Source organism: Rhizobium sp. 1399 (assembly GCF_031455475.1).
Lineage (GTDB): Bacteria > Pseudomonadota > Alphaproteobacteria > Rhizobiales > Rhizobiaceae > Rhizobium.
Genome location: NZ_JAVDSU010000001.1, coordinates 1,056,079 through 1,171,421 on the forward strand (window position 1 = coordinate 1,056,079; position 115,343 = coordinate 1,171,421).

103 protein-coding genes, 1 tRNA gene, 1 other RNA gene and 3 pseudogenes (1 of these 108 running past the window's edge) are annotated in these 115,343 nt (G+C 60.2%); 66 read left to right on the top strand and 42 right to left on the bottom strand.

All coding sequences use genetic code 11. The features are described 5' to 3' along the window. The first annotated feature begins 86 nt into the window (after positions 1–86). From phnG to J2X71_RS05550, 15 genes are all read left to right on the top strand, one after another. On the top strand, positions 87–563 hold the full coding sequence (phnG, locus tag J2X71_RS05480) for a phosphonate C-P lyase system protein PhnG (protein ID WP_310379828.1): 477 nt from the start codon (positions 87–89) through the stop codon (positions 561–563). Continuing rightward, positions 563–1,171, top strand: a complete 609-nt coding sequence (gene phnH, locus J2X71_RS05485; protein ID WP_310379830.1) for a phosphonate C-P lyase system protein PhnH — start codon at positions 563–565, stop codon at positions 1,169–1,171. Before phnG ends, phnH begins: the two co-directional genes overlap by 1 nt. Positions 1,172–1,175: 4 nt before the next feature. Beyond that, complete coding sequence (locus J2X71_RS05490) at positions 1,176–2,282, top strand: carbon-phosphorus lyase complex subunit PhnI (RefSeq protein WP_310379831.1); 1,107 nt, start codon at positions 1,176–1,178, stop codon at positions 2,280–2,282. Further along, positions 2,279–3,154 carry an alpha-D-ribose 1-methylphosphonate 5-phosphate C-P-lyase PhnJ gene (locus J2X71_RS05495; protein ID WP_310379833.1) on the top strand — a complete coding sequence of 292 codons (876 nt, stop codon included), beginning with the start codon at positions 2,279–2,281 and terminating at the stop codon, positions 3,152–3,154. The genes J2X71_RS05490 and J2X71_RS05495 overlap by 4 nt, the downstream gene beginning before the upstream one ends. Continuing rightward, a complete protein-coding gene (phnK, locus tag J2X71_RS05500; protein WP_113320523.1) occupies positions 3,151–3,927 on the top strand; it encodes a phosphonate C-P lyase system protein PhnK in 777 nt (258 codons plus the stop codon). The genes J2X71_RS05495 and phnK overlap by 4 nt, the downstream gene beginning before the upstream one ends. 5 nt (positions 3,928–3,932) lie before the next feature. Beyond that, positions 3,933–4,643 carry a phosphonate C-P lyase system protein PhnL gene (gene phnL / locus J2X71_RS05505; protein WP_310379837.1) on the top strand — a complete coding sequence of 237 codons (711 nt, stop codon included), beginning with the start codon at positions 3,933–3,935 and terminating at the stop codon, positions 4,641–4,643. Continuing rightward, entirely contained in the window at positions 4,640–5,257 is a 618-nt protein-coding gene (locus J2X71_RS05510) for a DapH/DapD/GlmU-related protein (protein WP_310379839.1), read from the top strand. The genes phnL and J2X71_RS05510 overlap by 4 nt, the downstream gene beginning before the upstream one ends. 118 nt (positions 5,258–5,375) lie before the next feature. After that, on the top strand, positions 5,376–6,221 hold the full coding sequence (phnC, locus tag J2X71_RS05515) for a phosphonate ABC transporter ATP-binding protein (protein WP_310380091.1): 846 nt from the start codon (positions 5,376–5,378) through the stop codon (positions 6,219–6,221). A gap of 87 nt (positions 6,222–6,308) precedes the next feature. After that, positions 6,309–7,217: a phosphonate ABC transporter substrate-binding protein gene (gene phnD / locus J2X71_RS05520; RefSeq protein WP_310379841.1), complete on the top strand. Its 909-nt coding sequence runs from the start codon at positions 6,309–6,311 to the stop codon at positions 7,215–7,217. Positions 7,218–7,382: 165 nt separating this feature from the next. Next, positions 7,383–8,348, top strand: a complete 966-nt coding sequence (gene phnE / locus J2X71_RS05525; protein ID WP_310379844.1) for a phosphonate ABC transporter, permease protein PhnE — start codon at positions 7,383–7,385, stop codon at positions 8,346–8,348. Positions 8,349–8,355: 7 nt separating this feature from the next. Next, complete coding sequence (phnE, locus tag J2X71_RS05530; RefSeq protein WP_310379846.1) at positions 8,356–9,702, top strand: phosphonate ABC transporter, permease protein PhnE; 1,347 nt, start codon at positions 8,356–8,358, stop codon at positions 9,700–9,702. A gap of 139 nt (positions 9,703–9,841) precedes the next feature. After that, positions 9,842–10,537: a DUF1045 domain-containing protein gene (locus tag J2X71_RS05535; protein ID WP_310379848.1), complete on the top strand. Its 696-nt coding sequence runs from the start codon at positions 9,842–9,844 to the stop codon at positions 10,535–10,537. Positions 10,538–10,550: 13 nt separating this feature from the next. Further along, positions 10,551–11,690 (top strand): alpha-D-ribose 1-methylphosphonate 5-triphosphate diphosphatase, encoded by a 1,140-nt coding sequence (locus J2X71_RS05540; RefSeq protein WP_310379850.1) that lies wholly within the window; start codon positions 10,551–10,553, stop codon positions 11,688–11,690. Next, positions 11,690–12,286 carry a phosphonate metabolism protein/1,5-bisphosphokinase (PRPP-forming) PhnN gene (phnN, locus tag J2X71_RS05545; RefSeq protein WP_310380092.1) on the top strand — a complete coding sequence of 199 codons (597 nt, stop codon included), beginning with the start codon at positions 11,690–11,692 and terminating at the stop codon, positions 12,284–12,286. The genes J2X71_RS05540 and phnN overlap by 1 nt, the downstream gene beginning before the upstream one ends. 19 nt (positions 12,287–12,305) lie before the next feature. Then, entirely contained in the window at positions 12,306–12,812 is a 507-nt protein-coding gene (locus J2X71_RS05550) for a GrpB family protein (protein ID WP_310379852.1), read from the top strand. Between the two features lie 15 nt (positions 12,813–12,827). Here J2X71_RS05550 and J2X71_RS05555 read toward each other — a convergent pair whose 3' ends face one another. Next, positions 12,828–15,221 carry a DNA translocase FtsK gene (locus tag J2X71_RS05555; protein WP_310379854.1) on the bottom strand — a complete coding sequence of 798 codons (2,394 nt, stop codon included), beginning with the start codon at positions 15,219–15,221 and terminating at the stop codon, positions 12,828–12,830. Positions 15,222–15,496: 275 nt separating this feature from the next. Beyond that, positions 15,497–18,496, bottom strand: a complete 3,000-nt coding sequence (gene polA / locus J2X71_RS05560) for a DNA polymerase I (protein WP_310379856.1) — start codon at positions 18,494–18,496, stop codon at positions 15,497–15,499. Positions 18,497–18,920: 424 nt separating this feature from the next. On the opposite strand from polA, the gene J2X71_RS05565 reads away from it, so the two are divergent. Beyond that, the gene (locus tag J2X71_RS05565; RefSeq protein ID WP_007813909.1) at positions 18,921–19,337 is read left to right on the top strand and encodes a MarR family winged helix-turn-helix transcriptional regulator; all 417 of its coding nucleotides are present in this window, start codon (positions 18,921–18,923) and stop codon (positions 19,335–19,337) included. A gap of 103 nt (positions 19,338–19,440) precedes the next feature. On the opposite strand, the pseudogene J2X71_RS05570 reads toward J2X71_RS05565, so the two are convergent. Beyond that, positions 19,441–20,508: pseudogene (locus tag J2X71_RS05570) on the bottom strand (MHYT domain-containing protein); the annotation flags it as partial. Positions 20,509–20,694: 186 nt separating this feature from the next. Between J2X71_RS05570 and J2X71_RS05575 the strand changes: the two are divergent. Next, a complete protein-coding gene (locus J2X71_RS05575) occupies positions 20,695–22,083 on the top strand; it encodes a dipeptidase (protein WP_310379859.1) in 1,389 nt (462 codons plus the stop codon). 574 nt (positions 22,084–22,657) lie between these two features. Here the strand turns inward: J2X71_RS05575 and J2X71_RS05580 are convergent. Then, the gene (locus J2X71_RS05580; RefSeq protein ID WP_007813904.1) at positions 22,658–22,840 is read right to left on the bottom strand and encodes a hypothetical protein; all 183 of its coding nucleotides are present in this window, start codon (positions 22,838–22,840) and stop codon (positions 22,658–22,660) included. Positions 22,841–23,097: 257 nt separating this feature from the next. Here J2X71_RS05580 and J2X71_RS05585 point away from each other — a divergent pair, with 257 nt between their 5' ends. From J2X71_RS05585 to J2X71_RS05600, 4 genes are all read left to right on the top strand, one after another. Further along, on the top strand, positions 23,098–25,407 hold the full coding sequence (locus tag J2X71_RS05585) for a transglycosylase domain-containing protein (protein ID WP_310379861.1): 2,310 nt from the start codon (positions 23,098–23,100) through the stop codon (positions 25,405–25,407). 314 nt (positions 25,408–25,721) lie between these two features. Beyond that, entirely contained in the window at positions 25,722–27,632 is a 1,911-nt protein-coding gene (gene dnaK / locus J2X71_RS05590; protein ID WP_310379863.1) for a molecular chaperone DnaK, read from the top strand. An 82-nt stretch (positions 27,633–27,714) separates the two neighbouring features. Further along, positions 27,715–28,857, top strand: coding sequence for a molecular chaperone DnaJ (gene dnaJ, locus J2X71_RS05595; RefSeq protein ID WP_310379865.1), 1,143 nt, complete (start codon positions 27,715–27,717; stop codon positions 28,855–28,857). Between the two features lie 206 nt (positions 28,858–29,063). Then, on the top strand, positions 29,064–29,270 hold the full coding sequence (locus J2X71_RS05600; protein ID WP_310379867.1) for a hypothetical protein: 207 nt from the start codon (positions 29,064–29,066) through the stop codon (positions 29,268–29,270). 33 nt (positions 29,271–29,303) lie between these two features. On the opposite strand, the gene J2X71_RS05605 is transcribed toward J2X71_RS05600, so the two are convergent. Beyond that, on the bottom strand, positions 29,304–29,669 hold the full coding sequence (locus J2X71_RS05605) for a helix-turn-helix domain-containing protein (protein ID WP_007813894.1): 366 nt from the start codon (positions 29,667–29,669) through the stop codon (positions 29,304–29,306). Between the two features lie 270 nt (positions 29,670–29,939). On the opposite strand from J2X71_RS05605, the gene J2X71_RS05610 reads away from it, so the two are divergent. The 4 genes from J2X71_RS05610 (at position 29,940) to J2X71_RS05625 (ending at position 32,679) form a co-directional block, all read left to right on the top strand. Next, positions 29,940–30,140: a hypothetical protein gene (locus J2X71_RS05610; protein ID WP_310379869.1), complete on the top strand. Its 201-nt coding sequence runs from the start codon at positions 29,940–29,942 to the stop codon at positions 30,138–30,140. Between the two features lie 123 nt (positions 30,141–30,263). Continuing rightward, complete coding sequence (recF, locus tag J2X71_RS05615; RefSeq protein WP_310379871.1) at positions 30,264–31,388, top strand: DNA replication/repair protein RecF; 1,125 nt, start codon at positions 30,264–30,266, stop codon at positions 31,386–31,388. After that, positions 31,385–32,209, top strand: a complete 825-nt coding sequence (locus tag J2X71_RS05620; RefSeq protein ID WP_310379873.1) for a molybdopterin-synthase adenylyltransferase MoeB — start codon at positions 31,385–31,387, stop codon at positions 32,207–32,209. The genes recF and J2X71_RS05620 overlap by 4 nt, the downstream gene beginning before the upstream one ends. Then, positions 32,206–32,679, top strand: a complete 474-nt coding sequence (locus tag J2X71_RS05625) for a GNAT family N-acetyltransferase (protein ID WP_310379875.1) — start codon at positions 32,206–32,208, stop codon at positions 32,677–32,679. Before J2X71_RS05620 ends, J2X71_RS05625 begins: the two co-directional genes overlap by 4 nt. A 30-nt stretch (positions 32,680–32,709) precedes the next feature. On the opposite strand, the gene J2X71_RS05630 is transcribed toward J2X71_RS05625, so the two are convergent. Then, positions 32,710–33,711, bottom strand: coding sequence for a D-glycerate dehydrogenase (locus J2X71_RS05630; protein ID WP_310379877.1), 1,002 nt, complete (start codon positions 33,709–33,711; stop codon positions 32,710–32,712). Positions 33,712–33,888: 177 nt separating this feature from the next. Between J2X71_RS05630 and J2X71_RS05635 the strand changes: the two genes are divergently transcribed. Then, positions 33,889–34,428 (top strand): SH3 domain-containing protein, encoded by a 540-nt coding sequence (locus J2X71_RS05635; RefSeq protein WP_113320503.1) that lies wholly within the window; start codon positions 33,889–33,891, stop codon positions 34,426–34,428. Here J2X71_RS05635 and J2X71_RS05640 read toward each other — a convergent pair. Beyond that, positions 34,421–35,413: an adenosine kinase gene (locus J2X71_RS05640; RefSeq protein ID WP_025669408.1), complete on the bottom strand. Its 993-nt coding sequence runs from the start codon at positions 35,411–35,413 to the stop codon at positions 34,421–34,423. The genes J2X71_RS05635 and J2X71_RS05640 overlap by 8 nt on opposite strands. Positions 35,414–35,819: 406 nt before the next feature. Here J2X71_RS05640 and J2X71_RS05645 point away from each other — a divergent pair, with 406 nt between their 5' ends. After that, positions 35,820–36,767: an AEC family transporter gene (locus tag J2X71_RS05645; RefSeq protein ID WP_310379880.1), complete on the top strand. Its 948-nt coding sequence runs from the start codon at positions 35,820–35,822 to the stop codon at positions 36,765–36,767. 57 nt (positions 36,768–36,824) lie between these two features. Here J2X71_RS05645 and J2X71_RS05650 read toward each other — a convergent pair whose 3' ends face one another. Further along, complete coding sequence (locus J2X71_RS05650) at positions 36,825–37,397, bottom strand: cytochrome c family protein (protein ID WP_113016191.1); 573 nt, start codon at positions 37,395–37,397, stop codon at positions 36,825–36,827. Positions 37,398–37,551: 154 nt separating this feature from the next. Between J2X71_RS05650 and J2X71_RS05655 the strand changes: the two genes are divergently transcribed. After that, on the top strand, positions 37,552–38,307 hold the full coding sequence (locus J2X71_RS05655; protein WP_310379883.1) for a 3-deoxy-manno-octulosonate cytidylyltransferase: 756 nt from the start codon (positions 37,552–37,554) through the stop codon (positions 38,305–38,307). 12 nt (positions 38,308–38,319) lie between these two features. Beyond that, entirely contained in the window at positions 38,320–39,174 is an 855-nt protein-coding gene (locus J2X71_RS05660) for a prephenate dehydratase (RefSeq protein ID WP_310379885.1), read from the top strand. Positions 39,175–39,230: 56 nt separating this feature from the next. Here J2X71_RS05660 and J2X71_RS05665 read toward each other — a convergent pair whose 3' ends face one another. The 5 genes from J2X71_RS05665 to J2X71_RS05685 all read right to left on the bottom strand — a co-directional run bounded on the left by J2X71_RS05665 (position 39,231) and on the right by J2X71_RS05685 (position 42,151). Then, positions 39,231–39,599, bottom strand: a complete 369-nt coding sequence (locus tag J2X71_RS05665) for a VOC family protein (protein WP_025669404.1) — start codon at positions 39,597–39,599, stop codon at positions 39,231–39,233. A 136-nt stretch (positions 39,600–39,735) separates the two neighbouring features. Further along, positions 39,736–39,957 carry a hypothetical protein gene (locus J2X71_RS05670; RefSeq protein WP_310379888.1) on the bottom strand — a complete coding sequence of 74 codons (222 nt, stop codon included), beginning with the start codon at positions 39,955–39,957 and terminating at the stop codon, positions 39,736–39,738. Between the two features lie 70 nt (positions 39,958–40,027). Continuing rightward, positions 40,028–40,723, bottom strand: a complete 696-nt coding sequence (locus tag J2X71_RS05675) for a YafY family protein (RefSeq protein WP_310380103.1) — start codon at positions 40,721–40,723, stop codon at positions 40,028–40,030. A 61-nt stretch (positions 40,724–40,784) separates the two neighbouring features. After that, on the bottom strand, positions 40,785–41,744 hold the full coding sequence (nudC, locus tag J2X71_RS05680) for an NAD(+) diphosphatase (RefSeq protein WP_310379890.1): 960 nt from the start codon (positions 41,742–41,744) through the stop codon (positions 40,785–40,787). Then, positions 41,741–42,151 (bottom strand): HIT family protein, encoded by a 411-nt coding sequence (locus tag J2X71_RS05685; protein ID WP_310379892.1) that lies wholly within the window; start codon positions 42,149–42,151, stop codon positions 41,741–41,743. Before J2X71_RS05685 ends, nudC begins: the two co-directional genes overlap by 4 nt. A gap of 89 nt (positions 42,152–42,240) precedes the next feature. Between J2X71_RS05685 and ffs the strand changes: the two genes are divergently transcribed. From ffs to J2X71_RS05705, 4 genes are all read left to right on the top strand, one after another. Further along, positions 42,241–42,337, top strand: an RNA gene (ffs, locus tag J2X71_RS05690) — signal recognition particle sRNA small type. Between the two features lie 43 nt (positions 42,338–42,380). Beyond that, positions 42,381–44,249: a DNA polymerase III subunit gamma/tau gene (locus J2X71_RS05695; protein WP_310379894.1), complete on the top strand. Its 1,869-nt coding sequence runs from the start codon at positions 42,381–42,383 to the stop codon at positions 44,247–44,249. Positions 44,250–44,268: 19 nt separating this feature from the next. Next, positions 44,269–44,592, top strand: a complete 324-nt coding sequence (locus J2X71_RS05700) for a YbaB/EbfC family nucleoid-associated protein (protein WP_007813855.1) — start codon at positions 44,269–44,271, stop codon at positions 44,590–44,592. A gap of 52 nt (positions 44,593–44,644) precedes the next feature. After that, positions 44,645–45,256, top strand: coding sequence for a LysE family translocator (locus J2X71_RS05705; protein ID WP_310380105.1), 612 nt, complete (start codon positions 44,645–44,647; stop codon positions 45,254–45,256). Between the two features lies 1 nt (position 45,257). On the opposite strand, the gene J2X71_RS05710 is transcribed toward J2X71_RS05705, so the two are convergent. Next, positions 45,258–45,875: an MOSC domain-containing protein gene (locus tag J2X71_RS05710; protein WP_310379898.1), complete on the bottom strand. Its 618-nt coding sequence runs from the start codon at positions 45,873–45,875 to the stop codon at positions 45,258–45,260. Positions 45,876–45,932: 57 nt separating this feature from the next. Here J2X71_RS05710 and recR point away from each other — a divergent pair, with 57 nt between their 5' ends. Together recR and J2X71_RS05720 are read left to right on the top strand one after the other, a co-directional pair. Next, complete coding sequence (recR, locus tag J2X71_RS05715; protein ID WP_310379900.1) at positions 45,933–46,538, top strand: recombination mediator RecR; 606 nt, start codon at positions 45,933–45,935, stop codon at positions 46,536–46,538. 8 nt (positions 46,539–46,546) lie between these two features. Beyond that, positions 46,547–47,797 carry a lytic murein transglycosylase gene (locus tag J2X71_RS05720; protein WP_310379903.1) on the top strand — a complete coding sequence of 417 codons (1,251 nt, stop codon included), beginning with the start codon at positions 46,547–46,549 and terminating at the stop codon, positions 47,795–47,797. Positions 47,798–47,822: 25 nt separating this feature from the next. Here J2X71_RS05720 and J2X71_RS05725 read toward each other — a convergent pair whose 3' ends face one another. Both J2X71_RS05725 and J2X71_RS05730 read right to left on the bottom strand, forming a co-directional pair. Further along, the gene (locus J2X71_RS05725) at positions 47,823–48,278 is read right to left on the bottom strand and encodes a GNAT family N-acetyltransferase (protein WP_310379905.1); all 456 of its coding nucleotides are present in this window, start codon (positions 48,276–48,278) and stop codon (positions 47,823–47,825) included. A gap of 8 nt (positions 48,279–48,286) precedes the next feature. Next, positions 48,287–49,918, bottom strand: a complete 1,632-nt coding sequence (locus tag J2X71_RS05730; protein WP_310379907.1) for an MFS transporter — start codon at positions 49,916–49,918, stop codon at positions 48,287–48,289. Between the two features lie 247 nt (positions 49,919–50,165). Here J2X71_RS05730 and rimP point away from each other — a divergent pair, with 247 nt between their 5' ends. From rimP to J2X71_RS05780, 10 genes are all read left to right on the top strand, one after another. Further along, positions 50,166–50,771: a ribosome maturation factor RimP gene (gene rimP, locus J2X71_RS05735; protein WP_007813842.1), complete on the top strand. Its 606-nt coding sequence runs from the start codon at positions 50,166–50,168 to the stop codon at positions 50,769–50,771. 60 nt (positions 50,772–50,831) lie between these two features. Next, positions 50,832–52,436 carry a transcription termination factor NusA gene (gene nusA, locus J2X71_RS05740; protein WP_037100404.1) on the top strand — a complete coding sequence of 535 codons (1,605 nt, stop codon included), beginning with the start codon at positions 50,832–50,834 and terminating at the stop codon, positions 52,434–52,436. Further along, complete coding sequence (locus tag J2X71_RS05745) at positions 52,436–53,122, top strand: RNA-binding protein (protein ID WP_113320488.1); 687 nt, start codon at positions 52,436–52,438, stop codon at positions 53,120–53,122. Before nusA ends, J2X71_RS05745 begins: the two co-directional genes overlap by 1 nt. A gap of 102 nt (positions 53,123–53,224) precedes the next feature. Continuing rightward, the gene (gene infB, locus J2X71_RS05750; RefSeq protein ID WP_310379914.1) at positions 53,225–55,984 is read left to right on the top strand and encodes a translation initiation factor IF-2; all 2,760 of its coding nucleotides are present in this window, start codon (positions 53,225–53,227) and stop codon (positions 55,982–55,984) included. Positions 55,985–56,059: 75 nt separating this feature from the next. Beyond that, positions 56,060–56,461, top strand: a complete 402-nt coding sequence (rbfA, locus tag J2X71_RS05755) for a 30S ribosome-binding factor RbfA (protein ID WP_310379915.1) — start codon at positions 56,060–56,062, stop codon at positions 56,459–56,461. Between the two features lie 12 nt (positions 56,462–56,473). Then, positions 56,474–57,406 carry a tRNA pseudouridine(55) synthase TruB gene (gene truB, locus J2X71_RS05760; protein WP_310379918.1) on the top strand — a complete coding sequence of 311 codons (933 nt, stop codon included), beginning with the start codon at positions 56,474–56,476 and terminating at the stop codon, positions 57,404–57,406. Between the two features lie 85 nt (positions 57,407–57,491). Beyond that, on the top strand, positions 57,492–58,343 hold the full coding sequence (locus tag J2X71_RS05765) for an alpha/beta hydrolase (protein ID WP_310379920.1): 852 nt from the start codon (positions 57,492–57,494) through the stop codon (positions 58,341–58,343). 150 nt (positions 58,344–58,493) lie between these two features. Then, positions 58,494–58,763 carry a 30S ribosomal protein S15 gene (rpsO, locus tag J2X71_RS05770; protein ID WP_007817719.1) on the top strand — a complete coding sequence of 90 codons (270 nt, stop codon included), beginning with the start codon at positions 58,494–58,496 and terminating at the stop codon, positions 58,761–58,763. A 333-nt stretch (positions 58,764–59,096) separates the two neighbouring features. Next, the gene (gene pnp / locus J2X71_RS05775; protein ID WP_007814154.1) at positions 59,097–61,247 is read left to right on the top strand and encodes a polyribonucleotide nucleotidyltransferase; all 2,151 of its coding nucleotides are present in this window, start codon (positions 59,097–59,099) and stop codon (positions 61,245–61,247) included. 131 nt (positions 61,248–61,378) lie between these two features. Continuing rightward, positions 61,379–62,395: a class I SAM-dependent methyltransferase gene (locus J2X71_RS05780; protein WP_310379925.1), complete on the top strand. Its 1,017-nt coding sequence runs from the start codon at positions 61,379–61,381 to the stop codon at positions 62,393–62,395. A 46-nt stretch (positions 62,396–62,441) separates the two neighbouring features. Here J2X71_RS05780 and fabI read toward each other — a convergent pair whose 3' ends face one another. The 3 genes from fabI to fabA are packed head-to-tail and all read right to left on the bottom strand — an operon-like array spanning position 62,442 to position 65,048. Then, positions 62,442–63,248, bottom strand: a complete 807-nt coding sequence (gene fabI, locus J2X71_RS05785; RefSeq protein ID WP_310379927.1) for an enoyl-ACP reductase FabI — start codon at positions 63,246–63,248, stop codon at positions 62,442–62,444. A gap of 5 nt (positions 63,249–63,253) precedes the next feature. Then, positions 63,254–64,486: a beta-ketoacyl-ACP synthase I gene (gene fabB / locus J2X71_RS05790; protein WP_310379928.1), complete on the bottom strand. Its 1,233-nt coding sequence runs from the start codon at positions 64,484–64,486 to the stop codon at positions 63,254–63,256. 46 nt (positions 64,487–64,532) lie between these two features. Continuing rightward, positions 64,533–65,048, bottom strand: a complete 516-nt coding sequence (fabA, locus tag J2X71_RS05795; RefSeq protein WP_007814145.1) for a 3-hydroxyacyl-[acyl-carrier-protein] dehydratase FabA — start codon at positions 65,046–65,048, stop codon at positions 64,533–64,535. Positions 65,049–65,351: 303 nt separating this feature from the next. Here fabA and irrA point away from each other — a divergent pair, with 303 nt between their 5' ends. After that, entirely contained in the window at positions 65,352–65,771 is a 420-nt protein-coding gene (gene irrA, locus J2X71_RS05800) for an iron response transcriptional regulator IrrA (protein ID WP_310379931.1), read from the top strand. Positions 65,772–65,774: 3 nt separating this feature from the next. Here irrA and J2X71_RS05805 read toward each other — a convergent pair whose 3' ends face one another. Next, positions 65,775–66,410 carry a trimeric intracellular cation channel family protein gene (locus J2X71_RS05805; RefSeq protein ID WP_007814141.1) on the bottom strand — a complete coding sequence of 212 codons (636 nt, stop codon included), beginning with the start codon at positions 66,408–66,410 and terminating at the stop codon, positions 65,775–65,777. A gap of 113 nt (positions 66,411–66,523) precedes the next feature. Between J2X71_RS05805 and J2X71_RS05810 the strand changes: the two genes are divergently transcribed. Next, entirely contained in the window at positions 66,524–66,997 is a 474-nt protein-coding gene (locus J2X71_RS05810) for a hypothetical protein (RefSeq protein ID WP_113320580.1), read from the top strand. A 97-nt stretch (positions 66,998–67,094) separates the two neighbouring features. Here J2X71_RS05810 and J2X71_RS05815 read toward each other — a convergent pair whose 3' ends face one another. From J2X71_RS05815 to J2X71_RS05825, 3 genes are all read right to left on the bottom strand, one after another. Continuing rightward, positions 67,095–67,817 (bottom strand): YoaK family protein, encoded by a 723-nt coding sequence (locus tag J2X71_RS05815; protein ID WP_310379935.1) that lies wholly within the window; start codon positions 67,815–67,817, stop codon positions 67,095–67,097. 153 nt (positions 67,818–67,970) lie between these two features. Further along, positions 67,971–68,046 (bottom strand) — tRNA-Ala (locus J2X71_RS05820). Between the two features lie 148 nt (positions 68,047–68,194). Further along, the gene (locus tag J2X71_RS05825) at positions 68,195–68,575 is read right to left on the bottom strand and encodes a TIGR02300 family protein (protein WP_007814134.1); all 381 of its coding nucleotides are present in this window, start codon (positions 68,573–68,575) and stop codon (positions 68,195–68,197) included. 275 nt (positions 68,576–68,850) lie between these two features. Here J2X71_RS05825 and aroA point away from each other — a divergent pair, with 275 nt between their 5' ends. The 4 genes and pseudogenes from aroA (at position 68,851) to rpsA (ending at position 73,368) form a co-directional block, all read left to right on the top strand. Further along, positions 68,851–70,203, top strand: coding sequence for a 3-phosphoshikimate 1-carboxyvinyltransferase (aroA, locus tag J2X71_RS05830; RefSeq protein WP_310379938.1), 1,353 nt, complete (start codon positions 68,851–68,853; stop codon positions 70,201–70,203). Between the two features lies 1 nt (position 70,204). After that, a pseudogene (locus J2X71_RS05835) lies at positions 70,205–70,838 on the top strand (FMN-binding negative transcriptional regulator). A 4-nt stretch (positions 70,839–70,842) separates the two neighbouring features. After that, a complete protein-coding gene (gene cmk / locus J2X71_RS05840) occupies positions 70,843–71,487 on the top strand; it encodes a (d)CMP kinase (RefSeq protein WP_310379940.1) in 645 nt (214 codons plus the stop codon). A 177-nt stretch (positions 71,488–71,664) separates the two neighbouring features. Next, the gene (gene rpsA / locus J2X71_RS05845; RefSeq protein WP_037100373.1) at positions 71,665–73,368 is read left to right on the top strand and encodes a 30S ribosomal protein S1; all 1,704 of its coding nucleotides are present in this window, start codon (positions 71,665–71,667) and stop codon (positions 73,366–73,368) included. Between the two features lie 142 nt (positions 73,369–73,510). Here rpsA and J2X71_RS05850 read toward each other — a convergent pair whose 3' ends face one another. From J2X71_RS05850 to J2X71_RS05860, 3 genes are all read right to left on the bottom strand, one after another. After that, on the bottom strand, positions 73,511–75,034 hold the full coding sequence (locus J2X71_RS05850; protein ID WP_310379944.1) for a hypothetical protein: 1,524 nt from the start codon (positions 75,032–75,034) through the stop codon (positions 73,511–73,513). Between the two features lie 226 nt (positions 75,035–75,260). After that, complete coding sequence (locus tag J2X71_RS05855; protein WP_310379946.1) at positions 75,261–75,887, bottom strand: ribonuclease D; 627 nt, start codon at positions 75,885–75,887, stop codon at positions 75,261–75,263. A 122-nt stretch (positions 75,888–76,009) separates the two neighbouring features. Continuing rightward, on the bottom strand, positions 76,010–76,219 hold the full coding sequence (locus J2X71_RS05860; RefSeq protein WP_007814119.1) for a SlyX family protein: 210 nt from the start codon (positions 76,217–76,219) through the stop codon (positions 76,010–76,012). A 170-nt stretch (positions 76,220–76,389) separates the two neighbouring features. Between J2X71_RS05860 and uxaC the strand changes: the two genes are divergently transcribed. Together uxaC and J2X71_RS05870 are read left to right on the top strand one after the other, a co-directional pair. Further along, complete coding sequence (uxaC, locus tag J2X71_RS05865) at positions 76,390–77,805, top strand: glucuronate isomerase (protein ID WP_310379949.1); 1,416 nt, start codon at positions 76,390–76,392, stop codon at positions 77,803–77,805. After that, positions 77,802–79,259 (top strand): mannitol dehydrogenase family protein, encoded by a 1,458-nt coding sequence (locus J2X71_RS05870; protein WP_310379951.1) that lies wholly within the window; start codon positions 77,802–77,804, stop codon positions 79,257–79,259. The genes uxaC and J2X71_RS05870 overlap by 4 nt, the downstream gene beginning before the upstream one ends. Before the next feature lie 83 nt (positions 79,260–79,342). Here J2X71_RS05870 and J2X71_RS05875 read toward each other — a convergent pair whose 3' ends face one another. From J2X71_RS05875 to J2X71_RS05905, 7 genes are all read right to left on the bottom strand, one after another. Further along, positions 79,343–81,793 (bottom strand): FAD-dependent oxidoreductase, encoded by a 2,451-nt coding sequence (locus J2X71_RS05875; RefSeq protein WP_310379953.1) that lies wholly within the window; start codon positions 81,791–81,793, stop codon positions 79,343–79,345. Next, complete coding sequence (locus J2X71_RS05880) at positions 81,794–82,669, bottom strand: phosphotransferase (protein ID WP_310379955.1); 876 nt, start codon at positions 82,667–82,669, stop codon at positions 81,794–81,796. 69 nt (positions 82,670–82,738) lie between these two features. Further along, a complete protein-coding gene (locus tag J2X71_RS05885) occupies positions 82,739–83,815 on the bottom strand; it encodes a sn-glycerol-3-phosphate ABC transporter ATP-binding protein UgpC (protein WP_310379957.1) in 1,077 nt (358 codons plus the stop codon). Between the two features lie 16 nt (positions 83,816–83,831). Then, positions 83,832–84,905: a Gfo/Idh/MocA family oxidoreductase gene (locus J2X71_RS05890; RefSeq protein WP_310379959.1), complete on the bottom strand. Its 1,074-nt coding sequence runs from the start codon at positions 84,903–84,905 to the stop codon at positions 83,832–83,834. Between the two features lie 36 nt (positions 84,906–84,941). Beyond that, positions 84,942–85,829 carry a carbohydrate ABC transporter permease gene (locus J2X71_RS05895; RefSeq protein WP_376776552.1) on the bottom strand — a complete coding sequence of 296 codons (888 nt, stop codon included), beginning with the start codon at positions 85,827–85,829 and terminating at the stop codon, positions 84,942–84,944. Beyond that, positions 85,822–86,781: a carbohydrate ABC transporter permease gene (locus tag J2X71_RS05900; protein ID WP_007814102.1), complete on the bottom strand. Its 960-nt coding sequence runs from the start codon at positions 86,779–86,781 to the stop codon at positions 85,822–85,824. Before J2X71_RS05900 ends, J2X71_RS05895 begins: the two co-directional genes overlap by 8 nt. Before the next feature lie 6 nt (positions 86,782–86,787). After that, positions 86,788–88,074: an ABC transporter substrate-binding protein gene (locus tag J2X71_RS05905; protein ID WP_310379962.1), complete on the bottom strand. Its 1,287-nt coding sequence runs from the start codon at positions 88,072–88,074 to the stop codon at positions 86,788–86,790. A gap of 207 nt (positions 88,075–88,281) precedes the next feature. Between J2X71_RS05905 and J2X71_RS05910 the strand changes: the two genes are divergently transcribed. From J2X71_RS05910 to J2X71_RS05930, 5 genes are all read left to right on the top strand, one after another. Further along, a complete protein-coding gene (locus J2X71_RS05910) occupies positions 88,282–88,956 on the top strand; it encodes a TetR/AcrR family transcriptional regulator (protein WP_310379964.1) in 675 nt (224 codons plus the stop codon). A gap of 133 nt (positions 88,957–89,089) precedes the next feature. Next, positions 89,090–90,238 carry a Gfo/Idh/MocA family oxidoreductase gene (locus tag J2X71_RS05915; RefSeq protein WP_310379966.1) on the top strand — a complete coding sequence of 383 codons (1,149 nt, stop codon included), beginning with the start codon at positions 89,090–89,092 and terminating at the stop codon, positions 90,236–90,238. Between the two features lie 3 nt (positions 90,239–90,241). After that, entirely contained in the window at positions 90,242–91,405 is a 1,164-nt protein-coding gene (locus J2X71_RS05920; protein WP_310379968.1) for a dihydrodipicolinate synthase family protein, read from the top strand. A gap of 30 nt (positions 91,406–91,435) precedes the next feature. Then, positions 91,436–92,266, top strand: coding sequence for a sugar phosphate isomerase/epimerase family protein (locus tag J2X71_RS05925; RefSeq protein ID WP_310379970.1), 831 nt, complete (start codon positions 91,436–91,438; stop codon positions 92,264–92,266). Between the two features lie 148 nt (positions 92,267–92,414). Further along, complete coding sequence (locus J2X71_RS05930; RefSeq protein WP_310379972.1) at positions 92,415–93,689, top strand: Gfo/Idh/MocA family oxidoreductase; 1,275 nt, start codon at positions 92,415–92,417, stop codon at positions 93,687–93,689. A gap of 6 nt (positions 93,690–93,695) precedes the next feature. Here J2X71_RS05930 and J2X71_RS05935 read toward each other — a convergent pair whose 3' ends face one another. Genes J2X71_RS05935 through J2X71_RS05945 form a run of 3 tightly spaced genes read right to left on the bottom strand, consistent with a single transcriptional unit; the run spans position 93,696 to position 97,597 of the window. Continuing rightward, entirely contained in the window at positions 93,696–94,706 is a 1,011-nt protein-coding gene (locus J2X71_RS05935) for a hydroxyacid dehydrogenase (RefSeq protein ID WP_310379973.1), read from the bottom strand. Next, positions 94,703–96,559, bottom strand: coding sequence for a DUF2264 domain-containing protein (locus J2X71_RS05940; RefSeq protein WP_310379975.1), 1,857 nt, complete (start codon positions 96,557–96,559; stop codon positions 94,703–94,705). Before J2X71_RS05940 ends, J2X71_RS05935 begins: the two co-directional genes overlap by 4 nt. A gap of 9 nt (positions 96,560–96,568) precedes the next feature. After that, positions 96,569–97,597 carry a LacI family DNA-binding transcriptional regulator gene (locus J2X71_RS05945; RefSeq protein ID WP_310379977.1) on the bottom strand — a complete coding sequence of 343 codons (1,029 nt, stop codon included), beginning with the start codon at positions 97,595–97,597 and terminating at the stop codon, positions 96,569–96,571. 159 nt (positions 97,598–97,756) lie between these two features. On the opposite strand from J2X71_RS05945, the gene J2X71_RS05950 reads away from it, so the two are divergent. Beyond that, positions 97,757–99,043, top strand: coding sequence for an ABC transporter substrate-binding protein (locus J2X71_RS05950; protein ID WP_310379979.1), 1,287 nt, complete (start codon positions 97,757–97,759; stop codon positions 99,041–99,043). A 60-nt stretch (positions 99,044–99,103) separates the two neighbouring features. Here the strand turns inward: J2X71_RS05950 and J2X71_RS05955 are convergent, their stop codons facing one another. The 5 genes and pseudogenes from J2X71_RS05955 to J2X71_RS05975 form a co-directional block, all read right to left on the bottom strand. Next, positions 99,104–100,075: a glycosyl hydrolase gene (locus tag J2X71_RS05955; protein ID WP_310379980.1), complete on the bottom strand. Its 972-nt coding sequence runs from the start codon at positions 100,073–100,075 to the stop codon at positions 99,104–99,106. A 7-nt stretch (positions 100,076–100,082) separates the two neighbouring features. Then, positions 100,083–100,605 (bottom strand): annotated as a pseudogene (locus J2X71_RS05960) (DUF995 domain-containing protein); the annotation flags it as partial. Between the two features lie 10 nt (positions 100,606–100,615). After that, on the bottom strand, positions 100,616–102,496 hold the full coding sequence (locus J2X71_RS05965) for a glycosyltransferase family 2 protein (RefSeq protein WP_310379984.1): 1,881 nt from the start codon (positions 102,494–102,496) through the stop codon (positions 100,616–100,618). Next, positions 102,493–103,476 (bottom strand): UDP-glucose 4-epimerase GalE, encoded by a 984-nt coding sequence (gene galE / locus J2X71_RS05970; RefSeq protein WP_113320454.1) that lies wholly within the window; start codon positions 103,474–103,476, stop codon positions 102,493–102,495. The genes J2X71_RS05965 and galE overlap by 4 nt, the downstream gene beginning before the upstream one ends. Before the next feature lies 1 nt (position 103,477). Next, positions 103,478–104,497: an SDR family oxidoreductase gene (locus J2X71_RS05975; protein ID WP_310379986.1), complete on the bottom strand. Its 1,020-nt coding sequence runs from the start codon at positions 104,495–104,497 to the stop codon at positions 103,478–103,480. Between the two features lie 376 nt (positions 104,498–104,873). Here J2X71_RS05975 and J2X71_RS05980 point away from each other — a divergent pair, with 376 nt between their 5' ends. After that, on the top strand, positions 104,874–105,194 hold the full coding sequence (locus J2X71_RS05980; RefSeq protein ID WP_113320452.1) for a hypothetical protein: 321 nt from the start codon (positions 104,874–104,876) through the stop codon (positions 105,192–105,194). 4 nt (positions 105,195–105,198) lie between these two features. Here the strand turns inward: J2X71_RS05980 and J2X71_RS05985 are convergent, their stop codons facing one another. Continuing rightward, the gene (locus tag J2X71_RS05985) at positions 105,199–105,981 is read right to left on the bottom strand and encodes a response regulator transcription factor (RefSeq protein WP_113320451.1); all 783 of its coding nucleotides are present in this window, start codon (positions 105,979–105,981) and stop codon (positions 105,199–105,201) included. 872 nt (positions 105,982–106,853) lie between these two features. On the opposite strand from J2X71_RS05985, the gene J2X71_RS05990 reads away from it, so the two are divergent. The 6 genes from J2X71_RS05990 to J2X71_RS06015 all read left to right on the top strand — a co-directional run. Then, on the top strand, positions 106,854–107,864 hold the full coding sequence (locus tag J2X71_RS05990) for a fibrinogen-binding protein (protein WP_113320450.1): 1,011 nt from the start codon (positions 106,854–106,856) through the stop codon (positions 107,862–107,864). A gap of 136 nt (positions 107,865–108,000) precedes the next feature. Next, positions 108,001–110,052, top strand: coding sequence for a hypothetical protein (locus J2X71_RS05995; RefSeq protein ID WP_310379990.1), 2,052 nt, complete (start codon positions 108,001–108,003; stop codon positions 110,050–110,052). A 25-nt stretch (positions 110,053–110,077) separates the two neighbouring features. Then, positions 110,078–112,348 (top strand): type I secretion system permease/ATPase, encoded by a 2,271-nt coding sequence (locus J2X71_RS06000; protein WP_310379992.1) that lies wholly within the window; start codon positions 110,078–110,080, stop codon positions 112,346–112,348. Between the two features lie 5 nt (positions 112,349–112,353). Beyond that, positions 112,354–113,703: an HlyD family type I secretion periplasmic adaptor subunit gene (locus J2X71_RS06005; protein ID WP_310379994.1), complete on the top strand. Its 1,350-nt coding sequence runs from the start codon at positions 112,354–112,356 to the stop codon at positions 113,701–113,703. 80 nt (positions 113,704–113,783) lie between these two features. After that, positions 113,784–114,272 carry a hypothetical protein gene (locus J2X71_RS06010; protein ID WP_037100325.1) on the top strand — a complete coding sequence of 163 codons (489 nt, stop codon included), beginning with the start codon at positions 113,784–113,786 and terminating at the stop codon, positions 114,270–114,272. Positions 114,273–114,409: 137 nt separating this feature from the next. After that, a protein-coding gene (locus J2X71_RS06015; protein WP_310379997.1) for a GNAT family N-acetyltransferase crosses the window boundary here: on the top strand, positions 114,410–115,343 show its 5' portion. The gene runs 713 nt beyond the window's last position; only the first 934 of its 1,647 coding nucleotides appear in the window; its start codon is at positions 114,410–114,412; the stop codon falls past the right edge of the window.

The window sequence follows — 115,343 nt, forward strand, 5'->3', positions numbered from 1 at the left end:
TGTCACACGCTTGTCACCTCGCCGATTTAGGGATAGGTATAGCTTGTATGGTTGTCTATATCAATAGACATTTCGAGGAAAAAACGATGACGGCAGCAGAGAAGGCAGACGCTGCGGCGCAGACAGACAACGGACGCAAACGCACCGTCGATCTGCTGGCGCGCGCTGAGAGGCAAGAATTGCTGGCGGCGTGGGATGCGCTTGCCGAAAAGCCGGCGGCACAGCCGGTGCGCGGCCCGGAAACGGGTCTCGTCATGGTTCGCGGCCGCATCGGCGGCGGCGGCGCGCCCTTCAATCTCGGCGAGGTCACAGTGACGCGCGCGACAGTGCGCCTTGCCTCCGGCTCCGTCGGCCATGCGCAGGCGCTCGGCACCGACCGCGAGAAGGCACGGCTTTGCGCGATCTTCGATGCGCTCTGGCAGGAGGAGGCCACCAAGGGCTTCGTCGAGGACAGGCTGCTGTCGCCGATATCAAGCCGCATTGCCGCCGAGGCCGGTCTCAAGGCCGAGGAGACGGCTGCGACCCGCGTCGATTTCTTCACCATGGTGCGGGGAGACAACTGATGAGCGCCAAGACCGATGTTCTGACCGGCGGCTTTGCCGAGCCGGTATTCGAGGCCCAGAGCGTATTCAAGATGCTGATGGACGGCATGGCCCGGCCCGGCACGATCCAGACGGTCGCAGCCGATGTGACGGCGCCCGCGCCGCTTGGCATTGCCGCCGGCGCGATCGGCCTGACGCTCTGCGACCATGACACGCCCGTCTGGCTTTCGGCCGGACTTGCCAGATCGGCGATCCCGGAATGGCTTGGCTTCCACACCGGCGCACCGCTGACCACCGAAAAGGCCGAGGCGCGCTTCGCCTTCGTCGAGGCCGGCACGATGCTTTCCACCTTCGGCCTGTTTGCCGCCGGCACGCAGGAATATCCCGATCGCTCCACGACAGTGGTGATCGAGCTTGCCGATCTCGAAGGCGGGCGCCGCCTGGCGCTGATGGGGCCGGGCATCCAGAGCGTGATCGAGATCGCGCCTGTCGGCCTGCCGGAAACGTTCCTGCGCCTGTGGACTGAGAACCGCGCCCTCTTCCCGCGCGGCATCGACATCGTGCTGACGGCGGGCAAGCGTTTCCTCTGCCTGCCGCGCACCACAAAGATCACAGCAACGGAGATCTGAGCTCATGTATGTTGCCGTCAAGGGTGGCGAGGCCGCCATCGCCAATGCCCACCGCCTGCTCGCTGACCGCCGGCGTGGCGACCGCTCCGTGCCGGCGATCGGCATCGAGCAGATCGTCGAACAGCTTGCTCTCGCCGTCGATCGCGTCATGGCCGAAGCCTCGCTCTACGACCGCACGCTTGCCGCACTTGCCGTGCGCCAGTCGCGCGGCGACATGATCGAGGCGATCTTCCTGCTGCGCGCCTACCGCACGACGCTGCCGCGCTTCGGCTATTCGAAGCCGCTCGATACGGCCAATATGCAGATCGAACGGCGCATCTCCGCCACCTACAAGGACCTCCCGGGCGGCCAGCTACTCGGCCCGACTTTCGACTATACGCACCGCCTGCTCGACCCCTCGCTGCTCTCCGACGAGACCGTGGAAGAGCCGGCGCAGCGCGAGGCGGAAGCCGGCCGCGTCATGCGCGTCTCCGAAATCCTCGGCCAGGAAGGGCTGATCGAAAACGATGGCGAGCTCCCTGAAGACCACCAGACGGGCGACCTGACGCGCGAGCCGATGGAATTCCCGATGACCCGCGATCTTCGCCTGCAGGCGCTTGCCCGCGGCGACGAAGGCTTCCTTCTGGCGCTCGGCTATTCCACCCAGCGCGGCTACGGCCGCAACCACCCCTTCACCGGTGAAATCCGCATCGGCGAGGTCGAGGTGGAATTCGACGTGCCGGAGCTTGGCTTTGCCGTATCGCTTGGCACGATCCAGCTCACCGAGTGCCAGATGGTCAACCAGTTCAAGGGGTCTGCCAAGGCGCCGCCGCAATTCACCCGCGGCTACGGCCTGGTCTTCGGCCAGAGCGAGCGCAAGGCCATGGCCATGTCGCTGGTGGATCGCGCATTGCGGGCTGAAGAGCTCGGCGAGGACATTACCGCGCCGGCACAGGACGAGGAATTCGTCATTTCCCATTCCGACAATGTGCAGGCGACCGGCTTCGTCGAGCACCTGAAGCTTCCGCACTATGTGGACTTCCAGGCTGAACTTGACCTCGTCCGCCGCATGCGCCGCGAATTCGAAGCCGCCCGCAACAGCGGCGAGACCCAAAAGGAGGCCGCCGAATGAGTGATCTCGCCACCTACAATTTCGCCTATCTCGACGAACAAACCAAGCGCATGATCCGCCGGGCGATCCTGAAGGCGATCGCCATTCCCGGCTATCAGGTGCCCTTTGCTTCCCGCGAAATGCCGATGCCCTACGGCTGGGGCACCGGCGGTGTGCAGGTGACGGCCGCTATCATCGGACCTGACGACGTTCTCAAGGTCATCGACCAGGGTGCGGACGACACGACGAACGCCGTCTCCATCCGCGCCTTCTTCCAGAAGGTCACCAATGTCGCCGTCACGACCCACACCAAGGACGCGACGATCATCCAGACGCGCCACCGCATCCCGGAGGAAAAGCTCGGAGCCGGCCAGGTTCTCGTCTACCAGGTGCCGATCCCGGAACCGCTGCGCTTCCTCGAACCGCGCGAGACCGAGACACGCAAAATGCATGCGCTGGAAGAATACGGCCTCATGCATGTGAAGCTCTACGAGGATATCGCCCGCAACGGCCGTATCGCCACGACCTATGCATATCCGGTCAAGGTCAACGGCCGCTATGTCATGGATCCCTCGCCGACGCCGAAATTCGACAATCCGAAGATGCACAAGTCCGAAGCGCTGCAGCTGTTCGGCGCCGGCCGCGAAAAGCGCATCTATGCCGTGCCGCCCTATACCGACGTCGTCAGCCTTGATTTCGAAGACCATCCCTTCGAAATCCAGCGCTTCGGCAAGCCCTGCGCGCTCTGCGGCGCAGAGGACGTCTATCTCGACGAGGTGATCCTCGACGACAAGGGCGGGCGCATGTTCGTCTGCTCCGATACCGACCATTGCGAAGACCGCCGCGCGCACGGACATGCCGGCGAAATGCTGGCCCGGGAGGCTGCAGAATGACCGAAACACCGCTTCTCAAAGTCAACGACCTCTCGAAGTTCTACGGCAACCGCATCGGCTGCCGGAACGTCTCCTTCGAGCTGTGGCCTGGTGAAGTGCTCGCCATTGTCGGCGAATCCGGCTCGGGCAAGACGACGCTGCTGAACTGCATTTCCACCCGGCTGATGCCGACCACTGGCAGTGTCGAGTACCACATGCGTGACGGCACCTACCGCGACCTCTACCACATGAACGAGGCCGAGCGCCGCTTCCTGATGCGTACCGACTGGGGTTTCGTGCATCAGAACCCGGCTGACGGGCTGCGCATGACGGTTTCGGCCGGCGCCAATGTCGGCGAACGCCTGATGGCGATCGGCGACCGGCACTACGGCAAGATCCGCTCCACCGCCCTCGACTGGCTGGAGCGCGTCGAGATCGACGCCGACCGCATCGACGACCAGCCTCGCGCCTTTTCCGGCGGCATGCGCCAGCGCCTGCAGATCGCCCGCAATCTCGTCACCGGCCCACGCCTCGTCTTCATGGATGAGCCGACCGGCGGTCTCGACGTATCAGTGCAGGCACGTCTGCTCGATCTGGTGCGCGGTCTCGTCAACGATCTCGGCCTGTCGGCCATCATCGTCACGCATGATCTCGCCGTCGCCCGCCTTCTCTCCCATCGCATGATGGTGATGAAGGACGGCTTCGTCATCGAGCAGGGTCTGACCGACCGCGTGCTCGATGACCCGCGCGAGCCCTACACCCAGCTCCTCGTTTCCTCGATCCTGCAGGTTTAAGAACCATGGCAACGCCCCTCGTCGTTTCAGAAGTCGCCAAGAGCTTCATCATGCACCTGCGCGACGGCATCAAGCTGCCGGTCGTCTCGGATGTCTCCTTCTCGGTGGCGTCAGGCGAATGTGTCGTGCTCGGCGGCCCGTCGGGCATCGGCAAAAGCTCGCTGCTCAAGATGATCTACGGCAATTATGCCGTCGATACCGGCCAGATCCTCGTCAACCACAAGGGTAAGATCGTCGACCTCGCCGCCGCCGACCCGCGCACCATTCTCGACGTGCGGCGCCAGACGCTCGGCTATGTCAGCCAGTTCCTGCGCACCGTGCCACGCGTTGCGGCACTCGACGTCGTCGCCGAGCCGCTGCTCGCACGTGGTGAAGCTGCCGCCAGCGCCAGGGAAAAGGCCGCCGCCCTGCTGGAAAAACTCAACCTGCCGGAAGCGCTCTGGCAGCTGCCGCCCGCCACCTTCTCCGGCGGCGAGCAGCAGCGCGTCAACATTGCCCGCGGCTTCATCACCGATCACACGATTCTGCTGCTCGACGAGCCGACCGCCTCGCTCGACGCGAAGAACCGGGCCGTCGTCGTCGGCATGATCGAGGAAAAGAAGAAGGCCGGCGTCGCCCTGCTCGGTATCTTCCACGATGAGGAAGTGCGCGAGGCAGCCGCCGACCGCATTCTCGACGTTCAGCAATTCTCTCCGCGAAAGGCAATCGCAGCATGAGCCGCAAACTGGGCAACGAGCCCTATTTTCACGAGACCGCCTCCGTCTCCAATTCGACCTTCGGCCGCTATACGGAAGTTTCCGAGCGCTGCCGCATCAGCGAGGCGGAGTTCGGCGACTATTCCTACATCATGCAGGACGGCTCCATCTGGTGCGCGACGATCGGCAAGTTCGTCAACATCGCCGCCGCGGTGCGCATCAACGCCACCAACCATCCGACCTGGCGTGCGACGCTGCACCACTTCACCTATCGCGCCGTCGACTACTGGCCGGATGCCGACATGGAGACGGAATTCTTCGAATGGCGCCGCTCCAACCGCGTCGTGATCGGCAATGATGTCTGGATCGGCCATGGTGCTACGATCCTGCCCGGTGTGACGGTCGGCAACGGGGCCGTGATCGGCGCGGGCGCGGTCGTCTCGAAGGATGTCGCTCCCTACACGATCGTTGGCGGCGTGCCGGCCAAGCTCATCCGCGAGCGCTTTCCGAAAGAGGTTGGCGAGCGCATGGACGGGCTTGCCTGGTGGGACTGGGAACACGACCGGCTGCGCGAAGCACTGGCGGATTTCCGGGCGCTGGGCGCCGAAGACTTCCTCTCCCGGTACGGCGGCTGAGCCCAATATTGCGGTGCGGAGAATTGTGACAGGACTTACACAAAACTGACACGCGAGGTTCATCAAGCGGGACTAATGCGATCCCAGAAGCAAGCCTGCAATGCGAAGGAAGAGCATGATGTTCGAGCTGAGGAATGTCACACGCCGGTTCGGAAAGAAGCTCGCTGTTGATTCCGTAACGCTGGACATTCCGCAAGGCCAGATGGTCGGCATCATCGGCCGTTCCGGCGCCGGCAAGTCCACGCTCCTGCGCATGATCAACCGCCTGCAGGAACCCTCCTCCGGCACCATCCATTTTGGTGGTGTCGAGGTTTCCGGCCTTCGCGGCCAGGCGCTGCGCAACTGGCAGCGCGACTGCGCGATGATCTTCCAGCAGTTCAACCTCGTGGCGCGCCTCGACGTACTCACCAACGTCATGCTCGGCCGCCTGAACCATCGCTCGACGATCCTCAGCCTGCTCAACGTCTTCACCCGTGAAGAGCGCATCCAGGCCATCGCAGCGCTCGAGCGCCTCGGCATCGAGCAGACGGCACTGCAGGCTGCCGGCACGCTTTCGGGCGGCCAGCAGCAGCGCGTCGCCATTGCCCGCGCGCTGATGCAGAACCCGAAGATGGTTCTGGCCGACGAGCCGATCGCTTCGCTCGACCCCTTGAATGCAAAGATCGTCATGGATGCGCTGCGTGACATCAACGAGCGCGAGGGCATTACTGTCATCACCAACCTGCATACGCTCGATACGGCCCGCAACTACTGCGAACGTATCGTCGGCATGGCGGGTGGCCGCGTCGTATTCGACGGCAAGCCCTCCGAACTGACCACCGAGGCCGTGAAGGAAATCTACGGCATGGACAAGGATGGCGCGGGCATCGACGAAACGATGACGTCGACAGCAATCAACATGGCTCCGGAAGGAGCCGAAAACCAATCCGCCGGCGCACAACCGCTGGCGCTGGCCGGTCTGTGAGAGGGACGGCCGCGATCGAATGCCCGCGTCAAGGGCACATTTCTTCTTAACAAAACGACCGAGCCCCGGTCATTCAGGAGAGAACCCATGTTGAAGAAAGCACTTTTTGCTGCGACGGCGATGCTGTCGCTCGCAGCCGGCGCTGCCAATGCCGCTGACCTCAAGGAATTCCGCGTCGGCATCCTCGGCGGCGAAAACGAAACCGACCGCCTGCGCAACTATGCCTGCCTTGCAGACCACCTGAAGCAGGAATTCGGCTTCGAGAAGGTTTCGCTCTTCCCGGCCGCCGACTATGACGGCGTCATCCAGGGTCTCCTCGGCGGCACGCTCGACTTCGCTGAACTCGGCGCTTCCGGCTACGCATCCGTTTACATCAAGGACCCGAAGGCTGTTACGCCGATCCTGACGACGCAGCAGAAGGACGGCTCCACGGGTTACTACTCGATCGGTCTCGCTCTGAAGTCCTCCGGCATCAAGACGATCAAGGACGCCAAGGGCAAGAAGCTCGGCTACGCCGATCCGGACTCCACCTCGGGCTACCTCGTTCCGCTGACGCAGATCCCGAAGGACACGGGCATGCCGAACGACAAGTTCTTCGCTTCCACGCAGTTCAACGGTGGACACGAGAACAACCTTCTCGCTGCCTACGACGGCAAGGTCGACGTTGCCGTTGACGATAGCTCGGGCATCGGCGACTTCAAGGACGGCTACACCTCCGGTACCTTCCGCAAGGAAGTCGACAAGGGCGCCGTCGATCCGAACAAGCTTGTTGAAGTATGGCGTTCGCCGCTGATCCCGAACGGCCCGCTCGTCGTTCGCAACGCTCTCGGCGAAGAGTGGCAGAAGAAGATCGCCGCCTTCTTCACGGCCCTGCCGGAGAAGGACCACAAGTGCTTCGCTGCTGTCGAAGGCGGTGATTACAAGGGCTATGTCCCGGTCAAGCACGATTTCTACAACGCTGTTGTAGAGGTTCGTAAGGCTGCTATCGGCGGCTGATTGCGCCATCCGTATACGGGGCGGCCGGCAACGGCCGCCCTTTTTCTTGTGACTACAGCGCCGCGCGTCAGACGCGCAAAGGACGCTGTAGAACTTTAAATTGCTGCATAATTTCATCCTTAAATCGAGCCCGATTTAAGGAATTATGCAGTAGGCGAGGCGTTCATGACTATTGCCGATACACAGCAGCATGTGCCGATGCAGAGCACGAAGGAAATCGCTACCGCCTGGGACAAGATGATCGCCCGGCGGCGCTTCTATACCGCTCTTGGTCTGGTGATCCTCATCGTTGCTTTCGTCAGCTCCGTGCGCTTTGCCGACGAGAGCAATGCCGGTCATTTCTTCGAGCGTCTTCCGCACCTCTTCGACTTCCTGAGCTGGCTCATTCCGAAAGACTGGACCGATGTCTGGCGCGCGCTTTTCGATATTGCGAGCCCGAATGACAAGGGTGGCGAAGAATTCAATTTCGCCAATGGCCGCGTCTATGTCTGGGGCAGCTTCTACATCCCCGAGTATTTCGAGCTGATGATCGTCACGATCAATATCGCGCTCGTTTCGACCATCATCGCATTCGTCTTCGCCGTTCCGCTCAGCTTCTTTGCGGCCCGCAATCTGACGAAGAACTGGCCTTTGCGCATTCTCACCAAGCGCATCATGGAATTCCTGCGCGCCTTCCCGGAAATCGTCATCGCCGGCCTGTTTTCGGCGATCCTCTCGATCGGACCGGTGGCGGCCATCATCGCGATCACGCTCCATACGATCGGCGCACTCGGCAAGCTCTTCTATGAAGTCGCCGAAAACATCGACATGAAACCGGACGAAGGCATGCGGGCCGTCGGCGCGAACTGGCTGGAGCGCGTGCGTTTCGCCGCTCTGCCGCAGGTCATGCCGAACTATGCGTCCTATGCGCTGCTGCGTCTCGAGATCAACGTGCGCGCATCGACCATCATCGGCGCCGTCGGCGGCGGCGGTATCGGTGAAGAACTCAAGCTTTCCATTTCCCGCGGTTTCGGCGCGAAGACCGTGGCGCTCGTGCTGCTGCTCTTCGTGACGATTGTCGCGGTCGACCAGTTCTCCGCCTGGCTGCGCCGCCGGCTCGTCGGCGAACACGCCTTCCTCCTGCAACATTGAGGCCGCCATGACGGTAATCGACGCAAACCGCATGCATGAGATCGAAACGCGCTACCCGGAATATTTCCACCGGTCCTTTCGCCAGCGTTTCGGTGGCCTGCTGATCGTTCTCGCGACGATCCTCTACGGCAGCTACGCCGTCTGGTTCTTCGACCTGCCGAAAGTCATCGCCGAAGCCCATTGGGAACGCTTCGGCATCTATATGAGCCAGTGGATCAGCTACGATGTGCAGCCGGAATTCCGTCTCGAGGATGATGGCACCATCCAGACACGTTACCCGCGCTTTTCGCCGCTTGGCGACGATCCGCATCCGGACTGGGTGAAGGCCAATGCCGATGGCAGCATCACGGTTCTCATCAGCGGCAGCGGCCGCACGGTGACCGTCAGCAAGAGCCAGACGGTGATCACAGCCCATGGCGTCACGGTGCCGGTCGACGTTACCAGTGGCGCGCCGAAGGTCGTCGGTCCGGTTCCGAACTGGATGACGGTCTATGACGATAACGTGCTCGCCAATCTTGGCTTTGCCGGCGATGTCAGCATCTCGGTCGATCGCGTGAAGGTGCGCAAGCGCTTCATCGGCTGGGCGAACTTTGTCTTCGACACGCAGTCGCCCTTTTTCGACAAGCCGGCAGGCGAAGTCATCAGCCTTATCGTTTCCGGCCCCCGCATCCATCCCGACCAGTCGAACCTGTCACTCGCCTTCGATAGTATCTGGAACAATAGCGAATGGCAGCATGGCGACGTCTGGACCAAGCTCATCCAGACCATTGTGATGGCCTTCCTCGGCACGCTGCTCGGCTCGCTCGCGGCCTTCCCGCTCGCCTTCATGGCGGCGCGTAACATCACGCCGAACAGGTTCCTCAATCAGGCTCTGAAACGCTCCTTTGATTTCCTGCGCTCGGTTGACATGCTGATCTGGGCCCTCTTCCTGACGCGCGCCTTCGGTCCGGGTCCGCTTGCCGGTTCCGGCGCCATCTTCCTCACGGAGACCGGCACGCTCGGAAAGCTCTATTCGGAAGGCCTTGAGAACATCGACAACAAGCCGCGTGAAGGCGTGAAATCGACAGGCGCCTCGACCGTGCTCGTTCATCGGTACGGCATCATGCCGCAGATCGTTCCTGTTATCGTCAGCCAGACGCTCTACCAGTGGGAATCAAACGTGCGCGGCGCGACGATCATTGGCGCCGTTGGCGCCGGCGGTATCGGTCTGAAGCTCTGGGAGGCCATGCGCACCAATTCCAACTGGGAAAACGTCGCCTACATGGTGATCCTGATCCTGATCGTCGTCTTCCTGTTCGACGCCGCATCGAACGCGCTGCGCCATCGCCTGATGGGCACCCAGGCCGGTCACTGAGCCCAAGTAAAAGATGATGACGGCCCTGCCGTCATCATCATTCTGTCATGGAAATCTTTTAGCCGGAGCGTGCTTGCGGTTTGCCGCCAAATCACTGCACATTGCCCTCCCCGTTCGGACGATCTCCAGGATAAAAGCCTTGCGCTACGCTCTCTATTTTTCACCGTCCAAGGATGATCCCCTGACGGATGCAGCCTCCGTCTGGCTCGGCCGCAATGCCTTTACCGACGAGACCTATCCTGCGCCCGAGTACGAGACGCTGCCGGCTCATGAACAATTCGAACTGACGGCCGATCCGCGCCGCTATGGCTTCCATGCGACGATCAAGGCGCCCTTCGAGCTTGCCTCCTCCGTGACCGAAAAGGACCTGATGGCGGTCGTCGAAGATTTCGCCGCCAACACGCCCGCCTTTGAAATCCCGGAGCTGGTGCTCGGCCAGCTTGGTCGCTTCTTCGCGCTTGTGCCGGGTTCGCTGCACCAACCGCTTCAGGATTTCGCGGCAAAGGTGGTAAAGTCTTTCGAACCATTCCGGGCGGCACTCTCCGAGGCCGATATTATCAGGCGCAAACCGGAAAGGCTCTCTGAGAGCCAGCGCAATAATCTCATGCGCTGGGGCTATCCATATGTCATGGATGACTTCGGCTTCCACATGACGCTGACCGGGCAGGTGCCGGAAGAGCGCGCGGAAGTGATGAAGGCGATCCTGACGGAGCGTTTCGCAGCTTTTACCGGCAGGCCGCTTCGCATTTCCGGCCTTGCCGTCTTTAGCGAGGAGGCGCGCGGCGCGCCTTTCAAAGTCCACACATGGCTGCCTCTTGCTGGCGCCAAAAGCTGAAAGATTTTCTGACATGAGCAAAGAAACCGTTCTCTCAAACGCCCGTATCGTTCTCGAGGACGATATTCTTTCGGGCTCCATTCTCATCCGTGACGGCAAGATCGCCGATATCTCGGGAGGCAGTTCGGTAGCCGGCGAAGACTTTGAGGGCGACTACGTCATTCCTGGCCTCGTCGAGCTGCACACAGACCATCTGGAAGGCCACTATTCGCCGCGTCCGGGCATCCGCTGGAACAAGACGGCGGCGATACAGGCCCATGACGCGCAGATCGTCACCTCGGGCATCACCACGGTCTTCGACTGCCTGCGCATGGGTGCTGATGAAGACGGTGGCTTCGAGCACGGCGAAATGCGCGAGATGGCCGACGCCATCCAGTCCGCCGAAAAGGAAGGGCGCCTGCGCGCCGAGCATCTCGTCCATCTGCGCTGCGAGGTTTCGGCCGACAACGTGCTGCAGCACTTCGCCGATTTCGAAAACGACCCTTATGTTCGTCTCGTCTCGCTGATGGATCATGCGCCCGGCCAGCGCCAGTTCCAGACAATGGACCAGTACGTCTTTTACTATCAGAAGAAGCGCGGTCTTTCCGATGAGGAGTTCGCCCGCTTCTGCGCCAGACGCATCGCCGAGTCCGATCGCAATTCGACGCCAAATCGTGACGCGATCTCCAAGGTCTGCGCCGAACGCGGAATCACCGTCGCAAGCCATGACGATGCCACATCTGCCCATGTCGATGAGGCGATTGAAAACGGCGTGCGCCTGGCCGAATTCCCGACCAGCATCGACGCAGCCCGGCTGTCGCATGAAAACGGCATGAGCGTGCTCATGGGCGCGCCGAACATCGTGCGCGGCAAATCGCACTCCGGCAATATCGCCGCGCGTGATCTGGCGCAGCTCGGCGTTCTCGACGTGCTTTCGTCCGACTATGTGCCACTCAGCCTGCTGCATGCGCCCTTCATTCTTGCCGACGAGGTTGAGGGCATTACTTTGTCGAAGGCAATTGCAATGGTGACGGCAACGCCAGCACGCACCGTCAGCCTCAACGATCGCGGCCGCATCGAAACCGGCCTGCGTGCCGATCTCGTCCGCGTCCACCGCTCGCACGGCGTGCCGGTGACCCGTTCCGTCTGGCGTGAAGGACGCCGTGTCGCATGATGATGTCACACGAACCCCATCCGGGCGCCGGTGCCGAACGCGGCATCATGGTCGTCGTCGTCGGTCCGAGCGGGGCTGGCAAGGACACGCTGATGAACCTTGCGGCCCGGCATTTCGATCGCCGGGAGGACGTGCATTTTGCCCGCCGCGTCATCACCCGTGAAGGCGATGCCGGCGGGGAGGATCATCTCGCCGTTTCGGATGCGGGATTCGCATCGATGGAGCAGTCCGGTGCCTTTGCCGTCTGGTGGGAAGCGCATGGTCTCAAATACGCCATTCCGGCGGAGGTTTCCGTCGCACTTTCCAAGGGCCACATTGTCGTTGCGAACGGTTCGCGTTCGGCGCTGCACCGTTTCCAGGCCGCCTTCCCGCGGCTGAAAGTCATCAATGTGACGGCCCGCCCGGAAGTGCTGGCCAGCCGCCTGGAAGCGCGCGGCCGCGAGACGCACGAGGACATCATGGCCCGCCTCGCCCGCGGCCCGCTGACGGTGCGCGGCGATTACGATGTCGTGGAGCTCGACAACAGCGACTCGCTGGAAGAGGCCGAGCGCAAGATGATCGATCTCCTGGACGGCTTCCTGAAGGAAATCGTCTGAACAAGATGAGGAGATGAGAATGGCCATTCAGGTCATCGACTATGACCCGGAATGGCCGTCTCTCTTCCGTCAGATCGTCGGCGAGCTTGAGCCGTTTCTCGCCGATCTCACCCCCGTCTTTCATCATGTCGGCAGCACATCCGTCCCCGGACTGGCGGCCAAGCCGAAGATCGACCTGCACGCCGCCTTTGAGAATGCGGATGCGCTTCCCGAGGCGATCGAACGTGTGCAATCGCTCGGCGCCTACACCTTCCATGGCGACAAGTACCAGCAGCAGACCTGGACCTTCACCAGCGGCAAGGGCTCGTACGGCGCGCGACTCTACGTCTGCTCGACGGATAATGCCGTTTTGCGAGACCGGATCGCGTTTCGCGACTATCTGCGCTCGCACACGGAACGAGCGAATGCCTATGCCGCCCTCAAGATGACGCTCATGAGCGAGGCAAATGACGATTGGGATTATTATACCGGCGGCAAGCGTGACTTTGTGCTCGAGACGCTGCGGCTGGCCTCTGAGGAGGGATAACCAGCCGCGCTCCGATTATTCGCCGTCGCCACGCCCCGAGACAATTTCACGCTTGCCGACATGGTTTGCCGGGCCGACCAGCCCTTCCTTCTCCATGCGCTCGACCAGCGAGGCGGCGCGGTTATAGCCGATGCCGAGACGGCGCTGGATGTAGGAGGTCGAGCACTTCTTGTCGCGCATGACGACCTTGACGGCCTGCTGGTAAAGCTCGTCGCCATCCTCGGCGCCCATGGCGCTCTTGTCGAAGACGGCGCCGTCCTCTTCATCCTCGCCTTCTTCGTCCTCGCCGGCCGTGACCGTATCGAGATATTCCGGCCGGCCCTGCGTCTTCAGGTGTGCCACGACCTTTTCGACTTCCGCGTCGGAAACGAAGGGGCCGTGGACACGGGAGATGCGGCCGCCGCCCTGCATATGCAGCATGTCGCCCTGGCCGAGCAGCTGTTCGGCGCCTTGTTCGCCAAGGATCGTGCGGCTGTCGATCTTCGAGGTGACCTGGAAGGAAATGCGGGTCGGGAAGTTCGCCTTGATCGTGCCGGTGATGACATCGACCGAAGGACGCTGGGTTGCCATGATGAGATGGATGCCGGCGGCACGGGCCATCTGCGCCAGACGCTGGATCGCCCCTTCGATCTCCTTGCCGGCGACCATCATCAGGTCGGCCATTTCGTCGACGATGACGACGATATAGGGCATCGGCGCGAGGTCCAGCTCCTGTTGCTCCTCGATCGGCGCACCGGTCTGCCGGTCGAAGCCAACCTGGACCATGATATGGATGGTCTCGCCCTTTTCGCGGGCCAGGGAGACGCGGCCGTTGTAGCCGTCGATATTGCGCACGCCGAGGCGCGACATCTTGCGATAGCGCTCCTCCATCTCGCGTACCGCCCATTTCAGCGCCATGACGGCTTTCTTGGGATCGGTGACGACAGGCGTCAGCAGGTGGGGAATGCCGTCATAGACGGAGAGTTCCAGCATCTTGGGATCGACCATGATCAGGCGGCACTGTTCCGGCGTCATGCGGTAGAGCAGCGACAGGATCATGGTGTTGATGGCGACGGATTTGCCCGAGCCGGTGGTGCCGGCGACGAGCAGATGCGGCATCTTGGCGAGTTCGGCGATCACGGGCTCGCCACCGATGGTCTTGCCGAGGCCGAGGGCCAGCTTGTAGCCGCTCTTATCGAAATCGTCGCTTTCGATCATCTCGCGGAAATAGACGGTTTCGCGCGTCGCATTCGGCAGTTCGATGCCGATGACGTTGCGGCCGGGGACGACAGCAACACGGGCAGAGAGTGCCGACATGGAGCGGGCGATATCATCGGCAAGGCCGATGACGCGGGATGATTTTACGCCCGGCGCCGGCTCGAATTCATAGAGGGTGACGACCGGACCGGGGCGGACATGGATGATCTCGCCTTTGATGCCGAAATCCTCCAGCACGCTTTCCAGGAGGCCGGCATTCTGCTCGAGCGTTTCCTGCGACATGATCTCGCCGAGCCGCTCCGGCGGCTCCTGCAACAGGGCGCGCGGCGGGAATTCGTAGCCCGATGCATCGACCTTCTCGACGGTCATGCGAGCCGGGCGAACCGGGGACAGCGCAGATGCGGCGATCTCGACACGCGACGCGGGCCGGACATCTGCCGGTGCCTGGTTCGACTGAACCACAGGCGGCTGAACTACTGGGGCCTGAACTACTGGGGCCTGAGCTATCGGAGCCTGAGCGACCGGTGTTGGAGCGACCGGAGCCTGCGCAACGCGCACTGCCGGAGGACGTGCGGGGCGGACTTGCGCGGGTGTAACCGGCAGCGTTGCGCGCGGTGCCACCGGCGCCGGATTATGCCGGCCCGGGCGCCACTCCATGATGCGGAAGCGCGAGGTGATCGATTCGGGTTCGGCCTGCTGCAATGCGATGACCGGGGTACGCGACGGACCGACATCCGTCTCCTCGAAGGCCATGACTTCCCAGAAGGCGAAATCCGAAATGGAGGAAAGCTCCGTCGCTGCGCGTAGCGTGGTTTCGACGGGAATTGCGGCAACGGGCTGCGGCTGAGGTTCCGGCGGCGGCGCGGCGATCGGTTCGGCCACTTCGGGCAGATAGATATCGAAGGGTACGTTCACCGTGATCGGCGCGCGCATCTGCGGTGCTGCTAAGGGTTGCGGCGCTGCTACGGCCTGCGAGGGAGGCACAACGATTTCCTCACGACCTGGCTCTTCCGGCGCGCGGCGCTTGCTGATCAGCGTTTCCGGCGTGCGGGTGAAGCGGACGTTCGGGGCGAGCGAGAAATTGCTCTGCCAGAGTGGCGGCACCGGCTTTTCGCCTTCATATTCCACGGGTGCATTTTCCACGGGATGTTCAGCCTCAAGTCCGGAGGAGAAATCTCCGGCATCCGTCAAATTGGTTCTAGGAAAACGCATGCGACAGTTACTCACTCACGCTTGGTAAATTCTGACATCCTTCCGGATAGGAAATGAAGATTAATAAGTTCCTTCCAGCCGTCTCGTTCCGGGACGACCAAAAAGACGAAACCTCATTGGTTTCAGAGATTTGACTCTTCAGGAAAAATCTTTGGGGTAATCTGACGAAGCGCCTAAAGCGCGTCGCGATCTTTCAGATTCGCTTGCCGCACTTTAGGCTTTCGTTTTCGCATGTCGTTGGCGCAAAACCGCTACACACTTTTGCGCGACATGCTTTAGTGCGCTTCGTCCCAATTGGTGGCAGCGCGGGCGTCGACGCGAAGCGGCACACGCATTTCAAGCGCCGGCGAGGTGGCGTTTTCCATGACAGAGACGATGATCGGCATCGCCTTTTGGACATCCTCGTCTTCGACCTCGAAGATCAATTCATCGTGCACCTGCAAGAGCATGCGGGCCCGATCGGCAAGGCCGGCCTCGGCAAGCGCCGGCTCGATCTTGATCATGGCGCGGCGGATGACATCGGCGGCCGAGCCCTGGATCGGCGCATTGATGGCAGCACGTTCGTTGAAGGCGCGGACGGAAGGATTCGACGAGCGGATTTCCGGATAATTGATTCGGCGACCGAAGATCGTTTCGACATAGCCCTTGTCACGGGCCATCTGCTTGCGGCTTTCCATGTAATCGCGGATGCCGGGGAAGCGTTCGAAATATTTCTTGATGTAGTCGCCGGCTTCCGAACGCTCGATGGAAAGCTGGTTGGCAAGGCCGAAGGCCGAGATGCCGTAGATGATGCCGAAGTTGATGGCCTTGGCGCGGCGGCGCACTTCGCCCGGCATGCCCCCGACCGGCACGCCGAACATTTCGGAAGCGGTCATCGCATGGATGTCGATGCCGTCTTCGAAGGCGCGCACGAGCTGCGGGATTTCGGCGACATGGGCAAGCACGCGCAGCTCGATCTGGCTATAGTCGGCCGAGATCAGCTTGTGACCCGGCGACGAAATGAAGGCGGTGCGGATCTTGCGGCCTTCGGCGGTGCGCACCGGAATGTTCTGAAGGTTCGGCTCCGAGGAAGAAAGACGGCCTGTTGTCGTCGATGCCAGCGAATAGGAGGTGTGCACCCGCTTCGTTTCCGGATGGATGTAACCCGGAAGCGCATCCGTGTAGGTAGACTTCAGCTTGGTGAGCTGGCGCCAGTCGACGATCTTGCGGGGCAGCTCGAAGCCGGCTGCCGCCAGGTCTTCCAGCACGCTTGCCGAGGTCGACCACTGGCCGGTCTTGGTCTTGGTGCCACCGGCAAGACCCATCTTGCCGAACAGGATGTCGCCAAGCTGCTTGGGAGAGCCGATATTGAACCTCTCGCCGGCAAGCTGATAGATTTCATCCTCGTATCTGGCTGCACCCTGGGCCAGTTCGCCCGAGAGGCGCGAAAGGATCTGTCGGTCGACCGTGATGCCGCGCGCTTCCATCCGAGCCAGAACCGGCAGGAGCGGACGTTCGAGGCGCTCATAGACGCGCGTCAGCTGGGTCGCGGCAAGGCGCGGCTTCAGCACCATCCAGAGACGCAGCGTCACTTCGGCGTCTTCGGCGGCATAGTGTGTCGCGCGCTCGATATCGACGAGGTCGAAGGTAACGTTCGACTTGCCGGAGCCGGCGACATCCTTGTAGGCGATCGGCGTGTGGCCGAGGAACTTTTCCGACAGCGGGTCCATGCCATGCGCGCCGGTGCCGGCATCGAGCACGTAGGATATCAGCATCGTATCGTCGAAACTCTTCGTCTCGATGCCGTAACGCTTCATCAGCAGGTAGTCATACTTCAGGTTCTGCGCCACCTTGAGGATCGATTCATCCTCCAGCAGCGCCTTCAGCCGCGACAGCGCATCGCCCATCGGGATCTGGTTGTCGGCGAGACCGCCACCGAGCAGATCACCGACACCCGTCTTGTGGTTGATGGGCACATAGGCAGCGCGGATCCGCGTGCCGGTCGGATCGGCGGTGTTGTCGGCAATCGCCAGCGAGAAACCGACGAGCTCGGCCTGCATGGCGTCGAGCGAGGTCGTTTCCGTATCGAAGGCGACGAGGCCGGTATCCCTGGCATCGGCGATCCATTGGTCGAGGGTCGCAAGGTCGCGGATCGTCACATAGGAGGAATGGTCGAACGGCAGGCTCGCAAAGGCCTCCGCACGTGCCTTGGCAAGATCCGCAGGCGCAAACGTGCCTTCGACCGCGGTCTTCGCTTTCGCGCGCGGCGGAACGGCGACGGCTTCCCCACCTATGTCAGGCACAGCGCCGGCGACAGGCTTCGGCTCCTCGGCGTCGAGATCCGGGCCATGCGCATCCGCACCCCATTCGATCTTCACGAAGGCTGGCTCGATCTCACTGGCATCGCAATTGCAGAATTCCGCGACACGACGCGTCAGCGTCGTGAACTCCATGGTCTTCAGGAAACCGATCAGCTTGGGGCCATTCTGTGGTTCCAGGACGAGCGCGTCGAGATCGAGTTCCAGCGGTACGTCGGTGCGAAGCCGCACCAGCTCGCGGGAGAGCTTTGCCTTGTCGATGTTTTCGAGAATGGTCAGGCGGCGCTTTTCCTGCTTGATCTCATGGGCACGCTCGAGAAGCGTATCGAGATCGCCATATTCAGCGAGAAGCTGGGCGGCCGTCTTCGGGCCTATGCCGGGGATGCCGGGAACATTGTCGACGGAATCGCCGGTCATCGCCTGCAGGTCGATCATCTTTTCCGGCGGCACACCCCATTTCTCGATGACATCGGGGATGCTGATCTGCTTGTCCTTCATGCTGTCGTACATGTGGACATTCGAGGTGACGAGCTGCATCAGATCCTTGTCGGAGGAGACGATCGTCACATCGGCGCCGACAGCTTCGGCCTCGCGGGCATAGGTCGCGATAATATCGTCGGCCTCGAAACCTTCCGTCTCGATGCAAGGCAGATTGAAAGCGCGCGTCGCTTCGCGGATCAGGCCGAACTGCGGCACCAGCTCTTCGGGCGGCGCCGAACGGTTCGCCTTATAGGCGTCATAGAGATCCTTGCGGAAGGTCTTCGACGAGTAGTCGAAAATGACGGCAAGATGGGTGGGCGTGGCAGCCACATCGGTACCGCGTGCATCTCTCAGCAGCTTCCAAAGCATGTTGCAGAAACCGGAGACGGCGCCGACCGGCAGGCCGTCGGATTTGCGTGTCAGCGGGGGCAAAGCGTGAAAGGCCCGGAAGATGAAACCCGAACCGTCGATAAGGAAGAGGTGATCGCCTTTTTTCATGGCAGCATGGATAGCGCGGCGGCCTTTCAAGGTCCATATAAACTTGGGTGCGCAAAAAGATTCCGCCTCACCAAACTGTTACCAATTTGTAATAGGCGGTTTTTTCTCTTTCCCTTGAAAAACCACATTCTCAATCACAAATCACACCTACCGGCGTTTGATCGCGCCGCGGGTCTGATAGCCGGCTTGTCCCCCGCCGCGTCAGGCTTGGACAAAGGCCTCATCCCCCTCTCCGGGCCTTTGTCCCCATTTTCAAGCCGCCATGGCCATCCTCCAGGCCATGGCGGCTTTGTTTTTCAGCCAGGCGCTTCACCTCTCGAAAATTTAAGAGCTTGCCGCATATGTTTTGATGGATCGTATGCGATTTGTTGCATTGTCTACTGCACGATTTTGAGCCTAATTTACAATCATGGGATTTAATCGAATGGATTCCGGTGCCTACCTTGCCAGCCAGCTGGCCAAGGGTTTTGCCCGCTCGCTACATCAGCGCGCGGCAGGACTCGGTTTTTCTCCCGGCCAGTTCCCCATACTTCTGGAACTTTGGGCCGAAGACGGGCTCACCCAGAAGCAGCTTCTGGAGCGCGTCGATATCGAACAAGCGACGATGGCCAACACGCTCTCCCGCATGGTGCGCGACGGGCTGATCGAGCGGCGCCCACACCCAACCGACAAACGCGCCCAACTGATCTTCCTCTCCGAGAAAGCCAAGGCGATGGAGGCTGAGGCCATCGATACGGCACGCGAGGCCGATCTTGCGCTCTTCAAGGGCTTTCGAGTCTTCGAGCGGGAGCTGATGCTCGAATATATCCGGCGCCTCATCAACAACGCCAAGGCACTCTGAATCGCTCCGGGGCGGCGCGGTTGCGCTTGAGCTTTATTACCTGGGCCTCGGCATGCCGAAAATCTGCGCCCACTCTAGCTCAGCGACCTGCAGAGCCTGGCGAAACATCATGATGGGCGAGATGCTCGCTCATCTCTCCGGCGCGCCTGTGCTGGGTGAGGTCACGAACGACGAGAACATCGCAATGGCGCCCGCGATAGACGATCCGCCGCGTGACGACCTCGACACGGATCTCCCTCTCGTCCTTGGCAATCAGCAGCATTTCCCGGTGATCACTCTCCTGCCCAACATGGATGAGAGCCAGGACGGCAGAGGGAATGTTGCCAGTGAGTTCCGCAAGCTTCCAGCCAGACAGGGTCAGGAAGCGCTCATTGGTGTCGATGATCCTGCCTTCGCGCAGGATGACGAGGCCCTCCTGCGAAACGTTGGCAAGGCCGCGAAGATCGGTCAGATGGCTTTCGAGGAAGACTGCGCCGAAGGCCATGAGGATGAGGCCGGTTGCGACAACCATGACGATCACCGCAAGAACCTCGGGCTGGAGCGCCATCGCCGGCACCTCGCGCGTTGGGTCGGGCACCAGCGTAATGCTGCTCATCGAGATGAAATGCAGCGTGCAGATCGCCAGCACAAAGGCGCCGGAGGAGGCGGCGAAGCGTTTCATGCCTTTCAACTGGAAGAAGACGAGGAAGGCTACCGTCGCCAGAACCGCGCAGGAGCAGAAAGCAACGACCGACGTGAAGGCATCATAGACGATGACGGCCGGGGCCTCGATCGCCTGCATGCCAGTCATATGCATGGCCGTGATGCCAAGCGCCATCAGCAAGCCACTAAAAGCAAGGGAATAGCCGGTCCTGCCCTCCGACGCGATCAGTATGGCCACCCAGGAGCCGAAAATCGACAGGAATACCGAGAGAAAGGTAAGGCGCAGATCGTAGCTGATCGGCATGCCGCCATCATAAGCGAGCATCGCGATGAAATGCGTTGCCCATACACCCACGCCGCAGGCAAAGGCTGACGTGCCGATCCAGAGCTTTCGCTGGCCGACATCGCATTCCTGGGCACGGAAAAGAAGGAGCATGGTCGTCAGGCTGCCAACGAGGCAGACGATCACAGCGGCAACGACCAGCCGCCAGTCATGATTATCCCTGATGCAGGCAATAACCGAGAACATTCGCCACCTCGAAAGTCGACCTCTGCACGATGTTATTTAGATTGTGCTAAATAACCGTAAATTGCATTTAATGTCACTACTTTATCTATTGTAGCATTTGGTGCCAACATAACATCTTGAAATTTGACGCTCGAAACCGCAGCCGATTGGGTCTATCGTCCGGCCGAATTTCAGAAGGAGTCGGAAATGACTGAACTAAATCCCATCCTTGCGCGTGCCGACAAGAATCTCGATTCAAGCCTCGAAAAGCTGTTCGAGCTCTTGCGCATCAAGTCGATCTCGACCGATCCGGCCTATAAGGCCGAATGCCGCAAGGCAGCCGAGTGGCTGGTAGCCTATCTCAAGACGCTTGGCTTTGATGCCTCGGTTCGCGACACGCCCGGCCACCCTATGGTGGTCGCCCATCACGAAGGTGCCTCGGCTGATGCGCCCCACGTCTTGTTCTACGGTCACTATGACGTGCAGCCGGTCGATCCGATCGAGCTCTGGGAAAACGACCCCTTCGATCCGGCCATCAAGGATGCCGGCAACGGCCGCAAGATCCTGACCGGCCGCGGCACGGCCGACGACAAGGGCCAGCTGATGACCTTCGTCGAGGCCTGCCGCGCCTATAAGGAGATCAACGGCGCGCTTCCCTGCCGCGTCACCATCCTTTTCGAAGGCGAGGAAGAGTCCGGATCGCCGTCGCTGAAGCCGTTCCTCGAAGCCAATGCCACTGAGCTCAAGGCCGATTACGCCCTCGTCTGCGACACGAGCATGTGGGATCGCGATACGCCGGCAATCGCGGCTGCTCTTCGCGGCCTTGTCGGTGAAGAAATCGTGGTGACGGCCGCCGACCGCGACCTGCATTCCGGCCTGTTCGGCGGTGCCGCCGCCAACCCGATCCATATTCTCGTGGAAGCGCTTGCCGGCCTGCATGACGAGACCGGCCGCATTACACTTAAAGGCTTCTACGACGGTGTGGAGGAAACGCCCGCCAACATCAAGGCATCCTGGGAGGCGCTCGGCAAGTCAGCGGAAAACTTCCTCGGCGAAGTCGGCCTCTCCATTCCCTCGGGCGAAAAGGGCCGCTCGGTCCTGGAACTCACCTGGGCGCGCCCGACAGCCGAGGTCAACGGCATCTGGGGCGGCTATACCGGTGAAGGCTTCAAGACTGTCATTGCCGCAAAGGCATCGGCGAAAGTCTCCTTTCGCCTCGTCGGTACGCAGGATCCGGCAGCGATCCGTGAAAGCTTCCGCAACTACGTTCGCTCGAAGATCCCGGCCGACTGCTCGGTCGAGTTCCATCCGCATGGCGCCTCGCCGGCCATTCATCTTTCCTATGACTCGCCTGTTCTAACCAAGGCGCGCAACGCGCTTTCCGATGAATGGCCAAAGCCTGCCATTGTCATCGGCATGGGTGGCTCGATCCCGATCGTCGGAGATTTTCAGAAAATGCTCGGCATGGAATCCCTGCTCGTCGGCTTCGGCCTCTCCGACGACCGTATCCATTCACCGAACGAAAAGTACGAGCTCGCCTCCTACCATAAGGGCATCCGCTCCTGGGTGCGCATCCTTGCCGCACTGAAGGCTTGAAATAAAAAAGGCGTGCCCGCGGTCTGCGCGGCACGCCATCCGAAATCTGCAAACAAAAAGGCCGGGGCAAACCGGCCTTCCGTTATCCGCCTCATCTCAGTGCCAGTACATCCGTGGTCAAAGGAGAAGCGGATAGTGCACAGCCAGAGTGATCCCGAAAGGTTTACTGCCGGTAAACGGCTAGTTCAACCAGATCACGGAAACGATGCGACGATAACGCGCACAACATCTCCGGGCTGCGATTTCTGAAACCTTATATCGGAAGCCGCCTTTCACATTTCAAGGCCTCGTGAAAAACCTTGATCGCCGTTCAAGCTGCGCTCATCCTGACACTGCCGTAAGTCTTTGAAAAACAATCTAAAATCTGAACGACGCGACCGCTGGCGCCGCGGGCCGGATTATTATTATCGCGAGCGCGGGCCTTATCGCCCCTAAAGAAAAGGACCCGACGTATCTGGTGATACGCCGGGCCTGATATCGATCGGCACGTGTTGAGGGGAGACGGCCGATCTGAGCGGGACGTGAGGGGTATGTCCCGCTCTCGATAAAACTGCTGCAAAGCCTATTGGTTCCCTCACCAGCCGGAAGAAGTGCGACGCTGGGTCGCCAGCAGATCACGCATCTCTGCATAAGGGCCAAGCAGCATCTTCAACCGGCTCTCCTCCACCCTGTCGAGGCGATAATGCTGCGCAAAGGCATGCACGCTCCAGACTTCGCGGAGGCGAGCTTCGTCCATCTTGTCGGGATCGATCGTCATTTTCTGCCTGATATTGCGCTCTGCTTCTTCGGAGAAGCGAAGTCGCGGCGATATATGTCAGTTTTGTGACACTCACAATGAATGGCAGCCATGTGGGGAAGTCATGGCTGGCTGACGGAAAAAATGCAGGCAGGGAGAGCACTTGGCCGTATTGGTATTGTTCTTAACAGCCCGTTAATTCGCCGCATTTACAATTCAATCGGATAAAACCGTTGCCTGGGGGCGCGGTCTTAGAGCAAGGGTTCAGCCGCTCCACGATGGTAGCCAGACGCAGATCAGACGACAGGATCGAACCGTCCTTCAACGGCCGTGGCGGCCGTGAGGAGGATGACGAATTTGCGCTCGATGCCGACGACCGCATCGACGGGCGACACGGCTCCAAGCGTCCATCGCGATCGCCCGCTCCTCGCCGCGCACCTGCAAAGCGCCGTCCCGAGCCGCGCGAGCGTGAAGGCGGTGGTCTGTTCGCGTTCCTGCGCAGGGTCGTCTACTGGTGTATCGTACTTGGCATCTGGGCTGGCATCGGTGTTGCCGGGCTCGTGTTCTATTATGGTTCGCGCATGCCGAGCGCCAGCACCTGGGCAATCCCGGAACGGCCGCCAAACGTCAAGATCACCGCCGTAGACGGCAGCGCGATCGCCAACCGCGGTGCGACCGGCGGCGAGGCGTTGTCGCTGGATAATATGTCGCCCTATATTCCAGAAGCGATCATCGCCATCGAAGACCGACGCTTCTATTCGCATTTCGGCGTCGATCCGTTCGGGCTCGCGCGTGCCTTCGTCAACAATGCGACCGGCCAGCCGATCCAGGGCGGTTCGACGCTGACGCAGCAGCTTGCCAAGAACCTGTTCCTCTCGCCCGAGCGCACGCTCGAGCGCAAGGTGCAGGAGGTACTGCTCTCCTTCTGGCTGGAACAGAAATACACCAAGGACCAGATCCTTGCGATGTATCTGAACCGCGTCTATTTCGGTTCGAATGCCTATGGCGTGGAAGCGGCGGCACGACGCTATTTCAACAAGTCGGCGCGCGATGTGAACCTCGGCGAAGCAGCCCTGCTTGCGGGCCTTGTGAAAGCGCCGTCCCGCCTTTCGCCGGCCCGTGATCCGGAGGCAGCAAATGCCCGCGCGCAGATCGTGCTGCAGGCGATGCGCGACCAGGGCTATATCAGCGACGGCGAGATCAAGACGGCAATGTCACAGACGCCGGCTTCTGCCCGCAGCTACTGGTCGGGCGCCGGACAATATGTCGCCGATATGGTGATGGACGAGCTGCAGGGGCTGGTCGGCGACGTGAAGGAAGACGTCATCGTCGACACGACCATCGACAAGAACCTCGAAAAGAAGGCCGAGCAGTCGCTGGTCGATGTGCTCGACAAGGAAGGCGGCAAGTTCGACGCGTCGCAGGCCGCCCTCGTCTCGATCGACGGTACGGGCGCGATCCGTGCGCTTGTCGGGGGCAGGGATTACGCGACGAGCCAGTTCAACCGCGCCGTCAAGGCCAAACGCCAGCCGGGCTCCTCCTTCAAGCCATTCGTCTATGCCGCCGCGCTCGAAAAGGGCCTGACGCCGGATTCCGTTTTCAACGACGCGCCGATCCGCATCGGCAACTGGACACCGGAGAATTACGAGAAGAAATATAATGGCGAAGTGACGCTCCGCACTGCGCTCGCAAAGTCGCTCAATACGGTGGCCGCCCAGCTTGTGATGTATGACGGCCCCGATCAGGTGATCAAACTCGCCCACCGCCTTGGTATCGAATCAGACCTGCAGCCCAATGCCTCGATCGCTCTCGGCACCTCGGAAGTGTCACTGATGGAGCTGACGGCCTCCTATGCAGCCTTCATGAACGGTGGCTACAAGGCAACCCCGCATGTGATCCGCCGGGTGACCACCACCGAAGGCAAGGTGCTCTACGAGAATACCTACGACAATCCGCCGCGCGTGCTTTCCGAGCAGATCGTCGCCGAAATGAACATGATGATGATGGGCGTCATCAACGGCGGTACAGGCTCGAGCGCCAAGCTTCCCGGCTGGCAGGCAGCAGGCAAGACCGGTACGACGCAGAATTCGCGCGATGCGCTGTTCGTCGGCTTCACCAGCAATCTGACGACGGGCGTGTGGTTCGGCAATGACGATGGCACGCCGATGAAGAAGGTGACCGGCGGCGGGCTCCCGGCCAAGGCCTGGAAGGATTTCATGGTCGCCGCGCATAAGGGGCTTTCGCCGGCACCGCTTTTCGGCATGGGCCAGACATTCTCCGATCCTGGAACCGATCCCGCCAACGGCCAGCCGATGGCGCAGGCGCAGCCGGCGCCCGAGCAGCCGTCTACGGTCGGAAGCATCATTTCCGGTGTCTTCGGCGGCAATGCCGACCTGAACCGCTATCCGCCGGCACCCGGACAGCGGCAGACGGCGATGCCGGTGAATGGCGGCCCTGTGCCGCCCGCCGATGTCGCCGGCGGCGGTTACGACGACATGGTGCCGCCCGGTGATGTCGGCGGACCGCAGGCAACATCAGGGGCGCAGCCACGTCGCACGACCCTGCTCGATCTCATCATGGGGCAATAGGAGACAGCAGACAGTATTGAGACCGGATAAGACGCCTTGCGGGAGCACGTCCCGCGCAAGGCTCGGCATGCAAGATTTGCACGGTTTGAAGGTGCAAAGCAGACCCTTTTCCGGCTACTGTAAAAATTGAACGCAACACATTCGTTTTGCTGGATTCCAGGCCATTTCTCGCCTTGCAGTCCAGAAAACCGCTCCTTATATACGCCGCATCACCGCAATCACGATTGCGTAATCTTAGTAGACCCATCCCGTAAGGGGCTGTCAGGGAAATGCCTTACCGGGGTTCCGACAGCTTGCTTCAAGGAGAGAATGACATGGCAAAAGTAATTGGTATCGACCTTGGAACGACAAATTCCTGCGTCGCGGTCATGGACGGCAAGGACGCAAAGGTCATCGAGAACGCGGAAGGCGCGCGTACGACCCCTTCCATGGTGGCATTTTCCGATGACGGCGAACGCCTCGTCGGTCAGCCGGCCAAGCGCCAGGCGGTCACCAACCCCACGAACACACTCTTCGCCGTAAAGCGCCTCATCGGCCGCCGCTACGAAGATCCGACCGTCGAGAAGGACAAGCACCTCGTTCCCTTCACGATCGTCAAGGGCGACAATGGCGACGCCTGGGTCGAAGCCAACGGCAAGGGCTACTCGCCTGCACAGATTTCCGCGATGATCCTTCAGAAGATGAAGGAAACCGCCGAATCCTATCTCGGTGAAAAGGTCGAAAAGGCCGTTATCACTGTTCCCGCATATTTCAACGACGCGCAGCGCCAGGCAACCAAGGATGCCGGCCGCATTGCAGGTCTTGAAGTGCTCCGCATCATCAACGAGCCGACTGCTGCTGCTCTCGCCTATGGCCTTGACAAGAAGGACGGCAAGACGATCGCCGTCTACGACCTTGGCGGCGGCACCTTCGATATCTCGATCCTCGAAATCGGCGACGGTGTCTTCGAAGTGAAGTCCACCAACGGCGATACCTTCCTCGGCGGTGAAGACTTCGACATGCGTCTCGTCGAATATCTCGTTGCCGAGTTCAAGAAGGACAACGGCATCGACCTGAAGAACGACAAGCTCGCCCTGCAGCGCCTCAAGGAAGCTGCTGAAAAGGCCAAGATCGAGCTGTCCTCTTCGCAGCAGACCGAAATCAACCTGCCGTTCATCACGGCTGATGCTTCCGGCCCGAAGCACCTGACACTGAAGCTGACCCGCGCCAAGCTCGAAAGCCTGGTCGACGATCTCGTTCAGCGCACGATCGCTCCGTGCAAGGCAGCCCTCAGGGATGCTGGCGTCACCGCTGCCGAAATCGACGAAGTCGTTCTCGTCGGGGGCATGAGCCGCATGCCGAAGGTTCAGGAAGTCGTCAAGCAGCTGTTCGGCAAGGAACCGCACAAGGGCGTCAACCCGGATGAAGTCGTCGCTCTCGGCGCTGCCATCCAGGCCGGCGTTCTCCAGGGCGACGTCAAGGACGTTCTGCTTCTCGACGTAACCCCGCTGTCTCTCGGCATCGAAACGCTCGGCGGCGTCTTCACCCGTCTGATCGAACGCAACACGACGATCCCGACGAAGAAGAGCCAGACCTTCTCGACCGCCGACGACAACCAGCAGGCCGTCACCATCCGCGTCTCGCAGGGCGAGCGTGAAATGGCTGCCGACAACAAGCTGCTCGGCCAGTTCGACCTCGTCGGCCTGCCGCCGGCACCGCGCGGCGTTCCGCAGATCGAAGTCACCTTCGACATCGACGCGAACGGCATCGTGCAGGTTTCGGCCAAGGACAAGGGCACCGGCAAGGAACAGCAGATCCGCATCCAGGCCTCCGGTGGTCTCTCCGACGCCGACATCGAAAAGATGGTCAAGGATGCCGAATCGCACGCTGCCGAAGACAAGAAGCGCCGCGAGGGTGTGGAAGCCAAGAACCAGGCCGAAAGCCTGATTCATTCCACGGAGAAGTCGCTCAAGGATTATGGTGACAAGGTTTCGGAAGCCGACCGCACCGCGATCTCCGATGCGATTGCCGCTCTGAAGTCCGCGACCGAAGCAACTGAAGCTGACGCCGAAGACATCAAGGCCAAGACCCAGACCCTCATGGAAGTTTCCATGAAGCTCGGCCAGGCGATCTATGAAGCCCAGCAGACCGAAGGCGGCGCGACCGATGCTTCGGCTGAGGATGACAATGTCGTCGATGCCGACTACGAAGAAGTCAAGGACGACGACCGCAAGAAGTCCGCTTAATCGGCGGACTGGCGGCCTACGCTAGACGATAGACATCCGGCTGCTCACCATGGCAGCCGGAAATCCATTTCCGGGGCTTAAATTGGCAAAAGCGGACTTTTACGAAACTCTGGGTGTAGCCAAGACGGCGGATGAAAAAGAGCTGAAAAGCGCCTTCCGCAAGCTGGCGATGAAATTCCATCCGGACAAGAACCCGGATGATAAAGATGCCGAACGCAAGTTCAAGGAAATCAACGAAGCCTACGAAACGCTGAAGGATCCGCAGAAGCGCGCGGCCTACGATCGTTATGGCCATGCGGCCTTCGAGCACGGCGGCATGGGCGGTCCCGGCGGCTTCGGCGGCGGCGCCGGATTTGCCGGTGGCGGCTTCTCCGACATCTTCGAGGACATTTTCGGCGAGATGATGGGTGGAGGCCGCGGACGGCAGCGCTCTTCTGGCGGTCGCGAACGCGGCGCTGATCTTCGCTACAATATGGAAATCTCGCTGGAAGAGGCCTTTTCCGGCAAGACGGCACAGATCCGCGTTCCGACGTCGATTACCTGCGACGTCTGTTCGGGCTCCGGCGCAAAACCGGGCACGCAGCCGAAAACCTGCGGCACCTGCCAGGGTTCGGGCCGTGTGCGCGCAGCGCAAGGCTTCTTCTCAGTCGAACGCACCTGCCCGACCTGCCATGGCCGCGGCCAGATCATTCCCGATCCATGCCCGAAGTGCCACGGCCAGGGCCGTGTGACCGAAGAGCGTTCGCTCTCGGTCAACATCCCTGCCGGCATCGAGGACGGCACCCGCATTCGCCTGCAGGGCGAAGGCGAGGCCGGTACGCGTGGCGGCCCGGCGGGCGATCTCTATATCTTCCTGTCGGTGAAGCCGCATGAGTTCTATCAGCGCGACGGAGCCGATCTCTATTGCGCCGTGCCGATCTCCATGACGACGGCAGCGCTCGGCGGTACCTTCGATGTGGCGACGCTCGACGGCACCAAGTCGCGCGTCACGGTTCCCGAAGGCACACAGGCCGGTAAGCAATTCCGCCTGAAGGGCAAGGGCATGCCGGTGCTGCGTTCCAGCCAGACGGGTGATCTCTACATCCAGATCCAGATCGAGACGCCGCAGAAGCTTTCCAAGCGCCAGCGTGAGCTTCTGCAGGAATTCGAGCAGCTCTCCTCCAAGGAGAACAATCCGGAATCGACGGGCTTCTTTGCCCGGATGAAGGAATTCTTCGAGGGCTGAGCTCGATATCCTTCAAGGTTACAAAAGCCGGAGGTTCCGCCTCCGGCTTTTTCATGCGCGCTCCAATTCGAGACATCTGTTTCAAGCCGGGACGCGCGTCTGCCCGCAGATGTCTTGTGTTAACGCACAGATCCGATGACGCTTGCAAGTTACTGAAATCCATACTGTCTTTGGCCCGCAGTCCGGGACTAACAGAGGGTATCTCCATGTCGGCAACGAACTTTTCAAATTCTCTGTCCGAAGATGTCGATGCGTTGGCAGGTGCGCTCTATTCGTGGTGTGCCGAACGCAACATCAAGCTTCGCAGCCAGCAGGGCCTTTCGATCGCCAGCATCGCGATCGACCTTTATCATGCCGGCCATCAGACGCAGGACGCCCTGCTCGTCGCGCTGCACGAGCGCGAGCTTCACTGAGATCCCGTCGATTTCAAGGATATGTGCGACGCATCAAGCCGCGTTTTCGGTTGCCTGACCGCACATGAGGTTGAGGATCGTCTTGACCGCCTGCTTGCCCGCAATCGAGCTCAACCTGTCAAAGCTGACCGCCAGCTCATAGGCCTCGGGGCTCAACTCGACGCGGTTGGTAAACTGGGAAATTCCCGTACCTTCAAATAGCTCGGAAATATCGACCCCCAGGAAGACCGCTATCTGATGCAGCTTGCTGGCAGAGACGCGGTTCGTCCCCTTCTCGTATTTCTGGATCTGCTGGAATGTAAGGCCAAGCGCTTCGCCGAGCTCCAGTTGAGAAACACGTCGGCGGGCGCGAAGCTGTCTCACGTTGCTGCCGACAATGATATCAATCGGATCTGGCACTGCTGCACTCTCTCCCGGTAAACCCTTAATTTACCATATAGCGTCAGCTGAATATCTCAACCCGGAAGTTGCAATTTTCAACCGACTTTTTTTGGGCATTAGGCCGCCCAAATAACTGTTCGCTGCGCGGATTTACAACTTCTAATCCTTGTTTGATGACTTGGCGGCGATGTCGCGAAAAGTTGAACACCCTGTAGTTGACTTCATTGCATGAGACGATAGTTACGGAACCCCTATAGTACCTGTCAGACAAGAGGCTTCGAATACTGCATGACATCCGCTCCCACCGGGAAATCTGATGCCGACAGTATCGTCATCAATATGCGCCGCCAGAAACTGACGCTGATGATCGATTCATTGAAATCGCTGCGCGGCTCGATCGAAGACCGGCCGGATCTCCGCTATTGGATCGAAAAGGCGATTGCGGAGGCCGAGGCACAGCTCGATCCGCCCGCCCCTCGCAGGCATTGACAGCCGAAACGGCTCTCAGCCTTGATATCCCTGACACTTCGGCTTAGAGCCTTTCCTAGTCAGATTGAATCATTCTGACTAGGAAAGGCTCTCACTGTCAGCCTTGATGTTTCCGGATATCCGATGCCGCACAAGGTTGCCCTTTCCCGTCTGAAACTGACCGACTTTCGCAATTATGCGTCGGCCTCGCTTGCGCTCGACGGGCGGCACGTGGTGCTGACTGGGGACAACGGCGCCGGCAAGACCAACCTGATGGAGGCGGTCTCCTTCCTGTCACCGGGACGCGGGCTGCGCCGCGCCGCCTATGGCGATATTACCCGTGTCGGTGCTGTGGGCGGATTTTCGATCTTTGCCAAGCTCGAAGGCATGGAAGGCGATGTCGAGATCGGTACGGGGATCGATGCCAGCGACGAGGCGATGGCGCGCAGGCTGCGCATCAACGGAACCACGGCCAAGACGGTTGACGAGTTGACCGACCATCTGCGCGTGCTCTGGCTTACGCCGGCAATGGACGGGCTCTTTACCGGCGGCTCTTCCGACCGCAGGCGGTTCCTCGACAGGCTGGTCCTGTCGCTCGACCCTGAGCATGGCAGGCGGGCGAGCGACTTCGAGCGCGCCATGCGCAGCCGCAACAAGTTGCTCGACGAAGGCCGCTTCGATCCGTCCTGGCTTTCCGGCATCGAGGAGCAGATGGCAAGCCTCGGTATTGCCATGGCGCTCGCCCGCCAGGAAATGCTCGGCCTGCTGACACGGCTCATCGAGGAAAGCCGCGAGACTTCGCCCTTCCCGTCAGCATCTCTGCAGCTCTCGGGCTTCATGGATGGCCAGTTCTCCCGACCCTCAGTCGATCTGGAAGATGAGTATGCGGCAACACTCGCCGCCAACCGTTACCGCGATGCCGGCGCCGGACGCACGCTGGAGGGGCCGCATCGCGCCGATCTCATCGTGCATCATCGTGAGAAGCAGATGGAAGCGGCGCGCTGCTCCACCGGCGAGCAGAAAGCCCTGCTGGTGGGCCTTGTCCTTGCCCATGCGCGGCTAGTCGGCAACCTTACTGGCCATGCGCCGGTTCTGCTCCTGGACGAGATTGCCGCCCATCTCGACGAGGGACGTCGCGCCGCCCTGTTCGACCTCATAGACGGGCTTGGCGGCCAGGCATTCATGACAGGAACGGACCATCAGATGTTTGCGGCACTTGCCGAGCGGGCACAGTTTTTCACGGTTGCCGACGGAAGGGTTTTCGAATGAGCGATAGCGCTTCTCCCCGCGGTTCGAGGCGTGTTAGCATTACGCCCATGGACCCCCTCAGCCCGGACGAAATCGCACGCTATCATCGCCACATACTGCTGCCGGAAATCGGCGGCGCGGGACAGCAGAAGCTGAAGGCCGCCCGCGTGCTTGTCATCGGCGCCGGAGGGCTCGGGGCGCCGATCCTGCAATATCTGGCGGCCGCAGGCGTCGGCACGCTCGGCATTGCCGATGACGACCGTGTTTCGCTCTCCAACCTGCAGCGGCAGGTGATCCACGATTCCGGCACGATCGGCGAAATGAAGACGGAAAGCGCGGCCATTGCGATCGCTCGGCTGAACCCGCATATCAAGGTCATCCGTTTCACTGAGCGTCTTTCTGCCGATACGGCGCGTTTGCACCTCTCCGACTTCGATCTCCTGATCGACGGCTCGGATAATTTCGATACGCGCTATATGGCCGCCGATGCAGCAGAAGAAGCGCGTATCCCGCTCGTGACCGGCGCCGTCGGCCGCTTCGACGGGTCGCTGACGGTGCTGAAACCCTATGAGGCTGCAGAAGACGGCACGCAGAACCCTGGATATCGCGATCTCTTTCCCGAAGTACCGCCGTCCGGATTGATCCCCGCCTGCGCGGAGGCCGGTATCATTGGCGCACTGACGGGCGTGATTGGCACGATGATGGCCATGGAGGCGATCAAGCTCATTACCGGTGCCGGCGAACCGCTGATTGGCCGCTTGCTGCTCTATGACGCCCTGTCTGCCCGTTTCGATACGATCCGCTACAAGCGCCGGCGCGCGAGGCAGAGCAGGACCGCATGACGCCTTTTCGCATCGATGAGAGTTTTGCTCGCTGGGGCGAGCTGCTCGATCTCATTCTCGCATCCTTCGCCTATATGGAAGGCCGCATCGATCCGCCCTCCTCAGCAACTCGCCTGACGATGGAATCGCTGGTGGAAAAGGCAAAGGCAGAAATCGCCTATGTCGTAGAGGATGCGGGGCAGCTCGCCGGCTGCATTTTCCTGCGCCCGGAGAAGGATTGCCTCTATGTCGGAAAACTCGCGGTTCTGCCATCCGCGCAAGGCAAGGGCATCGGCCGGCGACTGCTTGATATCGCCGAAGAGACGGCGCTCGATCTCGGCCTTCCGGCATTGAGGCTCGAGACACGGATAGAGCTCGTCGGCAATCACGCGACCTTCGCTGCCTGGGGCTTTGAAAGGACCGCAGAGAAATCCCATCCCGGTTTTACGCGCGTGACGTTTATCGAGATGAAGAAAGCGCTCGCCGGCTAATCTGGCCTAAAGATGGGAGCGCTCCGGTCGTCACCGGCCCGGCAGCACCCGATTCGGTGGGCGATGGCCATCGATGAAGGCGCGGATGTTGATGATGACCTTGTCGCCCATCTCCGCACGTCCCTCGATCGTTGCCGAGCTCATATGCGGCAACAGCACGACCTTGCCCTCATTGGCGAGCTTCACCAGCTTCGGATTGACGACAGGTTCGTTCTCGAAAACATCGAGCCCGGCGCCAGCGATCTTTCCTTCCCGCAGGCATTTGATGAGAGCAGCCTCGTCGATCACGTCACCGCGAGAAGTGTTGACGAGATAGGCGGTCGGCTGAAGCAGCGCCAGGCGCCTTGCCGACAAGAGATGGAAGGTTGCGGGCGTCGAGGGGCAATTGACCGAGACGATGTCGACGCGGGCAAGCATCTGGTCGAGGCTTTCCCAATAGGTCGCCTCCAGCTCATCCTCGGTCGCCGGATTGACGCGTTTGCGGTTGTGATAATGGATCGACAGGCCGAAGGCCTTGGCGCGTCGCGCAACGGCCGTGCCGATACGGCCCATGCCGACGATGCCGATTCGCTTTCCATGGATGCGTCGCCCGAGCATCCATGTCGGAGACCAGCCGGCCCATTCGCCGGGCCTGTCGGTCAGCACGCGCGCACCTTCGCCGATTCGTCGCGGCACGGCGAGGATCAGCGCCATGGTCATGTCGGCGGTGTCATCGGTCAGTACGTTCGGCGTGTTGGTAACGGTGATGCCTTTTCGGGCGGCGGCCTCGACATCGATATGGTCGGTACCGTTGGAAAAGCTGGCGATCAGTTTCATCTGCGGCCCGGCTTGTTCGATGAGAGCTGCGTCGATCCGGTCGGTCACGGTCGGAACCAGCACGTCGCAGGTCCTGACGGCTTCGACGAGTTCGGGCACGGATCGCGGCGTATCGTCGATATTCAACTCGGCATCGAAAAGCTCGCGCATGCGGGTTTCGACGACATCAGGCAGCTTGCGGGTTATGTAGACCTTCGGTTTTTTCTTCGTCGTCATAGCGGCTTGCAGTGCCTTGTTTAGAGGTCTTTAACCAAGATGGGCGATCATTTTCCCGTTCCGGGCATTTTCTACCAGACCCGCACGCGAAGACAAACAAAACTCGTGTGGCGGCCGGGGAATCCCGGAAAGCGAGCAGGCGCGGCCTGCTGCGAATTCGAGCCAACGGAAGCTTCCATGCGTCGCACAGTTATGAAGTCCTGCCTCGTTCTGGCGGTTGCCTTTGCCGTATCGGCGGGCACCATCGAATTTGCACAAGCCCAGGCGGCCAAGGGGCCGAGCGGCCTGCCGCTGCCGCGCTTCGTGACGCTGAAGTCCAAACGCGTGAACCTGCGCATCGGACCGGGAACAGATTATGCGGTTTCCTGGATGTATCTGAAGACGGGTTTGCCGGTCGAAATCATCCAGGAATACGACAACTGGCGCCGTATCCGCGATGCCGACGGCACGGAGGGTTGGGTCAATCAGTCGCTGCTGTCAGGCCAGCGGGCCGCAATCGCGGCACCGTGGATGAAGGGAAAAGGCAAGGGCGTCTATGTGAACCTGCGCCGTGAGTCACAGCCGTCCGCCAGCATCGTTGCCAAGCTGGAGCCTGGGGTGATGATCTCGATCGGCGAGTGCAATGGCGAATGGTGCTTCGCAAAGACCGACGGCGCCGAAGGCTGGGTGGCGCAGTCGGAAATCTGGGGTGCCTATCCGGGCGAGGCCTTTAAATAAGGCCCGCCTCCTTTGCAGCTTCGGAGAGCGACTTCATCGGCCGCGGGCCGATCTGCTGGATGACGATGCCGGCGGCAAGGCAGCCGAGCTTGCCGCAATCTTCCAGCGTGCGGCCCTGCGTGTAGCCGTAGAGGAAGCCTGAGGCGAAGAGATCGCCGGCGCCCGTCGTATCGACCACTTCATTGATCTTGATCGCATCGACGTAATGGCGCTCGTTGCCCTTCAGGATCACGGCACCGTCCTCGCTCATGGTCACCGCGGCGATCTTGCAATCCTTGGCGATCTTGTTCAGCGCTTCCTCAAAATCGTCGGTCTCGTAAAGCGACAGGATCTCCTGGCGGTTGGCGAAGACGATATCGACCTTGCCCGAGCGCATCAGGTCCAGGAATTCGCTGCGGTAACGATCGACGCAGAAGCTGTCTGAGAGCGTCATCGACATTTCGCGACCGTTCTCGTGGGCGATGCGGGCGCAATCAAGGATCGCTTCCTTGGCACGCGGCGGATCCCAGAGATAACCTTCGAAATAGGTCACCTTGGCTTGCGCCACCACATCCGCTTCGACATCCTCAGGCCCGAGTTCGACGCAAGCGCCGAGATAGGTGTTCATCGAGCGTTCGCCGTCATCGGTGACGAAAATCATCGAGCGTGCGGTCGGCGGAAATTTTCCCTTGGCCTCGGTCCGGTAGTGAACTCCCTGAGCACGGATATCATGCGCGAAGATCTCGCCGAGCTGGTCTTCTGCGACCTTGCCGAAATAGGCGGCCTTGCCGCCGAGGCTTGCAACGCCTGCGGCCGTATTGCCGGCGCTGCCGCCAGAAGCTTCGAGTGCCGGTCCCATGCGAGAGTAGAGCAGTCCGGCGCGATCGGCATCGATGAGGTTCATCGCTGCCTTGGTGATCTTGTTGTCAATGAGAAACTGGTCGTCGCAACGGGCGATAATATCGACGATTGCGTTGCCGACCGTCAGAACATCGAATTTGGTCATGAAATGGGAAGTCCCGGATTTGTGATAGCCGGTAATCGGTCTTAGCGAAATTTGCTGGTATTGGAAGGATAAACAGCACACCGCCTTCCAAGTCTTCGCAAAACTGCCGTTTATTCGTCATGCCGCTGTCACCATGCTTACCTAAAAACAGCATCAGGAAGACCGGCATGCAGGTATCTCGTATGGCCGGGGTATGGGAGGGATGATCCCTTCAATCTTACCGGGACGACGCTGACCACGGATGAACTGGCAGTATCGCAACCGGCTATCCGGCAGGACCGGATGCGGAAAAGCGGGCTTAGCCCGCTTTTTTTGTTGCGCCGCGAAGGATATTGCATCCAAGGCATTTGTCATGGCTGGCGATTAGCTGCTAGACCTCGGCGATCCCCGCGCAGAGCAGCAGTCTATGTCAGCCATCATCTTCGACGTTCTTCCGATCTTCCTTCTCATTCTCATCGGCTGGCTGATTGTCCGTACAGGGTTGCTGACGGCTGAGGTCGGCGATGCCTTGAGCGAGTTCGTTTTTAAGATCGCCGTGCCGCTGCTGCTTTTCCGCACCATCGCCGAGGCCGATTTCCATGGCGCGTCGCCGTTTCGGCTCTGGATCGTCTATTTTGCCGGTGTCGCGGTGACATGGACGGCCGGGCACATCGTTGCCACGCGCTTCTTCGGGCGCGATGAGCGGATCGGCGTGCTTGCCGGCGTGTCCTCCGCTTTCGCCAACAACATCTTCATCGGCCTGCCGCTGGTCGAGCGTACCGTGGGCAGCGAAGGGCTTGTTGCCCTTTCCATCCTGCTTGCCGTGCATCTGCCGATCATGATGGTGGCCGGCACAATCATGATGGAACATGCCGAACGCAAAATCTCCGGCAAGAGCGACCGCAGCATGACCCTGGTACTGAAGCAGATCGGCCTGAATCTGCTACACAATCCGTTGGTCATCGGCATTGCCGCCGGCACGGTCTTTCACGTCTCGGGACTGACCATGCCGGCAACGGTCAGCTCCGTCGTTGGACAGATTGCCGGCACGGCTGGTCCGGCGGCATTGATTTCGCTCGGTATGGCGCTGCAGAAATACGGTGTCTCCGGCAATGTCGGAATCGCCAGCGTGACCTCCGCCTTCAAGCTGCTGCTGCTGCCTGGCTGCGTGTGGGCAGCAAGCCATCTTTTCGGCCTCAACAACGAGTGGGCGGCGGCTCTGGTGCTGACCTCATCGGTGCCGACGGGGGTGAATGCCTGGCTGATCGCCAACCGCTTCGGCGTCGGTCACAGCCTTGCCGCCTCGACGATTACAGTGACCACGGCGCTCGGCGCGATCACCGTTTCCTTCTGGGCCTATATTCTCGGTGCCTGAGGCAATAAAAAAGCCCGGCTTGTGACCGGGCTTCTTCTCGAAAAAATTCGTCGCTTCTTACTGCGTTGCAGTCGGAGCATTCGGATCCGGCAGCGGAGCCGGTGAATCTGCCAGCGTGTGCAGATAGAGAATGACGTTGGCGCGGTCCTGATCCTTCGGCAGGCCTGCAAAGCCCATGGCGGTACCCGGGACGTCTTTCTTCGGTGCCAGCAGGAACTTGTTGAGGTTTTCGAAGGTCCAATGCTCGCTGCTGCCCTTGGAGAAGTCCTTCATGGCGGAGGAATATGCAAAGCCTTCATGCGAAGCGATCGGCCGATCTACGACACCAAAGAGATTCGGGCCGACTTTGTTCGGTCCGCCTTTGGTGCCGTCATGACAGGCCTGACACTTCTTGAATACGGTCTCGCCGGCCTTGGCGTCGGCGCTGGCAAGAAGCTGCGCGATCGGAACAGCAACGGCAGCAGGTGCGCCTTCACCGCCGGCGGCGGGTGCCTCCTCGGCGACGATGGCAAAACCTTCCTTCTCCGGCGCCTCGGAATGGAAGATCCCCTCGGACGCGATGGAGACAGACATCAGAACGAAGATCGTTCCTAGCAGCGCTCCCACGGCCGTATTGACGTATGAATTCATCTGCAATGCTCCCCTTGCAGCCGGCAGACCAGAAACCGGACCATCTTGAAATTGCGCGGAACCTATGTCTTTTGGCTATTCGTTGCAACTGTCTAAATGGTCTTGTGCGTGAGACTTTTTGCCACTTTTCAGCCCGGATTAGAAGGCCCGAACAATGACTGATTCAAAATTAGATGAGGTGCTGGTGCTGATCCCCGCACGCATGGCCTCCACCCGGCTTCCCGGCAAGCCGCTGGCCGATATTTGCGGTCTGCCAATGATCGTGCAGGTGGCGAAACGAGCACAGGAAGCGGCGATTGGCCGGGTGGTTATTGCCGTCGACGACCAGCAGGTGTTCGATGCTGTCGCCGCCGCCGGCTTTGAAGTGGTCATGACACGCCAAGACCATCAGTCTGGCTCTGACCGCATTTTCGAGGCGCTGAACAAGGTCGATCCAGACGCGAAAGCCAAAATCGTCGTGAACGTCCAAGGCGACCTGCCGACGATCGAGCCGGAAACCGTGCGTGCGGCTTTACGTCCTCTCGAGAACGAGGCCGTCGATATTGGAACTCTGACGACCGAAATCGACAACGAGGAAGACAAGACCGCGCCGCACATTGTGAAAGTCGTCGGTTCACCGCTCTCCGCCAGCCGTCTGCGTGCGCTTTACTTCACCCGCACGACCGCGCCTTACGGCAAAGGGCCGCTCTATCACCATATCGGGCTCTATGCCTACCGACGCGCGGCACTCGAGCGTTTTGTCTCGCTTGGCCCATCGACGCTGGAAAAGCGCGAATCGTTGGAGCAGTTGCGGGCACTCGAAGCCGGCATGCGCATCGATGTCGAGATCGTTGACACGGTTCCGCTTGGTGTCGATACTCCGGCCGACCTCGAAAAGGCGCGGCGCATTCTCTCCGCAAAGGCCAACTGACGGATTTTCCTCATGAACATCAAGACCAACAGGATCGCCTTCCAGGGCGAATTCGGCGCCAATTCCGACATGGCGAGCCGCGACATGTTTCCGACCATGGAACCGTTACCCTGCCAGACCTTCGAGGATGCCTTCACGGCGGTCGACAATGGTGACGCCGATATCGGTATGATCCCGATCGAAAACACGATCGCCGGGCGTGTGGCTGACATCCATCACCTCCTGCCGGAATCGCGCCTGCACATTATCGGCGAATATTTCATGCCGATCCGCTTTCAGCTCATGGTTCTGCCGGGCGTGACGAAGGACGAGATCCGCACTGTGCACAGCCATATCCATGCGCTCGGTCAGTGCCGCAAGATCGTGCGCGCCAATGGCTGGAAGCCTGTGATCGCCGGCGACACGGCAGGGGCCGCCAAGCTCGTCAAGGAAACCGGCGACCGCTCGATGGCGGCGCTCGCGCCGCGCCTTGCCGCCGACCTCTACGGCCTCGATATCATCGCCGAGAATGTCGAGGATACGGAAAACAATGTGACGCGCTTCGTTGTACTGTCACGTGATGAGGAATGGGCAGAACGCGCTGCCAGTGACGAAAAGATCGTCACCACCTTCGTCTTCAACGTCCGCAATATTCCGGCAGCGCTCTACAAGGCGCTCGGCGGTTTTGCGACGAACAACATCAACATGACGAAGCTCGAAAGCTATCAGCTCGGCGGCAAGTTCGTGGCGACGCAGTTCTACGCTGATATCGAGGGCCACCCGAACGACGCGCATGTGCGACGGGCACTGGAGGAACTGCGTTTCTTCTCCGAGAAGGTGCGCATCCTCGGCGTCTACAAGGGCCATGCAATGCGGGGACTTCTGTAAGGATTACCCAAAGCCTCTCCGACAACTGACCGGAGAGGCCTTATGCATACCTTGATTTATTTATCCGGCTCACAAACACGCAAGCGATGCCCGTCCGGATCCAGCACGACGAAGGTCGGACCGAAGTCGAGTTCGGTCAGATCCTGAGCGAAGGGCAGGCCACGGCCCCGCCAGTCTTCGTAATGCCTGGCGACGGCATTTTCTCCATCGACCATGAAGGCGACCTCACCGCGGTTACCGATGGCCGAGGGTTGCGGTTCGACGCTGCTGCGGCGCCAGAGGCCGAGGGTGAAGCCGCCATCGAGCGGAAAGGCGACGAAATTCGGCGCCTCCACCGCCGGCTCGCGGCTCAGAATATTGCGATAGAAGGCGGCGCTTTCAGCGGGGTCCTTGACATAGAGGATAATAAGATTGGGGCTGGCCATTTCAGTTCTCCACTGGGTTGAAAGATGCCCGGCCGAGATCTGCTGCCATTTTATGGCAGCAGATCTCCGATTGCAGCGCTGCAGACAGCGCCGCTTTCGTTACCGGGAGGAATATCAATGAGGCCGGCGTGCGGCCTTAACGGAAGAGATCGTCGCCGACGCGCCAGTCCTGTCCGTCCATGATGCCGAGATCGCGCTTGTGCCAGTGCGGCATCGTCTCGAGATCAAGGCGCGGACGGCGTGCTGACGCTCCTGTGAACCTGTCGGCAAACAAGCGCACCAGACGCGAACGAAGGGTTTTTCCGGCTTTGACTGAAGTACGACGGCCGGCATATTGAACGACTTGAGGCATTCCCATGATCAGTACTCCTTCCTGCTGGACTGGTACTGACAATAGCGCATCCTGCTGACAGTTTATGGCAGTAGCGTTAGTGCTCGATCGGAGTATCCTGGGTGTCCCGCCATTCCTTCAGGAGAACGGTGCGACGACGCGGATACCGCGTGTCATGGATCGTCATGTCGATGATACGATCGGTGCGGAAATGACGGAAATCCTGGCGTAGTTCGCACCAGGCCATTATGATGCGCACATGCTCGAAATAGCCGAGCGCGAAAGGCCAGACACGGCGGCGGGAGACACGCCCCTGTTCGTCGCCATAATGCAGTTCAAGGATGCGCTCCAGGCGGATTGCCTTGCGGATGGCCGAAACATCCGCCTTATCCTCATCCTGCCGTTTGCGGCCGACAAAAAGTGTAGCCGAATCGACCATATCGCGCATGTCGGGCGGCAGCACGGCGGCGATCTTCGCCAGCGCATCAGCGCCGGCATTGGCCAGGCGCGGCTCGGCGGCGCGCGCCACCCAACGCGAGCCAAGCACCAGTGCTTCCAGCTCCTCCTCGGAAAACATCATCGGCGGCAACATGAAGCCGGGTTTCAGCACATAGCCTATGCCGGCCTCGCCCTCGATCATGGCGCCTTGCGCCTGAAGGCTCGCAATATCGCGGTAGAGCGTGCGAAGGCTGACACCGGTTTCTTCGGCCAATACGGTGCCGGTGACCGGCCGCCGATAGCGCCGGAGCGTCTGAAGCAGGGTCAGCAGCCGTTCTGAGCGGGCGACCATGATTATGCCCTCATGCAGACAGGCCGGACCGGCTGACGATCATCCGTGCTCTCCGACCTTTTGTTCAGCGTTTCCACTCGACCCAATCGCGCATCAGGCGATGGGCAATCGCACCCTTCGGCGGCGGCGCCTTGCCGTTGGCGCCAGGACGCTCCAGCATTTCGATGGTTTCTTCGCGGGTGAACCAGCGGCAATCCTCAAGCTCAGCCTCATCGCGGTGGATATCGCACGACTTCGCCTCGGCATAACAGCCGATCATCAGCGAATGCGGCATCGGCCAGGGCTGGGAGGCATGATAACGGATACGGCCGGTCTTGATGCCGGATTCTTCCAGCGTTTCACGGCGAACGGCATTTTCGATCGTCTCGCCGGGCTCCAGGAAGCCCGCCAGACAGGAGTACATGCCGGGCGCGAAATGCGGGCTGCGGCCGAGCAGGCAAAGATCACGCTCCTCATCGATCGTCAGCATGATGACGACGGGATCGGTGCGCGGGAAGATCATGTGCTCGCAGGCCGTGCAGACCCGCTTGTAGCCGCCGATGCGGATTTCCATGACGGAGCCGCAGCGGCCGCAAAACTGGTTGTCACCGTTCCAGCGGATGAGGCTTGCTGCCTGGGAGAACTCGCCGAGCAGCATCTCGTCGACGAGCTCGTCACGGAAGAGCGAGCGTCCGTCGACCGGCTTGTACTGGCTCGCCATATCCTCGACATCGATGCCGACGGGCACGGCAAGGCGCGGCTCGCCGGTTTTGCGATAGCCGAGCAGCACGGTTTCGTCCCAATTCGGTTTCAGCTCCTGCAGCTCGTAGCGTGCGAAGAGCGGATCGAGCACCTGGCCATCGTGCTTGAGCACCAACTTGTCCTTGGCGAAGGCGAAAATATGCGTGCCTTCGCGGGCGAGCGCCTTTTCGACAGAGCCTTCATCGCGATGTTCGCTGTCGCGGTGCAGGTCGTTTGCGGCAAAGGCGGTGAGATTGCTGGGTTCCGGATGCGGCAGGTCCGAATCGAAAAGCGAATGACTCATGGTGAAAGGGCTTCCCGCAGCTTAGCTATGAATTCGTCTCTTGCTGCGTCCTTGTAAGGCTCGGCCTTGCCGAAACCCCAGACAGGACCCGGCCAGTTCGCGTCACCTTCAGAACGCGCAATGACATGAACATGAAGCTGGCGGACGATATTGCCAAGAGCCCCGACATTGATTTTCGTGGCACCGGTAACCTTCTTGAGTGCTGCGGAGACGAGCTCGATCTCGAAGGTCAGCAGCACCTGATCGAGCGGCGTCAGCTCGAAGATCTCTGTAATATCCGCCCGGCGCGGCACCAGGATCAGCCAGGGCCAGCGAGCATCCTTCGATAGCCTGACGTCACACAGGCCAGTCAGCAGGATACTGGTACTGTCGTTTTCGAGCCTGGGGTCGAGCACGAAATCGCTCAAAGGCATTCTCCTCATGTTTTCCAATGGACTAGCAGTTTTTTCGGAGCTTGGCTTGCTTTTGATGAGGAATTTGCCGATATGTGCATCCGGGAGGTTGGTGGTGGACGAGCCACTCGCCAACCGGGTCAGGTCCGGAAGGAAGCAGCCCTAACGAGCCCGGCACGGGTCATCGTGCCAGCCTCCCACCTTCTCTTCCAAGAAGCCCGGCCTTCCGGGCGCAAGCAGGGCGATGAGCGACACCGAGCGACAATCACAAGATGCCGCCTCGACGGGCACCGGATACCGGGTGCTGGCACGCAAATACCGCCCCAAGGATTTCACGGACCTGATGGTCGGCCAGGAGCCGATGGTCCGTACGCTCACCAACGCCTTCGAGACCGGTCGCATCGCGCAGGCCTATATGCTGACCGGCGTTCGCGGCGTGGGCAAGACGACGACGGCGCGCATTCTGGCCCGCGCCTTGAACTACAAGACGGCTGAGATCGACAAGCCGACGATCGACCTTCGCGTGCCGGGCGAACATTGCCAGGCGATCATGGAAGGCCGCCATGTCGACGTGATCGAGATGGACGCTGCCTCGCATACCGGCATCGACGATATCAGAGAGATTATCGAGCAGGTGCGCTACCGGCCGGTTTCTGCCCGCTTCAAGGTCTATATCATCGACGAAGTGCACATGCTTTCGACGCAAGCCTTCAACGGGTTGTTGAAGACGCTCGAGGAGCCGCCGGAGCATGTGAAATTCATCTTCGCGACGACGGAAATCCGCAAGGTTCCGATCACCGTTCTCTCGCGCTGCCAGCGCTTCGACCTGCGCCGCATCAGCGCTTCCGATCTCGTCGGCCTGTTTTCGACCATCGCCGCCAAGGAAGGCATCGAGGCGGAACCGGATGCGCTGGCGATGATCGCGCGCGCTGCGGAAGGCTCTGCCCGTGACGGCCTGTCGCTGATGGACCAGGCGATCGCGCATGGCGGCGGCGTGGTGCAAGCCGAGGCCGTGCGCGGCATGCTCGGCCTTGCCGACCGCGCCCGCATCGTCGACCTCTTCCAGCATATCGTGCGCGGCGATGTCGCAAGCGCCCTCAATGAATTCCAGAGCCAGTACGAAGCGGGCGCCAACCCGGTCGTGGTGCTGACGGATCTCGCCGACTTCACGCATCTGGTGACGCGGCTGAAATATGTGCCCGATGCCGCAAACGACCCATCGCTCAGCGAAGTGGAGCGCACCAAGGCTGCGGAATTTGCGCAAGGTGTCGCGGTTACCACGCTCTCGCGCATCTGGCAGATGCTGCTGAAGGGCATTCCAGAGACGGAAAACTCTTCGCGCACGGCGGGTGCAGCCGAGATGGTGCTGATCCGGCTCGCGCATGCAGCACATCTGCCGGCACCTGAGGATGCGGCGCGGCGGCTTGCGGAATTTTCCAACGAAAACGGTGCACCACGCCCGTCCTCGCCTGTGCCTTCGGGCAATGGCGGCGGCACGCGCGTGCCCTACCAGACGAATGTGACGGCACGGGCTCCCGAGCCCGCCCCACGGCCACAGCCCTCGGGGCCAACCGCCATGCTGCGCGCCGTGCCCAATCTGGAGCCGCAGAGTATCGGCCGCGTCGAGACGAAGCCGGCGGAAGCGCCGAAGCCGCTCGTGCCGGTCAGTTCGATTAGCGATATCGTTGATCTCGCTGCTGAAAAACGCGACGTCAAACTCAAGGCATTGGTGCGTAACTTCGTGCGGCCCGTACGGATCGAGCCTGGCCGTCTGGACGTAAACCTCACCGAGGGCGCACCCGGCACGCTGCTCAACGAGCTTGCCGTCAAGCTCAAGGAATGGACAGGCATCCACTGGATCGTCAGCACCAGCCGCGAAGAAGGCGGGCCGACGATGGTGGAGGCGGAAGCTAAGGCGCAGGAACAGCGCGTCAGCGATGCGCGTCAGGACCCTGATGTCGCGGCAATTCTTGCCCAGTTTCCGGGTGCCAAGATCATCGACGTACGCGTGCGGGCGCCGACGCCGGAGGAAGAGGCGGAGGAGGTCAACCCGCCTGCCGCCGCCGAATCCGAAGAAGGCGATATCCTGCCCGGCGACGACATAGAATTCTAGTTTCAAGAAGGAGAAGACGATGCGCGACATCATGGGCATGATGGGCAAAGTCAAGGAAATGCAGGCCAAGATGGAGCAGATGCAGGCGGAAATCGCCGAGCTGACCGCCGAAGGCAAGGCAGGCGGCGGGCTCGTCACCGTTATCATCTCCGGCAAAGGCGAATTGAAGAGCCTGAAGATCGACCCTTCCCTCTTCAAGGAAGACGATGTCGAGATCCTCGAAGACCTGATCGTTGCCGCCCACAAGGATGCCAAGGACAAAGCGGAAGCCATCGCTGCCGAAAAGACCAAGGCGCTGACGGCCGGCCTGCCGATCCCGCCCGGTTTCAAGCTGCCTTTCTGATTTCGTCGACTGGTCCGGTAATGACTGGCCCCGGAAGAAGAGACGGGAGATGATGACCTTGACGACGCTGCTGGTTTTCGCCGGCGCTCTTTTCATTGCCGCCGGCACACCCGGACCGAGCGTTGCGGCGCTTGTCGCCCGGGTCATCTCGAAAGGCACGCGCGACGTGCTGCCTTTCCTGTTCGGCATGTGGGCCGGGGATGCGATCTGGCTGACCTGCGCCATTGCCGGCCTCTCGGCGATCGCCGAAAGTTTCTACCACGTCTTCGTCGTCATTAAATGGTTGGGCGTGCTCTATCTTCTTTATCTCGCCTGGCGGATGTGGTTCGCCAAAGCCGAGGTCGAGGAAGAAGAGTTGCCGCAGGAACGTTCGCGTGGTCGGATGTTTCTGACCGGCCTAGCGATTGCGCTCGGCAATCCGAAGATCATGATGTTCTATGTGGCCCTTCTGCCGTCGATCATCGACATTCCCTCGGTATCGCTTGCCGGTTGGGCCGAACTCGTCGTCACGCTGTTCGTCGTTCTGGCTGTCGTCGATTTCAGCTGGATGTTCCTCGCCGCAAAGGCGCGCGGTTTCCTGAAAAGCCGGCGTGCGGTGCGGATCGCCAACCGGGTGAGCGCGGGAACGATGGCGGGGGCTGCCGTCACGATCGCCATGCGCTGAGTTATGGCTGTTCTTCCAGTTCGGCTCGCAGCTTGTAGTGAACAGGCGCCGCCAGATAGCGGTTGCGATCTGCGGCGGAAAGCTGGCGCCCGAAGGTTTCCATCATTTCCGGCATGGTCACTGTGGCGCCGGAAAAGGGCCTATATTCGACCGACATTCCAGCTTCCACGATTCCCTTTGATATCACGCGGCAATAGATGCCGGGGCGTGCCGCCCTGGTGTAGCGCTTGACGAATTTCGGATCGTTCATCCTGGCAGCGAACGTGGCGCAAGGGATGCGGCAGGATGTGACTTCGAGGATCAGTTCGCCGGCGATAAAGCGGTCGCCGACCGAGACATCGCGGTTATCAAGCCCTTCGATGACGAGATTCTCGCCGAAGGTGCCGGGCTCGACAGGGTGGCCGAGTTCGTTCGCCCACCAGTCGAGGCTGACCGAACCCTCCAGATAGACAGCCTGATCGACGCCGCCGTGATGTTTCCTGTTGCAGATCGCATCGCCCACGAGGCCTTCGGCATCGATCATGACGCCGCCGGCGACGGCATGTTTGAAGATACCGGTCTTGTAGCTCTTGCCGGGTAGGCGTTCTGCTGCACCCTTGCAGACTGCGAGGATTTTCATCGGTCTGGCGATCCTTCGGCGATTCCGTTTTCGTTCCATATCAGTTAAGAACGGCGCATGGCAAAGCGAGTCACCGGCCCCGAAATCGAAAAACTGATCCAGCTTCTGGCGAAAGTGCCGGGCCTCGGGCCGCGCTCGGCGCGGCGGGCGGCGCTGCATCTCATCAAGAAGAAGGATCAGCTTCTCGGTCCTCTCTCACATGCGATGGGCGAGGCCTATGACAAGGTGAAAATCTGCTCGCACTGCGGCAATGTCGATACGGTCGATCCCTGTACGGTCTGCACCGATGCGCAGCGCGACCAATCCGTGATCATTGTCGTCGAGGACGTCTCGGATCTCTGGGCGCTGGAGCGCGCGGGCGCACTGAACGCCGCATATCATGTGCTTGGCGGCACGCTCTCGCCGCTTGACGGCGTCGGCCCTGACGATCTCAATATCCGCGGGCTGATCAACCGCGTCGGCGAGGGCGGTATCAAGGAAATCATCATCGCTGTGAATGCGACCGTCGAAGGGCAGACGACAGCGCATTACATCACCGACCAGCTCGCAGATCTCAATGTGAAAATCACGCGGCTGGCGCATGGCGTGCCTGTGGGGGGCGAGCTCGACTATCTCGACGAGGGTACGCTGACGGCTGCGCTTCGAGCGCGCACAGCAATTTAGGGGGATATATGAACTTCTTCGGCCGGCTTCTTTCAACAGGCGCCGCCCTGCTGGCGCTTTCCTCCATCCCCTCTTACGCCGCACCTTCGAAAGCCGATGTCGAAGCGCAATTCGAAAAATGGGTGCAGGCCGATCTCTGGCCGGAAGCGAAAAAGAACGGCATTTCGGAGAAGACCTTCCGCGCGGCCTTTTCAGGCGTTGAACTGGATTGGACCCTGACCGATCTTGCCCCTCCCGGCTTTCCGCCGCCGAAGGAGCAGAGGCAAACTCAGGCCGAGTTTTCCTCACCAGGCCCCTATTTCAACGAGGATCGGCTGAAGCGGCTTGCGATGACCGGGCGCGGCTTTGCCTCACAATATGCCTCGACGCTCCGCCGCATTGAAAAGACCTATGGCGTGCCGGGCTCGATCGTGCTGGCAATCTGGGGACGCGAGACCGGCTTCGGCGCGGCGAAGATCCCGAATTCCGCCGTCGAGATTCTGGCGACCAAGGCCTTCATGTCGACGCGCAAGGAGATGTTCCGCATGGAGCTGATCGCTGCGCTGCATATTCTCGACGGCGGTGACGTAACACCTGCCGATTTCAAGGGATCGTCGGCAGGCGCGCTCGGCCAACCGCAGTTCATGCCGACGAGCTACCTGAAATATGCCGTCGATTTCGACGGCGACGGTCACCGCAATATCTGGACCTCGGTTCCCGACACGCTCGCCTCGATTGCCAATTTCCTCGTGAAAAAGGGCTGGCAGCGCGACCGCGACTGGGGCTTCGAAGTGACGATCCCCGACCCAGTCTCCTGCGCGCAGGAAGGGCCTGATCTTGCCAAGCCGCTCTCCCACTGGGGGTCGCTCGGCATCAAACGTATTTCCGGCAAGGGTTTTCCATCCGGCGAGTTGAAAGCGCAAGGCATGATGCTGGTGCCTGCGGGGCGTGATGGGCCGGAATTCATCGTCACGCCGAACTTCTATATCATCAAGGAATACAACAACTCCGACCTCTATGCCCTCTATATCGGCAATCTTGCCGACCGCATCGCCTCCGGTTCCGGTTCCTTCCAGGGGCAATGGGGCGATGTAGGCAAGATGCTGCGCTCGGATGTCGCCGCCATGCAGCGCGCACTGGAACGGCAGGGGTACGATGTCGGCGGTTCGGATGGATTGCCCGGCTACAAGACACGGCGCGCGATCGGCCAGTGGCAGGAAAAGAACGGCATGAAACCGACTTGCTTTCCCGAGGCATCGATGAAGGGCAAGCTCAAGTAAGAGGCGTGCGCGCCAGGCGGATGCTTTACAGGTTGCGCTTCAACCCCTCATGGCTCGTCACGAAACCGAGCTTTTCATAAAACCGGATCGAATCCGCACGCGTCTTGTCGGATGTGAGTTGCACGAGACCGCAACCACGTTCCGCGCAGCGGGCGATCGCCCATTCGATGAATTGCGAGCCCAACCCGGAGCCGCGATGGCTCTTCGCAATGCGCACGCTTTCGATCTGGCCCCGCCACATGCCCGTTCGCGAAAGGCCGGGAAGAAAGCTCAGCTGCAAGCAGCCGACGACCCTGTCTGTCTCGTCGATTGCAACAGCCAGCAACTGGTTGGGATCTGCCTCGATTGCGGCGAAGGCTGCGAGATAGCGTATATCGACGGGATCCGAGACGACCTCCCGTGTGCTGCCGAGATCATCATCGGCGAGCAGCCGGATGATGTCGGCGAGATCGGATTGTCGTGCGCTTCGGAAGACGTGCATGGCTGACCTCAATGGTGCAGATCGATCGGTGCCTTGTGGAAGACGTCATCGACGGGCGGAATGGCCTGCCGTTCGATCATGCGATGAACGTTCGGCAGGCCCTCGCCGCAGTGCAGGGCGCGAAGCCGGTCGGTATTTTCGGCATCGGCCTGCGTTCGGCGCTGGTTGTGCCTGATATATTCGACCCAGGTCGGCGTGTGATAGGTTTCCGTCCAGAGGCCGGGATTTTCGAGATCGCGCATCAGAGCCCAGTTGCGGGCGCCATCGCGGATGCGGATGCGGCGGCGTTCAACCATCAGCGTCATGAATTCGGCCAAGTCGCTATCGGCGATCTGGTAAGCGACCTGGATGACGATCGGGCCGCTGCGCGGCGTGATATCGAGACCGAGCGCGGGCTCGATAAAGCGGTTCAGCGGATCGAGATTGAGCGAGGCGAAAGCCGGCATGGAAAAGCGCAGGCCGATCACGACTCCAAGCAGCAGGACCGCAGCCGACATCAGCAGTGCATTCGAAAGACCATACCGGTCGGCGGCAACACCCCAGAGCCAGCTTCCACCGGCAATACCGCCGAAGGTGACGGTCTGGTAAAGCGACAAAGCGCGGCCGACCACCCAGCGCGGCGTCGAAAGCTGGACGATGATGTTGAAGAGCGAAAGCGCCGAAACCCAGCAGGCACCGGCTACAAGCAACCCGGCCGAGGTGAGCACGGCACTTGGGCTGAGAGCTGCGATCACGGCGCTGAGTGCAAAGCCTGTAAAGGCCAAGCGGATGATCGTCTCGCTGGAGAACATCTCGCGCAGACTGGTGCTCAGTATGGCACCACCGATCGCGCCGACGCCGAAGGCGCCGAGCATGAAGCCATAGGTCAGCGGCCCGCCAGAGACGAGATCGAGCGCGACGACCGGCAGCAGCGCCTGGATAGAACTTGCACCGATACCGAATACCAGCCCTCTGAGGAGGATCTTTTCGAGGTTGGGCGACATGGAGACATAACGCATGCCGGCAAAAATGGCGCTGCCAAGTGTTTCGCGCGGCAGCGTCGACGCAGGCGTGCTGGGCCGCCAGCGAAACAGCACATAGAGGAGCGCAATGTAGCTCAGCGCGTTCACTGCAAAGGCCGCAGCGGCACCGGCAGCCGCCACGATGGCGCCACCGATCGCCGGACCGACACTGCGGGTAATGTTGAAGCCCATACTGTTCAGCGTAACCGCGCCCGGCAAATCGGCGCGCGGCACCATGTCGCCAACAGAGGCCTGCCAGGAGGGATTGTTGAGCGCCGTGCCGCAGCCGATGAGAAACGTAAAGAAGAGCAGCAGTGCGGGGGTAATCCAGCCGAGAATGGCGCAAGCCGTCAACACGATCGAGACCACGAACATCGCGGATTGCGCCGTCAGCATGATCCGGCGCCGGTCATAATTGTCGGCGAGAGCGCCCGAGATCAGCGAGAACAGCATGATCGGCAGCGCCGTCGAGGTCTGGACCAGCGCAACCATGTCCTCGGACGAGGTGATGACCGTCATCATCCAGGCGGCACCGACAGCCTGAATCAGGCCACCGAAGTTCGAGGCGAGGCTTGCAAACCAGATGGTGCGGTAGGTCTCATGCCGCAAAGGCGCAAATGTCGAAGACGTATAGGCCACGCTTCCCCCCCGCTTTTATCGTTGTGCCTCAATAGCAATATATGCGGAAGATTAGTGCTCGCCATAGGTTAGCTCGCACTTGCAGGGGCGGAGGAGGCGGAATCGGCGTCGACCTTGCAATTTCCAAAAAACGGGACTATATGGCACTCAAATTCTTGATCGTTCGATGAAGAGTGGGCCGCAAGGACCCGCTCTTTTTTATTAGCGCGATCACCCCGAATGCCAGAAATCGCAGGGAGCGCACCGCTTGTCGGATCTGACAAACGCAGACAATCAACATGAGCCGCGGCTGATTACCGAGACCGGGCTTGACCAGCGTCTTGCCGACATTATCGAACCCGTACTCGTCGACATCGGCTTCCGCCTCATTCGCGTTCGCATGCTCAACCAGAATGGCATGACGATGCAGGTCATGGCCGAGAAGAACGATGGCACGATGAGCGTCGAAGACTGCGAGCAGGTCTCCATGGCGATTTCTCCGGTGCTCGATGTGGAAGATCCGATCGATAAAGAGTATCATCTAGAAGTGTCTTCGCCGGGTATCGACCGCCCTCTGGTGCGGAAATCCGATTTTACTCGCTGGCAGGGCCACCTCGTAAAGTGCGAAACGTCGATCATGATCGGCAATCGCAAACGCTTCCGCGGCAAGATCGTCGAAGCGGACGCCGACGGGTTTACGATCGAACGCGATCAGGTTGCCTATGGCGAGGAGCAGAAGGTCGTCATCCCCTTCACTGCGCTCAGCGATGCCAAACTCATTCTGACCGACGATCTGATCCGGGATGCACTGCGCGCCGACAAGCTGGCAAAGGCGCAGGCTGCGAACCAGAACGAAGCGGACGACGAAGAATAACCGATCAACGCAAGCTCCAGGGACGGGAACCCGGGTAGTCAAGGACGGAGAAACACAACAATGGCAGTCAGTGCAAACCGGCTCGAACTTCTGCAGATCGCAGATGCTGTGGCGCGCGAAAAGGTCATCGACCGCGAGATCGTGCTTGCCGCGATGGCCGATGCCATCCAGAAGGCGGCGCGTTCCCGTTACGGTACCGAATCCAATATCCGCGCCGACATCAACCCGAAGACCGGCGAAATCCGTCTTCAGCGCCTGCTCGAAGTCGTCGAGAAGGCCGAAGATTATTCCACGCAGATCCCGCTGGAACTGGCCCGCGACCGCAATCCGGACGCCGCCATTGGCGACTTCATCGCCGATCCGCTGCCGCCGATGGATTTCGGCCGCATCGCCGCACAGTCGGCCAAGCAGGTTATCGTGCAGAAGGTGCGCGAAGCCGAGCGTGACCGCCAGTTCGACGAATTCAAGGATCGTGTCGGCGAAATCGTCAACGGAACGGTCAAGCGCGTCGAATATGGCAATGTCATCGTCGACCTCGGCCGCGGTGAAGGCATCATCCGCCGTGACGAAATGATCCCGCGCGAGAATGTTCGCTATGGCGATCGCGTCCGTGCGTACGTATATGATGTCCGTCGCGAGCAGCGCGGCCCGCAGATCTTCCTGTCGCGCACGCATCCGCAGTTCATGGTGAAGCTCTTCACCATGGAAGTGCCGGAAATTTACGACGGCATCATCCAGGTGAAGTCGGTTGCCCGCGACCCGGGTTCGCGCGCCAAGATCGCCGTGATCTCGAACGACTCTTCGATCGATCCGGTCGGCGCCTGCGTCGGTATGCGTGGTTCGCGCGTCCAGGCCGTCGTCGGCGAGCTCCAGGGCGAGAAGATCGACATCATTCCCTGGTCGCAGGACCCGGCGACCTTCGTCGTCAATGCCCTGCAGCCGGCCGAAGTCGCAAAGGTCGTTCTCGACGAAGATGCTGAACGCATCGAAGTGGTCGTTCCGGATGAGCAGCTTTCGCTCGCCATCGGCCGCCGCGGCCAGAACGTCCGTCTGGCTTCGCAGCTGACGGGCTGGGACATCGACATCATGACGGAAGCCGAAGAGTCCGAGCGCCGTCAGAAGGAATTCAACGAGCGCACCAACCTCTTCATGGACGCGCTCGATGTCGACGAGATGGTCGGCCAGGTTCTGGCTTCGGAAGGCTTCGCCGCTGTTGAGGAACTGGCTTATGTCGATCTCGACGAAATCTCGTCGATCGACGGTTTCGACGAAGACACCGCGCAGGAAATCCAGACCCGCGCCCGCGAATTCCTCGAGAAGCTCGAGGCGGAAATGGACGAGAAGCGCAAGGCTCTCGGCGTTGCCGACGAGCTGCGCCAGATCGACGGCATAACTGCCCAGATGATGGTCGCGCTCGGCGAAGACGGTATTAAGACGATCGAGGACTTCGCAGGCTGCGCGGCCGACGATCTCGTTGGCTGGACCGAACGCAAGAATGGCGAAACGAAGAAGTTCGAGGGCCTGTTCTCGAAGTTCGACATTTCGCGCGTAGAAGCCGAACAGATGGTTGTGCAGGCCCGCCTGCTCGCCGGCTGGATTACTGAAGAAGACCTTGCGAAGGACGCTGAGGCTGTCGAAGCCGATGCGACCGAGCAGGACGCATAATGACACTGACGCCGGACACATCTCCTGAGGACGATGATCTTGCAGGTTACGACGTGAACGGCCGCATGTGCATCGCAACACGCGAAAGCGGATCGCCGGATGAGCTGATCCGCTTCGTGGCCGCCCCTGACGGGACGGTGGTGCCGGATCTGAAGCGCACGCTGCCGGGACGCGGCTGCTGGGTGAAGATCGACCGGTCGCTGGTCGAGAGGGCGGTGGCGAAGAAGCTCTTCGCCCGCGCTCTCAAGGCCGATGTCAAGGCAGCCGACGACCTCGCCGAGCGGGTGGAGCGGCTGTTTCTGCAGCAGCTTCTGCAGATGATGAATATGGCGCGCAAGGCGGGCCAGCTCGTCACTGGCTCGGCCAAGGTGGATGCCGCAATACGCAGCGGGGCTGCGCTTGCAGTGTTCCATTCGACGGATGCAGCCGCCGATGGCGTGAGGAAAATAGACCAGGCTCGCAAGGCCTGGCACCTCGGAATGGAAACCGAGGAAGAAATACCTTCCTTCCGTCTCTTCTCGGAGAGCGAAATGGAAGGGGTGATGGGCCAGAATGCTTTTATCCATGCCGCAGTGCTTGCAGGGCAGGCGGGTGAAGGTGTAGTGAAGCGCGCAAAGATGCTCGAACAGTACCGTAACGGCGGTCAGTCCCGGGCACCGGGCGGCGCTGGCCAGCAAAAACAATGATGCGGTCACCGGCGGAAGCCGGCCGCAATATCATTGATCGATTGTATGTGATTGACAGGGTCTGATGGCTTCATCGTTCCCTGTCCGAAGGAACGGGAACGAATGACCGATAGCAACGACGACAAGACAATCAGCGCAACGGGGAAGAAAACCCTCACCCTGAAACCATCAGGAATGAGCCAGGGTACCGTTCGCCAGGATATGGGTCGCGGTCGCACCAAGGCGGTCGTCGTCGAGACCCGCAAGCGGCGCCCGATGCGCCCTGAAGACGAAAAGCCGATGACACCTGCTCCCGTAGCTCCGGTGCGCACGCCTGAACCGGCGCCGGCGCCTGTGCAGGCGCGCCCGCAGCAGTCGGCTCCGGCCCCGCGCATTCAACAGCCTGGTGGCCAGAACAACCAGCGCCCGCAGCAGACAAGCCAGCGTCCGCAGCAATCCTACCAGCCGCAGCGTCAGCAGGATCGTCCACGTCCCGTGGTGCTGAACCACCTTTCGCCTGAGGAAATGGATGCCCGTCGCCGCGCGCTTGCCGATGCGCAAGCCCGTGACGCGCAGGACGCCATCCGTCGTGCTGAGGAAGAAAAGCGCCGCGCGGCAGAAGAGGCCGTACGCCAGGCCGCCGAAGCGGAGGAAGCCAAGCTGCGCGCCGCAGAAGAGGCCGTACGCCAGGCGGAGGCCGCAGCAGCAGCCCTGGCCGAACCACCTGCCGCTCCTGCAGTGGAAGCACGTGTTGAAACTCCTCGTCCGCAGCAGCCGGCAGCCGCGCCGGCCGCTCGCCGTCCGGAAACCGCTCCGTCGCCCTCAACCGCCCGGCCTGCGCCAGGCGCACCGGCAGGTGTGCGTGGTCGCCGTAATGAAGGCGAAGAGGAAGACCGCGGTGCTTCGCGCAGCGGTCCGGTCCGTGGCCGCCCGGTTCGTCCGGAGCCCGCAAAGCCGGTGACAACCCGCCCGAAGAGCGAGGAAGACCGCCGCCGCGGCAAGCTGACCGTTACCACCGCAAACGTCGATGACGACGGCAATGCACGCGGGCGTTCGCTTTCGGCCATGCGCCGCCGGCAGGAAAAGTTCCGCCGCAGCCAGATGCAGGAGACGCGCGAGAAGATCACCCGCGAGGTCGTACTGCCCGAAACCATCACCATTCAGGAACTGTCGCAGCGCATGTCTGAACGTGCCGTTGACGTCATCAAGTACCTGATGAAGGAAGGCCAGATGATGAAGCCGGGCGACGTCATCGACGCCGACCTCGCTGAACTCATTGCCGGTGAATTCGGCCATACGGTCAGGCGCGTATCCGAATCCGACGTCGAACTCGGCATCTTCAATGTGTCCGACGAGCAGGGCGAACTGGTTTCGCGCCCGCCTGTCGTCACCATCATGGGCCACGTCGACCACGGCAAGACCTCGCTGCTCGACGCTATCCGCCATGCCAACGTGGTCTCCGGCGAAGCCGGTGGCATCACGCAGCATATCGGCGCCTATCAGGTGGAACAGAACGGCCAGAAGATCACCTTCATCGATACTCCCGGCCACGCAGCCTTTACGGCGATGCGTGCCCGCGGTGCGCAGGCTACCGATATCGCGATCCTTGTGGTCGCGGCTGACGATAGCGTGATGCCGCAGACGATCGAATCCATCAACCACGCCAAGGCGGCCGGTGTTCCGATCATCGTGGCGATCAACAAGGTCGACAAGCACGAGGCCGATCCGCAGAAGGTTCGCAACCAGCTTCTGCAGCACGAAGTCTTCGTAGAATCCATGGGCGGTGAAGTGCTCGACGTCGAAGTTTCGGCCAAGACCGGCAAGAACCTCGATAAGCTGCTCGAAGCGATCCTGCTGCAGGCCGAAATTCTCGACCTTAAGGCCAATCCGAACAGGACGGCTGAAGGTACTGTCATCGAAGCCCAGCTCGACCGCGGTCGTGGTGCGGTTGCGACAGTGCTTGTCCAGAAGGGCACACTGCGTCCGGGTCAGATCATCGTTGCCGGTGACGTCTGGGGCCGCGTGCGCGCCCTGGTCACCGATAAGGGCGACCATGTGAAGGAAGCCAGTCCCGCGACCCCGGTCGAGGTTCTCGGTCTTTCCGGCACGCCGCAGGCAGGTGACAAGTTTGCCGTCGTCGAGAATGAAAGCCGCGCCCGCGAAATCTCGGAGTATCGTCAGCGTCTCGCCCGCGACAAGGCGGCTGCCCGCCTGTCGGGACAGCGCGGTTCGCTGGAACAGATGATGACGCAGCTCCAGAGCACCGGCGTGAAGGAATTCCCGCTGGTCATCAAGGGCGACGTGCAGGGCTCGATCGAAGCGATTGCCGGCGCATTGGACAAGCTCGGTACCGACGAGGTTCGTGCCCGCATCGTTCATTCGGGCGCAGGCGGTATCACCGAGTCCGACATCTCGCTTGCCGAAGCATCGAACGCTGCCATCATCGGCTTCAACGTGCGTGCGAATGCGCAGGCACGCCAGTTCGCCGAACGTGAGGGGATCGAGATCCGCTACTACAACATCATCTACGACCTCGTGGATGACGTGAAGGCAGCGATGTCGGGTCTTCTTTCGCCGGAACGTCGCGAGACCTTCATCGGCAATGCCGAGATCCTGGAGGTGTTCAACATCACCAAGGTCGGCAAGGTCGCGGGTTGCCGCGTCGTCGAAGGCAAGGTCGAGCGTGGCGCGGGTGTCCGCCTCATCCGCGACAACGTCGTCGTGCACGAAGGCAAGCTCAAGACCCTCAAGCGCTTCAAGGACGAAGTCTCTGAAGTACCGATGGGCCAGGAGTGCGGTATGGCCTTCGAGAACTACGAAGACATGCGTGTCGGCGACGTCATCGAGTGCTTCCGCGTCGAGCACATCACGCGCACGCTCTGATCGGGCGACGATTGAAATCTTGGACGGGCGCCGGATCATCCAGTCCGGCGCCCGATCCTTTTGGGATAAAGAACAATGGCAACAAGACCCACATCCTCGGCACCGTCGCAGCGCATGCTGCGCGTCGGCGAGCAGGTTCGCGCAGCAATCACCCAGGTGCTGCAGCGTGGCGAAGTGCGCGACGACATCATCGAGGCGACCGTGATCTCGATCTCCGAAGTGCGCATGTCGCCCGACCTCAAGATCGCGACGGCCTATGTGACGCCGCTCGGCGTTTCCGACCATACGATCGTCATCGACGCGTTGAACCGCAATGCGAAGTTCATCCGCGGCCGGCTCGGACCGCAGCTACGGCAGATGAAATACATGCCGGAAGTGCGCTTCCGCGACGATACCAGCTTCGACAATTACAAGAAGATCGACGACCTGCTGCGCTCGCCCGAAGTGAGCCGCGATCTCGACAATGACGACGAATAACAGAAGAAACTGATGTCCAAACCACGCAAACCCAAGGGCCGCCCGATTTCCGGTTGGCTGATCCTCGACAAGCCGGTGGATTTCGGCTCGACGGAAGCCGTTTCCAAGATCAAGTGGCTCTTCAAGGCGCAGAAGTGCGGCCATGCAGGCACACTCGATCCATTGGCATCGGGCATGCTGCCGATCGCGCTCGGCGATGCCACCAAGACCGTTCCCTACGTGATGGACGGCCGCAAGATTTACGAGTTCACGGTGAGCTGGGGTGAGGAACGGGCGACAGACGACCTCGAGGGCGAGGTTACGCAGAACTCCGACAAGCGCCCGAGCGAACAGCAGATCCTCGATATCCTGCCGAAATATATCGGCACGATCAGCCAGGTTCCGCCGCAGTTTTCCGCGATCAAGATCGCCGGCGAACGCGCCTACGATCTGGCGCGCGACGGCGAGGCGGTCGAGATCCCCTCGCGTGAGGTCGAGGTTCATCGTCTGACGCTTCTCGCCTGCCCGGATGCCAACATGGCGCATTTCGAGGTGGAATGCGGCAAGGGCACTTATGTGCGGGCGCTTGCCCGCGATTTCGGCCGCGAACTCGGCTGCTACGGCCATATTTCCGGCCTGCGCAGAACTTTCGTAGCGCCCTTCGCCGAAGAGACGATGGTGCCGCTTGCAAAGCTCACCGCGCTCGAAGAGATCGACGACATGGACGAGCGCCTTGCCGCCCTCGACGCCCTGCTGATCGACACCTGCGAGGCGCTGTCGAGCCTGCCGCACCTTGTTGTCAGCGATGATCAGGCGCACCGGCTGAAAATGGGCAACCCTATCCTGGTGCGCGGTCGCGATGCGCCGGTTGCCGAAAGCGAGGCCTACGCGACGGCCCGCGGCCGCCTGATCGCGATCGGCGAGATTGGGCAGGGCGAATTCCGGCCGAAGCGCGTTTTCGCCTGACAGTTGCAAATAGCGGCATTGCCAGAAATAGGCGATGCGATATGTTTCCCGGCGGGCCATAACGGCCCGTCATAGGGGGACGAATATGCGCAAAATCGCTTTGGGAATACTGACGTTCTTTTCGTTGTTTCTCACGGTTACGATCGCTCAATCTGGCGAGCGCTGGGCCGAACTTCCGGCCTTTCCTTCCATGTCGGCGCCGAAGGCGAGCGGCATGGCAGAAGTCAACGACATCAGGATGTATTACGCCGAATATGGCGAGGGCGACCCGATCCTCTTCATCCACGGCGGGCTTGGAAATGCCGATGTCTGGGGCCATCAGGTCGCCGATTTCGCCAAGGATCACCTTGTCATTGTCGCTGACAGCCGCGGGCATGGGCGCTCGACGCGCAGCCAGCAGCCCTTCGGCTATGATCTGATGACATCGGATTATGTAGCACTTCTCGACTATCTGAAAATCGACAAGGTGACGCTGGTCGGCTGGTCAGACGGCGGCATCATCGGCATCGACATGGCGATGAAACATCCGGAGAAGCTCACGCGCGTCATCGCCCAGGCGGCAAATGTCACGACCGACGGCGTGAAGTCCGACGTCATGAGCAACAAGACCTTCAACGACTACATCAATGTCGCCGGCGAATATTACAAAAAGCTGTCGCCGACGCCGAACGAATACGACGCCTTCGTCAAACAAATCTCGGAAATGTGGGCGACACAGCCTGCCTGGACGGCAGCGGATCTCGGAAAGATCACGGTGCCGATCACGCTCGCCATCGGCGATCATGACGAGGCCGTAAAGCTCGACCATACAGAGATGATGGCGAAGGAAATTCCAGGCGCAAAACTCGTCATCCTGAAGGATGCCAGCCATTTCGCCATGCTGCAGGATCCCGAAGGATACGACGCGATGATCCGGGACGCCATGGCGGGGCGCTGAAACCGCTACTGGTGCCCCTCTTTCCAACGCTGCTTATTTGGTTTATAGGCAGCGCCAGCATCAGGGTATCCCCGATTGCATTCGCGGCCAAGGCTGGACGACATCCCGGCTTTTGGCGACTTAAACTCCTCTCAACGAAAGGATTGTCCGATGTCGATCACTGCTGAGCGCAAGGCTGCGCTGATCAAGGAATATGCGACCACCGAGGGCGACACTGGTTCGCCGGAAGTACAGGTTGCGATCCTCACCGAGCGCATCAACAACCTGACCGAACACTTCAAGGACCACAAGAAGGATAACCATTCCCGCCGTGGTCTGCTGACGCTCGTTTCCAGCCGCCGCTCGCTTCTTGACTATCTCAAGAAGAAGGACGAAGGCCGCTACACCAAGCTGATCAACGGCCTGGGTATCCGCCGCTAATGATTTTTCGGCGGGCGAAGCGCTTCGCCCGCCGATTGTTTTTCCGGGAGTGCGTCTCCCGATGACATTTTCCAGGCGCGCGCTATCTGTGTGAATGGAAAGACGGCAGTTCCGGATGGGCCGGATCTGCCAAACCAACCGTTGACCTGTCATGGGGCAGGATTGCCGGATGCTTTCGGCCAGAGTTTCACAAGAGCTTTGGCCCGATTTCCCGAGGGAAATCGTCCGCTCGAAGCTTCCCGTTGTCTTGCCCGTGATGCGTCACACTGATTGTGGTCGACGCTATGCTGCTCCTCACGGAGACGGCGCGTTGGCTGCATTGAAGGACAGGACATGTTCGATACACATAAAGTGGAAATCGAGTGGGCAGGCCGCCCGCTCAAGCTTGAGACCGGCAAGATCGCCCGTCAGGCTGACGGCGCTGTACTCGCCACCTACGGCGAAACCGTGGTTCTCGCGACCGTCGTTTCCGCCAAGGCGCCGAAGCCCGGCCAGGACTTCTTCCCGCTGACGGTCAACTATCAGGAAAAGACCTATGCAGCCGGCAAGATCCCCGGCGGCTATTTCAAGCGCGAAGGTCGCCCGAGCGAAAACGAAACCCTCGTTTCCCGCCTGATCGACCGCCCGATCCGTCCGCTCTTCCCGGAAGGCTACAAGAACGACACGCAGGTCGTCGTCACCGTCATCCAACACGACCTCGAGAACAACCCGGACATCCTGTCCATGGTTGCAACCTCCGCTGCGCTGACGCTATCAGGCGTTCCCTTCATGGGCCCGGTCGGCGGCGCACGCGTCGGCTACATCAATGGCGAATACGTTCTCAACCCGCATCTCGACGAGATGGATGAATCGAGCCTCGACCTCGTCGTCGCCGGCACTTACGATGCCGTCCTGATGGTCGAATCCGAAGCCAAGGAGCTTCCGGAAGACGTCATGCTCGGCGCCGTCATGTTCGGCCACAAGGGCTTCCAGCCGGTTCTCGACGCGATCATCAAGCTCGCTGAAGTTGCCGCCAAGGAACCGCGTGACTTCCAGCCGGAAGACTACTCCGCTCTCGAATCCGAAATGCTCGGCCTTGCCGAAGGTGAACTTCGCGAAGCCTACAAGATCACCCAGAAGGCCGACCGCTACGCCGCCGTCGACGCCGTCAAGGCGAAGGTGAAGGCGCACTTCCTCCCGGAAGAGGGCGAAGCCCGCTACACGGCCGAAGAAGTTGGCGCGATCTTCAAGCACCTGCAGGCCAAGATCGTCCGCTGGAACATCCTCGACACCAAGAGCCGCATCGATGGTCGCGACCTCGAAACCGTTCGTCCGATCGTATCCGAAGTCGGCCTTCTGCCGCGCACGCATGGTTCGGCGCTCTTTACCCGCGGTGAAACGCAGGCGATCGTGGTTGCCACGCTCGGCACCGGCGAAGACGAGCAGTATGTCGACAGCCTGACGGGCATGTATAAGGAGCGCTTCCTGCTCCATTACAACTTCCCTCCCTACTCGGTTGGCGAAACCGGCCGCATGGGCTCCCCGGGTCGCCGTGAAATCGGTCATGGCAAGCTCGCATGGCGCGCAATTCGCCCGATGCTGCCTTCCGCCGAACAGTTCCCCTACACGCTGCGCGTCGTCTCCGAGATCACCGAGTCGAATGGCTCGTCCTCGATGGCTACCGTCTGCGGCACTTCGCTCGCTCTGATGGACGCAGGCGTTCCGCTTGCCAAGCCGGTTGCCGGTATCGCCATGGGCCTGATCCTCGAAGGCGATCGCTTCGCCGTCCTCTCCGACATTCTCGGTGACGAAGATCACCTCGGCGACATGGACTTCAAGGTGGCAGGTACTGCTGACGGCATCACCTCGCTGCAGATGGACATCAAGATCGCCGGTATCACCGAAGAGATCATGAAGGTCGCTCTTGGCCAGGCCCAGGGTGGTCGCGCCCACATTCTCGGCGAAATGGCGAAGGCCATCACCGAAAGCCGTGGCCAGCTCGGCGAATTCGCTCCGCGCATCGAAGTCATGAACATTCCGGTCGACAAGATCCGCGAAGTCATCGGCTCCGGCGGCAAGGTCATCCGCGAAATCGTCGAAAAGACCGGCGCGAAGATCAATATCGAGGACGACGGTACCGTCAAGATCGCCTCCTCCTCGGGCAAGGAAATCGAAGCGGCCCGCAAGTGGATCCACTCGATCGTCGCCGAGCCGGAAATCGGCCAGATCTACGAAGGCACTGTTGTCAAGACCGCCGATTTCGGCGCCTTCGTCAACTTCTTCGGCGCCCGTGACGGTCTCGTCCACATCTCGCAGCTTGCTTCCGAGCGTGTCGCGAAGACCCAGGACGTCGTCAAGGAAGGCGATAAGGTCTGGGTCAAGCTGCTCGGCTTCGACGAACGCGGCAAGGTTCGCCTGTCCATGAAGGTCGTCGACCAGGCCACCGGCCAGGAAATCCCGGCTGCTGAAAAGGGCGACAAGAAGAAGGATGAAGCGGCCGAATAAGCCGCGCCTTCTCCGCTGATATCCGGGCGCGGGACTGTTTCCGCGCCCTTTTTGTATTCGACCTTTGCGCAATTGCGGACGAAAACCGCTGCGCAGTTTCCTGGAATTGCTCCAGATGACGGGACCAGATCATGAGCCGCGAGACGCTGAAAACCCTTTTCCACCCCTTTGCCAGCGAAACCGTCGCGCCGCCAGGCGAAGGCGAGCGCGTGCTCTTCCTCGGCGCAGAGGCGGGCTTCGCCCTGCCTGAGGGCTTTGCCGCGTCCCTGGAGGCCGTACAGGGCTTCAAGCCGCTCTACAGGCAGCTTCTGGCGCAGCGCATCGAGGCGAAGCCGGAGATCGACGGTGAAGACTATGACGCAGCGCTAGTTCTATGCACCAAGCACAAGGGCGAAAACGAAGCCAATATCGCCGCTGCCCTTTCCCGCGTGAAGGCCGGTGGGCTGATCGTCGTCGCCGGCGGCAAGGAAGACGGCATCCAGCCGCTGCGCAAGCGTGTGGAAGGTTTCGGCCTCGATACCGAGCATATGCCGAAATATCATGGCGTCGCCTTCTGGTTCGGCCGGCCGGCCGATGTCAGCGAGATCGTTGCGAAGTTCGGCAAGTCGCCGGTTCGCGTCGACGGCCGCTTCATTGCCTCGCCCGGCATGTTCTCGCATGACCGGCTTGACGCCGGTTCGCAGCTTCTCGCCTCGCGCCTGCCGACCGATTTTACCGGCGATGCGGCCGATTTCGGCGCCGGCTGGGGCTATCTCTCCGCCGAACTTGCACAGAAGTCTCCTAACCTTGCCCGCCTTGACCTCTACGAGGCCAACTACGAGGCCCTGGAGGCCGCCAAGGCCAATCTGGCGGAGAACTGCCCGGACGCGCCTGTGCGCTTCTTCTGGCACGATCTGGCGGGCGAGCAGGTGCGAGACAAATACGATCTCGTCATCATGAACCCGCCCTTCCATGAGGGCCATGCGGCTGAGCCTTCACTCGGACAGGCAATGATCAAAACGGCGGCCTCTTCGCTGCGCGGCGGCGGGCGGCTGATGCTGGTGGCCAATCGCGGCCTGCCTTATGAGCCGGTGCTTGCGGAGCATTTCAAGGATAGCGGCGAAACCTGCCGCAATGCCCGCTTCAAAGTGTTGTGGGCACGTAAATAAAAAAGGCGGCCGATGGCCGCCTTTTCTTTTTAAGCCTTGTCCAGCCTTACTCGACGTCTGCCTTGCGCAGCGTCTCCAGTGTCGGCATGGAGGTGATGTTGTAGCCGGCATCCACGAAGTGGATTTCGCCCGTCACACCCATCGAGAGATCCGAAAGCAGGTACAGCGCGGAGCTGCCGACGTGATCGATGGTCACGGTCTTGCGCAGCGGTGCATTGCGCTGGTTCCACGACAGGATGGCACGGGCATCGGAAATGCCAGCGCCGGCGAGCGTGCGGATCGGGCCTGCCGAGATAGCGTTGACGCGGATGCCGCGCGGACCGTAATCGGCAGCCAGATAGCGCACGGAAGCTTCCAGAGCAGCCTTAGCGACGCCCATGACGTTGTAGTTCGGGATGACGCGCGTGGAGCCGTTATAGGTCAGCGTCAGCATGGTGCCGCCATCTTCCATCAGCGGCGCACAGCGCTTGGCGATTTCCGTGAAGGAGAAACAGGAGATGACCATAGTGCGGCTGAAGTTCTCGCGCGTCGTATCGGCGTAGAGGCCCTTCAGTTCATTCTTGTCGGAAAAGCCGATGGCATGGACGATGAAATCCAGCTTGCCCCAGCGCTCCTTGATCGTGTCGATGACCGTGTCGACCGAAGCGATGTCCTCGACATCGCAAGGCAGAAGAAAATCGGAATTGACTTCGGCTGCAAGCGGCTTGACGCGCTTGCCGAGCGCATCACCCTGGAAAGTGAAAGCCAGTTCCGCGCCCTGGGCAGCGAGCGCCTTCGAAATTCCCCAGGCGATAGAATGGTTGTTTGCGACGCCCATGATGAGGCCGCGCTTACCCTGCATAATTCCGGTCATTGTTATTATCCGTTGTAGCGCTGGAACACGAGCGTGGCGTTGGTGCCGCCGAAGCCGAAGGAATTGGAGAGGGCAATGTCGATCTTGGCATTGTCGATACGCTTGCGGACGATCGGCACGCCTTCGAATTCCGGATCGAGTTCCTTGATATGCGCGCTTTCGCCGATGAAGCCTTCCTGCATCATCAGCAGCGAATAGATCGATTCCTGCACACCGGCGGCACCGAGCGAATGGCCCGTGAGTGACTTGGTGGACTGGATGTGCGGCAGCTTCTCGCCGAAAACCGCACGGATCGCGCCTATTTCCTTGCTGTCGCCGACCGGCGTCGAGGTGCCGTGCGTGTTGATGTAATCGACATCACTCTTCACGGTCGCCAGCGCCTGACGCATGCAGCGGATAGCACCCTCGCCCGAGGGGGCGACCATGTCATAGCCATCGGAGGTTGCGCCGTAGCCAATGATTTCGGCATAGATCTTGGCGCCGCGCGCCTTGGCATGTTCCAGCTCCTCGAGGACGAGCACACCAGCGCCGCCGGCGATGACGAATCCGTCACGGCTGACGTCATAGGCGCGAGAAGCGGTATCCGGCGTGTCGTTGTACTTGGAGGACATGGCACCCATGGCGTCGAAGAGGTTCGACATGGTCCAGTCGAGATCTTCGTGGCCGCCGGCGAACATCATGTCCTGCTTGCCCCACTGGATCATTTCAACAGCATTGCCGATGCAGTGCGCTGACGTGGAGCAGGCAGATGAGATAGAATAGTTGACGCCGTGGATCTTGAACCAGGTGGCAAGCGTGGCGGATGCAGTGGACGACATGGCCTTCGGCACGGCGAAGGGGCCGATGCGCTTCGGGCTGTTATTCTTGACGGTGATCTCGGCTGCTTCGATGAGCGTGCGCGTGGATGGACCGCCGGAACCCATGATGATGCCGACGCGCTCGTTTTCGCTGTAGTCCTTGTCTTCCAGGCCGGAATCGGCGATCGCCTGCTTCATGGCGACATGGTTCCAGGCGCCGCCCTGCGAGAGGAAGCGCATGGCGCGACGATCGACCAGTTCGGCGAGCTTGTCGGCGCCGAGCTTGGGGCTGCCCCAGACCTGGCACTTGAAGCCGTGTTCGGCGAAATCGCTGGAGAAGGAAATACCGGACTTTGCCTGGCGCAGGGATTCGGTGACTTCGGCCGCGTCGTTTCCGATCGAAGACACGACACCTAGACCCGTGACAACTACCCGTCTCATCTGATCAAACCCTTGTTGTTTTCGTGAGCCGCTCGAAACGCGGTTTTCAGGCCGTCTTGTCTTTCGAGAGACCGACGCGAAGATCGGTCGCCTGATAAATGGTTTCGCCATCCGCCTTCAGCCAGCCATCGGCAGTGCCGAGCACCAGACGGCCGCGCATGACGCGCTTGAAGTCGATACCGTATTCAATCAGCTTCGTGTGCGGGCGGACCATGCCCTTGAACTTCACTTCGCCGGTCGAGAGCGCCATGCCGCGGCCCTGTTCCCCGAGCCAACCCAGATAGAAGCCGGTCAGCTGCCACATGCCGTCAAGGCCAAGGCAGCCGGGCATGATCGGGTTGCCTTCGAAATGGCAGGGGAAATACCAGTCGTCAGGGCGAACATCGTATTCGGCCCGCAGATAGCCCTTGTCGAAGGCGCCGCCCGTTTCAGAGATATCCGTGATGCGATGAACCATCAGCATAGGCGGCAAAGGCAGCTGCGCATTGCCAGGCCCGAACAGCTCGCCATGTGCGCAGGCGATAAGTTCTTCATACGAGTAGCTGGACTGTCTGGTCGTCATAAATCTCTGTTTCCCCCCGCGTTCTTGGCGATGGATGTGTGTCTTTAGTCCAAGTTCACTAGAAAATGAAGCGCAAGCATGGCGGCTTCATTTCTTCGTTCCGGACCGGGCCTGAGCCAGTATTTGGTGGTCGCATACAGGAAGGCCAAGGCCGCGACCAGACCTAATTGCGTCAAAAGCCCGTTTTTGCGGCCTTTCGAAGGCTCTTGTCCCCATTGAACTATTGAAAGGCTTTTGCGCAAAAGTTATATCGCTTTGAACAAACATGATTGCTTTTCGCCAGAATAACCGGAGTTGGTGTTAATGACGGGTGAAACCCCGATCGCCATTGAGGTCAGGCTGCGTAGCGCAGGCCTGCGTCCCACCCGCCAGCGCGTCGCGCTTGGCGACCTCCTGTTTGCCAAGGGCGACCGGCACTTGACCGTCGAGGAACTGCACGAGGAAGCAGTCACCGCTGGCGTGCCGGTTTCGCTCGCGACGGTCTACAACACGCTGCATCAGTTCACAGAAGCCGGCCTTATCCGCGTTCTCGCCGTCGAGAGTGCCAAAACCTATTTCGACACCAATGTCTCCGATCACCATCACTTTTTCGTCGAAGGCGAAAACGAGGTGCTCGATATTCCGATCAGCAATCTGACGATCGCCAATCTGCCGTTGCCGCCCGAGGGCATGGAAATCGCCCATGTCGACGTGGTGATCCGTCTGCGGCAGAAGCAGGGCTGACTTTTACATCACATCGTCAGGATGTCGGCCAGGCATGTGCTTGTAGGTCGGGAATGTCCAGCCGAACCACAGGGCGCCGCCGCGCACTGCGAAGGCTGCTGCGACACCACAAGCCGATGCGATATAGAGCTCGGCGCCAAGCGCATTGACGCCGGTAAAGACGCCCGATCCCACCAGGGCCGCCGTCACGTAAATTTCCGGGCGCAGCAGCACGGATGGTTCGTTTGCCAGGAGATCGCGCAGGATGCCGCCGAAGGTCGCCGTCAGGGCGCCAGTGACAATGGCGATCGTCGGCGAGCCGGTCGCGGCCAGCCCCTTGGCGGCGCCGAGCACGCAATAGGCGGCAAGACCGACCGCATCGAGCCAGATCAGCAGGCGATAGCGCGATTCCAGGAGATGGGCGGTAAAGAAGACGACGACACCCGCAATGCAGCAGATGACGATATAGAACGGGTTCAACACCCAGAAGACCGGCACGCGGCCGAGAATGATATCGCGCACGGTACCGCCGCCCGTCCCCGTCACGATCGCGAAAAACAGGAAGCCGATCAGGTCGAGCTGCTTGCGCGAGGCGGCCAGCGCGCCGGTTGCGGCAAAGAGGGCAATGCCGGCGTAATCGAGATAGACGAGCAATGACATCGAGGCCTCCAGACCGGCGGAACGAGGCACACTGAATCATTGCGGCAAGGGCGGCGCAAGGCGGCGCGTACAGAATGGAAGGCCAGAGAGCCTTTATCCATAAGAGGAAAGCCGTGAAGACGCTGTTGCCTGTACTCCTGAACATCGTTCTGCTGCTGGTCATGCCGGTCGCGGCTTTCGCACAGCAATCGCTGATCTCCGACCCGGAGATCTATGAGAAGAAGCATTTCCAGGAACAATGCACGGAAGCATCCTTCGGTGACGGTTTCCTCATCCGCCAGGATATCAACAATGACGGCCTCATGGACGTGGTCGTCAACGAGGGCGAACTCACCTGCGACGGCCAGAAGGGTCCGCAGTGCAACGAAGACGGCTGCACCTATAATTTTTATCTGCAGGTGGCCGAAGGCGGCTACTTCATGATCGCGACGGCGCAGATCTTTGGCTACGACTTCGTCCAGCGTTTCGGCAATATGGTGCTCGCCATGAAAATGAACCCGCGCTTCTGCGATCGCACCGGCGGCGACCCTTGCATCGTCACCACCCGCGTGCGGGGTACGAAATTCGTCACCATCTCCAAGAAATAAGCCTCAGATCGGAAAGAACGCCGAGGCGAGGCCGTACCGTTCGCGAAGAGTGGTCCCAGGTTCTCTGCGTTCAGGCTCGGCTGGGTGGTGACGGCGGTTATCTGGCACGCGCCGAATGCGGGCCGGAGGCTCCGATCTTTTGATTGAACCGACGCTGCAGTGGGCGCGGAATAAACAGGGCGACAATCGCCAGCGCCATCGCGAAAACGGAGACCAGCCACAGCGCCTGCGCGCCCACAAGACGCGTCATGAGGGCCCCGCTGATGGCACCGAGCACCATGCCGCCCCATGGCACGATCTGGATGGTCCAGTCGAGGCGCCGGTCGCCAATGATCCAGCGGCCTATGCCGCGACCGAAACGCGACAGCGCGCCGGTCACATAGGTCAGGCCGATCGGCAGCCCCTCTATATGCTCGACCGCTGCATTCACCATGCCCATTGCGAGAACGATCGTATAGAAACGTGTCATCAACAGATCCTGCAGCGTCATCATAGAGGCTAGTGCCAGCATGAGGCTGACGCAGCAGAGCACGACGAAGATGCGCCGCTCCGCGCGATGCGCAACGACAATGCCGGCGGCATTGCCGAGCACGAAGACGATGATGGCCGACACAAGCACGGCGGCATGCCTGACATCGCCGCTGCTCAGCGCCAATGCCGCCCGCGTCGTATTGCCGGTCATGAAGGATACGAAGTCCCCGGTCAGAAGCAGGCCGGTCGCATCCGTCATTCCCGCAAGGAAGGAAATCGAGCCAACCAGCGCCAGTCCGGTCGCGGTCCTGCGGGTTCTGATGATGCGGCGGCGTCTTGCTCGTGTCATGGGTTCGGGTCCGGGAAGCGCCGAATCGGCTGGCGTCGACGCAGGATATAAGAACCTGATTTCAGCCGTCAGCAAAACTGGCAACCAGACAGCTTTTGACAAATGTCAGTTATGCTGACCTGAAGTGCTTACTGAACTGCATTTGGAGAGATTTGGTGGAGCTAAGCGGGATCGAACCGCTGACCTCTTGCATGCCATGCAAGCGCTCTCCCAGCTGAGCTATAGCCCCATCAGGGTGGTCCGGCTTGCGCCGGTCCTGGGATACTCCGAAGGCGATCCCTTTGGAGTGGCGGCTTATTACTTGCGGTTTTCGCAGATGGCAAGCCTAAAAAATCCGGCCCGGGAAATTTTTGTCATCCGGGCCGGTATTCGTTCGCTCAGACTTCGTCTTCGTCGCCGGTGACGCCGATGATATCGCTCATGTCGTCATCTTCGTCATCTTCATCGGCTTCGAGGAAGGTATCGTCGTCATCGCCTTCGATTTCGACATCGTCATCGCCGATATCGGGGATATCGTCGCCGGAAGCACTGTCATCGGCGTCTTCGAGCGAAACCAGTTCGACTTCGGTGTTTTCGGTATCGACTTCTGCAACCTCGTCCTCATCCTGAACTTCAGCAATTGCCGAGGTTTCTTCGAAGAAGGACAGGGGGTAGGATTTACCGGTGTAGGGGGAGACGATCGGGTCCCGGTTCAAGTCGTAGAACTTCTTGCCGGTTTCCGGATCGGTGCGCTTGGTTCCAAGTTCCGCTTTCGCCACTATAAGCCTCGTGAGAATGGCCGAATGCGAGATTCGGCAAATGCCGTCAAACCGGCGTTCTATTCGGAATTTATAAGCCGGTCCCCTTAATCGCTACGGCTTCCCATGTCAAAGCCAAACTGCAGAAGGTACTTCAGGCTTTTGCCCGGCATTCCGGATGACCGCTCGGCAAGTTTGTGCTAACCAGCCGCGATTGCAGCAATGCCGACCGGAAAAACATGCCGGCACCGAGCTGTGAGTGGCGCGAATATATTGCCTTTGCAAGGGATTAACCCATGTCGCAGGGTTCCGCATCGAAGCCGGCCGTCGCCCGCAGATCCTCCGGGCTTTCCGGAATCATCCGTATTCCCGGCGACAAGTCGATCTCGCATCGCGTGCTGATACTCGGCGGACTGGCATCGGGGGAAACGCGCGTTACCGGGCTTCTCGAAGGTGAGGATGTGCTCAATACCGGCAAGGCAATGCAGGTTATGGGCGCCGTGATCCGCAAGGAGGGCGACGCGTGGATCATCAACGGAACAGGCAACGGCGCATTGCTTGCACCGGAGGTTCCGCTCGATTTTGGCAATTCCGGCACCGGCGCGCGCCTGACCATGGGCCTTGCAGGCGTCTATGATTTCGATACCGTCTTTACCGGTGACGCCTCGCTTTCCCGGCGGCCGATGGGCCGCGTGCTCGATCCGTTGCGCCGCATGGGCGTGCAGGTGAAGGCGGTGGAGGGCGACCGCCTGCCCGTCATGCTGCGCGGGCCGGAAACGCCGGCTCCGATCCGCTACACCCTGCCCGTCGCCTCGGCGCAGGTGAAATCGGCGGTGCTGCTGGCCGGTCTCAATGTACCGGGTGTGACGACGGTTATCGAGCCGGCGATCACGCGTGACCATACCGAAAAGATGCTGGCTGGCTTCGGCGCGGAACTGTCAATCAAGACCGACAGGGACGGCACGCGGACGATCCGGCTGCAAGGCCGCGGCAAGCTGACCGGCCAGACGATCGACGTGCCTGGCGACCCCTCCTCCGCCGCGTTCCCGCTGGTGGCGGCTTTGCTGGTGCCGGGCTCGGACGTCACCATTTCCAATGTGCTGATGAGCCCGACGCGGACGGGACTGATCCTGACGCTGCAGGAGATGGGCGCCGATATCGAGATCCTCGATCCGCGGCTTGCGGGCGGCGAAGATGTCGCGGACCTGCGCGTGCGCCACTCCGAGTTGACCGGTGTCACCGTTCCGACAGATCGGGCACCGTCGATGATCGATGAATATCCGGTTCTTGCCGTTGCCGCCGCCTTTGCCAAGGGCCGAACGGTGATGAACGGCCTGCAGGAACTGCGGGTCAAGGAGTCGGACCGGCTCTCGACTGTGGCGGAAGGGCTGAAGCTCAACGGGGTCGAATGCGAAGAAGGCAAGGACTGGCTTTCCGTCACCGGCCGGCCGGATGGCAAGGGGCTCGGCAATGCTGCCGGCGAGCAGGTCATCACGCATCTCGACCATCGTATCGCCATGAGCTTCCTTGTCATGGGGCTGGCTTCGGAGCATCCTGTCGGTATCGACGACAGCAGTATGATTGCAACCAGCTTTCCGCAGTTCATGGATCTGATGAAGAGCCTCGGGGCGAAGATCGAGCAGGCCTGATATGTACCAGCCACCACATTTCCGCGAAGACGATCTCAATGTGCAGCATGCGCTGATCCGTGCGCATCCGCTTGGCCTGCTGATCACGGCGGCGGCTTCCGGGCTGATCGCCAATTCCGTGCCCTTCCATCTCGACGCCGGCGCATCAGAGAAGGGAACGCTGCGGCTGCATCTGGCGCGGGCAAATGGGCAGTGGCGGGACATTGCTGCAGGTGCGCCGGTGCTTGCCGTCTTCCAGGGCGCGGATTCCTATGTCACACCGTCTTGGTACCAGACCAAGGCCGAGACCGGCAAAGTGGTGCCGACCTGGAACTATGCGATCGTGCAGGCACGCGGACTGGCACGGGTGATCGAGGATGCTGGCTGGCTGCTTGCGCAGATCAATGCAATTACCGGCGAACATGAGGGCCAGCGTGAGAAACCATGGTCGGTCGGCGATGCGCCAGAGGAATTTATCCGTGCGCAGCTCAAGGGCATTATCGGCGTCGAAATCGAAATCGCCGAGATCGAAGGCAAATGGAAGGTGAGCCAGAACCGGCCGGTCGCCGACCGTTGCAAAGGGCCTCGACGAGATGGCAGAGCAAGCCGAAATGCAGGAACTGGTACGCCGTTACGGCGGCCTCGGCACGGAATGACTTCATGACCGGCAGCTTCATCATCGCCATTGACGGCCCTGCCGCGGCAGGCAAGGGCACGCTTTCGCGCAGGATCGCGGAGCAGTACGGCTTTCACCATCTCGACACCGGCCTCACCTACCGGGCGACCGCCAAGGCGCTGATCGATGCCGGGCTCCCGCTCAATGACGAGACGGTCGCTGAAAAGATGGCGCTCGAGGTTGAACTCGCGGGTCTCGATCGCGATATATTGTCGAGACATGAGATTGGCGAAGCCGCCTCGAAAATTGCGGTGATGCCGGCGGTTCGCCGGGCGCTCGTTGAGGCGCAGCGGCGGTTTTCCGAGAAGCTGCCGGGGACAGTTCTCGACGGGCGCGATATTGGCACCGTCGTCTGCCCCGCGGCACCTGTGAAGCTCTATGTGACGGCGTCGCCAGAAGTGCGCGCAACACGCCGTTACGACGAGATCATCAGCAAGGGCGGCGTAGCGGATTTCGAGGCGATTTTCGAAGACGTCAAGCGACGCGACGATCGCGACATGAACAGGGCGGACAGCCCGATGAAACCGGCAGTCGATGCGCACTTGCTTGACACGTCGGAAATGAGTATAGAGGCCGCGTTTCAAGCCGCTAAGTCGTTTATCGACGTCGCCTTGAGCCGAAATGCCTAATCAAGCGGTTTTCCGCGCTTCGTGCGCGGGACGCTCATGCGAAAGCAAGCCTGAAATTCCGTCCACGCGCCGGATTGCCTTCTTGAAAGAAGGCGGACTGGGTTCAGGCCCATTCAACTCGAACCAACCGGCGCATACGTGAGCCTTGAAGCTATCGAAGGCCACGCAGGAGATTTTATGTCAGTAGCTACTCCCTCTCGCGAGGATTTCGCGGCCCTTCTCGAAGAGTCCTTTGCCAAGAACGATCTGGCTGAAGGCTATGTTACCAAGGGTATCGTCACGGGCATCGAAAAGGATGTCGCCGTTGTTGACGTTGGCCTGAAGGTCGAAGGCCGCATCGCGCTCAAGGAATTCGGCGCACGTGCCAAGGACGGTTCGCTGAAGGTCGGCGACGAAGTCGAAGTATACGTCGAGCGCATCGAAAACGCGCTTGGCGAAGCTGTTCTGTCGCGCGAGAAGGCTCGCCGCGAAGAAAGCTGGATCAAGCTCGAAGCCAAGTTCGAAGCTGGCGAGCGCGTCGAAGGCGTTATCTTCAACCAGGTCAAGGGTGGCTTCACGGTCGACCTCGACGGTGCGATCGCCTTCCTTCCGCGTTCTCAGGTCGACATCCGTCCGATCCGCGACGTTACGCCCCTCATGCACAACCCGCAGCCCTTCGAAATCCTCAAGATGGACAAGCGCCGCGGCAACATCGTGGTTTCGCGCCGTACGGTTCTGGAAGAATCCCGTGCCGAGCAGCGTTCTGAAATCGTTCAGAACCTCGAAGAAGGCCAGGTTGTTGACGGCGTCGTCAAGAACATCACCGATTACGGTGCGTTCGTTGACCTCGGCGGCATCGACGGCCTGCTGCACGTCACCGACATGGCATGGCGCCGTGTGAACCATCCGTCGGAAATCCTGAACATCGGCCAGCAGGTCAAGGTTCAGATCATCCGCATCAACCAGGAAACCCACCGTATCTCGCTTGGCATGAAGCAGCTCGAGTCCGATCCGTGGGATGGCATCCAGGCCAAGTATCCGGAAGGCAAGAAGATTTCCGGTACCGTTACGAACATCACCGACTACGGTGCGTTCGTCGAGCTGGAGCCGGGCATTGAAGGCCTGATCCACATCTCGGAAATGTCCTGGACCAAGAAGAACGTTCACCCCGGCAAGATCCTGTCCACGAGCCAGGAAGTCGAAGTCGTCGTTCTCGAAGTCGATCCGTCCAAGCGCCGTATTTCGCTCGGCCTCAAGCAGACGCTGGAAAACCCGTGGGCAGCATTCGCCCGCAGCCATCCGGCCGGCACTGAAGTCGAAGGCGAAGTCAAGAACAAGACCGAATTCGGCCTGTTCATCGGCCTCGACGGCGATGTCGACGGCATGGTTCACCTCTCTGACCTCGACTGGAACCGTCCGGGCGAACAGGTCATCGAGGAGTTCAACAAGGGCGACGTCGTCAAGGCAGTCGTTCTCGACGTCGACGTCGAGAAGGAACGCATCTCGCTCGGCATCAAGCAGCTCGGCAAGGATGCAGTCGGCGAAGCAGCAGCTTCCGGCGACCTGCGCAAGAATGCAGTCGTTTCCTGCGAAGTCATCGCGATCAACGACGGCGGTATCGAAGTGAAGCTCGTCAACCACGAGGACATCACTTCCTTCATCCGTCGCGCCGACCTCGCCCGCGACCGCGACGAGCAGCGTCCTGAGCGCTTCTCGGTCGGCCAGACCGTCGACGCCCGCGTTACCAACTTCTCCAAGAAGGACCGCAAGATCATGCTGTCCATCAAGGCTCTGGAAATCGCGGAAGAGAAGGAAGCTGTTGCTCAGTTCGGTTCGTCCGACTCGGGCGCTTCGCTCGGCGACATCCTCGGCGCGGCTCTGAAGAACCGCGGCGGCGAATAATCCTTCGCTGATCCATTGAAATGAAGAACCCGCCGGAGCGATCCGGCGGGTTCTTTCGTTTTGGGAGATTGTCTAGGGCTCTTTGTACCCACGCAATTCCGGACGCAAAACCGCTGCACACTTTTGCTGGAATTGTTCCGGATTATTCCCAGCCGACCATGCGCTGGTAGAGGGCATAGACCGGGTCGGTGACCGTTGCCGGAGCAGTAGACGGATCGGGATCAAACATTTTCGGCTGGCGCCGCTCCTCCCGCGGGGCTTCCTCCCCGCCGGCCTGCTGCTCGTCGCCGCCCTGACCGGATTGCGGCTGCTGTTGCTGCTGATCCTGCGAGCCGCCGTTTTCGTGATGGCGACGAGGGGGTTCATCGGCCTTGGTCGCCTTATATTCATCGCGGGCGAACTGGTAAGGCGTTTGCGCGTAGGGAAGCCCTTCCGGCATGCGGGCTGCGAGCGGAACATAGGAAGGCGTCTCGACAACCGGGATGGGAACCGGCTGCGGCTGTGCGGCGATTTCTCTGACGGGACGCGCCGTCTGGGCAGCCGCAGCGATTTCTGCCTGAGATGGGCGAGAAGCCTGCGCGACCTGGGCAGATGCAGGCTCGACCACATCTTCCGGGGTTGTGCGAACCAGGCTCTCCGTCGCCTCGCTGATGACGGCCTCGTCCAGCATAGCATCGATTTCGACGGCGGCTTCGACAGGCGTATCCGTCAACAGGACAGTTGCCTCCTGCGCGCGGATGATCGTTGCGATCATCTGCGAAACCTCTTCGGTCATGGAGCTTGCGATGCCGGTCCAGTTGCGCGGAATAACCGGATCAGCCTTTGCGGAGATTGTCTGCTGTTCGAGAGCGGGTTCGGCCTGTTCCGGCTCAACCACTTCCTGGTCTACCGGTGCAGCCTGGACTTCTTCTGTCTCTCTCAGCGTGGTCACCTGCGATGAAGCTTCATGCGCTGCTGTCGCAGGCTGATTTCCAGTCTGCTGTTCCTTGGCAGTTAGATCGGTCGCCACGACAACAGCCGCTTCGGCCGGAACGATTTCTTCGGCAGCAGGCATCGCTACATTTTCAGCCGTTTTTGCTGCGGACTGACGTGCAGTGGGCAGGTTTTCTCCCTGAAGCTTGATTTCCGGCCGCGGGTCGGTGCGCGGCAGCGGCGCGGCATCGTTCTGGCGATAAGAGCGGACAACGGCGCGGGCTGCGAGATCCCTGTCCTTGTAGCTGATAATCTCGAGATAGGCGATGACACGGGTGGCCTCCGGCCCGGTCGGGTCCTTGAGGGCTGCGGCGATCATTCTCAACGGCAGGCTATGTCCGTCATCGGAAAGCTGGTGCTCGACCGCATCGATCTCGGCGTCGGGCATGCGACGGATGGCATCAGCGACACGGGCGGCAAAGGCCTGATCGGATTCACCTTCACCACGCTGCAGCGCGATGGTGCGTCCCGTAGCATTGATGATGTCGAGAAGCGCTTCAATCATGCGCTGGCGCGCGGCGATGAGCAGAATATTGAGCTTGCCGGCAATCGCGGCATTGAGGTCTGCTGCTTCAACTGCATTCACCGGGGTGGGGGCGACCACCGAACGGCCGAGGCCACCGGCAACGATCGCCGCCGTCTGACCCTGAGAAGAAAGGCTTGCATTGGACGCCGAACGAATGGGAGACAACACAGGCACGCTCCTTTCGCAAAGTGGCTATGAAAGCAGGTCGTACAACGAGACCGCGCTCATCCGGCCCCTTGCATCCCGGCAGATCCTCCTGTCCGCATCGGCGTATTTCGCGCCGTCGAATGCATAAAAATTAAGAATAATGTTACTGAAAATACCTTAACGAATAGCTAACAGCCGCAGACGCCCAATCTGCGGCCGTGCCTGCATGTCCGATAAAAACCCGATGTCAGCTGTGGGCGAAGATATCCGCCTCTTCCCAGCCGAGAAGATCAAGCTTGGCGCGCGTCGGCAGGAATTCGAAACAGGCCGTCGCATGTTCCAGGCGGCCGTCGCGAATCAGGCGCTCGTTCAGCTTGTCGCGCAACGCATGCAGGTAGAGCACGTCGGAGGCGGCATATTCGAGCTGCGCCTGCGAGAGTGTTTCGGCAGCCCAATCGGAAGATTGCTGCGTCTTGGAGATATCGACGTCGAGCATTTCCTTGAGATTATCCTTCAGGCCGTGGCGATCCGTGTAGGTGCGCGTGAGGCGCGAGGCGATCTTCGTGCAGAAGACCGGCGTCGCGGTGACGCCGAACGTATGGAAGAGCACGGCGATATCGAAGCGGCCGTAATGGAATATCTTCTGGCGCGACGGATCGGCAAGCAGCGCGGTAAGGTTCGGCGCTTCCTTCTGGCCGGCCGCAATGCGGATCACATCGGCAGAGCCGTCACCCGGCGAAAGCTGCACGACGCAGAGGCGGTCCCGGCGCGGCACGAGGCCCAGCGTTTCGGTATCGATCGCGATCGCGCCGGTGTAACGGGCGGCATCCGCCGCGGAAATATCGCCCTGATGATAACGGATGGTGGCCGCCATGGGATGTCTCTCGTTCAGCTTCGTCTTTCCGGGCTATATCGCAAAGGGCGAAAGCGCGAAACCGCTTTCCTGCTGCAGGCAGCCCGCAGACACCGCCGAGCACAGCTCGGCGGCATGGCCGCTCAGTAGTGCGGCGGCTTGGTGATCGCCGGCGCTTCCAGCGATTGCTCCTCGAGACTCAGAAAGCGCTCGGTCAATCGGTCAAGCTTGGCGCGCGTCTGCTCCATGACCTTCCATTGTTCGGCAAGCTGATCGGAAAGCTCATCGATCGTCTTAGCCTGATGGGCCAGCATTTCTTCGAGCCTTGTAATGCGGGCTGCCTCGTCGGACATCGGTTTTCTCCCCTGATATCAGGTGGCATTCCAAAGCCGAAATAGGCGGGGGCGTCAATGGTTTCGAGCCCCCATAAAAACGATTCCGAAAGTGGACCGTCTGGTTACCAAAAGCCCTTGCCGCGTCTAATGATGTGGGGTAGGCCGTTATCCATCAGGGAGGAAAACTGATGGATGTAAGCAATGGCTTTCTTCATCCGGACCGGCTCTTTCCCGCCGATCCGGCAACGCGGACAATAGCGCGCGATCTCTATGAGACGGTGCGCGCTCTTCCGATCGTCAGCCCGCACGGGCACACCGAACCGTCCTGGTTCGCTGACGACAAGGCCTTCGAAGACGCCTCTTCGCTGCTTGTCATTCCCGATCATTATCTCTTCCGCATGTTACACAGCGCCGGCACCAAGCTTGACCAGCTCGGTGTACCGCGTCTCGACGGCAAAATGGTTTCGAGCGGCCGCGATATCTGGCGTGCTTTCGCCGCCAAATACCATCTTTTCCGCGGAACCCCGTCGAGCCTTTGGGTCGATCATGCCATGTCAGCCGTGCTCGGCTGCACCGAGCCACTGACGACTGATAACGCAGATGCGCTCTACGACCACATCAATGCGCAGCTCAAGCTTCCGGAGTTCCGGCCGCGGGCACTGCATCAGCGTTTCGGCATCGAAACAATTGCCACGACCGAAGGCGCGCTCGATCCGCTGCCGCATCACCAGAAGATGGCGGCGGACGGTTGGATCGGCAAAGTACGCACGACCTACCGGCCTGACGGCGTCACCGATCCCGATGCCGTTGGTTTCCGCGACAATCTGATCAAGTTCGGAGAGATCACCGGCTGCGACATCACCAAATGGGATGGCCTCATCGAGGCACATCGCAAGCGGCGCGCCTATTTCCGCCAGTTCGGAGCGACGGCGACCGACCACGGCGTGCCGACCGCCTTTACCGCCGATCTACCGCTTGCCGAGAAGCAAGCGCTGCTCGACAAGGCGCTGAAGGGGCCGCTTTCAGCCGCCGATGCGGAACTTTTCCGCGGGCAGATGATGACGGAAATGGCCGGTCTTTCTGCCGAAGACGGCATGGTGATGCAGATCCATGCCGGTTCGCGCCGCAATACCGACCGCGAGCTTTTCGAGACGCGTGGACCGAATATGGGCGCCGATATTCCGACGCGTACCGACTGGGTTGGCGGCCTCAACGCGCTGCTGTCGAAATACGGCCATGCACCAGGCCTGCGCATCCTGCTCTTCACGCTCGACGAGACGACCTATGCCCGGGAGCTCGCGCCGATGGCCGGCCATTGGGCCTGCCTGATGATCGGCCCGCCTTGGTGGTTCCACGACAGCCCGCTTGGCATCCGCCGTTACCTCGACCAGGTGGTGGAGACGGCTGGCTTTGCCAATCTCGCCGGCTTCAATGACGATACGCGTGCACTGCTGTCGATCCCCGCCCGCCATGATGTCTGGCGCCGCGAGATCTGCCGTTTCCTGGCACAGCTCGCCGTCGAGCACCGGATTTCCAGGAAAGAAGCCGAGATCGTCGCGCGCGAACTTTCCTATGACAATGCGAAGAAGGCCTACAAGCTGTGAGCGACAAACTGCAGAACGTGACCGGCCTTGCGCCGACAGCGAAGCTTCCTGCCTATGACCGGAATGCGCTGAAGGCCGGCATCCTGCATCTTGGCCCCGGCGCCTTCTTCCGTGCGCATTTCGCGCCTTTCACGGATGGCGCTCTGGCTGCTGCCGGCGGTGACTGGGGCATCGAAGTGGCGAGCCTGCGCACCCCCGATGTCGCGGATAATCTGTCCGCCCAGAACGGGCTCTATACGGTGCTGATCCGCGACACCTCGGGCACGACGGCCCACGTCGTCGGCTCGATCCTTAGGGCGCATGTGGCGCCGCGCGATCCGGCGGGCCTTCTGGCACGACTCGAAGACCCTGATATCCGCATCGTCAGCATGACAGTGACGGAAAAGGCCTATGGTTTCGATCCGGCAACCGGAGGGCTCGACCTCAAGCATCCCGATATCGTCGCCGACCTCGCCAACCGGCATGCGCCGCGCGGTGTCATCGGCTATCTCGTCGAGGGTCTGGCACGGCGCCGGCAGAAGGGCATAACACCCTTTACGCCGCTTAGCTGCGACAACCTGCCGAGCAACGGCGCGGTGCTTAAGCGTCTGGTGCTGGAATTCACTGCCCGCATCGATCCGGAACTGCATGGCTGGATCGAGGCGAACGTGCCCTTTCCTTCGACGATGGTCGACCGTATCACGCCGGCAAGCACCGATGCGACCTATGCCGATGCCAAGCGGCTGACGGGCCGCACGGACATGGCAGCAATCGAGACGGAACCCTTTACCCAATGGGTGATCGAGGACCATTTCGTCAACGGTCGTCCGGCCTGGGAGAAGGTTCACGGCGCGCTGATGGTCGAGGAAGTCTCGGCCTATGAAAAGATGAAGTTGCGCATGTTGAACGGCGCGCATTCGCTGCTCGCCTATCTTGGCTATACAGCAGGCTATGAATTCATCCGCGACGTCATGGATGATGCAGGACTTTCAGCACTTGCGCGCAGGCACATGAATGCGGCAGCGGCAACGCTGGATCCGGTTCCCGGCATCGATCTCGACACCTATGCGGACGAATTGATAGCGCGCTTTGCAAACAAGGCGATCGCCCACCGCACCTATCAGATCGCCATGGACGGCACGCAGAAACTGCCGCAGCGTCTGCTGGAACCAGCAACGGAAGCGCTTGCCAAGGGCAACAAGGCGGAGACCTATGCAATCGCCGTCGCCGCCTGGATGCGCTATGCTATCGGCATCGATCGCAATGGCGAACGCTACGAACTGCGTGACCCACGGGCGGGAGAGATTGCAGCACTTCTCGACGGTGTGCCGCGCAATGGCGGAGCGGTTTCGGCAGCTCTGTTCGGCCTGCCAGGCTTGTTCCCGAAGGCGCTTACCGGGAATGTCGCCTGGACGGAAGATGTGGCGAACAAGCTGGAGATCCTGATCCAGGACAACAGGCTGCCGCTATATTGAAGGGTTAGCGAAACTTCCTCATCCCTATACGTGCCACAGGGATGAGGAAACATCCGGGGAATTTCCCCCCCGTCACAAGCGTTCTAGGCCCTTATCCTCTGCATCTCGGGGTCATAGAGTGGTTTCAGGCTAACCTTGCAGGACACGCGCTCGCGGGCGACATCCAGTTCATAAGTGCCGGAGAGGACAAAATCCTCCGTTACACCATCAGGGTTACGGACATAGCCGTAACCGATCGGCCTGCCGAGGGTGTAGCCGAAGCCGCCGCTGGAGAGCCAGCCGACACGCTTACCGTCACGATAGATGGTTTCGCGGCCGAGCAGAACGATATCGGGATCGTCAGGCACGAAGCAGGCGAGCATCTTCTTCACACCGCCTTCGAGCTGGCGCTCGATCGCCTCGCGCCCCTTGAAGGGCGTGTTCTTCCGCATCTTCACAGCCCAGCCGAGACCGGCTTCAATAGGCGTGTGGTCGGGGCCGATATCGGAGCCCCAGGCGCGGTAACCCTTTTCCAGGCGGCAGCTTTCAATGGCACGGTAACCGGCATTGACGAGGCCGAACTGCCCGTCCGCCGCCATCAGCGCATCATAGACGGTCGTCGCATATTCAATCGGCACATGCAGTTCGTAGCCGAGCTCGCCGACATAGGTGATGCGCAGAGCCCGCACGGGGCAACCGGCAATGCCGATGGTCCTGACGCGGCTGAAGGGGAAGGCAGCGTTGGAGACGTCGCTGGTCGTGACCTTTTCCAGGATGACACGGGAATTCGGCCCCATCAGCGACAGTACGGTGTAGGCCGAGGTGACATCGACGAGTTCGGCGTGAAGGCCATCCGGAATGTTGCGCGAGATCCAGTCGAAATCATGCGTGGCAAAGCCGGTGCCGGTGACGATGTAATATTCGTTCTCGGCGATGCGGGCGCAGGTGACGTCGCATTCAATGCCGCCCTTGTCGTTCAGCATCTGCGTGTAAATCAGCGATCCCTCGGGCTTTGCCACATCGTTGGCGGCAATCCATGACAATGCTGCTTCTGCATCCCTGCCCTTCAGCACGAATTTGGCGAAGGAGGTCTGGTCGAAGATGACCGCTGCCTCGCGCACGGCCTTGTGCTCGCGGCCAACGGCATCAAACCAGTTCTGGCGGCCGTAGGTATAGATATCCTTCGGCTCTTCATTGGCGAAGAGATCGGCAAACCAGTTCGGCCGCTCCCAGCCGAGCTTTTCGCCGAAGCAGGCGCCCTGCGCCTTCAACCGTTCATAAAGCGGAGACTTGCGGCAAGGGCGGCCGCTCGAGTATTCCTCGAAGGGGAAGGCCAGCGTGTAGTGTTTGCCATAGGCCTCCAGCGTTCTCGTGCGAACCCAGTCCGTATCGAAATGCGGGCGGCCGAATCGGCGGATATCGACCGGCCAGAGGTCGTAGGGCGGCTCGCCCTTCGTCACCCATTCGGCAAGCGCCATGCCGGCACCACCGGCCGAGGCGATACCGAAAGCGTTGAAGCCGGCGCCGACGAAGAAATTCTTCAACTCCGGTGCCTCGCCGAGAATGAAGTTGCCGTCGGGCGTAAAACTCTCAGGCCCGTTCAGAAGCTGCTTGATACCAGCATTTTCGAGCGCCGGGACGCGGCCGAGAGCCTGCTCCATGATCTGCTCGAAATGATCGAAATTGCTGTCGAGCAGCGTGTAGTGGAAACCATCAGGGATGCCGTCCAGCGCCCAGCCGATGGGGTTCGGCTCGTAACCGCCCATGACCATGCCGCCGACCTCCTCCTTGTAATAGGTGAGGCGATCAGGATCGCGCAGGGTCGGAAGATTGGAGGGCACGCCGAAGGATTCGGTGATGATATATTGATGCTCGACGGAGACGAGCGGGACATTGACGCCGAAGCGGGCGGCGAAACTGCGGGTCCATTGGCCAGCGCAGACCACGACCCGTTCGCATTCGATGCGGCCTTGTCCGGTGATGACGGCGCGGATCCTGCCCCTGTCGATTTCGAGATCGAGAACTTCAGTGTCGTCGAAGATAGAGACGCCGGCCATGCGGGCGCCTTTTGCCAGCGCCTGAGTGATGTCGGAGGGATTGGCCTGACCATCCGTCGGCAGATACGCGGCGCCGACGAGATCGTCTGTCGTCATCAGCGGCCAGAGATCGAAAGCTTCCTGCGGGTTCAGGAGATGCATTTCTAGGCCGAAGGACTGAGCCGTGGTCGCCTGACGCTTGACCTCCGTCCAGCGCTCCTCGTTACAGGCAAGCCGCAGGCCGCCATTCATCTTCCAGCCGGTGCCGAGACCTGTCTCGGCTTCGAGCTTCTTATAGAGATCGACGGAATATCCCAGAAGCTGGGTGATGTTGGCGCTGGTGCGCAATTGGCCGACGAGGCCGGCGGCGTGGAATGTCGTGCCTGACGTCAGCTTCTTGCGCTCAAGGAGCACCGTATCGGTCCAGCCGAGCTTGGCCAGATGATAGGCGGTCGAGCAGCCGATGATGCCGCCGCCGATGACCACGGCCTTTGCCGTCTTCGGTAATTCCTTCGTCATTCAATGATCCTGTTCAAATGCCCGATAGGCGCGCTCGAAGCGGGCGAGATTTTCGGCGGTATAGGCAGCGTAGTCGAAATCGATGGTGGAATGGATCTCGGAGATCATACTCCAGAGCGTCTCGCGCAGCAGCGAGGCGCATTTCATGGCCCGATAGCGGCGGCTGAGATCATCCGTCAGCGGTCGATCGAAATAAGTCTCCAGCATGAGGCGCTCCGCCTCGCCCGAAAACTCGCTGTTGGAGGCAAGACCACCGAGATCGAAGAGCGGCGTGTTGAAGCCCGCATAATCCCAATCGATCAGCCAGAGCCGCCGGCCATCGTCGAGGAAATTAGTGGCCAGAAGATCATTGTGGCCGAAGGCGATTTCGAAGGGACCTGCCGCCGCCTCGAGACGCTCCGCCTTCTCAAGCAGGGCGTTCAGCAACGGCACATACGGACTGTTTGCGGCCCTCAGGTTCGCGACATAATCCCGGATTACATGGAAGACCCAGAAGATCATCGCCTGACCACGGAAATGGCGGGCCATGTCGTGATGGCAGGCACGGATCAACAGAATGACACGAGCAAGCGTTTCCGGCTTGCGGATGCCCTCGGGTGACAGCGGTGCGGCATCGATGAAGTCGAGAACCAGCACACCTGGCACGTGATGGATAACGGCAGGCGAGATGCCGGCCGCATGGGCGGCTCGGCTCGCCGCAAGCTCGTTCTGCCTGCTGATATGATGGACCGGAATATCATCGCCCAGACGGACGACGCGCCGCAGCGCGCCATCCCTCACCAGGTAATTCCGGTTGGTGAGGCCGCCGGTGATCGGGGCTATGTCGATCGGGCCTTGCCAGATGCCAAGCGCATGAATCCTCTCTTCAGGCGTCACGCGTATCCCCCTCTTAGCCCTCAATGAAATGATGGGCTTGAGAGGGATCGGCTGTCAAGCCGGGCTGATTTAGATCGTCTTGCCGGCATCATCAAAGACATGACACCGCGCCGGATCGAAGGAGGCCTTCACATTGGTGCCGCGTTCGACCTTTTGCTGGCCATCGAGTGCGATGGTGAGCGGCTGATTGTCCGGCGTCGTGGCGTATAGCATCGTGGCACCGCCGAGATTTTCGACCAGATCTACATTGACGGTCGAAAGGACGGCGCCGCCCTCCGCCAAGGAAAGATGCTCGGGGCGGATGCCGAAGGTGACGTTCTGGCCAGCCTGACCGGCAAGCCTGCGACCGAGCTGAATGGAATTGCCGCAGACATTGACCGTCGAGCCAGTGTCTGTGACGCTCTCGATCTTTGCACTCAGGAAATTCATCTTCGGGCTACCGATAAAGCCGGCGACGAAGCGGTTGGCGGGGTTGTTGTACAGGTCGAGCGGGGCGCCAACCTGTTCGATGCGGCCGGAATTCAGGACGACGATCTTGTCGGCCATCGTCATGGCCTCCACCTGATCGTGGGTGACATAGATCATCGTGTTGCCGAGGCTGCGGTGCAGGCGGGAAATCTCCACGCGCATCTGCACGCGCAGTTCGGCATCAAGGTTGGACAGCGGCTCGTCGAAGAGGAAGATGCGCGGCTCGCGCACGATGGCGCGCCCGATCGCCACGCGCTGGCGCTGGCCGCCTGATAGTGCCTTCGGCTTGCGCTCGAGCAGCTTCTCGATCTGCAGGATCTGCGCGGCACGGCGCACCTTCGGTTCGATCTCGGCCTTCTTGTAGCCCGCGGTTTCCAGGCCGAAGGCGAGGTTCTTGTAAACCGACATGTGCGGATAAAGAGCGTAGGACTGGAAGACCATGGCGATGCCGCGCTTGGCGGGCGTCACTTCGTTCATGCGCTCATTGTCGAGCAGCAGCGCGCCGCCGGAGATTTCCTCAAGGCCGGCGATCATGCGCAGCAGCGTGGACTTGCCGCAGCCCGAAGGGCCGACGAAGACGGCGAATTCGCCGGGATCGATCGTCAGGTCGATGCCGTGAATGACGTCGAGCTGGCCATAACGCTTCTCGACCTTCTGAAGAACGACACTCGTTGCCATGTTCCGAAATCCCCTCTTATTTGGTTCTTGCACGCCAGTCGGCGTATTTCGGGCTGTCAGGACCGATCGGCAGGGCGACATCGGCGCCGCTATCGGAGGATTGATAGATGGCAGTGACCAGCTCCAGCGCGCGCCTTGCATCCGCGCTCGTCACCGGAAGCGGTCCTTTGCCCATCAGATAATCGTGGAAGCGCAGCATCTGCGTGTTGAAGCGCAGCGGCACGGGCTGCCAGTCGGCGATGACAGCATCGATCTCCGCCTGTACTTCATCGTCGGCAGCGATGATCTGCCAGGGATCCTGGCCGGGCGCATAGGCCTCATGATTGCTTTCGAAGGTGATGTTTTCGAAATGAAGCCTGAGCCGGCTGATTTCGTTCTGCGAACCGAGCGTGCAGGACAGCGAGACGAAGGCGCCGTTCTGCATCTGCAGGCTGACGGAGGCGCAATCTTCCACCTCGATCTCGTTGACACGGGTTGCCACGCGGCCGAACACGCGGGTTGCCGGGCCGGCGAGATAAAAGAGCATGTCGTGCAGATGGAGCGCATGGGTGACGAGTACGCCACCGAGTTCGGTTTCCCATTTGCCGCGCCAGGGCACGGCATAATATTCCGGCTTGCGGCGCCAGAAGGTCTCGACCGAGCCCATGTAGAACTTGCCGGCGAGACCGCCATCGATGATGCGCTTGGCCTTCTCGACGCCATCGCCATAGCGATACTGGAAGATCGGCATCAGTGTGCCTTTGGCAGTCTTTTCTGCCGCGATGATTTCGTCGGCACTGGCGAGCGAGCCGGTGAGCGGCTTTTCACAGACCACATGCTTGCCGGCGGCCAGGGCGGCTATGACCTGCTCCTTATGGATGCCGGGCGGCGTGCAGATATCGATGATGTCGATGCTGTCATCGGCAAGCAGTTCATCGAAGGAGGTCATGCGCCGTTCGATGCCGAATTCGTTGCCGACCGTCTTCAGGCGCTCCTCGTTCAGGTCGCAGATCGCCACGACCTTGAACTTGTCCGGATGCGGCAGATAACCCTCGACGATGTGAGAGCGGCCGATACCGCAGCCGATGATAGCGACTGTCTTGATGCTCATGTCATTCTTCCCTGTCTTGCTTTCCTGCCCGACCCATCAACGCTTCATGCCGGTCGTGGCGATGCCTTCGATCAGCAGGCGCTGGAAGAACAAGAAGAAGAAGAAGACGGGCACGAGGGTCAGCGTCGACATGGCGAACAGTCCGCCCCAGTCCGATGCGCTGGTGGAGTCCACGAAAGTGCGCAGGCCGAGCTGGATCGTGTAAGTGTTCATGTCATTGAGGTAGATCAGCGGACCGAAGAAATCGTCCCAGGTCCAGATGAAGGAGAATATGGCGGCTGTCGCCAGAACCGGCAGCGACAGCGGCAGCATGATCTTCCAATAGATGCGCCAAGCGCTGCAGCCATCCATCATCGCCGCTTCATCGAGTTCGCGCGGGATGCCGCGGAAGAACTGCACCATGAGGAAAATGAAGAAGGCGTCGCTGGCCAGGAACTTCGGCACGACCAGCGGCAGGATGGTGTTGACCCAGCCGAGATCGAGGAAGAGCACATATTGCGGGATGAGCGTCACGTGATAGGGGATCATCAGCGTGCCGAGCATGATCGCGAACCAGAAGTTCCGGCCGGCAAACCGCAGCCGCGCGAAGGCGAAGGCCGTCAGCGAACAGGCGATGACATTGCCCGCCACGACAAGCAGCGAGATGACGAGGGAATTCCAGAAGAAGCGGCCAAAGGTGATGTCGAGGCCGGTCCAGCCGCGCACATAGGAGGAAAAATCGACCGACGATGGGATGAGCGAGGTCGACGAGAAGATTTCGTTTTCCGGCCTGACCGATGCCGACACCATCCACAGAAGTGGATAGAGCATCAGCAGCGAGGCGGCGATCAGCAGCGCATGGATGATAATCGAAGCCGGGAGGCTGCGTTTGGTGATGTCCGATGGCGGCCTGGCCGCGGTGACGGAAGCGGTCATCTCAGTCATCGTAGTGCACCCAGTAGCGCGAGGTCAGGAAGGAGAAGGCGGTGAAGATCGCGATGATCACCACGAGGATCCAGGCGAGCGCCGAGGCATAGCCCATGCGGAAATTGCCGAAGGCTTCCTGATAGAGATAGAGCGTGTAGAACAGCGTCGAATTGATCGGACCGCCCGTACCGCCGGAGATGATGAAGGCGGGTGTGAAAGCCTTGAAGGCATCGATCGTCTGAACGACAGCATTGAAGAAGATCACAGGTGTGAGAAGCGGCAGGGTGATCTTGTAGAACTGGCGGAATTTCGAGGCGCCGTCGAGGCTTGCTGCCTCATACATATCCTGCGGGATCTGCCGCAGGCCGGCCAGGAAGATGATCATCGGCGAGCCGAACTGCCAGACGGAGAGAGCCACCAGCGTATAGATCGAATAGCTCGGATGCGAGATCCAGCTCGGGCCGACGATACCGAATTGCGCGAGCGCGGCGTTAACGAGGCCATCGCTGGCAAAGAGCTGGCGCCACAGCACGGCAATCGCGACGCTGCCGCCGAGAAGGGACGGAAGGTAGAAGATCGCACGATAGATCGGCAGGCCACGCAGACCCCGGTTCAGGGCAAGTGCGACGAGCAGGGCGAAGGTCAGCTTGAAGGGAACCGACAGCACGACGTAGGTCAGCGTGACGGACATGGCCGATGCGAATTTCGGATCGGCCGTGGCGATGCGCACGTAATTTGCGGCCCCTACCCATCCCGGCGCCCTCAACATGTCGAAGTCGGTGAAGGAGAGGTAGAGCGAAATCAGGGCCGGGCCGAGTGTCAGGCCGAAGAAGCCTACCAGCCACGGAAGCAGAAAGAGATAGCCGGGAGCATTGGCATTCCACAGGCGCCGGAAGCGTCCGTCAGCCTTTACTCCCTGATATCTTTCCACGGTTACCGTCCCTGCGGACGTGCGCATCGCATTGGTCATATAAGATTAACCCCGCGCGAGAATTCGCGTGATTTCATCCACGAGCTGCTTGCCTGCATCAGCCGGAGTGACTTGGCCAAAGGCCACCTGCTCCGAGATGGTGCGCAGCACGACCTGGCCTTCGCCGGCGCCGGTCGGCGGCGGGGGCGGAAGCGGGCCGGCGAGATCGCCGAGACCGGCGACATATTCGAGCGGGATCTTGCCGGTTTCATCGAGCTTGCCGGCGACGACTTCGCGCATCGCCTTCGATTCCGGAATGCCGCGCTCGACATCGAGTATCTTGGCGGCATCGGGGTTCTTGACGAAGAAGTTGACGTAATCGACAGCCTGATCGATCACCTTCGACTGTGCAGAGACGGAGAAGAACATCGAAGGTTTGCGGTAATGGCCGCCCTTCGAGTCCGGCTTGATCCGCAGGTAGTTGCTGAGCATCAACTTGTCCTTGACCATCGCCTGATAGCCAACGAACTGGTTGGAGTGAGCATAATCGCAGGCAGCCTTGCCGAGGGTCAGCGGGCTGGTGTCGATCGTATCCTTATAGAGCGCCTGAATGTCAGGCGTTACGCAAGCTTTAGCTTCACGGAACTTGGCCCACATGTCGAACCATTCCGCGGCGTCGTCCGCGCCGAAAGCGATCTTCGAATCGGCAGTGTACAGCGCCTTGCCGCGCTGACGTACATAGTTTTCGAAGAGCGGTTCGCCGCCGCTGCCATCAGCAAAGCCGAAATAGCCCTTGCGCTTGCCGGCCTTGGTGATTTCAGCACCGATCTTGCCGAATTCTTCCCAGGTCGTCTTGTTCGTCGGCACATCGATGCCGGCTTCCTGGAAGGCGACGGTGTTGATGACCGTGGCCGCCGAATTCGCGCCGAGGCTGACACCGTACAGGTGGCCATCGACCTTGCCGCCTTCGATCTGTGCCGGATCGAAATCATCGATCTGCAGCTTCGACGGCATATAGGATTCCAGCGGGGCAAGAGCGCCGCGCCGGGCGTATTCGACAATATAGCGGTAGTCCATCTGGATGACGTCGGGGGCGTTGCGGCCAGCCACCTGTGTGGCCAGACGCGGCCAGTAATCAGCCCATCCGAGGAATTCGCCGGTGATCGAAACACCGCTGTTCTTCGCCTTGAAAAGGTCGGAGACCTTGTTGGTGCGGTCAGCGCGCGGCTGAGAGCCCCACCAGATGAGGCGCAAGCGGTTCTCCTGCGCGAAAGCGCTGTTTCCGAGCGCCGAAAGCGAAAGGAGCGTTGCTCCGCCCGCCATGAAATTACGTCTGCTTACACGAAAAGACATATTGGTTTTCCTCCTCCCAATAGGAAGCGCCTCCACACGCTTCCCAACTAGCTATCTTGCAACAAATAACTAATTGGTTACAAGCTATGTTCAAAGCCTCCGGGCTGTCAAGCGGTGTTGGTGGCCCGGTTGCGTTTGCAAATTCGGGTTTTTACATTCTTCCGCTTAAGCTTTATGAGCGCAACATGGGAAAATAGGGGAAATCTGATGAACGACACCGGGGAGAGCGCAAAAAAGAAAATCAAGCGCCCGTCCGCCGAGCGAACCGCCCAACGCGACCCGGAGCGTACCCGTGCGGCCATACTTGAAGCCGCGACGCGGGAATTTGCCGAAAACGGCATGGGTGGCGCGCGTGTCGATTCCATCGCCGAGCGCGCCGGCACCAACAAGCGCATGCTCTATCACTATTTCGGCGACAAGGAGCAGCTCTATCTGCGTGTGCTTGAGGAAGCCTATGTCAGCATCCGCACCGCCGAGCGCGCACTGAACATCGGCACCCGCAGCCCTGAGGAGGGCATTGGGGAACTTGCCCTCTTCACCTGGCGCTACTTCCTGCAGCATCCGGAGTTCCTCAGCCTGCTCGGCACGGAAAACCTGCATCGCGCCCGCTGGCTGCGCCAGTCCGTGCGGCTCAAGGAATTGCATTCGCATCTAATCGGCGAGCTTTCGCAGGTGCTGGAAGAAGGCAAGAAGGCGGGAGTCTTCATCGAGACCGCCGACCCGCTGCATGTCTATCTGACGATCGCCTCGCTCGGCTATTTCTACCTCTCCAATCAGTACACGCTTTCCACGATCTTCGGCCGCGATCTCATTACGCCTGCCAATCTCGAAGCCTGGGAACGACATATCGTTCACGTCACGCTCGCCTCGATAAAGCGCTGATTTTCAAAAAACCGAATTGGCTATTGACAGCAATATTCCTCTTCTGCCATCAAGTAACTGTTTAGTTACCGGCTCGGGAGGGCCGGGCCCGACTGCCCGCTCCCGACGCATAAAAGCATCCAGGGAGGGAAAAATGGCACGTTTGGGGATCATTTTGCACGGCGTTACCGGCCGTATGGGCTACAACCAGCACCTCGTTCGGTCGATCCTCGCCTTCTGCGATCAAGGCGGCATCACGCTGAAATCAGGCGAAAAACTGGAAATCGATCCAATCATCGTCGGCCGCAACGGTGCGAAGATGGAGGAGCTCGCCCGCAAGCATAATATCAAGCGCTGGTCGACCGACCTGGATGCTGCGCTCGACAATCCCGATGACACCATCTTCTTCGATGCCGGTACGACGCTGATGCGCGCCGAGCTTCTCACCAAGGCACTCGACGCCGGCAAGCATGTCTATTGCGAAAAGCCGATTTCCGACGATCTGCAGGTCGCGATCGATCTCGCCCGCAAGGCGCGTGCTTCCGGCCTCAAGCACGGCGTGGTGCAGGACAAGCTGTTCCTGCCCGGCCTGCGCAAGCTGGCGCTGCTGCGCGATTCCGGCTTCTTCGGCAAAATCCTCTCAGTGCGCGGCGAATTCGGCTACTGGGTCTTCGAAGGCGACTGGGGCGTTCCGGCCCAGCGCCCCTCCTGGAACTACCGCAAGGCCGATGGCGGCGGCATCATTCTCGATATGCTCTGCCACTGGCGCTATGTGCTCGACAATCTCTTCGGTGAGGTGAAGGCCGTTTCCTGCCTGGGTGCGACCCATATTCCCAGTCGTATCGACGAGCAGGGCAAGCCCTACGACTGCGACACCGATGATGCAGCCTATGCGACCTTCGAGCTGGAAGGCGGCGCGGTCGCGCAGATCAATTCCTCCTGGGCCGTACGCGTTCGTCGCGACGACCTCGTGACCTTCCAGGTGGACGGCACGCATGGCTCGGCCGTTGCCGGCCTCACCAAATGCTGGAGCCAGCACCGCGTCAATACGCCGAAGCCGGTCTGGAATCCTGATCAGCCGCAGACCATCGACTTCTACAAGACCTGGGACGAAGTGCCGGATACGCAGACCTTCGACAACGGCTTCAAGGCGCAGTGGGAAATGTTCATCCGTCACGTCGTCGAAGATGCTCCGTGGCCCTACGGGCTGGAAGCCGGCGCCAAGGGCGTGCAGCTTGCAGAACTCGGCCTGAAATCCTGGGCCGAGCGCCGCTGGCTCGATGTTCCCACGCTGGAGTTTTGAGCCGTGACGACGATCAATCTTCCCCTCGACGGCAAGATCGTTCCCTATGCGCTGACCGGCACGCCGATCGAACTCAAGAAGCGGGACGCCAAGAGCTTCCCGCGTATCGCCTTTGCCGCCGCCCATGTGGTGGCCGATCCGCTCGCCGACAATGATCCGTGGCTGACACCGGCGATCGACTGGGAACGGACGCTTGCCTTCCGCCATCGGCTTTGGGACCTCGGCCTCGGCGTGGCCGAGGCGATGGATACTGCACAGCGCGGCATGGGTCTCGGCTGGCCGGAAGCCCGCGAACTGATCCGCCGCGCGCTTGCCGAAGCTGCCGGACGCAAGGACGCGCTGATTGCCTGCGGCGCTGGCACCGACCATCTGACGCCCGGCCCCGACGTGACCATCGATACGATCATTAGGGCCTATGAAGAGCAGATCGAAACGGTGGAAGCTGCCGGCGGTCGCATCATTCTGATGGCAAGCCGGGCGCTGGCCGCCGCCGCCAAAGAGCCGGACGACTATGTCAGGGTCTATGACCGCATTCTTCGCCAGGTAAAAGAACCTGTCGTTATCCATTGGCTCGGCGAAATGTTCGACCCGGCGCTTCAGGGATATTGGGGCAATGGCGACCATCTGAAGGCGATGGAAACCTGCCTGCAGGTGATCGACGCCAATGCCGCCAAGGTCGACGGCATCAAGATCTCGCTTCTTTCCAAGGAGAAGGAAGTGACGATGCGCCGGCAGCTACCGAAGGGCGTGCGCATGTATACAGGCGACGACTTCAACTATGCCGAACTGATCGCCGGCGACGAGCAGGGCCATTCGGATGCGCTGCTCGGCATTTTTGACGCCATCGCACCTGCGGCTTCGGCTGCTCTCGACGCGCTTGGCCGCAAGAGCAACCACGAATTCTTCGATCTGCTCGAGCCGACAGTTCCGCTGTCGCGCCACATCTTCAAAGCGCCGACCCGCTTTTACAAGACCGGCGTCGTCTTCCTCGCCTATCTCAACGGGTTGCAGGATCATTTCACAATGATCGGCGGCCAGCAGAGCACGCGCTCGCTCACGCATCTAGCGGAGCTTTTCCGCCTGGCCGACAAGGCCCGGGTTCTGGCCGATCCGGACCTTGCAACTGATCGCATGAAGCAGGTGCTTGCCGTCCACGGCGTTCACTGAACGTCAGCATGGCAATGGGAGGGGAATGACATGCAGGTCGAAGGACTTTCGATCAACCTTGCGACAATCCGCGAGCAATGTGGCTTTGCCGAAGCCGTCGATATCTGCCTGAAACACGGCATCACCTCGATCGCGCCCTGGCGCGATCAGGTCGCCAAGGCCGGCCTCGACGAGGCAGTGCGTATCGTCAACTCGAACGGCATCAAGCTGACTGGGCTTTGCCGCGGCGGCTTCTTTCCGGCAGCGAACGAAGCCGAGTGGCAGAAGAACCTCGACGACAACAGACGCGCCATCGACGAGGCGGCAGCCTTTTCGGCCGATTGCCTCGTGCTCGTCGTCGGCGGTTTGCCTGATAGTTCGAAGGATATCGTCGCGGCCCGCCAGATGGTGTTCGACGGCATTGCCGCCGTGCTGCCACATGCGCAGGCCTTGGGCGTGAAGCTCGCGATCGAGCCATTGCATCCGATGTATGCGGCCGACCGGGCTTGTGTAAACACGCTCGGCCAGGCGCTCGATATGTGCGAGCAACTCGGCGAGGATGTCGGCGTCGCCGTCGATGTTTATCACGTCTGGTGGGATCCCGATCTGGCCAACCAGATCGCCCGCGCCGGACGGATGAAGCGCATCTTTGCCCATCACATCTGCGACTGGCTGGTGCCGACCAAGGACATGCTGCTCGACCGCGGCATGATGGGCGATGGCGTCATCGATCTCAAAGGCATAAGACGGATGGTGGAAGCCGCCGGCTTCTTCGGCGCGCAGGAGGTCGAAATCTTCTCGGATGAGAACTGGTGGAAGCGTCCCGCCGACGAGGTGATCGCCACCTGCGTCGAGCGCTTCAGGAGCTGCTGCCAAATCTGATTCTAGAGCATGTCCGTTTTTCTTCGAAACACGGACATGCTCTATCTCTTTGTTTTCACGCAATTCCGGACGCAAAACCGCTGCACACTTTTGCTGGAATTGCTCTAAAGTCCAATCGTTTCATCACGTATGAAGGAGGAATCATTCGATGGAGAAACGCCGTTTTGCCCTGATCGGCACCGGTAACCGCGGCACCACGATGTGGGGCAAGGATCTCTTGGCCGGCTGGCGCGAGCATGTCGACCTGACTGCGATCGTCGAGAAGAATTCGCTACGCGGCGAGCGCGCCCGCACCATGATCGGCAGCAATGCGCCACTCTATGAAAACATCGATTCGATGCTCACAGAGCAGAAGCCGGATCTCGTCATCGTCTGCACGCCCGACCATACGCATGACGATATCGTGGTTAGGGCGTTGGAATCCGGCATCGACGTCATCACCGAAAAGCCGATGACCACCTCGGTCGAGAAGATTCGCCGGATTCTGGATGCCGAAAAGCGCACCGGCCGCCGGGTCGACGTTTCCTTCAACTATCGCTATGCGCCGACGGCAGCGAAGATCAAGGAACTCCTGAATTCCGGCGAAATCGGCCGCGTTACGTCGGTCGATTTCCACTGGTATCTCAACACCAAGCATGGCGCTGATTATTTCCGCCGCTGGCACGCCTATACGGAAAATTCCGGCAGCCTCTTCGTTCACAAGGCGACACATCATTTCGACCTTCTGAACTGGTATCTCGACAGCGATCCTGACGCCGTGACCTCCTTTGCCGACCTGCAGAATTACGGCCGCAAGGGGCCTTTCCGCGGCCCGCGCTGCAAGCTCTGTCCGCACACGCAGGAATGCGACTACTATCTCGATCTCGAAAAGGATCCCTTCCTCGACACGCTCTATGAAGACCCTTCGAAAATCGACGGTTATTTCCGTGACGGCTGTGTCTTCCGCGAAGATATCGACATTCCCGACACGATGGTCGTCTCCCTGCGCTACAGGAACAATGTTCATGTCTCCTATTCACTGAACACGTTCCAGCCGATAGAGGGACATCACCTCGCCTTCAACGGCACTAAAGGCCGCATCGAAATCCGCCAGTATGAAACCCAGCCGTGGGAGGAGCCGAAGGAAGATACGATCCTGCTGATCCGCAGCTTCCCGCATGGCAAGGAGGCCGTCGAGCGCATCACGGTGCCGCATTTCTCCGGCGGCCATTATGGCGGCGACGACCGGATGCGCAACATGATCTTCAAGCCCGATATGCAGGACAAGCTCGCGCAGCGGGCCGGCACACGCGCCGGCGCCATGTCCGTGCTTTGCGGCATTGCGGCACTGACGAGCTCGCGCACCGGCAAGGTCGTCAGTATTTCCGACCTGATGCCGGAGCTTGCCAATGACGGTTCGCCGAATTCGCTGAAGGCGTCGTAAGGCACCTCAGGCGGTATTTTCCAGGTTTTCGAGGGTGAGCCGGTAAAGCAGGGGCTCGCCCTTGATGAAGCGTTCGGCCTCATCCGCTGCCATTTCACCGAGGCGGCTGCGCTCGAGGCCGACGGCACCGGCGATATGCGGTGTCAGGAAGACGTTGGGCAGGTCGTAAAATGCCGATTCCGGTCCCGGTATTTCGGGATCGGTCACATCGATGATGGCGTCGATACGGCCGGTCTTCAGCACGTCAAGCAAAGCGTCCTCATCGAGCAGCGCACCGCGCGCGGTATTGATCAGCGTCGCGCTATCCTTCATCAGCGCCAGTTTTGCGGCATCGATCATATGGTAGGTGGACGGCAGCGATGGCGCGTGGAGGGAGACGATATCCGAATGACGCATGAGATCGTCGAGCTCCACCTTATACACGCCCATTCCGCGCGCCTGACCGGCATCGACGGTCGGATCAAAGAGCAGTACCTTGTAATCGAAGGGCTTCAGCAGATCGATGACGCGGCGACCGATGCGTGACGCACCGATGATGCCAACCGTGCGGCGATAATTGCCGATGGCCTCACGCTGCATCGGGTGGGTGCGATCGCGATGGCGGTCGCCGACATAGAGGTCGCGGAAACGGAAGACATGTTTGCCGGCAAAGATGATTGCGGCGAGCGCGAATTCGGCGACCGGTACGGCATTGGCCTCGGCCGCATGGCTGACGACGACGCCGGCCTCGAAAATGCCGGGATCGACAAGGCCCTTCACCGTTCCCGCGGCATGAACGACGAGCTTCAACTTCCGCGCAAGCGCCAGAGCCTCGCGGCCGACATAGGGCGCGCCCCAGCCTGTGATCAGGATTTCCGCCTCGGAGAGCAGTCGCTTCGCCCGCTCGTCGTCGAAGTGCTGAAGCGGTTCGGCATCGAGCAGGCGTCCGATGCCGTCCAGCCGGCGAAGGACCGCCTCGGGCAGCACATGCTCCGTGCGGGAAGGCTGCATGGCGAGGACGATGGCAGCACGGCTCATGGCATATGTCCTGGCGCTTCGATGGCGCTGACGGTCACGCCCTTCTCGCTGACCAGCTTCCGGAGCGCAGCGATATCGGGTGCTTTCGGCGGTGTGGTCCATGCCCCCGATACGGCAGCCGGATCGTTCAACGCGAGTACAGCCGTGACCAGAACTGTTTCACCGGCCGGAATCTCACCGCGGAGCTGGGGCACGAGCGTCTTGGAAACGATCATGTTGGTATTCGGCAATGCCTTCTGGGCAAGGCCGTTTCGCTTGATCGAAGAACCGAGGTCGACGATGCCGGTGAAATCCACTTCGCCGATCGCGTGAGCCGAGCCTTCAGCCGCTGAAAGCGTGTCCGCATCGAGATCGCGCTTGGCAATCGCGAAGCCGCCTTCCGCGGTCTGCAGCGGGCGTGGTGTTGTGATGCGGTGAACACGGATATGCCACGGGGCGGATGGCACGAGCCAGGTTTCGACCTTCACATCCTTGAAGGCTGACCATCTGGAGTAAAGGATGTCGCCGGCGATCTTCGCTTCTTCATTGGTTTCGCGGACGCGGTAATGCAGGCCGTCATCGCTGAAGGCGAGCGCGGAATCGAAGGCGCCAAGTGCGAAGGCTCGCTCGTCAGCCTCGACGCTGAAGCCGTAGCGGGCAGAATAAGCGAATTTTGCATATTTCTCCGTGCCGAAGCGCATCTGCAGGTTTTCCTGGCCAGACGAGAGCGCCACGACATCATTGCCGGCACGCATGACCACCATGCCCGGATGACGCTGCGGAACGACCTCCGGCGTCTGTTCAGGCGCCTTTTCCTCCGCGGTCCAGAAGGGATGATCCTCGGCAATGGCGAGCGGCAGGAAGACCTTGAAGGCCCAGTAAGGTGAGCCGGCAGAATTATAACTCTCCGACATCAAGAGGTTCGGATAGCCGAAGCCAATGGAGAGAACACCATCGTGGCTGGCGATCGGCTTATCCCGCCACCAGCGCAGATGCTCGAGGCAGAGATGCTTGACCTCCCCCCAGGGCAATGCCTCCAGATCGGCGAAGGCGAGTGCCGACCAGAAACCGGCACAGGCGAAACGATAAGTGAGGCTGCGGCCGAAGGGGATTGTCGCGCCATCGGGCGCAAACCAATGGCGGAAATCCTTGGCAAACAGCACGGCCCGCTCACGGTAGCGCCTAGCATAGTCGTCATCGACTAGCTTGGAATAGATCAAGCCGTAGAAATGCATAGCGAAGGGAATGTAGTGGTCGATGCGGCGGATATTGCCGTCACGGTACCAGCCGTCGCCAATGTAGAAGCCTTCGAGTTCCTCAAGATATTGCTTGGTCAGGCTGCGGTCGAAATCGGCGCCGAGGCGGCCGAGAGCGATATCGACGAAGATCCGGAAGAATTTCCAGTTGTTGTCGGCATAGTCGAACTGCCGGACATGCTTGAAATAGGCGATGATATTGTCGCGAGAGCGCTTGTCGAGCGGCTCCCAGATCTTGTCAGGCACCAGCGCCAGGGCAAAACCGAGGGCGGCGAGCTCCACCATGCGCTGGTCGCGGGCATTGACCGTGCCCCAATATTCGGGATGGGTCGGATCACAGCCATTCGCAAGCCCTTCGGCAAAGCGGTGCCAGTGATCGAAAGCGTTCTTGCCGGCGCCGAGCGGTGCAAGACCCCAGAGCGGACGAGCGAAACCTTCAAGATCAGCAGCAGCCCGGTCGAAATGAGCGCCGGCGCCATCGAGGCGAACACGGGCATTGCCATCGGAGAAGAAGGGCAGCAGCGGATTGAAGAGATCGTTGACAGCGCGGATCATGTCGGCGCGGGTCTTCAGCGGATTGCCTGCGAGCGGATTGGCGCTGGCGGGATCATAGGTCATCGGCATCACTCACAGCTTGTCGGTATCAGGAACAGTGCCTCCTGCAACGGGAACGACCGCCTGGCAGATATGGCGGGCGGGCGCGGTCCTGTCGCGGTAGCGGGAGATCAGAAGGGAGACGGCCTCGCGGCCAAGCGCCGCGCGGTCGACGCGCATGGTGGAAAGCCTGGGATTGGTCATGACGGCACAGGGCAGGTCATCGAAGCCGACGATCGCGAAATCCTCGGGAACGCGAAGGCGTGCTTCGGTGACGGCTTCAAGCACGCCGACGGCAATGAAATCATTCATGCAGAAGGCCGCCGTGTATCCGGGATCTTCCGCGAGCATCGCGACCGTGCGCTCATGCGCCTCGCGGCTGGCGCTGCCCTGGAAGGTAAGCGGAACGAGCCGGCCTTCGGCACCAGGAATCGCGGCAATCGCTGCCTCGAATCCTCGCACACGTTCGCGGATCGTGTGGCGATGCGAGCCGGTGAGATGCAGGATACGGCGATGACCGGCTTTCGTGAGCCGGCTGGTCGCCTCGTAGGCGCCGAAGAAATTGGAGGGGGAGACGCCATCGAGGCGCAGGCGTGGATCGGTACCGTTGACGAGGACGGTCGGTGTTCCTGTCTCTTCCAGCCAGGCCCGCAACGTATCGCTGGGATCGATGCCGACGAGGAAAAGCCCTTCGGCTTCCGCCGTCTGCATATATTCGCCGACAACATCAGGCGTCGTGCGGTCCTCGCGCACGAGCCGCACTTCGAAAGGCATGCCGGCATCGGCGGCACCGGCGCGAAGGCCCTCAACAATCGATTCGTAGAAGACGCTGAGGCCACCGGTTGCCCCGTCGCTGGCAATCAGGGCAAGCCCGCCCGGAACGCTTTCCGAAACAGTCTTCACCGGATAGCCATGTTCGGCAGCGACCTTCAAAATGTGCCGCCGCACGCTTTCGCTGATGCCCGGTTCATTGGCGAGCACCCGCGATACCGTGGAAACCGAAACACCGGCCAGACTGGCAATATCGGCCTGTCGCGGTCGCCTGGTCTTGATCTCATTCATTTTAATCTCGTTCATGTGGCAAAGATTATGCAAATTACGCAAATTTGCAAGATAATCATAAATTCTTGCAAAGAGAAATTTTTTGCGTACTCTAGCCTCCGGCACGCCTGGAAAGACCATTGGAGGATGGCACCGGGCATCGGACACAGGAGGAAATCAATGCAGGTCAATCGCCGTTCATTCTTGATGGGAACCGCGGGTGCCGCGGCCGGCCTTGCCTTTGGCGCTGGCAGCTCGATCCCCGCATTTGCCGAGGACGCTTCGCTTCGCGCCATGTGGTGGGGTTCCAACGACCGTGCCAAGCGCACACTGGATGTTGCCAAACTCTATCAGTCGAAGACACCGGGTGTCACTATTGTCGGCGAGTCGCTTTCGGGCGACGGCTACTGGACGAAGCTCGCAACGCAGATGGCCGGCCGCGCGATCGCAGATGTCTTCCAGCTGGAGCCGGGCACGATCTCCGACTATTCCAAGCGCGGCGCCTGCCTGCCGCTCGATGAATTCGTACCTTCGACGCTCAAGGTCGACAGCTTCGGCGCCGATATGCTGAAGCTCACCACCGTCGACGGCAAGCTCTACGGTGTCGGCCTCGGGCTCAATTCCTTCGCGATGTTCTTCGATACCGTCGAATTCGAAAAGGTGGGTATTCCGCTGCCGACGCCCGATCTCACCTGGGATGAGTATGCCAAGCTTGCCGTGGAACTCGCCAAAGCCTCCGGCAAGGGTGGCGGCCCCTATGCGGCGCGTTACAATTATGTCTTCGACGCCTGGCTGCGCCAGCGCGGCAAGAGCCTCTTCGCCAAGGAGGGTGTCGGCCTCGGCTTCACGGTCGACGACGCCAAGGAATGGTTCGACTACTGGGAAAAGCTGCGCAAGGCAGGCGGCACCGTCGCCGCCGACGTTCAGACGCTTGACCAGAACACCATCGACACCAATTGCCTCGGCCTTGGCAAATCGGTGATCGGCATGGCCTATTCCAACCAGATGGTTGGTTATCAGCTTATCATCAAGAACAAGCTCGGCATCACCATGCTGCCACGCGAGAAGAAGGGGGGCCCGTCCGGTCACTATTATCGCCCGGCACTGATCTGGAGCGTGGGTGCCACGACCAAGCAGGGCGAAGCCGCCGCAAAGTTCATCAGTTTCTTCGTCAACGATCCGGAAGCCGGCAAGATTCTCGGTGTGGAACGTGGCGTGCCGATGTCGCCGGCGGTTCGTGAAGCTATACTGCCGCAGCTCAACCCGACGGAGCAGGAAACGGTCAAATACGTCAATCTGCTCAAGGATCAGGTCGGCGAATATCCGCGGCCAGTACCGATGGGCGCGACCGAATTCGACCAGCGTGTTCTTCGTCCGACCTGCGATGAGCTCGCCTTCGAGCGAATCTCAGTAGCCGATGCCGCAGCCAAGCTCGTCGAAACCGGCAAGGCCACCATCAAGGGTTGATCATATCCTGCATATACCGACAAAGGCCCGCCATCGGCGGGCCTTTCTTTTGACCCCAGCCTAGTTGCTTGCGTCTTCAATAACCCGCCAATCGGGCCGGCCGAGATTGACCGGCCAGGTGTGTACGTCTCGGTCATTGAAGTAGACGACTTCCTGCAGCTCCGGAAAATCACTCTGCTTGAGCGTTGCTGTTTCCATCCACGGCTTGATGTATCCATCACTGCCCTCATAGCCGAGTTCAGCCACCCAGACCGGCTTGTGATACTGGGCGACGAGGTCGTAACCCGGCCTCAGCGCCTCGGAAAAAGTTCGCGGCCCGTTGTGAACGATCCGGTCGTAAGGTTCCAAACCGAAGACCGAGAGGCCGATGAAGTCGACATAGGTGTCGCCTGGATAATAAGCATTAAGGCCCGCCTGTCCCTTCGGCGACCACATGAGTTTCGTATCGGGCGCTTCTTCCCGCACAATATCCATCATACGCCTGTAGGCGGCTATGTAATCAGAAGGATTCCAGCCGGACCACGAAAAGCGGCCGGATCTGTCTTCCATTTCCTGCCCCCAGCGGACGATGACCGGGCTTTTCAACTGGGCGATCATACTGGCAATCGCTCGCATGTTCACATCGTAATCGCCGCGAAACAGCTTCCGGCGAAGTTCATCTGAGGTCAGCCGCCAGTCCACGTCCCAAGACCAGGGTTCCACCGTGATCAGCAGGTTGCGGCCTCTTGCCAACGCATAGGCATCCGCCACACGCAGCGTTTCGAGATCGACGTCCTCCCATGGAAGGAAGAGGTGCTCTGTCGTCACGCTCTGCTGCGCGCCGAAATCGCCATGCGGGTCGTAGGCACCAAACTTGATGCCATTGGCATGAATGGCGGGCCGCTTGTCGGTGATCGTCTTGTCGGTGATCGTCTGGGCACCCGCATTCATGACGGCGGCGTTCTGCGCCTCACTTCGGTGCGACAGATCGGCAACGCCGAGCAGAAGCATCGCGATTGTTGCCGTCGAGATTTTCTTCGCCAGGGTTTTCATAGTCTTTTCCTCCCCTTCGGCTATTTATTGGTCGCGAGAACCTGTTTCAGCTCTTTGGCTTTCAGGCTCACCGTGTCTGCCAGAACCAGCTTCCGGAACTCATCATCGGCTTTCGTGGAAGCGTGCCGGAACACGTACCAGTCCCCGCTCGGCTGACGCCGCTGATAGATCGTGTTGCCGATCTTGCGGTGGCCGAAGCAGGTACTGGCACGTGCCGCCCCCTCATTATTGGTCCAGGTCGCGCGCATGCACATCTGACCGAGATCATCGACGACCCAGCGGCCCTCGGCGAAAGACTGTTTGCCGCCATTGTCGACCCAGGCGACGAAATGCCTACCCTCGCCAATGAAACGCCCGCCACCCGTGTCCCAGGTCCAGGTCTTGTCGGCGTAGATCACGTAGAGTTCGCCGGCACTCAGCGGCGTCGGTGTCGGTGCTTTCGTCTTTTCTGATGCGAGCGCGCCCATCGGGAGGATGAGGCCGAGGCACAGAGCCAGCACTCCTCCCGTAAATCGTGTTGTCATGCTCATTTTATCCTCCTCACGCATTTCTGCTCTCCCCACCATCCCTTCGTTCACGGCCGGCTTCAAAACCGTGCCATTTGAGACGGAATTTCACGATCCTGGTCTTGCCTCCGCCGAGCCCTGCACCCGCCACAGCAAATTGCGACTCGGTAAAGGTGACGAAGGGCTGGCCGTGCGAAAGCGCTTCCATGGCAGCTAGCCCGTGGTTGCCGAGTTGCGCCCCGCCGACCAGGCAGGCGACGAGACCGGCGGAGGCGGTAAACCGCAGGCCGTATACTTGCGGCAAAAGGGACTGACCGTTCTCCACTGTGTGACGGACGACAACCAGGATTACGAGCGATACATAAATCAACAGGTTGATCGCCGCGAAGATCTGGAAGCCACGCGCACCATCGCCATCGGCAGCAAAAGCCATGGCCGCAGCACAAATGCCCAATAGTGCGATGTATGGTGCCATTATCCGCGCCGGCAGTTTGCGCTGTCCTTGATCACCCTTCGGAGTGATGCGGAAATCCACGAAGGAACCGGTCACGTGATCGCGTGCGGCAGCGAGGGTGCCGGCAAGCGACCAAGGCCAGCGCAGCAGGATGAAAACCACCCCTTCCCAGCCAAAGAGCTTTGCATCGTATGGCCTGAATGTGCCTGATGCGCGCCAGAAGATGGCGAATACCGTCAGCACGATCGAAAGCGGCAGAGAATGCAGCAGGAATGCCGGATAGGTGACGTTGACGAAGACATGGCCGGTGAGCAGGGCTGCGACCGGCAGCAGGAACATCACTGCCATGAAAGTCGAAAACAACGGATACCAGAGCTGCGAAAACAGGAACTGGAACTTCAACTTCAGCGGCAGCCGGGCGACATGCCGGCGAGAATGATGCAGGAGGATGGTCACTAGGCTGCGGGACCACTGGAATTCCTGCACCACCAGATCGGCAAAGGTCGCCGGCCCGTCGCCATGGGCGATGGCATTGACCGCATGGACCCCGCGCCAGCCGCCGGCATTCATCATCAGCGTGGTCGAATGATCTTCCGCAAGCTCGGGACCGAGCCCGCCGATCTTCCTCAAGGCGGCCGTGCGAACGGCATAGTGCGAGCCGATGCAGAGCGGCGCCCAGCCATTATTGTATCCTGCCTGCAGCGAACCATGCAGGCTCGCTTCGGCATAGAGCCTGCCGCGGGCGGCCCAGCTTTCGGCCGCATTGGCATCGCAGATGCTGGGTGCCGAGACATAGCCGACTTCGGGATCGGCGAAGGGCCGCAGGACCTCGCGAAGATAAGTCGGCGTCGGCACATGATCGGCATCGAACTGGGCGACGAAATCATAGCGTTCATAGCCGAAGTGATCATAGAAATAGGCGAGATTGCCTTCCTTGCAGCGCGTGCGGCGCGGCCAGACGGGGCGGTGATATTCGCTGACGCCCTTGCGGGTTGAGATCATGACACCATGCTGCCCGCACCATCTCTTGGTCTCCTCGGACGGATCTTCATCGGCGAGCCAGACATCGAACTCGACACCCTTCTGATCGAGCATCGCAAGAAGCGTCTTGCGCACGACGGCGAAAGGTTCGGACGGTGCCTTGGTGACCACCATCGCGACGCGGCCCTTTGGCAGGTCGGCGGATGATCTGACCTGCCGCGCATCGAGAAAGATCAGGATGAAATAGGCCGGTATCAGGGTGACCCAGGCAAGGATGAGGGTGACGAGCAGGAATGACGGCCATGAAACGACATGAGTGGGCTCAGCCCACCAGAGCCAGAAGTAAGCGAGTGCTGCCAGCCAGCAGACGATGCCAAGACCATAGGCGGCTCGATTCCAGCCGGTAAAGACAGGCTCGAACATCTCGGATTTGGCGGCAGAAGACTGATGTGCGTGGTCGATTTCGGCTCTGGTGCTCATGCGATCACCTCCAGTCCGAAGGTCGGGCCAGCCGTGCGGATGATCGTATCGATATCTGAAAGCGTCGGCATGAAGTCGAGCTCCAGGCGAGCCCTTTTCGTATCGGCGAAAAGCACAGGCGGATCGCCAGCGCGGCGCGGCTGACAACGGATCGGCACCCTGTGGCCGGTCTTTCGTTTGACGGCATTAAGGATCTCGCCGACCGACGTGCCACGGCCGGAACCCAGATTGAGGCTCAAGGAATTGCCGCCGACCAGAAGGTGACGAACGGCGGCGAGATGCGCCTGGGCAAGATCGCTGACATGGATGTAATCCCTGACGCAGGTGCCGTCATCCGTCGAATAATCGGTGCCGAAAATGTCGAGGCTCTCGATCCGGCCGCTTGCGGCGAGAAGAGCGCGCGGGATCAGATGGGTTTCGGGATAGTGCCGCTCGGCAAGCTGGCCTTCCGGATCGGCGCCGGCCGCGTTGAAGTAACGGAGTGCGGCGAAGCGGATACCATAGGCGGCCGCATAATCCTCCAGTGCCATTTCGAAGATCAGTTTGGTTCTGCCATAAGGATTGACCGGCTGTTGCGGCGTTTTCTCGCCGATCGGCAGCATCTCGGGAATGCCGTAGGTCGCGCAGCTGCTGGAAAAGACGATCCTGTCGATACCGCAATCGAGACAGGCGTCCAGCAGCGACAGGCTGCCGATGACATTGTTGCGATAATAGATGCTCGGCTTTTCGACGGATTCACCGACATAGGCGTTGGCACCGCAATGGATGACACAATCCGGCGAATACTCGGCCATGACATGCCGCAACCTTGCGCCATCGGCGATATCCGCCTGGATCAGCGGGCCCCACCGGACGCTGTCGATATGTCCGGTGGAAAGATTGTCATAGGTGACCGGAACCATTCCGGCACGCGCAAGCGCCTTGCAGATGTGGCTGCCGATGAAGCCGGCGCCACCCGTAACCAGGATGTAGCGTGGCATCTCATACGGCCTCCACCACTTCCTTGCGGGCAAGCAGCGCATCGAAATAGGCTATCGTACGCTTCAGCCCGGTCTTCAGCTCCGTCGTCGGCCACCAGTTCAACTCTTCTCTGGCTCTGGAAATATCCGGACGGCGCTGCTGCGGATCGTCTGCCACGGCCGGCAGGTAAATGATGCGCGAGCGCGAATTGGTCAGATCAAGGACGATTTCGGCCAGATCCCGCACAGTGATCTCCGCCGGATTGCCGAGATTGATCGGACCGACGCAGTGTTCGCCGGCATCGGCGAAACGCAGGAAACCAGCGACGAGATCGTCGACATAGCAGAAGGAGCGGGTCTGCCGGCCATCCCCGTAGATCGTTATGTCGGTGTTGGAGAGCGCCTGGACGATGAAATTGGATACGACGCGTCCATCATCAAGGCGCATACGCGGGCCATAGGTATTGAAGATCCGGCCAACCTTGATATCGACGCCATACTTGCGGTGATAATCGAAGAACAGGGTTTCGGCTGACCGCTTGCCCTCGTCGTAGCAGCCGCGCGGACCGATCGGGTTGACATTGCCGAAATAGGTTTCGCGCTGCGGATTCTCGTGCGGATCCCCATAGACTTCCGAAGTCGAGGATTGGACGACCGTTGCGCCGCTGCGGCGGGCTGCATCGAGCGTATTGACGGCTCCAAGCACATTGGTCAGCAAGGTGCCGACGGGATCACGCTGATAGTCCGGCGGCGAGGCTGGCGAAGCAAAGTTGAAGATGACGGAAGCCTCGACGTCATAGGGCTGGCGCACGTCATGTTCCAAAAGCCGAAAACGGGCATTCTGCAGCAGATGCTCGATATTGACGTGGCGGCCGGTGTAGAAATTGTCGAGACAGATGACCTGATGGCCGCGCTCGAGAAGTCGCTCGCAAAGATGGGAACCCAGGAAACCGGCGCCTCCGTTGACCAGCACGGTTTTTGACTCCTGGCGTGGCGATGCGAATGCAGATCCTGAATATCCTTCGGTGGGAATACTACGCACTACAAATTCCTTCCCATGTCGTGTGGTCTTCATAGACCCTTCTATACTTTAGGCTCCCTCTTGATCCGCCTCGATAACTTCAACGCGAAGTGGTATCTATGAAATAACCGACTCGGTTATTCTTCGGATAATTGTACCTATGCTCAAAATGATAAGAGGATATCAGTGAAGGTCAACTTCAAAACACGGGAGCAATTCTAAATAGCTATAGTATTAAACTTCGGAATTTGCTTGATTAATCCCTCTCAATGACTATGGTGCCATGCTTTCTGTCCGGCCGCTCCAGCTTCAGTCAATGAAGCCAATATAAGGAGTGGCCAGCCATTGGTGTGCGAGGGCGCGTCGCTATTGCCCTGATGATAGAGAGGGTTTTTTAATGACGACTCATGATCGCATGCATGGCAGAGCGCCATGCAGCTTCAGCTCTCTAGCTTTGGCTGCGACGATCGTTCTCTCGGCCATCGGACCGATCTCATGTGCGGTCGTCGATACCGCGATCGTGGGAAGCACGGAGAAGAATGTCGTTGTGGCAAGCGTGCCACATGCCGCGAAGGACTTCGCCTATGCTGCCGAACCGAAGACCGCTTCGGCTAAAGTGAGCGCCGCGGTCTATCCCGGTTCCGCGCCTTACATCTGTTCGCCGAGCGGTTTCGGCCAGAAATCACACTGCTTTGCCCGCTCGTCCCGGATGGATTGATGGCCTAGTGCGGCCATCTGCCAGAGAGATCGCCACTGTCCGACGTATCGTTGAAGAAACGTGAGGCCGCTTCAGTGCGATTTCTCACATTCATCTTCTTATAGATATTGCGGACGTGAACCTTCACCGTGTTTTCGGACAGGTGAAGTTTGTCGGCGATGATCTTGTTCTGCGTGCCCTTACAGATGAGGTCGAGAATCTGTACCTCGCGCGTGGTCAGAGCCGCCATGCTATTGCGGCGAAGCTTCAGCGCGTTGGCGCGCGCTGCGTCGACGGACTTCGTCTGGTACAGCGAGGGCTCGAGCTGCGCCGTTGCCCGGTTGGACAGACGACCCAGAAGCGCGGATGGAAAATGTTCGCCGCCCTTCATCAGCAGATCGATTGCCGCCATGAAGACATCCAGACGCAGATTGAGCGGCAGGACGCCATCGACGACACGCGCCTCGACAAGACGGCTGATATAGGGCTCCATCATATCGATAGCTTCGACGACAAGGCCGATGGATGCGTCCGGACGGTTTTCACGAACGACCTGCAGCGCATCGTGCAACTCGGCGCCGGCGACATGATAGAACAGGACAAGCCGCATGTCGTGAATATCCTTCTCGGATATGGACTGCGCGCTCGATACGCTTACGACATCAAAATTCGGGAATTTCTTTGCCAGTGCCTCAACCATGCACTCGGAGAACAAGTCCGCCTTGGCGATTACCAGGACTGTTTCTCCATTCGGACCCAGTCTTCTTGCCTGATCCGAATCTCCTACTTCCGACCCAACCATGAACATATACGCCTCCCCTAGCGCTACACTATACTCAAACAAGGAGCTTCTACTCCCATTGGCGCGATGGCGGGTATTACATGCCGACGAACATTGCCCCTAGGCATGTGGCCGCCTTATCTTTTAGGCATTTCTTAATTATGGTAATATGGATTTCAAAGGAAAGAAATGGCCCAAATGGGTTAGTTGTCACGAAGTTATATTTATTTTTTGCCACTTTATGGTTGCATTTCCGACAAGAAACATACTAGCGGGCGGTATTTCAACTAGATCACGGTATAACGCAGCATGTATTAGTTCGAGACATACAAAAGCAAAGCGGTAATGGGCAGACGATATTTCAAAATAAGACGGAGAACCTTTCGAGCTTAACTTCGCGATACCGCAATCAGTCGAACCTTCCGGATTCCGAGGTATGGGGCGCCGTCCCGAATTCGCACACAGCCTTCTCCGAGCCCGCGATCCGGTATTGGCTTAGCTGGAGTATTGAACCGGACTTCAGATGCCTTAGCCCGAATTGATATCTATCGGGACCCATTTTTTTCCATCAATCTGCAACGGTTGCCAAAGTGGCGACGTGAAAATCAAGTATCAGCATGTGTTTTTGATACTTGGTCTTCTTTCGAGGGAACTCAAAAAGAAGTTCGACTGCCTTGCTCGCGCTCATATCGAGTCCGGGACCGGATTTGTGCGTCTTTGTACTGAATAGGCACAATCCCAATACAGAATTTGGCCAACAAATCGCGATGAAGCTGCAGGTGAAAAGGTATCGAGTCCATCTGCCGATGTTAACGCATTGGAGCAAGCGCGAGCAAAGATCCCATTTGAGATGAGAGGGACTTCGAAAGCTGCTCCAGTTTTTTTCTGGAGGAAACGTAATGCCTTATGATCCGAAGCCCGGTCCGCAGGGCTCAGACGACGACACCGTCAAGGTGGGCGCCCTGGCCGATGGCCTTTCCAGCGCTATCAATTCAACCGAAATCGATGATGATTCCACAGGTTACGTCGGCGGCATCGCCAATGGTGACAATCGCAACAACACCGACAACAGCACCGACGTTGACGTCAAGGCCAATGTCGATCTCGATGTGAAGACCGACAACGGCGACAACCGCGACAACGACTACGACTGGAGCTACAAGTCGGACGACGACACGAACACCAAGACGACCACCATCAACGATAACGACACGACGACCACCACGAAGTCGGACTACGACTGGAGCTATGACGCCAAGTCGTACAGCGACGACGACGTTGACATCAAGACGATCACCGATAACGACACGACCACCAAGACGGACACGGATATCGACACCGACATCAAGACGATTACGGATACCGATACCAAGACGACCACCAATAGCCACAATACCAGCGACAGCTTCAACAAGACGGACACGGACTTCGCCGTCATTGATGATGTCAAGGACTTCGGGAACCTCGGCGTAGCCGGCCACGACCTCACCTTCGACATCGGGGATGACTTCTCCTTCACCCTCAATATCGACAATATCCTCAACGGTTCACTGTCCGGCGAAGGCGCCGACTCAGTCTTCAGCACTGTCCAGGCAAACCATCTCGCAGACCAGGATCAGGCCTGGAACATCACGATGGAGAACGGCGGCGCTCAGAACCACCTGAGTGCGAATGCCGGCACAGCGCACGGTGCTGACGGCATGGATATGGACAGCAAGGGCTGGGATCTCAAGGCAGGTGACGACGTCACAGGCACTTCGACGGCAGATGCTTCGGCAATTCTTGCCAATTCGGGCTTCCATATGGAGCTCGTTCAGGGCGCGAACATGCTCAGCAACGCTGTGGACTCCAGTGTCATCGGCGGCAACTCACATGCTTCCGATGTCGGCGAAGATACAAGTGGGCACTAACCTCCAAGACAAGAAAGGGCTGCACCGGCTTCGGCCGGTGCAGTTTGAATGCTTGCGTGCGAATTGACGAACAGCGCGGCTCCCTCAGAAGGATGTCGCATGGCCGGTCGTCTCTTCGATAAGGGAGGCCAAGGCAATGCAAATCGAGAAATTCTCAGAAATCATCGCCCATTTCATCGGCATATTCGAAACGACGACCGATGAGATGAGGCTGCGTGCGGGGCTGACGGAGGGTACAGGCCCTGCCGAAAATAATCCGGCGCTTGACGATCTGGTCGCCAATACGCCCACCTTCGCCTCCGATCTCGCGCTCCAGGACTACGATCCTGATGTCAACTACAGAAGCGTCAGCTATGAGATCGCTTATGGGGGCGCACGCCGCTTCGGCCGCCCCTTTGAGGAAAGCATCGAAAAGCTCTCCGAGATTGCCCACCGCGATGTGTCGTCGCTGCCCCGGTTCGGCAGCCCACAGGACATCGATATCGAAACCGAAGAAGAGCTGCAGGTTTTCGACGGCCCCGGCTCGGTGATCCGCTTCACGACACAGGTCAACATTCTCTACGACGACGATTATCTCGATATGACTGGTGGCAATCATGCCCCGCGCGATACGAGTTTCGTCGTTGAGAAACTGGCTGAATTCAGCGCCAAGGCCGAGATTTTCTCTCCCTTTTCCGACCTGCATCGGACCGACACCCTGGAGGGGGTTAAGCAGATCGCCGGGGATATGGAAACCTACATCCAGGGAGTAAGGGATTCCGGCCAGACATCGATCGGAACGGGCGAGCCGCCGGCAGACAATCCAAACGATCAGGCACATGATTTCGTGCTGGCGGGTGACGAGATCACCGGACCTTATATGAACGGCAAGCACGTTTCCGGAATTCCGGCGCTCGACGACCTGCTGCCGGACCGGGGGCTCGCCAAACTGCCTGAGGAACCGGACGAAACCCAGACATCCGTCGAACAGCATGACCCGGCTGGAAACAGCCTGGAGGTCACTGCGGGCGCAAACCTCGTCGCCAACATTGCCTCCGTCGTCAATACCGCAGTGATCTCTTCCGTGACGGCTGTCATGGGCGACTATCACCAGGTCGATGCGATCACCCAGGTCTATGTCTACAGCGACAATGACAGCATCGCCTCGGTCTTCCATTCCTCAGCCGATGCAACCGGCGTCACCGCCTACAATATTGCAAGCTTCGAACGGGACACGTTCCAGTCAACACAGCCGCAGACAACGGTGGATGTACATGGCGACCCCATCTTTCCGATGGCCTGGCGTGTCAGCGTCATCGAGGGCGACGTCTCCTTCGTGAGCTGGATCGAACAGTATCATTTCGTGACCGACAACGACACCATAACCGTCACGACGAGTGGGTCGGAAGCGACGGTTCTGACGGGCGGAAATACGACGCTGAATTTCTCGTCCTTCTTCCAAATGGGCCTGCAGTACGATCTGGTGATCGTCGGCGGAAATGTCTACGATATCAACAGCATCACGCAGATTTCGCTTCTCTACGACAACGACTGGGCGCGCGCCGAAGACGGTGTAGACGGCGGTGCCACCATCCAGTCCGGCAACAATCTCATCTGGAATCTTGCGGCGATCCACAATGTTGGAACCAACGACCGCTTCGAGACCATGCCCGACTATATGCACGAGGCAGAGAAGGGGATCCAGGAGCGCGATCCGACAATGCCCGAGGGCTTGTCCACCGATTCCAATTTCCAGGGCTATGTCGGCGTGAATGTTCTCTACATCACAGGCAATCTCTACGACATGACGATCATCAAGCAGGTCGCGGTGCTCGGAGATTCCGACGACGTGACCCAGGCTGCAGCCGAGCTTCTGAAGAACAACCAGGACGCCGTGATCACGATCGATACAGGCAGCAATACCGTCGCCAATATCGCTGAAATCGTCGACTACGACAGCTTCGGCAACACCACCTATGTTGCCGGTCAGCTCTATTCCGACGCCATTCTCATCCAGGGTGGTATCATAGAACACGACACCACCCAGCCCGAGACGGCGGGCGAAAAGCTTGCCAATGAAGTCATCGCCTTTCTCGATGACGATGCCCCCCAAGGCGCGGACAGCGGCGACGGCATCATCAACGGCGGGCATGATCTTTCATGGTCCTCCGCTCACCCCTCAGATGTAATGCAAGCCGTGGTCGCGTGACCTGCGTATCTTGGGAGAGACCGCGATGAATCAGATTTCAAAACAGATTTTTGCAAATAGCAGCGCGCTTGATCTGCGTGGCGAAAAGCCGTCCTCTACGGCGGCAAATCCTCAGGATTTTCTGACGGAGACCTGCGTTTCGGCGATCGACGATGCGGTGGACCATCTTCGCCAGCTGACGCGCAAAGTGTCTTCCTATCCCCATGAAGTCGAGGCTGTCGCTGAAGAGAAGGTGGATGACGTGCAAACCGTGATGCCGACCGAACAACCTACAAGGCAGCTTTCCGGCCATGACATACCCGTCGTCAATGTCGTGGAGCCGGAAACAAAGCCGCAGCCGGCTGAAGAACTGATGGCGGCGCCCGTCATCGAGGCCCGGCGGATGCCCGGTGAAACCGACGAGCTCAAGGCCAAGCCGGATATTCCCTTTGCCAAGACGATCGATGGCGACACCGGTCCGGTGAAGGAAAATGAGCGCCGCCTGCGCACAGGCGACGGCGGCGGGGGCGGCAAGGAACCGGATTTCGGCGGCGGGGGCGGCGGGGGCGGCGGCGGAAACAGCGGCTTCCACAAGCGCAGCGAGCCGGTGAATTTCGCTTTGAGCCTTGCGCGAGGCATCACGGTTATCAGGCGCAATCTCGCGATCGTGATGGTCTTCACGATCGCGATCAACGTACTCCTGCTGGCGATCCCGCTCTACCTCTTCCAGATTTCCGACCGTGTCCTGACCAGTCGCTCCATCGACACGTTGGTGATGCTTTCCATCGTGGTGGTGGGCGCCGTCCTCTTACAGGCCTTCCTGGATTCTGTCCGGCGCTTCATCCTGATGCGGACTGCCGTGGAACTGGAAGTCCAGCTGGGCGCGCCGATCCTCAGTGCCGCCGCTCGCGCCTCGCTGCATGGAAGCGGCAAGGATTACCAGATCCTGCAGGACCTTCAATCTCTCCGCAGCTTTTTGACTTCAGGAACGCTGATTGCTTTCCTCGACGCGCCGCTGATGCCGCTCTTCGTGATCGTCGTCTACCTGGTGCATCCGCATCTCGGCATCATCATCATGGTCTGCTGCGCGGTGCTGTTTGTGATCGCTTTCCTGAACCAGAAGTTCACGGCCAAACAGTTCGCCGAATCCAACAGCTATCTCAGCCGCGCGAATTTCCATCTCGATTCCATGTCGCGGAATTCGCAGATCATCAACGCGCTCGCGATGATCCCCGAAGCAGTGAAGATGTGGGGCCGCGAAACCGCCGGCTCGCTGAAATCCCACGTCCAGGCGCAGGACCGCAACATCATCTTCACCGGCATTTCCAAGGCCTGCCGCATGATCACGCAGGTCGGGCTTCTCGGCTGGGGCGCGCATCTGTCGCTGTCAGGAGAGCTGACGGGCGGCATGGTCATCGCAGCCTCAATCATTTCCGGCCGTGCGCTGGCGCCGATTGAAGGAGCAATCGAAGGCTGGCATCAGTTCAACCGATCGGCCGCAGCCTATGGCCGCATCAAAAACCTGCTGCTGACCTCGCCGCTCAACTTTCCGCGGCTGCGCCTTCCCAATCCGGAAGGCAGGCTCGATGTGGAGCGGATCCTCTTCGTTCCGCCGCCGCAGAAGAAGGTGATCCTGAACGGCATCTCCTTCTCGTTGAGGAAGGGTGAATCGCTGGGGATCATCGGCAATTCCGGTTCCGGCAAGACGACGCTCGGCAAGATGCTGGTGGGCTCGATCCTGCCGACCTCCGGCAATGTGCGCCTCGACCTCATGGATCTGCGCAATTGGGACCAGCGGCAGTTCGGCGAAAGCATCGGCTATCTGCCGCAGGATGTGCAGCTCTTCCCGGGCACCATCAAGGCCAATATCTGCCGCATGCGCGATGACGTCGAAGACCGGCAGATCTATGAGGCCGCCGTCCTTGCCGACGTGCATGAGCTGATCGCCAGTTTCCCACAGGGTTATGAGACCGTCGTCGCGTCCGATGGCGCGCCGCTTTCGGGTGGCCAGAAGCAGCGCATCGCACTGGCGCGCGCCTTCTTCGGCAATCCCAAATTCGTCGTGCTCGACGAGCCCAATTCCAATCTCGACACCCAGGGCGAAGCCGCGCTCGCAAAAGCACTGATCCACGCCAAGAAACAGGGCATCACGACAGTTACGATCACGCAACGCCCGGCACTTCTGCAGTGCGTAGACAAGATCATGGTGCTCAAGGACGGCACGGTCGCCATGTTCGGCGAGCGAATGGAAGTCCTGCAGGCAATATCCAAGGGCAATGGCCGAACTGGCCAACAGTCACCGCGTATCGAAGGATGAAGGCCATGGGAAAGAAAAAGCAGGAATCCAGCGGCCCGGTGCAGCTCGAATGGTATGGCGACGTGCCACGCTCCATCCGTTTGCACAGCTTTGTCGGCCTGGCGGTCCTCTTCTGCTCGTTCGGCGGTTTCGGATACTGGGGGGCAACCGCGCCACTTGCCTCCGCCATCATCGCCCAGGGCAGCTTCGTGGCAACCGGCAACAACAAGGTCGTCCAGCACCTTGAAGGCGGCATCATCAAGGAAATGCTCGTCAGCGAAGGCGAAAGCGTCAAGGAGGGCGACGTCCTGGTGACGCTCGACCAAACAGCCGCGTTGACCAACGAGCGGATGCTGACGCTGAGGCGGCTGCGTCTGGAAGCAGTCGTTGGACGTCTGAGGGCCGAAGCACAGGGATCGCGTGAGTTCAAGCTTCCTGACATCGTCATGGCAGAGGCGAGTGACCCCGATATCAACGCCATCATCCAGAGCCAGAACATCGTCTTCCGCAGCAAGCAGGTCAAACTCGAGGAGCAGCTCAACCTTATCGAGAAGAACATCAAGTCGCTGGAATACCGCTTCGAAGGCTACAAAGGCCAGCGCGAGTCCTTCGAACGGCAACTGGCGCTGCTCTCGGATGAGCGGGACTCCAAGGAACGGCTCGTCAAGGTCGGCTATATGCGCAAGACCGACCTTCTGGCCATCGAGCGCGCCATTGCCGATGCGATGGGCGATATTTCGCGCCTGAACGGAGAACTCAACGAGAGCGAGGCGGAAATCGCAAAATTCCGTCAGGAAGCGGTCATCGCCGTCAACTCCAACAAGCAGGCAGCGCTTGATGCGCTGGAGACCGCCGAATCCGACCTCGACAGCGTGCGTCAACAGCTGCACGAAGCTGCTGGCGTTCTGGAGCGTACGGTCATCCGTTCGCCGGTGACTGGTACCGTTGTGCGCTCCTACTACCACACCGCCGGCGGCGTCATCACCACCGGAAAACCGATCATGGAAATCCTGCCGGCCCACGTGCCGCTGATCCTGGAGGCGCAGGTATTGCGTACCTCCATCGATCAGCTTCACGAAGGGCAGACGGCGGCAATCCGCCTGACCGCCCTCAACAGGCGCACCACGCCGGTTCTGGAAGGCAAGGTCTTCTATGTTTCGGCCGACTCCATTGAGGAAAATGCCGGCCTATCCGTGAAGGATGTGTACATCGTGCGCGTACAGATCCCGGACTCGGAAATTGCCCGCGTTCACAACTTCCATCCAGTTCCCGGCATGCCTGCTGAAGTGCTGATCCAGAGTTCGGAGCGCACCTTCTTCGAATATCTGAGCAAACCGATCGCCGACAGCATGTCACGCGCCTTCAAGGAGCGCTAAGCGCAGAAATGGCCGAAGCGTTCAACGAAATGATCTGATATAGTCCATGTATTATCAGCGTTGAGCCGAGGGAGTTCAGCATGCCGGCCATGTCAGATGTCTTGTTGAATGTTGGCCGGTTAAACTATGTCTGGACGAATACAGAAAGCCTGCTGATCTATATTATCGCCCATCTTCTCAAGGTGGAGAAGGAGGCGGCGATCGTTGTCTTCCTGACGCTTAATACGACACGCGCGCGCATAGATCTCGTCGAGCGTCTCGCGAAGCTTCCTTCGACGCCGGCTGCGGACCGCAAAGCCGTTCTTTCAGCCATGTCGCGCCTGAAGAAGGAATCGAAGATGCGCAACAAATACAATCACTGCATCTATTCCTTCGACGAGAAGGGTGAAATCTCCAGCACGCAACTCATGCGCCTGGTCGAGGACGACAAGGAAATTCGCTACGGAAAGATCGAACAGATGGATGACCGGGAATTGGAGCTTCTGGAAAAATCGATTGGCGAGATCGTCAATATCAGCAAGGCGCTCTGGGCTTTCATCCATGCAAGTCCACGGATTGTCGCGCTCTAGTATTGCAGGCCGAGAATGGCTGCGTTGGGCTAATCCGATTTCGTCTCAAGGAATCACCCGGACGGTTTATTTGAAGATCGATGTTTCCCATTAGACTGGAATTTCCCGAATTAGGTATGGAGTATTGGGAGGGGGGCATGCGCATCGATGTCATTGATACCATCGCCGGTTTTGACGCCGTTCGCGACAATTGGGATCAGGTCTATCGGGATGATCCAGACGCCCAACATTTCCTCTCCTGGACATGGCTCAGAGACTTTCTTGGGCACCGCGGCCGATGGTTCGTGCTGGCGCTGCGCGAGCGGGAGCCGAATGCTCCCTATGTCGCCTTTTTGCCGCTGAGATTGCTCACGAAACTTGATGAGCAGTGCGGGCTTTTCTACGATGAAATCGTCATGGGCGGGAATTATTCGGCTGACTATACCGGCCTCATCGTCATGCCCGGTTACGAGCAAAAAGCCATCGCCGGTTTTGCTGCTTATCTCAAACAGCAGAACTGGACGCATCTCAGGCTGGAGCATTTCAGCGGGCCGCCGGAACGGCGGGAGAAGATGATCCTGGCGCTGCAGGGGCCGCTTGTCATGTTCCGTGACAACGTGCCCACCAGCCATGATAATATCGACAATACGATCTGCCCGGTCGTCTCGTTGCCGGCAAGCTGGGACGACTATCTGGAGCAGACTTTGAGCAGTCAGACGCGCCAGAAGCTGCGCCGCTTCCTGCGCAAGCTCGATGGCGACGAAGGCTACCGAATCACGATGGCAACGCCCGAGACCATTGACCGCGACCTCACTATTCTTTTCGATTTCTGGCGCACGCGATGGACGGAGCGCAAAGGACCGGAGCGGACGGAGCGGCTCATCAATTCAACGCGTGAAATGCTGATGGACTGCTTCAAGAGCGGCACGCTCGACGTCCCGGTCTTCTGGTTCGGCGAGCAGCCGCTCGGCGCCCTCGCCAATATCATCGACCACCCAAAAAAGACGATCCTTTTCTATATCACCGGTCGTGACGAGAACTGGAAAACTCCGTCTCCCGGTCTGGTTCTGCATGGATACTGCATCCGCCGGG

Coding starts and splice junctions, on each gene's coding strand:
- phnG (WP_310379828.1), top strand. CDS start 87: ATGACGGCAGCAGAGAAGGCAGACGCTGCGGCGCAGACAGACAACGGA.
- phnH (WP_310379830.1), top strand. CDS start 563: ATGAGCGCCAAGACCGATGTTCTGACCGGCGGCTTTGCCGAGCCGGTA.
- J2X71_RS05490 (WP_310379831.1), top strand. CDS start 1,176: ATGTATGTTGCCGTCAAGGGTGGCGAGGCCGCCATCGCCAATGCCCAC.
- J2X71_RS05495 (WP_310379833.1), top strand. CDS start 2,279: ATGAGTGATCTCGCCACCTACAATTTCGCCTATCTCGACGAACAAACC.
- phnK (WP_113320523.1), top strand. CDS start 3,151: ATGACCGAAACACCGCTTCTCAAAGTCAACGACCTCTCGAAGTTCTAC.
- phnL (WP_310379837.1), top strand. CDS start 3,933: ATGGCAACGCCCCTCGTCGTTTCAGAAGTCGCCAAGAGCTTCATCATG.
- J2X71_RS05510 (WP_310379839.1), top strand. CDS start 4,640: ATGAGCCGCAAACTGGGCAACGAGCCCTATTTTCACGAGACCGCCTCC.
- phnC (WP_310380091.1), top strand. CDS start 5,376: ATGTTCGAGCTGAGGAATGTCACACGCCGGTTCGGAAAGAAGCTCGCT.
- phnD (WP_310379841.1), top strand. CDS start 6,309: ATGTTGAAGAAAGCACTTTTTGCTGCGACGGCGATGCTGTCGCTCGCA.
- phnE (WP_310379844.1), top strand. CDS start 7,383: ATGACTATTGCCGATACACAGCAGCATGTGCCGATGCAGAGCACGAAG.
- phnE (WP_310379846.1), top strand. CDS start 8,356: ATGACGGTAATCGACGCAAACCGCATGCATGAGATCGAAACGCGCTAC.
- J2X71_RS05540 (WP_310379850.1), top strand. CDS start 10,551: ATGAGCAAAGAAACCGTTCTCTCAAACGCCCGTATCGTTCTCGAGGAC.
- phnN (WP_310380092.1), top strand. CDS start 11,690: ATGATGTCACACGAACCCCATCCGGGCGCCGGTGCCGAACGCGGCATC.
- J2X71_RS05550 (WP_310379852.1), top strand. CDS start 12,306: ATGGCCATTCAGGTCATCGACTATGACCCGGAATGGCCGTCTCTCTTC.
- J2X71_RS05555 (WP_310379854.1), bottom strand. CDS start 15,221: ATGCGTTTTCCTAGAACCAATTTGACGGATGCCGGAGATTTCTCCTCC.
- polA (WP_310379856.1), bottom strand. CDS start 18,496: ATGAAAAAAGGCGATCACCTCTTCCTTATCGACGGTTCGGGTTTCATC.
- J2X71_RS05565 (WP_007813909.1), top strand. CDS start 18,921: ATGGATTCCGGTGCCTACCTTGCCAGCCAGCTGGCCAAGGGTTTTGCC.
- J2X71_RS05575 (WP_310379859.1), top strand. CDS start 20,695: ATGACTGAACTAAATCCCATCCTTGCGCGTGCCGACAAGAATCTCGAT.
- J2X71_RS05580 (WP_007813904.1), bottom strand. CDS start 22,840: ATGACGATCGATCCCGACAAGATGGACGAAGCTCGCCTCCGCGAAGTC.
- J2X71_RS05585 (WP_310379861.1), top strand. CDS start 23,098: ATGGTAGCCAGACGCAGATCAGACGACAGGATCGAACCGTCCTTCAAC.
- dnaK (WP_310379863.1), top strand. CDS start 25,722: ATGGCAAAAGTAATTGGTATCGACCTTGGAACGACAAATTCCTGCGTC.
- J2X71_RS05600 (WP_310379867.1), top strand. CDS start 29,064: ATGTCGGCAACGAACTTTTCAAATTCTCTGTCCGAAGATGTCGATGCG.
- J2X71_RS05610 (WP_310379869.1), top strand. CDS start 29,940: ATGACATCCGCTCCCACCGGGAAATCTGATGCCGACAGTATCGTCATC.
- recF (WP_310379871.1), top strand. CDS start 30,264: ATGCCGCACAAGGTTGCCCTTTCCCGTCTGAAACTGACCGACTTTCGC.
- J2X71_RS05620 (WP_310379873.1), top strand. CDS start 31,385: ATGAGCGATAGCGCTTCTCCCCGCGGTTCGAGGCGTGTTAGCATTACG.
- J2X71_RS05625 (WP_310379875.1), top strand. CDS start 32,206: ATGACGCCTTTTCGCATCGATGAGAGTTTTGCTCGCTGGGGCGAGCTG.
- J2X71_RS05630 (WP_310379877.1), bottom strand. CDS start 33,711: ATGACGACGAAGAAAAAACCGAAGGTCTACATAACCCGCAAGCTGCCT.
- J2X71_RS05635 (WP_113320503.1), top strand. CDS start 33,889: ATGCGTCGCACAGTTATGAAGTCCTGCCTCGTTCTGGCGGTTGCCTTT.
- J2X71_RS05640 (WP_025669408.1), bottom strand. CDS start 35,413: ATGACCAAATTCGATGTTCTGACGGTCGGCAACGCAATCGTCGATATT.
- J2X71_RS05645 (WP_310379880.1), top strand. CDS start 35,820: ATGTCAGCCATCATCTTCGACGTTCTTCCGATCTTCCTTCTCATTCTC.
- J2X71_RS05650 (WP_113016191.1), bottom strand. CDS start 37,397: ATGAATTCATACGTCAATACGGCCGTGGGAGCGCTGCTAGGAACGATC.
- J2X71_RS05655 (WP_310379883.1), top strand. CDS start 37,552: ATGACTGATTCAAAATTAGATGAGGTGCTGGTGCTGATCCCCGCACGC.
- J2X71_RS05660 (WP_310379885.1), top strand. CDS start 38,320: ATGAACATCAAGACCAACAGGATCGCCTTCCAGGGCGAATTCGGCGCC.
- J2X71_RS05665 (WP_025669404.1), bottom strand. CDS start 39,599: ATGGCCAGCCCCAATCTTATTATCCTCTATGTCAAGGACCCCGCTGAA.
- J2X71_RS05670 (WP_310379888.1), bottom strand. CDS start 39,957: ATGGGAATGCCTCAAGTCGTTCAATATGCCGGCCGTCGTACTTCAGTC.
- nudC (WP_310379890.1), bottom strand. CDS start 41,744: ATGAGTCATTCGCTTTTCGATTCGGACCTGCCGCATCCGGAACCCAGC.
- J2X71_RS05695 (WP_310379894.1), top strand. CDS start 42,381: ATGAGCGACACCGAGCGACAATCACAAGATGCCGCCTCGACGGGCACC.
- J2X71_RS05700 (WP_007813855.1), top strand. CDS start 44,269: ATGCGCGACATCATGGGCATGATGGGCAAAGTCAAGGAAATGCAGGCC.
- J2X71_RS05705 (WP_310380105.1), top strand. CDS start 44,645: ATGACCTTGACGACGCTGCTGGTTTTCGCCGGCGCTCTTTTCATTGCC.
- J2X71_RS05710 (WP_310379898.1), bottom strand. CDS start 45,875: ATGAAAATCCTCGCAGTCTGCAAGGGTGCAGCAGAACGCCTACCCGGC.
- recR (WP_310379900.1), top strand. CDS start 45,933: ATGGCAAAGCGAGTCACCGGCCCCGAAATCGAAAAACTGATCCAGCTT.
- J2X71_RS05720 (WP_310379903.1), top strand. CDS start 46,547: ATGAACTTCTTCGGCCGGCTTCTTTCAACAGGCGCCGCCCTGCTGGCG.
- J2X71_RS05725 (WP_310379905.1), bottom strand. CDS start 48,278: ATGCACGTCTTCCGAAGCGCACGACAATCCGATCTCGCCGACATCATC.
- nusA (WP_037100404.1), top strand. CDS start 50,832: ATGGCAGTCAGTGCAAACCGGCTCGAACTTCTGCAGATCGCAGATGCT.
- J2X71_RS05745 (WP_113320488.1), top strand. CDS start 52,436: ATGACACTGACGCCGGACACATCTCCTGAGGACGATGATCTTGCAGGT.
- infB (WP_310379914.1), top strand. CDS start 53,225: ATGACCGATAGCAACGACGACAAGACAATCAGCGCAACGGGGAAGAAA.
- rbfA (WP_310379915.1), top strand. CDS start 56,060: ATGGCAACAAGACCCACATCCTCGGCACCGTCGCAGCGCATGCTGCGC.
- truB (WP_310379918.1), top strand. CDS start 56,474: ATGTCCAAACCACGCAAACCCAAGGGCCGCCCGATTTCCGGTTGGCTG.
- J2X71_RS05765 (WP_310379920.1), top strand. CDS start 57,492: ATGCGCAAAATCGCTTTGGGAATACTGACGTTCTTTTCGTTGTTTCTC.
- rpsO (WP_007817719.1), top strand. CDS start 58,494: ATGTCGATCACTGCTGAGCGCAAGGCTGCGCTGATCAAGGAATATGCG.
- pnp (WP_007814154.1), top strand. CDS start 59,097: ATGTTCGATACACATAAAGTGGAAATCGAGTGGGCAGGCCGCCCGCTC.
- J2X71_RS05780 (WP_310379925.1), top strand. CDS start 61,379: ATGAGCCGCGAGACGCTGAAAACCCTTTTCCACCCCTTTGCCAGCGAA.
- fabI (WP_310379927.1), bottom strand. CDS start 63,248: ATGACCGGAATTATGCAGGGTAAGCGCGGCCTCATCATGGGCGTCGCA.
- fabB (WP_310379928.1), bottom strand. CDS start 64,486: ATGAGACGGGTAGTTGTCACGGGTCTAGGTGTCGTGTCTTCGATCGGA.
- fabA (WP_007814145.1), bottom strand. CDS start 65,048: ATGACGACCAGACAGTCCAGCTACTCGTATGAAGAACTTATCGCCTGC.
- irrA (WP_310379931.1), top strand. CDS start 65,352: ATGACGGGTGAAACCCCGATCGCCATTGAGGTCAGGCTGCGTAGCGCA.
- J2X71_RS05805 (WP_007814141.1), bottom strand. CDS start 66,410: ATGTCATTGCTCGTCTATCTCGATTACGCCGGCATTGCCCTCTTTGCC.
- J2X71_RS05815 (WP_310379935.1), bottom strand. CDS start 67,817: ATGACACGAGCAAGACGCCGCCGCATCATCAGAACCCGCAGGACCGCG.
- aroA (WP_310379938.1), top strand. CDS start 68,851: ATGTCGCAGGGTTCCGCATCGAAGCCGGCCGTCGCCCGCAGATCCTCC.
- cmk (WP_310379940.1), top strand. CDS start 70,843: ATGACCGGCAGCTTCATCATCGCCATTGACGGCCCTGCCGCGGCAGGC.
- rpsA (WP_037100373.1), top strand. CDS start 71,665: ATGTCAGTAGCTACTCCCTCTCGCGAGGATTTCGCGGCCCTTCTCGAA.
- J2X71_RS05855 (WP_310379946.1), bottom strand. CDS start 75,887: ATGGCGGCCACCATCCGTTATCATCAGGGCGATATTTCCGCGGCGGAT.
- J2X71_RS05860 (WP_007814119.1), bottom strand. CDS start 76,219: ATGTCCGACGAGGCAGCCCGCATTACAAGGCTCGAAGAAATGCTGGCC.
- uxaC (WP_310379949.1), top strand. CDS start 76,390: ATGGATGTAAGCAATGGCTTTCTTCATCCGGACCGGCTCTTTCCCGCC.
- J2X71_RS05875 (WP_310379953.1), bottom strand. CDS start 81,793: ATGACGAAGGAATTACCGAAGACGGCAAAGGCCGTGGTCATCGGCGGC.
- J2X71_RS05885 (WP_310379957.1), bottom strand. CDS start 83,815: ATGGCAACGAGTGTCGTTCTTCAGAAGGTCGAGAAGCGTTATGGCCAG.
- J2X71_RS05890 (WP_310379959.1), bottom strand. CDS start 84,905: ATGAGCATCAAGACAGTCGCTATCATCGGCTGCGGTATCGGCCGCTCT.
- J2X71_RS05895 (WP_376776552.1), bottom strand. CDS start 85,829: ATGACTGAGATGACCGCTTCCGTCACCGCGGCCAGGCCGCCATCGGAC.
- J2X71_RS05900 (WP_007814102.1), bottom strand. CDS start 86,781: ATGACCAATGCGATGCGCACGTCCGCAGGGACGGTAACCGTGGAAAGA.
- J2X71_RS05905 (WP_310379962.1), bottom strand. CDS start 88,074: ATGTCTTTTCGTGTAAGCAGACGTAATTTCATGGCGGGCGGAGCAACG.
- J2X71_RS05910 (WP_310379964.1), top strand. CDS start 88,282: ATGAACGACACCGGGGAGAGCGCAAAAAAGAAAATCAAGCGCCCGTCC.
- J2X71_RS05915 (WP_310379966.1), top strand. CDS start 89,090: ATGGCACGTTTGGGGATCATTTTGCACGGCGTTACCGGCCGTATGGGC.
- J2X71_RS05925 (WP_310379970.1), top strand. CDS start 91,436: ATGCAGGTCGAAGGACTTTCGATCAACCTTGCGACAATCCGCGAGCAA.
- J2X71_RS05930 (WP_310379972.1), top strand. CDS start 92,415: ATGGAGAAACGCCGTTTTGCCCTGATCGGCACCGGTAACCGCGGCACC.
- J2X71_RS05935 (WP_310379973.1), bottom strand. CDS start 94,706: ATGAGCCGTGCTGCCATCGTCCTCGCCATGCAGCCTTCCCGCACGGAG.
- J2X71_RS05940 (WP_310379975.1), bottom strand. CDS start 96,559: ATGACCTATGATCCCGCCAGCGCCAATCCGCTCGCAGGCAATCCGCTG.
- J2X71_RS05945 (WP_310379977.1), bottom strand. CDS start 97,597: ATGAATGAGATCAAGACCAGGCGACCGCGACAGGCCGATATTGCCAGT.
- J2X71_RS05950 (WP_310379979.1), top strand. CDS start 97,757: ATGCAGGTCAATCGCCGTTCATTCTTGATGGGAACCGCGGGTGCCGCG.
- J2X71_RS05955 (WP_310379980.1), bottom strand. CDS start 100,075: ATGAAAACCCTGGCGAAGAAAATCTCGACGGCAACAATCGCGATGCTT.
- J2X71_RS05965 (WP_310379984.1), bottom strand. CDS start 102,496: ATGAGCACCAGAGCCGAAATCGACCACGCACATCAGTCTTCTGCCGCC.
- galE (WP_113320454.1), bottom strand. CDS start 103,476: ATGCCACGCTACATCCTGGTTACGGGTGGCGCCGGCTTCATCGGCAGC.
- J2X71_RS05980 (WP_113320452.1), top strand. CDS start 104,874: ATGACGACTCATGATCGCATGCATGGCAGAGCGCCATGCAGCTTCAGC.
- J2X71_RS05985 (WP_113320451.1), bottom strand. CDS start 105,981: ATGTTCATGGTTGGGTCGGAAGTAGGAGATTCGGATCAGGCAAGAAGA.
- J2X71_RS05990 (WP_113320450.1), top strand. CDS start 106,854: ATGCCTTATGATCCGAAGCCCGGTCCGCAGGGCTCAGACGACGACACC.
- J2X71_RS05995 (WP_310379990.1), top strand. CDS start 108,001: ATGCAAATCGAGAAATTCTCAGAAATCATCGCCCATTTCATCGGCATA.
- J2X71_RS06000 (WP_310379992.1), top strand. CDS start 110,078: ATGAATCAGATTTCAAAACAGATTTTTGCAAATAGCAGCGCGCTTGAT.
- J2X71_RS06005 (WP_310379994.1), top strand. CDS start 112,354: ATGGGAAAGAAAAAGCAGGAATCCAGCGGCCCGGTGCAGCTCGAATGG.
- J2X71_RS06010 (WP_037100325.1), top strand. CDS start 113,784: ATGCCGGCCATGTCAGATGTCTTGTTGAATGTTGGCCGGTTAAACTAT.